This is a genomic window from Ruegeria sp. CL3 (assembly GCF_056536505.1).
In genome coordinates this window covers 281,586-386,713 of sequence record NZ_JBQFPT010000004.1, presented here as the reverse complement: position 1 = coordinate 386,713, position 105,128 = coordinate 281,586, and the positions used below count along the sequence as shown (strand labels likewise).

The 105,128-nt window shown below is 57.3% G+C and carries 101 protein-coding genes, 1 tRNA gene and 1 pseudogene (1 of these 103 only partly in view); 54 read left to right on the top strand and 49 right to left on the bottom strand.

Annotated elements, in window-relative coordinates; translation table 11 throughout:
* Together ACR0NO_RS08380 and ACR0NO_RS08375 are read left to right on the top strand one after the other, a co-directional pair.
* On the top strand, window positions 1-142 hold a 142-nt coding region (locus tag ACR0NO_RS08380), incomplete at its 5' end, for an EF-Tu C-terminal domain-related protein (protein WP_480723619.1).
* A gap of 225 nt (window positions 143-367) precedes the next feature.
* Window positions 368-1,309: a lipid A-modifier LpxR family protein gene (locus ACR0NO_RS08375; protein ID WP_480723610.1), complete on the top strand. Its 942-nt coding sequence runs from the start codon at window positions 368-370 to the stop codon at window positions 1,307-1,309.
* Window positions 1,310-1,345: 36 nt separating this feature from the next.
* Here the strand turns inward: ACR0NO_RS08375 and rpe are convergent, their stop codons facing one another.
* Window positions 1,346-2,035, bottom strand: coding sequence for a ribulose-phosphate 3-epimerase (rpe, locus tag ACR0NO_RS08370; RefSeq protein WP_480723609.1), 690 nt, complete (start codon window positions 2,033-2,035; stop codon window positions 1,346-1,348).
* A 169-nt stretch (window positions 2,036-2,204) separates the two neighbouring features.
* On the opposite strand from rpe, the gene phnC reads away from it, so the two are divergent.
* From phnC to ACR0NO_RS08345, 5 genes are all read left to right on the top strand, one after another.
* On the top strand, window positions 2,205-3,026 hold the full coding sequence (gene phnC / locus ACR0NO_RS08365; RefSeq protein WP_480723608.1) for a phosphonate ABC transporter ATP-binding protein: 822 nt from the start codon (window positions 2,205-2,207) through the stop codon (window positions 3,024-3,026).
* A 67-nt stretch (window positions 3,027-3,093) separates the two neighbouring features.
* Window positions 3,094-3,996, top strand: a complete 903-nt coding sequence (gene phnD / locus ACR0NO_RS08360) for a phosphonate ABC transporter substrate-binding protein (protein ID WP_170377512.1) — start codon at window positions 3,094-3,096, stop codon at window positions 3,994-3,996.
* A 66-nt stretch (window positions 3,997-4,062) separates the two neighbouring features.
* Window positions 4,063-4,944: a phosphonate ABC transporter, permease protein PhnE gene (gene phnE / locus ACR0NO_RS08355; RefSeq protein ID WP_480723607.1), complete on the top strand. Its 882-nt coding sequence runs from the start codon at window positions 4,063-4,065 to the stop codon at window positions 4,942-4,944.
* Complete coding sequence (phnE, locus tag ACR0NO_RS08350) at window positions 4,941-6,299, top strand: phosphonate ABC transporter, permease protein PhnE (RefSeq protein WP_480723606.1); 1,359 nt, start codon at window positions 4,941-4,943, stop codon at window positions 6,297-6,299. The genes phnE (ACR0NO_RS08355) and phnE (ACR0NO_RS08350) overlap by 4 nt, the downstream gene beginning before the upstream one ends.
* Window positions 6,300-6,315: 16 nt before the next feature.
* Window positions 6,316-6,930, top strand: a complete 615-nt coding sequence (locus ACR0NO_RS08345) for an LbetaH domain-containing protein (protein ID WP_480723605.1) — start codon at window positions 6,316-6,318, stop codon at window positions 6,928-6,930.
* A 140-nt stretch (window positions 6,931-7,070) separates the two neighbouring features.
* On the opposite strand, the gene phnF is transcribed toward ACR0NO_RS08345, so the two are convergent.
* Window positions 7,071-7,781, bottom strand: a complete 711-nt coding sequence (gene phnF / locus ACR0NO_RS08340) for a phosphonate metabolism transcriptional regulator PhnF (RefSeq protein WP_480723604.1) — start codon at window positions 7,779-7,781, stop codon at window positions 7,071-7,073.
* Window positions 7,782-7,884: 103 nt separating this feature from the next.
* On the opposite strand from phnF, the gene phnG reads away from it, so the two are divergent.
* From phnG to phnN, 8 genes are read left to right on the top strand one after another with little or no spacing between them, the layout of a single operon-like run.
* Window positions 7,885-8,343: a phosphonate C-P lyase system protein PhnG gene (gene phnG / locus ACR0NO_RS08335; protein ID WP_480723603.1), complete on the top strand. Its 459-nt coding sequence runs from the start codon at window positions 7,885-7,887 to the stop codon at window positions 8,341-8,343.
* On the top strand, window positions 8,343-8,918 hold the full coding sequence (gene phnH, locus ACR0NO_RS08330) for a phosphonate C-P lyase system protein PhnH (protein ID WP_480723602.1): 576 nt from the start codon (window positions 8,343-8,345) through the stop codon (window positions 8,916-8,918). Before phnG ends, phnH begins: the two co-directional genes overlap by 1 nt.
* Window positions 8,919-8,921: 3 nt before the next feature.
* Window positions 8,922-10,013, top strand: a complete 1,092-nt coding sequence (locus tag ACR0NO_RS08325) for a carbon-phosphorus lyase complex subunit PhnI (protein ID WP_170719607.1) — start codon at window positions 8,922-8,924, stop codon at window positions 10,011-10,013.
* On the top strand, window positions 10,010-10,606 hold the full coding sequence (locus ACR0NO_RS08320; RefSeq protein WP_170472243.1) for an HAD family hydrolase: 597 nt from the start codon (window positions 10,010-10,012) through the stop codon (window positions 10,604-10,606). Before ACR0NO_RS08325 ends, ACR0NO_RS08320 begins: the two co-directional genes overlap by 4 nt.
* Entirely contained in the window at window positions 10,603-11,463 is an 861-nt protein-coding gene (locus ACR0NO_RS08315; protein WP_480723601.1) for an alpha-D-ribose 1-methylphosphonate 5-phosphate C-P-lyase PhnJ, read from the top strand. The genes ACR0NO_RS08320 and ACR0NO_RS08315 overlap by 4 nt, the downstream gene beginning before the upstream one ends.
* A complete protein-coding gene (gene phnK, locus ACR0NO_RS08310) occupies window positions 11,460-12,230 on the top strand; it encodes a phosphonate C-P lyase system protein PhnK (protein ID WP_170676750.1) in 771 nt (256 codons plus the stop codon). Before ACR0NO_RS08315 ends, phnK begins: the two co-directional genes overlap by 4 nt.
* Window positions 12,231-12,252: 22 nt before the next feature.
* The gene (gene phnL / locus ACR0NO_RS08305; RefSeq protein WP_480723600.1) at window positions 12,253-12,936 is read left to right on the top strand and encodes a phosphonate C-P lyase system protein PhnL; all 684 of its coding nucleotides are present in this window, start codon (window positions 12,253-12,255) and stop codon (window positions 12,934-12,936) included.
* Entirely contained in the window at window positions 12,933-13,481 is a 549-nt protein-coding gene (phnN, locus tag ACR0NO_RS08300; RefSeq protein ID WP_480723599.1) for a phosphonate metabolism protein/1,5-bisphosphokinase (PRPP-forming) PhnN, read from the top strand. Before phnL ends, phnN begins: the two co-directional genes overlap by 4 nt.
* Here the strand turns inward: phnN and ACR0NO_RS08295 are convergent.
* Window positions 13,463-14,146, bottom strand: a complete 684-nt coding sequence (locus ACR0NO_RS08295; protein ID WP_480723598.1) for a DUF1045 domain-containing protein — start codon at window positions 14,144-14,146, stop codon at window positions 13,463-13,465. The two genes, phnN and ACR0NO_RS08295, sit on opposite strands and share 19 nt — an antisense overlap.
* A gap of 53 nt (window positions 14,147-14,199) precedes the next feature.
* Between ACR0NO_RS08295 and ACR0NO_RS08290 the strand changes: the two genes are divergently transcribed.
* On the top strand, window positions 14,200-15,342 hold the full coding sequence (locus ACR0NO_RS08290; protein ID WP_480723597.1) for an alpha-D-ribose 1-methylphosphonate 5-triphosphate diphosphatase: 1,143 nt from the start codon (window positions 14,200-14,202) through the stop codon (window positions 15,340-15,342).
* Here ACR0NO_RS08290 and ACR0NO_RS08285 read toward each other — a convergent pair whose 3' ends face one another.
* The 7 genes from ACR0NO_RS08285 to ACR0NO_RS08255 are packed head-to-tail and all read right to left on the bottom strand — an operon-like array spanning window position 15,343 to window position 21,837.
* Window positions 15,343-15,819: a class I SAM-dependent methyltransferase gene (locus ACR0NO_RS08285; RefSeq protein ID WP_170377542.1), complete on the bottom strand. Its 477-nt coding sequence runs from the start codon at window positions 15,817-15,819 to the stop codon at window positions 15,343-15,345.
* Window positions 15,816-16,586 (bottom strand): polysaccharide deacetylase family protein, encoded by a 771-nt coding sequence (locus ACR0NO_RS08280; protein WP_480723596.1) that lies wholly within the window; start codon window positions 16,584-16,586, stop codon window positions 15,816-15,818. Before ACR0NO_RS08280 ends, ACR0NO_RS08285 begins: the two co-directional genes overlap by 4 nt.
* On the bottom strand, window positions 16,586-17,725 hold the full coding sequence (locus ACR0NO_RS08275; RefSeq protein ID WP_480723595.1) for a glycosyltransferase family protein: 1,140 nt from the start codon (window positions 17,723-17,725) through the stop codon (window positions 16,586-16,588). The genes ACR0NO_RS08280 and ACR0NO_RS08275 overlap by 1 nt, the downstream gene beginning before the upstream one ends.
* On the bottom strand, window positions 17,722-18,306 hold the full coding sequence (locus tag ACR0NO_RS08270; RefSeq protein ID WP_480723594.1) for a histidine phosphatase family protein: 585 nt from the start codon (window positions 18,304-18,306) through the stop codon (window positions 17,722-17,724). Before ACR0NO_RS08270 ends, ACR0NO_RS08275 begins: the two co-directional genes overlap by 4 nt.
* Window positions 18,303-19,379, bottom strand: coding sequence for a glycosyltransferase family 4 protein (locus ACR0NO_RS08265; RefSeq protein WP_480723593.1), 1,077 nt, complete (start codon window positions 19,377-19,379; stop codon window positions 18,303-18,305). The genes ACR0NO_RS08270 and ACR0NO_RS08265 overlap by 4 nt, the downstream gene beginning before the upstream one ends.
* Window positions 19,379-20,626 (bottom strand): glycosyltransferase family 4 protein, encoded by a 1,248-nt coding sequence (locus ACR0NO_RS08260; protein ID WP_480723592.1) that lies wholly within the window; start codon window positions 20,624-20,626, stop codon window positions 19,379-19,381. Before ACR0NO_RS08260 ends, ACR0NO_RS08265 begins: the two co-directional genes overlap by 1 nt.
* On the bottom strand, window positions 20,623-21,837 hold the full coding sequence (locus ACR0NO_RS08255) for a glycosyltransferase family protein (protein ID WP_480563315.1): 1,215 nt from the start codon (window positions 21,835-21,837) through the stop codon (window positions 20,623-20,625). Before ACR0NO_RS08255 ends, ACR0NO_RS08260 begins: the two co-directional genes overlap by 4 nt.
* 273 nt (window positions 21,838-22,110) lie before the next feature.
* On the opposite strand from ACR0NO_RS08255, the gene ACR0NO_RS08250 reads away from it, so the two are divergent.
* Window positions 22,111-24,468: a mechanosensitive ion channel domain-containing protein gene (locus tag ACR0NO_RS08250; protein WP_480723591.1), complete on the top strand. Its 2,358-nt coding sequence runs from the start codon at window positions 22,111-22,113 to the stop codon at window positions 24,466-24,468.
* A gap of 92 nt (window positions 24,469-24,560) precedes the next feature.
* Here the strand turns inward: ACR0NO_RS08250 and ACR0NO_RS08245 are convergent, their stop codons facing one another.
* The 5 genes from ACR0NO_RS08245 to ACR0NO_RS08225 are packed head-to-tail and all read right to left on the bottom strand — an operon-like array spanning window position 24,561 to window position 31,770.
* Window positions 24,561-25,904: a CoA transferase gene (locus tag ACR0NO_RS08245; RefSeq protein ID WP_480723590.1), complete on the bottom strand. Its 1,344-nt coding sequence runs from the start codon at window positions 25,902-25,904 to the stop codon at window positions 24,561-24,563.
* Window positions 25,901-27,055 carry an ABC transporter permease gene (locus ACR0NO_RS08240; RefSeq protein WP_480723589.1) on the bottom strand — a complete coding sequence of 385 codons (1,155 nt, stop codon included), beginning with the start codon at window positions 27,053-27,055 and terminating at the stop codon, window positions 25,901-25,903. The genes ACR0NO_RS08245 and ACR0NO_RS08240 overlap by 4 nt, the downstream gene beginning before the upstream one ends.
* On the bottom strand, window positions 27,052-28,080 hold the full coding sequence (locus tag ACR0NO_RS08235; RefSeq protein WP_170377562.1) for an ABC transporter permease: 1,029 nt from the start codon (window positions 28,078-28,080) through the stop codon (window positions 27,052-27,054). The genes ACR0NO_RS08240 and ACR0NO_RS08235 overlap by 4 nt, the downstream gene beginning before the upstream one ends.
* A gap of 14 nt (window positions 28,081-28,094) precedes the next feature.
* Window positions 28,095-30,005 (bottom strand): ABC transporter substrate-binding protein, encoded by a 1,911-nt coding sequence (locus ACR0NO_RS08230; RefSeq protein ID WP_480723588.1) that lies wholly within the window; start codon window positions 30,003-30,005, stop codon window positions 28,095-28,097.
* Complete coding sequence (locus ACR0NO_RS08225; RefSeq protein ID WP_480723587.1) at window positions 29,998-31,770, bottom strand: ABC transporter ATP-binding protein; 1,773 nt, start codon at window positions 31,768-31,770, stop codon at window positions 29,998-30,000. Before ACR0NO_RS08225 ends, ACR0NO_RS08230 begins: the two co-directional genes overlap by 8 nt.
* Before the next feature lie 232 nt (window positions 31,771-32,002).
* On the opposite strand from ACR0NO_RS08225, the gene ACR0NO_RS08220 reads away from it, so the two are divergent.
* The 8 genes from ACR0NO_RS08220 to ACR0NO_RS08185 all read left to right on the top strand — a co-directional run bounded on the left by ACR0NO_RS08220 (window position 32,003) and on the right by ACR0NO_RS08185 (window position 41,183).
* A complete protein-coding gene (locus ACR0NO_RS08220) occupies window positions 32,003-32,500 on the top strand; it encodes a class I SAM-dependent methyltransferase (protein ID WP_480723586.1) in 498 nt (165 codons plus the stop codon).
* Window positions 32,501-32,553: 53 nt separating this feature from the next.
* Entirely contained in the window at window positions 32,554-33,702 is a 1,149-nt protein-coding gene (locus ACR0NO_RS08215) for an acetate/propionate family kinase (RefSeq protein ID WP_480723585.1), read from the top strand.
* Between the two features lie 20 nt (window positions 33,703-33,722).
* Entirely contained in the window at window positions 33,723-34,352 is a 630-nt protein-coding gene (locus ACR0NO_RS08210; protein ID WP_480723584.1) for a glutathione S-transferase family protein, read from the top strand.
* 112 nt (window positions 34,353-34,464) lie between these two features.
* Complete coding sequence (locus tag ACR0NO_RS08205; protein WP_480723583.1) at window positions 34,465-36,867, top strand: GcvT family protein; 2,403 nt, start codon at window positions 34,465-34,467, stop codon at window positions 36,865-36,867.
* Between the two features lie 2 nt (window positions 36,868-36,869).
* Window positions 36,870-38,420 (top strand): trimethylamine methyltransferase family protein, encoded by a 1,551-nt coding sequence (locus tag ACR0NO_RS08200; protein WP_480723582.1) that lies wholly within the window; start codon window positions 36,870-36,872, stop codon window positions 38,418-38,420.
* Window positions 38,421-39,095: a TetR/AcrR family transcriptional regulator gene (locus ACR0NO_RS08195; RefSeq protein ID WP_480723581.1), complete on the top strand. Its 675-nt coding sequence runs from the start codon at window positions 38,421-38,423 to the stop codon at window positions 39,093-39,095. It abuts the gene before it with no gap.
* Window positions 39,092-40,396: an NAD(P)/FAD-dependent oxidoreductase gene (locus tag ACR0NO_RS08190; RefSeq protein WP_480723580.1), complete on the top strand. Its 1,305-nt coding sequence runs from the start codon at window positions 39,092-39,094 to the stop codon at window positions 40,394-40,396. Before ACR0NO_RS08195 ends, ACR0NO_RS08190 begins: the two co-directional genes overlap by 4 nt.
* 55 nt (window positions 40,397-40,451) lie before the next feature.
* Window positions 40,452-41,183: a hypothetical protein gene (locus tag ACR0NO_RS08185; RefSeq protein ID WP_480723579.1), complete on the top strand. Its 732-nt coding sequence runs from the start codon at window positions 40,452-40,454 to the stop codon at window positions 41,181-41,183.
* Window positions 41,184-41,187: 4 nt separating this feature from the next.
* On the opposite strand, the gene ACR0NO_RS08180 is transcribed toward ACR0NO_RS08185, so the two are convergent.
* Window positions 41,188-41,577 carry a DUF3307 domain-containing protein gene (locus tag ACR0NO_RS08180; RefSeq protein ID WP_170472196.1) on the bottom strand — a complete coding sequence of 130 codons (390 nt, stop codon included), beginning with the start codon at window positions 41,575-41,577 and terminating at the stop codon, window positions 41,188-41,190.
* Window positions 41,578-41,793: 216 nt separating this feature from the next.
* Here ACR0NO_RS08180 and ACR0NO_RS08175 point away from each other — a divergent pair, with 216 nt between their 5' ends.
* Entirely contained in the window at window positions 41,794-44,790 is a 2,997-nt protein-coding gene (locus ACR0NO_RS08175) for an ABC transporter transmembrane domain-containing protein (protein ID WP_480723618.1), read from the top strand.
* Between the two features lie 34 nt (window positions 44,791-44,824).
* Here ACR0NO_RS08175 and ACR0NO_RS08170 read toward each other — a convergent pair whose 3' ends face one another.
* From ACR0NO_RS08170 to ACR0NO_RS08125, 10 genes are all read right to left on the bottom strand, one after another.
* The gene (locus tag ACR0NO_RS08170; RefSeq protein ID WP_170378110.1) at window positions 44,825-45,112 is read right to left on the bottom strand and encodes a metalloregulator ArsR/SmtB family transcription factor; all 288 of its coding nucleotides are present in this window, start codon (window positions 45,110-45,112) and stop codon (window positions 44,825-44,827) included.
* A gap of 112 nt (window positions 45,113-45,224) precedes the next feature.
* Window positions 45,225-46,457 carry a mandelate racemase/muconate lactonizing enzyme family protein gene (locus tag ACR0NO_RS08165; protein ID WP_480723578.1) on the bottom strand — a complete coding sequence of 411 codons (1,233 nt, stop codon included), beginning with the start codon at window positions 46,455-46,457 and terminating at the stop codon, window positions 45,225-45,227.
* 1 nt (window position 46,458) lies between these two features.
* A complete protein-coding gene (locus tag ACR0NO_RS08160; RefSeq protein WP_480723577.1) occupies window positions 46,459-46,827 on the bottom strand; it encodes a hypothetical protein in 369 nt (122 codons plus the stop codon).
* A 4-nt stretch (window positions 46,828-46,831) separates the two neighbouring features.
* Window positions 46,832-47,923 (bottom strand): Zn-dependent alcohol dehydrogenase, encoded by a 1,092-nt coding sequence (locus tag ACR0NO_RS08155; RefSeq protein ID WP_480723576.1) that lies wholly within the window; start codon window positions 47,921-47,923, stop codon window positions 46,832-46,834.
* 81 nt (window positions 47,924-48,004) lie between these two features.
* The gene (locus tag ACR0NO_RS08150) at window positions 48,005-49,204 is read right to left on the bottom strand and encodes a TCR/Tet family MFS transporter (RefSeq protein WP_170555754.1); all 1,200 of its coding nucleotides are present in this window, start codon (window positions 49,202-49,204) and stop codon (window positions 48,005-48,007) included.
* Between the two features lie 97 nt (window positions 49,205-49,301).
* The gene (locus ACR0NO_RS08145) at window positions 49,302-50,015 is read right to left on the bottom strand and encodes an alpha/beta fold hydrolase (protein ID WP_480723575.1); all 714 of its coding nucleotides are present in this window, start codon (window positions 50,013-50,015) and stop codon (window positions 49,302-49,304) included.
* An 11-nt stretch (window positions 50,016-50,026) separates the two neighbouring features.
* Window positions 50,027-50,815 (bottom strand): 3-oxoadipate enol-lactonase, encoded by a 789-nt coding sequence (pcaD, locus tag ACR0NO_RS08140; protein ID WP_480723574.1) that lies wholly within the window; start codon window positions 50,813-50,815, stop codon window positions 50,027-50,029.
* Window positions 50,816-50,870: 55 nt separating this feature from the next.
* Window positions 50,871-51,845 carry a threonine ammonia-lyase gene (locus tag ACR0NO_RS08135; RefSeq protein ID WP_480723573.1) on the bottom strand — a complete coding sequence of 325 codons (975 nt, stop codon included), beginning with the start codon at window positions 51,843-51,845 and terminating at the stop codon, window positions 50,871-50,873.
* Entirely contained in the window at window positions 51,842-52,669 is an 828-nt protein-coding gene (locus ACR0NO_RS08130) for an alpha/beta fold hydrolase (protein ID WP_480723572.1), read from the bottom strand. Before ACR0NO_RS08130 ends, ACR0NO_RS08135 begins: the two co-directional genes overlap by 4 nt.
* Window positions 52,669-53,355, bottom strand: coding sequence for a haloacid dehalogenase type II (locus ACR0NO_RS08125; protein WP_480723571.1), 687 nt, complete (start codon window positions 53,353-53,355; stop codon window positions 52,669-52,671). The genes ACR0NO_RS08130 and ACR0NO_RS08125 overlap by 1 nt, the downstream gene beginning before the upstream one ends.
* A 606-nt stretch (window positions 53,356-53,961) precedes the next feature.
* On the opposite strand from ACR0NO_RS08125, the gene ACR0NO_RS08120 reads away from it, so the two are divergent.
* Genes ACR0NO_RS08120 through ACR0NO_RS08110 form a run of 3 tightly spaced genes read left to right on the top strand, consistent with a single transcriptional unit; the run spans window position 53,962 to window position 55,878 of the window.
* Entirely contained in the window at window positions 53,962-54,300 is a 339-nt protein-coding gene (locus tag ACR0NO_RS08120) for a hypothetical protein (protein WP_170640599.1), read from the top strand.
* Complete coding sequence (locus tag ACR0NO_RS08115) at window positions 54,293-55,519, top strand: HlyD family secretion protein (RefSeq protein WP_480723570.1); 1,227 nt, start codon at window positions 54,293-54,295, stop codon at window positions 55,517-55,519. The genes ACR0NO_RS08120 and ACR0NO_RS08115 overlap by 8 nt, the downstream gene beginning before the upstream one ends.
* A 32-nt stretch (window positions 55,520-55,551) precedes the next feature.
* Window positions 55,552-55,878, top strand: a complete 327-nt coding sequence (locus tag ACR0NO_RS08110) for an ion channel (RefSeq protein ID WP_480723569.1) — start codon at window positions 55,552-55,554, stop codon at window positions 55,876-55,878.
* A gap of 628 nt (window positions 55,879-56,506) precedes the next feature.
* Here the strand turns inward: ACR0NO_RS08110 and ACR0NO_RS08105 are convergent.
* From ACR0NO_RS08105 to ACR0NO_RS08095, 3 genes are all read right to left on the bottom strand, one after another.
* The gene (locus tag ACR0NO_RS08105) at window positions 56,507-57,991 is read right to left on the bottom strand and encodes a BCCT family transporter (RefSeq protein WP_480723568.1); all 1,485 of its coding nucleotides are present in this window, start codon (window positions 57,989-57,991) and stop codon (window positions 56,507-56,509) included.
* Window positions 57,992-58,292: 301 nt separating this feature from the next.
* Window positions 58,293-59,660 (bottom strand): sensor histidine kinase, encoded by a 1,368-nt coding sequence (locus ACR0NO_RS08100; protein WP_480723567.1) that lies wholly within the window; start codon window positions 59,658-59,660, stop codon window positions 58,293-58,295.
* A complete protein-coding gene (locus ACR0NO_RS08095; protein WP_480723566.1) occupies window positions 59,657-60,325 on the bottom strand; it encodes a response regulator transcription factor in 669 nt (222 codons plus the stop codon). The genes ACR0NO_RS08100 and ACR0NO_RS08095 overlap by 4 nt, the downstream gene beginning before the upstream one ends.
* Window positions 60,326-60,464: 139 nt before the next feature.
* Here ACR0NO_RS08095 and ACR0NO_RS08090 point away from each other — a divergent pair, with 139 nt between their 5' ends.
* The 5 genes from ACR0NO_RS08090 (at window position 60,465) to ACR0NO_RS08070 (ending at window position 66,104) form a co-directional block, all read left to right on the top strand.
* Entirely contained in the window at window positions 60,465-61,553 is a 1,089-nt protein-coding gene (locus ACR0NO_RS08090; RefSeq protein ID WP_170377047.1) for a tricarboxylate transporter, read from the top strand.
* 79 nt (window positions 61,554-61,632) lie between these two features.
* Window positions 61,633-63,663 carry a tripartite tricarboxylate transporter permease gene (locus ACR0NO_RS08085; RefSeq protein ID WP_480723565.1) on the top strand — a complete coding sequence of 677 codons (2,031 nt, stop codon included), beginning with the start codon at window positions 61,633-61,635 and terminating at the stop codon, window positions 63,661-63,663.
* 87 nt (window positions 63,664-63,750) lie between these two features.
* Window positions 63,751-64,839: a 4-oxalomesaconate tautomerase gene (locus ACR0NO_RS08080; protein ID WP_480723564.1), complete on the top strand. Its 1,089-nt coding sequence runs from the start codon at window positions 63,751-63,753 to the stop codon at window positions 64,837-64,839.
* Between the two features lie 51 nt (window positions 64,840-64,890).
* A complete protein-coding gene (locus ACR0NO_RS08075; RefSeq protein WP_170560189.1) occupies window positions 64,891-65,109 on the top strand; it encodes a hypothetical protein in 219 nt (72 codons plus the stop codon).
* A gap of 14 nt (window positions 65,110-65,123) precedes the next feature.
* Window positions 65,124-66,104 carry a D-2-hydroxyacid dehydrogenase family protein gene (locus tag ACR0NO_RS08070; RefSeq protein ID WP_170690261.1) on the top strand — a complete coding sequence of 327 codons (981 nt, stop codon included), beginning with the start codon at window positions 65,124-65,126 and terminating at the stop codon, window positions 66,102-66,104.
* Here ACR0NO_RS08070 and ACR0NO_RS08065 read toward each other — a convergent pair.
* Window positions 66,073-67,137 (bottom strand): AbrB family transcriptional regulator, encoded by a 1,065-nt coding sequence (locus ACR0NO_RS08065; RefSeq protein ID WP_480723563.1) that lies wholly within the window; start codon window positions 67,135-67,137, stop codon window positions 66,073-66,075. The genes ACR0NO_RS08070 and ACR0NO_RS08065 overlap by 32 nt on opposite strands.
* A gap of 78 nt (window positions 67,138-67,215) precedes the next feature.
* Here ACR0NO_RS08065 and ACR0NO_RS08060 point away from each other — a divergent pair, with 78 nt between their 5' ends.
* Genes ACR0NO_RS08060 through tcuB form a run of 3 tightly spaced genes read left to right on the top strand, consistent with a single transcriptional unit; the run spans window position 67,216 to window position 70,371 of the window.
* On the top strand, window positions 67,216-67,896 hold the full coding sequence (locus ACR0NO_RS08060; RefSeq protein ID WP_170766421.1) for a GntR family transcriptional regulator: 681 nt from the start codon (window positions 67,216-67,218) through the stop codon (window positions 67,894-67,896).
* Window positions 67,897-67,907: 11 nt separating this feature from the next.
* Window positions 67,908-69,302, top strand: a complete 1,395-nt coding sequence (tcuA, locus tag ACR0NO_RS08055; RefSeq protein WP_480723562.1) for an FAD-dependent tricarballylate dehydrogenase TcuA — start codon at window positions 67,908-67,910, stop codon at window positions 69,300-69,302.
* Entirely contained in the window at window positions 69,292-70,371 is a 1,080-nt protein-coding gene (gene tcuB, locus ACR0NO_RS08050) for a tricarballylate utilization 4Fe-4S protein TcuB (protein WP_480723561.1), read from the top strand. Before tcuA ends, tcuB begins: the two co-directional genes overlap by 11 nt.
* Before the next feature lie 87 nt (window positions 70,372-70,458).
* Here tcuB and ACR0NO_RS08045 read toward each other — a convergent pair whose 3' ends face one another.
* A complete protein-coding gene (locus ACR0NO_RS08045) occupies window positions 70,459-70,692 on the bottom strand; it encodes a DUF6538 domain-containing protein (protein ID WP_480723560.1) in 234 nt (77 codons plus the stop codon).
* Window positions 70,693-71,296: 604 nt separating this feature from the next.
* Here ACR0NO_RS08045 and ACR0NO_RS08040 point away from each other — a divergent pair.
* The 6 genes from ACR0NO_RS08040 to arcC all read left to right on the top strand — a co-directional run bounded on the left by ACR0NO_RS08040 (window position 71,297) and on the right by arcC (window position 78,413).
* Window positions 71,297-71,695: a hypothetical protein gene (locus tag ACR0NO_RS08040; protein WP_170676837.1), complete on the top strand. Its 399-nt coding sequence runs from the start codon at window positions 71,297-71,299 to the stop codon at window positions 71,693-71,695.
* 622 nt (window positions 71,696-72,317) lie between these two features.
* On the top strand, window positions 72,318-73,805 hold the full coding sequence (locus ACR0NO_RS08035) for a YfcC family protein (protein ID WP_480723559.1): 1,488 nt from the start codon (window positions 72,318-72,320) through the stop codon (window positions 73,803-73,805).
* A 9-nt stretch (window positions 73,806-73,814) separates the two neighbouring features.
* Window positions 73,815-75,194 carry an amino acid permease gene (locus ACR0NO_RS08030; RefSeq protein ID WP_170555731.1) on the top strand — a complete coding sequence of 460 codons (1,380 nt, stop codon included), beginning with the start codon at window positions 73,815-73,817 and terminating at the stop codon, window positions 75,192-75,194.
* Window positions 75,191-76,417, top strand: coding sequence for an arginine deiminase (locus ACR0NO_RS08025; RefSeq protein ID WP_480723558.1), 1,227 nt, complete (start codon window positions 75,191-75,193; stop codon window positions 76,415-76,417). Before ACR0NO_RS08030 ends, ACR0NO_RS08025 begins: the two co-directional genes overlap by 4 nt.
* A gap of 55 nt (window positions 76,418-76,472) precedes the next feature.
* The gene (gene argF / locus ACR0NO_RS08020) at window positions 76,473-77,471 is read left to right on the top strand and encodes an ornithine carbamoyltransferase (protein WP_480723557.1); all 999 of its coding nucleotides are present in this window, start codon (window positions 76,473-76,475) and stop codon (window positions 77,469-77,471) included.
* 3 nt (window positions 77,472-77,474) lie between these two features.
* On the top strand, window positions 77,475-78,413 hold the full coding sequence (gene arcC / locus ACR0NO_RS08015; RefSeq protein WP_480723556.1) for a carbamate kinase: 939 nt from the start codon (window positions 77,475-77,477) through the stop codon (window positions 78,411-78,413).
* Between the two features lie 245 nt (window positions 78,414-78,658).
* Here arcC and ACR0NO_RS08010 read toward each other — a convergent pair whose 3' ends face one another.
* Window positions 78,659-81,397 (bottom strand): cation-translocating P-type ATPase, encoded by a 2,739-nt coding sequence (locus ACR0NO_RS08010; RefSeq protein WP_480723555.1) that lies wholly within the window; start codon window positions 81,395-81,397, stop codon window positions 78,659-78,661.
* Between the two features lie 67 nt (window positions 81,398-81,464).
* Between ACR0NO_RS08010 and ACR0NO_RS08005 the strand changes: the two genes are divergently transcribed.
* From ACR0NO_RS08005 to ACR0NO_RS07995, 3 genes are all read left to right on the top strand, one after another.
* On the top strand, window positions 81,465-81,725 hold the full coding sequence (locus ACR0NO_RS08005) for a hypothetical protein (RefSeq protein WP_480723554.1): 261 nt from the start codon (window positions 81,465-81,467) through the stop codon (window positions 81,723-81,725).
* A 39-nt stretch (window positions 81,726-81,764) separates the two neighbouring features.
* The gene (locus ACR0NO_RS08000; RefSeq protein WP_480723553.1) at window positions 81,765-82,205 is read left to right on the top strand and encodes a hypothetical protein; all 441 of its coding nucleotides are present in this window, start codon (window positions 81,765-81,767) and stop codon (window positions 82,203-82,205) included.
* A gap of 228 nt (window positions 82,206-82,433) precedes the next feature.
* Window positions 82,434-82,841 (top strand): (R)-mandelonitrile lyase, encoded by a 408-nt coding sequence (locus ACR0NO_RS07995; RefSeq protein ID WP_170555725.1) that lies wholly within the window; start codon window positions 82,434-82,436, stop codon window positions 82,839-82,841.
* Window positions 82,842-83,033: 192 nt separating this feature from the next.
* Here ACR0NO_RS07995 and ACR0NO_RS07990 read toward each other — a convergent pair whose 3' ends face one another.
* On the bottom strand, window positions 83,034-83,246 hold the full coding sequence (locus ACR0NO_RS07990) for a eukaryotic translation initiation factor eIF-2-beta/eIF-5 family protein (protein ID WP_170555724.1): 213 nt from the start codon (window positions 83,244-83,246) through the stop codon (window positions 83,034-83,036).
* A 610-nt stretch (window positions 83,247-83,856) separates the two neighbouring features.
* On the opposite strand from ACR0NO_RS07990, the gene ACR0NO_RS07985 reads away from it, so the two are divergent.
* Together ACR0NO_RS07985 and ACR0NO_RS07980 are read left to right on the top strand one after the other, a co-directional pair.
* Window positions 83,857-85,560 carry a SulP family inorganic anion transporter gene (locus ACR0NO_RS07985; protein WP_480723552.1) on the top strand — a complete coding sequence of 568 codons (1,704 nt, stop codon included), beginning with the start codon at window positions 83,857-83,859 and terminating at the stop codon, window positions 85,558-85,560.
* A 230-nt stretch (window positions 85,561-85,790) separates the two neighbouring features.
* Window positions 85,791-86,690, top strand: coding sequence for a histone deacetylase family protein (locus ACR0NO_RS07980; RefSeq protein ID WP_170676850.1), 900 nt, complete (start codon window positions 85,791-85,793; stop codon window positions 86,688-86,690).
* A gap of 120 nt (window positions 86,691-86,810) precedes the next feature.
* Here the strand turns inward: ACR0NO_RS07980 and ACR0NO_RS07975 are convergent, their stop codons facing one another.
* On the bottom strand, window positions 86,811-87,203 hold the full coding sequence (locus ACR0NO_RS07975) for an ectoine synthase (RefSeq protein WP_170555721.1): 393 nt from the start codon (window positions 87,201-87,203) through the stop codon (window positions 86,811-86,813).
* A gap of 15 nt (window positions 87,204-87,218) precedes the next feature.
* Window positions 87,219-87,944, bottom strand: coding sequence for an SDR family oxidoreductase (locus ACR0NO_RS07970; protein ID WP_480723551.1), 726 nt, complete (start codon window positions 87,942-87,944; stop codon window positions 87,219-87,221).
* Window positions 87,945-88,089: 145 nt separating this feature from the next.
* On the opposite strand from ACR0NO_RS07970, the gene ACR0NO_RS07965 reads away from it, so the two are divergent.
* Window positions 88,090-88,965 (top strand): LysR substrate-binding domain-containing protein, encoded by an 876-nt coding sequence (locus tag ACR0NO_RS07965; RefSeq protein ID WP_480554689.1) that lies wholly within the window; start codon window positions 88,090-88,092, stop codon window positions 88,963-88,965.
* Window positions 88,966-89,243: 278 nt separating this feature from the next.
* On the opposite strand, the gene ACR0NO_RS07960 is transcribed toward ACR0NO_RS07965, so the two are convergent.
* The 4 genes from ACR0NO_RS07960 to ACR0NO_RS07945 form a co-directional block, all read right to left on the bottom strand.
* On the bottom strand, window positions 89,244-90,206 hold the full coding sequence (locus ACR0NO_RS07960; protein ID WP_480723550.1) for an ion transporter: 963 nt from the start codon (window positions 90,204-90,206) through the stop codon (window positions 89,244-89,246).
* Entirely contained in the window at window positions 90,199-91,389 is a 1,191-nt protein-coding gene (locus ACR0NO_RS07955) for a low temperature requirement protein A (protein WP_480723549.1), read from the bottom strand. The genes ACR0NO_RS07960 and ACR0NO_RS07955 overlap by 8 nt, the downstream gene beginning before the upstream one ends.
* A 344-nt stretch (window positions 91,390-91,733) precedes the next feature.
* A complete protein-coding gene (locus tag ACR0NO_RS07950; protein WP_480723548.1) occupies window positions 91,734-92,306 on the bottom strand; it encodes a glutathione S-transferase family protein in 573 nt (190 codons plus the stop codon).
* On the bottom strand, window positions 92,293-92,901 hold the full coding sequence (locus ACR0NO_RS07945) for an NAD(P)H-dependent oxidoreductase (RefSeq protein WP_480723547.1): 609 nt from the start codon (window positions 92,899-92,901) through the stop codon (window positions 92,293-92,295). The genes ACR0NO_RS07950 and ACR0NO_RS07945 overlap by 14 nt, the downstream gene beginning before the upstream one ends.
* A 127-nt stretch (window positions 92,902-93,028) precedes the next feature.
* On the opposite strand from ACR0NO_RS07945, the gene ACR0NO_RS07940 reads away from it, so the two are divergent.
* Both ACR0NO_RS07940 and ACR0NO_RS07935 read left to right on the top strand, forming a co-directional pair.
* Window positions 93,029-93,397 carry a winged helix-turn-helix transcriptional regulator gene (locus ACR0NO_RS07940; protein ID WP_480668328.1) on the top strand — a complete coding sequence of 123 codons (369 nt, stop codon included), beginning with the start codon at window positions 93,029-93,031 and terminating at the stop codon, window positions 93,395-93,397.
* A gap of 515 nt (window positions 93,398-93,912) precedes the next feature.
* A pseudogene (locus ACR0NO_RS07935) lies at window positions 93,913-94,065 on the top strand (IS6 family transposase); the annotation flags it as partial.
* An 83-nt stretch (window positions 94,066-94,148) separates the two neighbouring features.
* Here ACR0NO_RS07935 and ACR0NO_RS07930 read toward each other — a convergent pair.
* Genes ACR0NO_RS07930 through ACR0NO_RS07915 form a run of 4 tightly spaced genes read right to left on the bottom strand, consistent with a single transcriptional unit; the run spans window position 94,149 to window position 98,105 of the window.
* Window positions 94,149-94,919 (bottom strand): SDR family NAD(P)-dependent oxidoreductase, encoded by a 771-nt coding sequence (locus tag ACR0NO_RS07930; protein ID WP_480526050.1) that lies wholly within the window; start codon window positions 94,917-94,919, stop codon window positions 94,149-94,151.
* Window positions 94,916-95,854 carry an SDR family oxidoreductase gene (locus ACR0NO_RS07925; protein ID WP_480723546.1) on the bottom strand — a complete coding sequence of 313 codons (939 nt, stop codon included), beginning with the start codon at window positions 95,852-95,854 and terminating at the stop codon, window positions 94,916-94,918. Before ACR0NO_RS07925 ends, ACR0NO_RS07930 begins: the two co-directional genes overlap by 4 nt.
* Window positions 95,851-96,753, bottom strand: coding sequence for a bile acid:sodium symporter family protein (locus tag ACR0NO_RS07920; RefSeq protein ID WP_480723545.1), 903 nt, complete (start codon window positions 96,751-96,753; stop codon window positions 95,851-95,853). Before ACR0NO_RS07920 ends, ACR0NO_RS07925 begins: the two co-directional genes overlap by 4 nt.
* On the bottom strand, window positions 96,750-98,105 hold the full coding sequence (locus ACR0NO_RS07915; RefSeq protein WP_480723544.1) for a flavin-containing monooxygenase: 1,356 nt from the start codon (window positions 98,103-98,105) through the stop codon (window positions 96,750-96,752). The genes ACR0NO_RS07920 and ACR0NO_RS07915 overlap by 4 nt, the downstream gene beginning before the upstream one ends.
* Before the next feature lie 68 nt (window positions 98,106-98,173).
* Between ACR0NO_RS07915 and ACR0NO_RS07910 the strand changes: the two genes are divergently transcribed.
* Entirely contained in the window at window positions 98,174-98,842 is a 669-nt protein-coding gene (locus ACR0NO_RS07910) for a TetR/AcrR family transcriptional regulator (protein WP_480723543.1), read from the top strand.
* A gap of 313 nt (window positions 98,843-99,155) precedes the next feature.
* Here ACR0NO_RS07910 and ACR0NO_RS07905 read toward each other — a convergent pair whose 3' ends face one another.
* Together ACR0NO_RS07905 and ACR0NO_RS07900 are read right to left on the bottom strand one after the other, a co-directional pair.
* The gene (locus ACR0NO_RS07905; protein WP_480723542.1) at window positions 99,156-100,115 is read right to left on the bottom strand and encodes a glutaminase; all 960 of its coding nucleotides are present in this window, start codon (window positions 100,113-100,115) and stop codon (window positions 99,156-99,158) included.
* Complete coding sequence (locus ACR0NO_RS07900) at window positions 100,093-101,532, bottom strand: alanine/glycine:cation symporter family protein (RefSeq protein ID WP_480723541.1); 1,440 nt, start codon at window positions 101,530-101,532, stop codon at window positions 100,093-100,095. Before ACR0NO_RS07900 ends, ACR0NO_RS07905 begins: the two co-directional genes overlap by 23 nt.
* A 533-nt stretch (window positions 101,533-102,065) precedes the next feature.
* Between ACR0NO_RS07900 and ACR0NO_RS07895 the strand changes: the two genes are divergently transcribed.
* The gene (locus tag ACR0NO_RS07895; protein ID WP_480723540.1) at window positions 102,066-102,359 is read left to right on the top strand and encodes an antibiotic biosynthesis monooxygenase family protein; all 294 of its coding nucleotides are present in this window, start codon (window positions 102,066-102,068) and stop codon (window positions 102,357-102,359) included.
* A 41-nt stretch (window positions 102,360-102,400) separates the two neighbouring features.
* A complete protein-coding gene (locus ACR0NO_RS07890; RefSeq protein WP_170469340.1) occupies window positions 102,401-102,859 on the top strand; it encodes a GFA family protein in 459 nt (152 codons plus the stop codon).
* A 404-nt stretch (window positions 102,860-103,263) separates the two neighbouring features.
* On the opposite strand, the gene ACR0NO_RS07885 is transcribed toward ACR0NO_RS07890, so the two are convergent.
* The 4 genes from ACR0NO_RS07885 to ACR0NO_RS07870 all read right to left on the bottom strand — a co-directional run.
* Window positions 103,264-103,734: a hypothetical protein gene (locus ACR0NO_RS07885; protein WP_480723539.1), complete on the bottom strand. Its 471-nt coding sequence runs from the start codon at window positions 103,732-103,734 to the stop codon at window positions 103,264-103,266.
* Window positions 103,735-104,004: 270 nt separating this feature from the next.
* Complete coding sequence (locus tag ACR0NO_RS07880) at window positions 104,005-104,616, bottom strand: adenylate/guanylate cyclase domain-containing protein (protein ID WP_480723617.1); 612 nt, start codon at window positions 104,614-104,616, stop codon at window positions 104,005-104,007.
* A gap of 59 nt (window positions 104,617-104,675) precedes the next feature.
* Window positions 104,676-104,969, bottom strand: a complete 294-nt coding sequence (locus ACR0NO_RS07875) for an Arm DNA-binding domain-containing protein (protein WP_480723538.1) — start codon at window positions 104,967-104,969, stop codon at window positions 104,676-104,678.
* 155 nt (window positions 104,970-105,124) lie between these two features.
* Window positions 105,125-105,128: transfer RNA gene (locus tag ACR0NO_RS07870), tRNA-Ala, on the bottom strand; it runs 72 nt beyond the window's last position.

Below are 105,128 nucleotides of genomic sequence, written 5' to 3'. Positions count from 1 at the left end.
CGAGATGGTCATGCCCGGCGACAACGTGTCGTTCGGCGTTGAGCTGATCGCACCGATCGCGATGGAGCAGGGCCTGCGCTTCGCGATCCGCGAAGGCGGCCGCACCGTCGGCGCCGGCGTTGTATCGAAAATCACTGAATAATTCGCGCAAGCGAATGATCAGACGGAAAGGGCGTCCCTCGGGACGCCCTTTTTCGTTTGAGCCACGATCCGGATGTCTCTCAGGGCGCCTGAGATGTTGCCTTTTGGCCGCGACTCACTGCACTCGCGCATGAAAATATTGTTGAAATCAAAACCTTTTCTTACGGTCCTTGAAAACGTATCGCGCCTGATGAACGGCTGAGCGTGAAGAGGGAAGGGGACGGCAATGAAGATATTCTGGGCACTTGTCTTCCTGTGTGTTCCGCATTTTCTGCTCGCACAATCCTTGTCTCCCACGCCCCAACAAACAGAGTCATCAAAGCGAGAGTTGATCGGCTTCGGCTGGATGTTCACGGATGATCTGATTGGTGATGATCATGACCGTTGGCAGACGTCGTCTCTGAACCTGTCCTGGATTCTTGCGCGCGGCTGGAGCGGGGAACTGCCCGAAACCTTTGGGGACGTGATCGAGATTCGGGCGTACACGCAGATGGTATCTCCCGAGGACCTGGTTACGCCAAACCCGCAGGACAGACAGTATGCCGGGATCCTGTCGCTTGGTGCTTATACGCATTTTCAAAGACGCGGTGCGCAGTTCACTGTAGGCGCTGAATTGGTGGCCGTAGGGCCGCAAACGGGCGTGGACAGTCTGCAGACCGAGTTTCACGAGCTGATCGGAAGCACCCCACCGTCGCGGGCGGTCCTGGATGATCAGATTTCCAATGATTTTTATCCCACCGTCGTCGCGGAAATCGGACGAGAGTGGGATTGGGGCCGAAACACGCGCCTCCGCCCGTTTGCCTCTGTGCGGGTTGGGGACGAAACTCTCGCCCGCGTTGGAATGGACGTGACATTTGGACAGGTGGGGCGGTCAGAGCTACTGATCCGCGACAAGATCACTGGGCAGCGCTATCGCTCCATGCGGACAGGGCCAAAGGGTGTCAGCGGCGTGTTCGGGTTTGATGCAGCCTATGTGGACGACAGCGCATATATCCCGAATTCCGGGGAGGTCAGCCTTAAGCATGAACGGTATCGCGCGCGCCTTGGTCTGAACTGGGAGGCCAAATACGGAACTCTGTTCTACGGCGCGACCTATCTAAGTGAAGAATTCAACCAACAACCTGAAGGGCAGGTTGTTGGATCATTGAGTTTTAAGATCTCGTTCTGACCTTTTGCGGCTGAGATACAGCGGCGGCCAGTAGCATTACTTCAACGCAGATTCCGCAGCCGCCCGAACCGAAGTGATATTCGCACCATAGACGTCAGGCTTGTCGACAGACCCGCCCTTGAACACGGCCGATCCCGCGACCAGCACATCCGCGCCTGCTGCTGCGACCAGCGGGGCTGTTTTTGGGTCAACACCGCCGTCAATCTCGATATGCACCGGGCGGTCTCCGATCATCTCGCGGAGCTTGCGGACTTTGGTGGTCATGTCGATGAACTTTTGGCCTCCGAAGCCCGGGTTCACTGTCATGACGCAGACCAGATCGGTGAGGTCCAGCAGATGATCGACCGCCTCGGCTGGGGTGCCCGGGTTCAGGGCAACACCGGCCTTCATGCCCGCCGCGCGGATGGCTTGCAGGGTGCGGTGTGTATGTGGACCGGCCTCAACATGGGCGGTCAGGATGTCGGCGCCCGCATCGGCATAGGCCTGGATATAGGGATCGACCGGTGTGATCATCAGATGCACATCCATCACCGTTTTCACATGGGGGCGGAACGCTTTGACCGCCGGAGGGCCGAAGGTCAGGTTTGGCACGAAATGGCCGTCCATGACATCAATGTGGACCCAATCGGCGCCCTGCGCCTCGATAGCCTGAATCTCGGCCCCTAAATTGGCGAAATCGGCGGACAGGATCGACGGAGCGATCTTGATGGAACGGTCAAAGCTCATAGCGGGCCTCATGCAGGAAACTGGGGTTGCGGGCGCGTATATCGGGGAATGAGCCTGAAGGGTAGGCCCTATGGTACCGGCTGCGGTGTTTACAAAACTTTCACTGAACCGACACATATCCGTTGAGTGCAATCCGTAGCTACCCGCCAACACGAATTGGGGGTGCCACGTGCTGCACATCAAAAAACTGACCAAACGCTTCGGTGAGAATGTGGCGGTGGATACCGCAACGCTGGACGTGGACAAGCCCTGCATGATTGGCATCATCGGTCGCTCGGGCGCGGGTAAATCGACGCTGTTGCGCATGATCAACCGGCTGACGGATGCCAGCGATGGCGAGATCCTGTTTCAAGGCCGCGACGTGACTCTGTTGAAGGGTCGCGACAAGCGCGCCTGGCAGGCCGATTGTGCGATGATCTTCCAGCAGTTCAATCTCGTGCCCCGTCTGGACGTGGTGTCGAACGTGCTTCACGGCACGCTGAACCGTCACTCGACCCTGGCTACGATGCTCAACCTGTTCCCGATGGAAGAGGTCCACCGTGCCATCGACATTCTGGATCGTCTGGGGATAGCGGAACACGCGCCTAAAAGGGCCGAGGCGCTTTCGGGTGGTCAGCAGCAGCGTGTGGCCATTGCCCGCGCCCTGATGCAGGACCCCAAGATCATTCTGGCGGATGAACCGATTGCCTCGTTGGACCCGATGAACGCGCAGGTGGTGATGCAGACCCTGCGCCGCATCCACGAAGAGGACGGCCGCACCGTCATCGCCAACCTGCACACGCTGGATACTGCGCGCCGCTATTGCGACCGCGTGGTGGGCATGCGCGACGGCCGTATCGTCTTTGACGGCCTGCCCGAGCAGCTGACCACCGGTGTCGCCCGCGAGATCTACGGCGCCGATGCCAGCTTCTCGGAAGAGGCAACGTCGACCGAGATCGAAACACTGGATGCCACTCAGAAGGCCCTGATGGAAGCCGAAGCGACCGTCTGAGCCACCCCAACCCCTTTCATCGCCCGGCCCGATGAGAGGTCGGGAACATCAAACTGGAGAGAGACAGATGAAAAAACTAGTTGCTGCCCTTGTTGCGACCACTGCCATGGCCGCGCCTGTAATGGCTCAGGAGATTTCCGAGCTGCGTATCGGCATTCTGGGCGGTGAGAACGCTCAGGACCGTCTGAATAACAACGAGTGCCTGCGCGTCTACACCGAAGAGGCTCTGGGCGTTCCGGCCAAGCTGTTTGCCCCTGCCGACTATAACGGTGTGATCCAGGGCCTGCTGGGCGGCACCATCGACGTCGCCTGGCTGGGCGCGTCGGGTTACGCGAAAACCTACCTGTCCGACCCCGAAGCGGTTGAGCCGGTGCTGGTCAAGGTCAACACCGATGGCGGCTACGGCTATCACTCGATCGGGTTTGCCCGCAAAGACAGCGGCATCACCTCGTTGGAAGACATGAAGGGCAAGACCTTTGGCTTCGGCGATCCCAACTCGACCTCGGGCTACCTGATCCCGTCGATCGAAATCCCTGCGGCCACCGGCGCGACCATGGATTCGGGCGACTATTTCGGTGAAGTGAAGTTCACCGGCGGTCACGAGCAGACCATCGTTGCTGTGAACAACGGTGACGTTGATGGCGGTGTGACCTGGGCCGATGGTCTGGGCGAATGGGAAGACGGCTATCAGTCGGGCGCTCTGCGCCGCGCCGTTGATGCCGGTCTGATCGACATGAACGATCTGGTGCAGATCTGGAAATCCGAGCCGATCCCGGAAGGCCCGGTTGTTGTCCGCAAGGCCCTGCCTGCCGACGTCAAAGCCAAAGTGACCGAGCTGTGGGACACCCTGTCAGAGAAGGACCGGGATTGCTTCTACGGTGTGGCTGCGGGCGAAGCCAAAAGCTTTGATCCAATCACCCACGACGCCTACGAAATCATCATCGAAGCGCGCAAGCTGAAGTCCAACTAAGCTTGTCTCTTCAATACGCGGGGTCCGGTGTTTTGCCGGACCCCGTTTTCCACTCAGGAGCATTCCATGACTGACCTTTCGGCAGGGTCCTGTAGCGTCGAACAGATCCGCGACGACTATACCGCGATGACGCGGCGCAAACGGGTCTATGGTGGTATCCTCCTGATCCTGTTTGTTGCCCTTATGGCAGCGGGCTTCCGCACGGCTGATGACCGCAATGCAGGCAGTTTTACAGATGGATGGCATCGGATTCTGGACTACCCGTCCGAGGTTCTGTCCGAGGCGTGGGAAAAGATCGCCGAGATGCCGGCCAATCTGGTCGAATTCTTCCCGGCCTTGATCGAGACGATCAACATTGCCGCCGCCTCGACCCTGATCGGGACGATTGCGGGCACGTTTCTGGCCCTGATGGCGACGCGAGGTATGGCGCTCTGGCCCTCTTTGATCCCGCTGTTCCGACGGATCTCGGATATCTGCCGCGCGATCCCGGAAATCGTGATCGCTCTGGTTCTGATCTTCATTCTGGGTGGAGGGCCGGTGCCCGCGATGATCGCCATTGCCATCCACACTGCAGGCGCTTTGGGCAAGCTGTTTTCTGAGGTGAACGAGAACGCCTCGCTCAAACCCGTCGAGGGGTTGCAGTCCGTCGGGGCCAACTGGTCACAGCGCATGTATCTGGGCGTGATCCCTCAGGTTGGCCCGAACTATGTCAGCTACGCTTTGCTGCGGTTCGAGATCAATATCCGCGCCTCGGCCATCCTTGGCTTTGTCGGTGCCGGAGGGCTGGGCTATGAGTTGCGCAACGCCATGTCCTGGGGACAGGGTCGTTACGATGAGGCTGCAGCCATCTTCATCCTTCTCTTCGTCACTATTGTGGTCGTTGATCAGATCTCTGGCTATCTGCGCGACCGTCTGACCCACGGGTCGGAAAAAGGAGCCTCGGCATGAGTACCTTTGCCACCGATCTGTCGATTGACGACCTGAAGGCCGAAGCGGACCGCCTGTTCAGCCGTAAACGCATCGTGAATTTCGGGTTGCCGGGGCTGGTTGCCCTCTACCTGATCTACGTCTTCTTCGCCTTTGACGTTCCGGGCCTGACCGAGCGGGCCAACTGGGAAAACGGTAAGACGCTGGTGGCGGACAGCTACAGCTACAAGACGCATATTGAACGCGACAACCGCACTGGTGAGGTCTCTGCCGCGATTGAGGGTGAGCGGAAAGGGAGCTATCCTGACGGCACCGCGCCGGATTGGGTCGCGCTGGGTGAGACGACGGTGATTGATCTGGAAGACGGCCATGTGGTGCGTTTCGGCCCCGAAACCGTCGAATATGACATCCCAAGCTACGGCACCATACGCGCAACCCCCAGCCGATCGGCCGGTGTGCAGGCTGAGTTACCTGCCGGAGAGGTTCCGGACTGGATCAATGTCTCCAAGAACCGTCTGGCCATCAAAACCGATGCAGGCCGACTGACCGTCACCCGCAACCGGTCAGAGGTGTTTCGTTACTTCACCGGGTGGGAGTTGTTCTGGTTCACGCTCGACAGCCCCTACTACGGCAAGTCCTTCCCCGAGCTTGTGAGCCTTGCCGCATCCGGTGAGGCAGGTGCGATCCTGAATGACTTCTGGACCAACAAGATGTGGCGGCATCAGGACGTGGCCTGGGCGATCTTTGAGACGATCCTGATGGCGTTTCTCGGCACGCTGGGCGCGGGTATGATTGCTCTGCCCTTGGCCTTCCTCGCGACGCGGAACTTCAACCCGCTGCGCTCGGTCCGCTTTGCAACGCGGCGCGTGTTCGACTTTGTACGCGGTGTGGATGCGTTGATCTGGACCGTGGTTCTGGCGCGTGCTTTTGGCCCGGGACCGCTGACAGGGGCGCTGGCCATTCTGGTGACCGACACCGGAACCTTCGGCAAGATCTTCTCCGAGGCGTTGGAGAATGTCGACAACAAGCAGATCGAAGGCGTCCAGTCCACAGGGGCCAATGCGCCGCAGCGCTATCGCTTTGGGGTGATCCCGCAGATTACTCCGGTTCTGCTCAGCCAGCTTTTATATTTCCTTGAATCCAACACCCGAAGCGCGACGGTGATCGGGGCGATCACCGGAGGCGGGATTGGTCTGTTGCTGACGCAGGCGATCATCACGCAGAAAGACTGGGAAGAGGTCGCCTATTACATCGTTCTCATCATTCTGATGGTGATGCTGATGGATTGGTTCTCGGGCTGGTTGCGCAAGCGTCTAATTCAGGGCGAGACGGGAAAAAAGCGCAAGCCGCGCGGCGCGGCCAAGCTGCAGTCCTGAGCGTAAGGGAAATATGATGACGCGCCTGCGCTCTGATCAGCCTTTCATTCACCCGGATTGCCAGATCTCGGGCAGCAGCTTTGGTGCCTATGTCGAGATCGGCGCCGGGACGCGGGTCGCCAATTCGCGCTTCGGTGACTACTCTTATTGCGACCGAACCTGTGATATTGCTAACGCCGAGATCGGAAAATTCGCCAATATCGCCAGCTTCACCCGGATCGGCGCGACGGATCACCCGATGGAGAAAGCCTCCTTGCATCATTTCCTGTATCGCTCAGCTGACTATTGGGAGGATGCCGAAGACGATGCAGAGTGGTTTGCCCATCGCGCTGGGCGACAGGCGTCGATTGGCCATGACACGTGGATCGGTCACGCGGCGATCATCAAGCCCGAGGTGAAGATCGGGCACGGGGCGGTTGTGGCGTCCGGTGCGATCGTGACCAAGGATGTCGCCCCCTACACGATCGTTGCCGGGGTGACCGCGCAACCGATCCGGCGGCGCTTTTCCGAACAGGTGTCGGAGAGGCTACTGGCTCTGGCCTGGTGGGACTGGAGCCACGACAGATTGCGCGACGTGCTACCGGATTTCCGCGCATTGCACATTGAGGCGTTTCTGGAGAAATACGAGTAGCCCTCCCGCGCCCGCATGTGCATCGGCTACGCCGATACCCATTGGCGGCCTTGGGCCCAGCGCCGCGCTTTGCGCGGCGCGACCCCCAACGGGATGAAGCCTCCGGCAGGAGGCTGAAGACGGACGGGAGCACCCGCTTGTCAGGCCTCGTTCAACGTCAGGGTTACGCGTTCACCGGCGAAAACGGTTTTTCCATACTCGACCGGCTGCCCATCTGGGGCCGCATTGATCCCCAGTGAATGCAGGATCGGTGCGCCTTCGTTGAGGTTCAGGTGAAGCGCTTGAGTCGCCGTGGCCGCGCGGGCGGTCAGCCGTGTGGACGTTCGTACAAAATCCTCAATTCCGCAGAGCTGAAGCGCCTTAGTGACGGATTGGGTTTCGGTCAAATGGGTGAGAATGTCGGGTAATCTGAGCGCCGGAAAGACGCTTTGAAACAGCCCGATGGGCTGACCATCCGCCAAAGACAAGCCGTCATAAACATGAACCGGATCGCCGGGCTGCAAAGCCAGTGCTTCGGCTTCGGCCTCATCTGCGGCGCGTGTGGTCAGGGACAGGATGCGCTTGCCCGGTATCTTGCCGCTGGCGGAAATGCTCTTGTGATATCGGACCCGTTTGCCAATCGGATAATCCGTTGGTCGCGCAGTGACAAAGACGCCAGCCCCGCGCCGAGGCTGAACCAACCCTTGCTCTGCCAGCTCGGCCAGTGCGCGCCTGACGGTGTGCCGATTCACGCCGTGAGTGGCCGCCAGTTGCGCCTCAGTCGGCATTCGGTCACCGGTGCCAAAGCGTCCCTCGGCGATATCCGAGGTCAAGCTGAGTGCGATGCTCTTCCAAATCGGCGTTTTGCTCATGTCATCAAAACTTCACGGTCTCATGGATTGCCTGACAGGCGGATGCAGGTTAATATTTGTCTAGTTGTATAGTTCGAGTAGACAACCGCGACAAGGGCTTTCGATGACAGAACAGATGAGAAGCAACGGGATCACGCGTCAGGAGTGGATGGGCCTGCTGGCCCGCGCCCCCGAGGATGCGATGATGCTGCTTTGGGACAGGGTGGCGGATCGTCCATCGTTCAAATGGCTGCGAAGCCCCGAGATTGGCGGCGTGATGGTGCGCGGTCGTGCGGGCGCCATCGGCGCCCCGTTCAACCTGGGTGAAATGACGGTCACGCGCTGCTCGTTGGCTTTGGAGGATGGCACCGTGGGTCATGGCTATGTCCAGGGCCGCTCCAAGCCCAAGGCCGAGGCCGCTGCGCTGATCGATGCGCTGATGCAGACTGAGGCAGCGGCTCGTGTGACCGAACTGGTGATCACTCCGCTCAAGACCCAGATGCAAGATACAAGCAAGGCGCGTGCGGCAAAAGCGGCGGCCACCAAGGTTGAGTTCTTCACGCTGGTCCGGGGAGAAGATTGATGAACGCACAAACGCACTTCTCAGGTGGATTTCAAGACGCCCCGCGCGATGCCGCGTACGCGTTTCGCGCCGCGATGACCGTGATGGCGCGCCCCGGTGAGATCAGAGCGCTAGTCGGGGCGGAACCTCCGGCACCGCTATCGGTCGCGGCAGGCACTCTGCTGCTGACACTTTGTGACGCGGATACGGGCGTTTATCTGGCGGGCGCGGCAGATACGCCGGACATGCGTCAATGGCTCAGGTTTCATACAGGTGCGCCAATCGTCGAGGCGTCGAAAGCAGATTTCGCTGTAGGCCGCTGGTCTGACCTGATGCCTCTGAGCGACTACAGGATCGGCACGTCCGAATATCCCGACCGCTCGACCACTTTGATTGTTGAGAGCGAAGCGCTTGCGCCGAACGGCGCGGTTCTAAGCGGACCGGGGATCAAGACCACTACGCGTTTGTCGCTGCCGGATATCGCGTCGCTGCAGGGCAATGCGATGCTCTATCCGTTGGGCTGTGACTTCTTCTTCACCCGCGGGGATCAGGTCGCAGCCTTGCCGCGTAGCACGCAGATTCAGGCCGAGGGGTAACCGATGTATGTAGCCGTCAAAGGTGGTGAAAAGGCCATCGAAAACGCCCATGCCTGGCTGGCTGAGGAGCGTCGGGGCGATACCGACATCACCGATCTGAGTATCGCGCAAATCCGCGAACAGCTGAGCCTTGCCGTCAATCGGGTTATGGCCGAGGGGTCCCTGTACGACCCGGACCTCGCGGCGCTGGCGATCAAGCAGGCGCGCGGGGATCTGATCGAGGCGATCTTTCTGATCCGTGCCTATCGCACCACGCTGCCCCGGTTTGGCTATTCCAATCCGGTCAAGACGGGGGATATGGCCTGCGACCGTCGCGTCTCGGCCACGTTCAAGGACGCGCCGGGGGGGCAGGTGCTGGGGCCGACCTTCGACTACACCCACCGGCTGCTGGATTTCAAATTAGCCGCTGATGGGGAGGTTGCCCCCGCGCCCGAAGGCGACGCCCGGCAAGAACCGACGCCGCATATCACCAGCTTCCTCAAGGGTGAGGGCGTTATTCAGAACGAACCACTCAGCGAAGATGCACCGGGCGACCTTACACGGGAGCCGATGGAGTTTCCCTCGAACCGCCCTCTGCGCTTGCAGGCCCTGACCCGCGGGGATGAGGGGTTCGTTCTCGGCATGGCCTACTCAACCCAGCGCGGCTACGCCCGCAATCACGCGTTTGTCGGCGAATTGCGGATCGGCAAAGTAGCGGTCGAGATGGACATCCCGGAGCTGGGTTTCGCCATTGAGATCGGTGAGGTCGAACTGACCGAATGTGAAACCGTCAACCAGTTCCAGGGCTCCAAGACGGAACCGCCGCAGTTCACCCGCGGCTATGGTCTGGTCTTTGGGCAGTCCGAGCGGAAGGCGATCTCGATGGCTCTGGTCGACCGGGCGTTGCGTTGGAAAGAACTGGGCGAAGACAATCTGGGGGCCGCCGCGCAGGATGAGGAATTCGTCCTCAGCCATGCGGACAATATTCAGGCCACCGGGTTCCTCGAACACATCAAGCTGCCGCATTACGTGGATTTTCAATCCGAACTGGAACTCGTGCGCAAGCTGCGCCGCGAGGCGGAAGAACGCATAGCACCCAAGGAGGCTGCAGAATGAAAGCGGTGGTTTTTGATATCGGTGGCGTGCTTGTCGATTGGCAGCCGCATCTGGCCTGGGTCGAGGAGCTGGGGTCGGAAGACGCCGCACACGCCTTCATCAAAAGGACAGATTTCCTAGCGCGCAACGCGCGGGGCGACAATGGAGAGCGTTTCGCCGATATGGCGCAGGAGCTTTCGGACCCGCGCGATCAGGAGCTGTTCGCAGCCTATGTCGGCCTCTACGCCCGCACGGTCGAGACACCGATTCACGGCACATGGGACGTTCTGGACCGCTTGAAGACGCAAGGCACGCCGGTCCACGCCATCACCAATTGGTCGGCGGAAACTTGGCCCGAGGGGCTGAAGGTGCAACCACGGTTGGGTGAGGTCTTTGGCACGCTGGTCGTGTCGGGGCAGGAGGGTGTGATGAAGCCTGATGCCCGGATTTTCGAGATCCTGTGCGAACGTTCCGGCCACGCGCCCGAAGACTGCGTGTTCATCGACGACGGCCTGCACAATGTCAAAGGTGCAAAGGCAGTGGGAATGGACGCCATTCACTTCACGTCGCCGCAGGCTTTGGACGTCGCGTTGACAGAAAGAGGTTTGCTATGACCGAGTACAACTTCGCCTATCTGGATGAGCAGACCAAACGGATGATCCGCCGGGCCATCCTCAAAGGGTTGGCGGTTCCGGGATATCAGGTACCCTTTGCCAGCCGCGAGATGCCGATGCCCTATGGCTGGGGCACTGGCGGGGTTCAGGTCTCGGCGGCGACGCTGACGCCTGACGATACGTTCAAGGTGATTGATCAGGGGGCGGATGACACGACCAACGCGGTCTCGATCCGCAAGTTCTTTGAAAACACGGCCGGTGTTGCGACCACGGAAGAGACCGAGAAGGCGACCGTCATCCAGACCCGCCACCGCATCCCCGAGGCAAAGCTGACCGAGGATCAGATCCTCGTTTATCAGGTCCCGATCCCAGAACCTCTGCGTTTTCTCGAACCGCGCGAGACCGAGACGCGAAAGATGCACAGCCTTGAGGAATACGGGCTGATGCATGTGAAGCTTTACGAAGATATCAGCCAACACGGTGCGATTTCGACCTCATACGCTTATCCGGTCAAAGTGTCGGATCGCTATGTGATGGACCCGTCGCCGCTTCCGAAATTCGACAACCCGAAGCTGGAGATGGACGCGATCCAACTGTTCGGCGCGGGGCGCGAACAGCGGATCTACGCGGTGCCGCCCCATACCAAAGTCGTCAGCCTCGATTTTGAGGACTACCCGTTTGAGGCCTCCAAAGCCGATCACCCCTGCGACCTTTGCGGGGCCGAGGACAGCTATCTGGACGAAGTCATCATGGATGACGCGGGCAATCGGATGTTTGTCTGCTCGGACACGGATTACTGCCGGTCGCGCCGCGAGGCGGGCCACCAAGGCCCCATGACCAGAGAGGACGCGGCATGACCCCGCTATTGCAAGTCAAGGACATCGAAAAGAGCTACGGCGCGCGGATCGGATGTACGGATGTAAGTTTTGATCTCTATCCCGGTGAGGTGATGGGGATCGTCGGCGAAAGCGGGTCGGGCAAATCGACGTTGCTGAATTGCCTGGCGGGTCATCTTGAACCCGATGTAGGGCAGGTGATCTTTGACACCCGTGCTGACGGCCCTGTCGATACGGTCACCATGTCCGAGCCCGAGAGGCGGATGCTGAGCCGCACGGATTGGGCCTTTGTCCATCAACACGCTCGCGACGGCTTGCGCATGTCGGTCAGTGCGGGCGGCAATATCGGCGAGCGTCTGATGGCCGTTGGCGATCGCCACTACGGTGACATTCGCGACAAGGCGATCGACTGGTTGGGCCGGGTTGAGATCAGCGAGGTTCGGGTCGATGATCGCCCCACTGCGTTCTCGGGAGGGATGCAGCAGCGCCTGCAGATCGCGCGTAATCTGGTGACGGGGCCTCGGCTGGTGTTCATGGATGAACCGACCGGAGGGCTGGATGTTTCGGTTCAGGCGCGGCTTCTGGATCTGTTGCGCGGTTTGGTGCGAGAGATGGGTCTGAGCGCGATTATCGTCACCCACGATCTGGCCGTTGTGCGCCTGCTGGCGGATCGGTTGATGGTGATGAAAGACGGGCATGTCGTCGAAACCGGCCTGACCGATCAGGTGCTGGACGATCCGCAACATGCGTATACGCAGCTGCTCGTGTCCAGCGTTCTGCAGGTTTGAGAATTTGGGAAAAGATGAAGCAATGATTGAGCTTACAGACGTCAGCAAGAGCTTTACCCTGCACAATCAGGGCAGCGCGGTCATTCCTGTGATGGAGGGTGCCTCGCTGAAGGTCGGCCCCGGTGAATGCGTTGCACTGACCGGGGCCTCAGGCGCCGGCAAATCCACCTTGATGCGAGTAATCTATGGAAACTACCTCGCGGCCTCAGGCGCGGTGCTGGTCGGCGGGTTGGACGTGGCGAAAGCCCAACCGCGTGAGATTCTGGCGCTGCGGCGTGAGACGTTGGGCTATGTCAGCCAGTTCCTGCGGGTTGTCCCTCGGGTCGCTACGCTTGAGGTTGTGGCCGAGCCGCTTTTGGCGCTGGGCAGTGACCGGAAAGCCGCTTTGGACAAGGCGGCGGGGTTGCTGGCTCGGTTGAATATTCCCGAACGGCTCTGGTCGCTCAGCCCGACTACGTTTTCGGGTGGCGAGCAGCAGCGTGTGAACATCGCGCGTGGTTTTGCGCATGACTACCCGGCGATGCTGCTGGACGAGCCGACGTCTAGTCTGGACGCGCAGAACCGGGAAACGGTTCTGTCGCTGATCGAAGAGGCCAAGGCTCGCGGGGCCGCAATTGTCGGGATTTTCCACGACGTCGAGGCGCGCGAGCGTGTGTGCGACCATTCGGTCAATGTCTCGGAATTCACGCCCGGACAGGCGGCATGAGCCTTGCACCCGTTATAGCGGTTGTTGGCCCGTCAGGCGTGGGCAAGGACAGCGTCATGGCTGCACTAGAGGCCCGCGCGTCGGGGATCCAGCGCCTGCGTCGCGTGATCACGCGACCCGAGGGGGAAGAGGGTGAGGATTTCGACCGGGTCTCGGTCGAAATGTTTGAACAGATGGTGCTGGATGGTGCCTTCTCGATGCACTGGCGGGCACATGGGCTGCACTACGGTGTGCCGGTGCAGATTGCGGAACAGCGAGCGCAATGTCAGGCTGTGCTGGTCAATTTCTCCCGCGCGGTACTACTGCAAGCGCAGGAGGTTTTTGGGGACCTTGTTGTGATCTCCCTGACCGCCGATGCAAAGGTTCTGGAACAACGCCTCGCAGCGCGCGGCCGCGAGACCACTGAAGAACAGGCCAAGCGCCTTGGTCGCGCCAAAGCGCCGCTGCCCGAAGGGTTGCGCCGGGTGATCGAGATCGATAACTCGGGCGCGCTGGACGATACGGTCAACGCGATCCTTGCGCGGCTTCAGCCGGAAAGGGCGTAGCGATGGATCAGGTGAAAACGTCCATCCTCCGCCTCGCCCATCAGGGCCAGATCCTCGATCTGGAAGGGCGCGGGCAGTTTTGGGACCAGATGCGCGTCCAAAGCCGCTTCGACCTCCGCCAGCACGGGTTTGGCCAGTTTGCCGCTCAGCGTGATGTGGAAGCGGAAGGCCTCCAACACGTAAGGGTAGCCCCATTGCACCAGATTGACGTCCTGCGCCGGGGTCAGGTTTGCCGCCCGACGGCGGGCCAGTTCGGCCTCGGACGCAGGCGCGCGGAACGCGTCAAGCTCTTGCACACAGGCCGCGGCGAGGGCGTTCAGGGCATGGGTCTCTCCGACCGGGCGCAAGGCCAAAAACCGGCCCAGCCGCGCGATCTCAAGCCCGTCCAGCGAGACCGGCGCATGGCGCGCGGCCAGCGTGGCGCAGGCCTCGTAGAGCGTTTCAACCGTCTGCCCATCGCGCAGCCGAAACGGAGGTTTCATCGTCGCGTGCAACCCGTATTTGCGTGGAACTTCGGTGACCGAGGCTACGTCGATCCCGTCTACGGCGGGATGCACCACCGTTGCTCCGGTTTCCATGTCCCAGCCCAGCCAGCTGGTTGCAAATTGCGTCCACTCTGCATCTGCAGGGGGGGCATAGTAGATCGCGTATCGCGTGAATGTCACATTGGCCTCCTATTGCGTGGCCCGTTCAATAGCTCAAATTGTGTGAAGTTCAGATGACAGAAGAAATGATCCTTGCCAATGCCACGCTCGTTTTGCCGGACGAAACCGTCACGGGGCGTGTTCGGGTCGTAGGTGACAGCATTGCGGATATCGAAACAGGCGCTTCGATCCCTGCAGGGGCGATCGATTGCGAAGGCGACTATATCAGCCCGGGTCTGGTCGAGCTGCACACGGACAACCTTGAGCGTCACATCCAGCCGCGCCCCAAGGTCGACTGGCCCCACGCCGCCGCGATCCTCGCCCATGATGCCGAGCTGGCAAGCACCGGGATCACCACCGTGTTTGACGCAATGCGGATCGGGTCCATCCCCTCAGGCTCGGCCCGGTATCTGAAATACGCGCGCGGGCTGTCGCAGGAACTCTGGGACCTGCGCGAGCAGGACGCGCTGAAGATCAGCCACTTCCTGCACCTCAGGGCCGAGGTGTGTTCCGAAACTCTGGTCGAAGAACTAGACGAGTTCGGCCCTGAGGACCGTGTTGGTCTTGTCTCGATCATGGATCACACGCCGGGTCAGCGGCAGTTTCGCGATCTCTCGAAGCTTGAGGCCTATATGAAGGGCAAATACGCCATGGACGATGATACGTTCATGCAACACGTGGCCCATCTGAAAGGGCTGCGCGACCGCAATGGTGAAAAGCATGAGGTTGAGACCGTTAAGGCTGCAAACCGCTTTGGCGCGGTTTTGGCAAGCCACGATGATACGACGGAAGAGCAGGTACAGGTGTCCGCAGGTCACGGCATTCGTCTGGCTGAGTTCCCGACAACGGTCGAAGCTGCCCAAGCCTGCCACACGCACGAGATCAAGGTGATGATGGGCGCGCCGAACATCATCCGGGGCGGGTCGCATTCGGGCAATGTCGCGGCGCAGGAATTGGCCGAGCTGGGCCATCTGGACATCATCTCGTCCGACTACGTGCCCTCGGCGCTGTTGCTGTCGTCCGTGCGGCTGGGGCAGATGTGGGGCGACATGGCGCGTGGGCTGCGGACCGTGACCCAAACCCCGGCACAGGCCGTGGGGCTCGAGGACAGGGGCGTGTTGCGCACCGGCGCCCGCGCGGATCTGATCCGGTTTCGCATGCGGGCAGGTGTTCCCGCCCTGAATGCGGTCTGGTCGCGTGGGCGGCGCGTCGCCTGATCAGGCCATGTAGAACAGGTAGCGGTCCGGAGCGATGGTTTCAGGCCCCTCGATCTGATCGAACCCGACCAACGGCTGGCCAGAGATCAGCAACCCACCGGGCTGCATCACCTGTGCGATCAGTGGGCTGAGGCGCGCCGCCTCGGCCACGTCATCCGCCTTGATCCCTCGGCCGAAATCGTAGTGCGCCATCGCCATCTTGTGCCCTGCGCTGGCAAGCTTTTGCAGCATAGGTTCGGCCTCGCCCTGCAGGAAATCCTGTTCTGGAGGAGTGCTGTCGGGGTGGCATTGCAGAACGCGATCCATCACCCAGATGCGGCGCTCGGGCAGGATTTCACGCAGGTGGTCATAGGTGCGCCCATTGCCGAGCCCCATATCCAGCACATCGCCTTTCTGATCAGCGATCTTCGCAGCGGCCCAGTTCAGCCCGTCGCGTTGCGCGGTCAGGCGCCGCAGCATGGAATCCAGTCGGCTCATTCGGGGTCTCCGTTTCCGTGTCTGGGGGCGGTCCAGAGGGTCGCCGGCCCGTCTAGTAGGTGTTTCAGCAAGGCTTCGGTGAAGGCCCAGATGTCTTGATCATGGACCAGATGATGGGTCAATACGCCGAGCGGTTCGCTGTTGTCAGAGCACCCCTCCCGCCGATCCCGCAGCAGCGCAGTGGCTTTCTGTATCAGCGCGACAGGATCCACCAAGCTCCGGCTGCCGCGCCAGTCGATCGGGTCGATATGGGTGTTCACCTGCTCCAACCCCGGCGCGGCCTGCGCCGATGTCCGAGGGGTCGCAGTCGAGAGGATTTCATACCCGAGATTGGGCAGACGCGCGGCAATCTCGGGCGCGATACGGTTCCACGGGGGAACGAACATGGGACGCAAACTATCCGGAAACAGAGACCGCAGGCGCGTCATACCGGCCTCGGCGTCCTGCAAGATCGTCTCCATGGGACGGTGCAGGCGAAATTCGGATTTCTTTTCCTCTGGCGGAGCGTGGTTTTCATGCGCCCAGCCGTGGACAACCGGTATCAGGTTCGGCAGTTGCGCCATGTAAGTCGCCAGTTCGCCCGTAGCATTACGCGGGATGATCGCCAGGTGAACCGAAATCCCAAGCCGTTCGGACAAAGCGGAGAGTTGGTCCAGCTGAGGGGTCGGAGCAATCGCATCGTCGTCCCGCCACCACAGCGGAAAAGACAGCCCTTGGTCGCGCCAAATGGCCAGTTCTTCGTCCAATATGCGCCAATCTGCCATCATCAGCGCGCGTCCCAGAGCCTCTGAGCGATCTCAACGCTGCGCTGCGCTCCGTCGAAACCAAAGCCCTGTGTCGAACGGGGCGCGTCAGAAATGACCCGCTCTAAGGCCTCGGAGAGGCGGGTCGCGTCAAGGTCTTTGCTGGGAAGAACCTCCATCGCAGAAAGCGCAGACAGGCTTTGCCCGCGCAGGCTTTGTTCCACTTCATTGCCGTCGTCAAAAGGTACCATCACCGCCGGAGTACCCGATTGCAGCAGGTCCATCGCGGTGTTGTAGCCGCACATGCTCACCGATGCCGCAGCATGAGGGAGCATTTGCCGAAAATCCGGGCGCACGGGTTCGATGACAACGGGTGCGTCTTCGGCCAACTGGGACAGTTCAGAAATGCGCGCCTTGGCATCACGCCCGCCCACCAACAGGCGCCAGCGCCTGTTAGGCATCCTTCGGGCGGCCACGATGGCCGCGCGAAAGATCGGCTGCCCCACCGATCCGCCACCCGCGCTGACCAGAATCTCTCCCTCACCGACACCGTCCGGATGGGGGTGCGGTGCAACCGGCGCGACAAAGCCGGTATAGTGCAAATACCCGGACAGCCGGTCTGAGACGGGCCAGCTGACACTCAGCGGTGTGATACGCTCATCCGCGTGAACCAGAACACCGTCATAAAACGCGTCAATAATCTCATCGGCCCGTTCGGCCTTAGAGGGTTTGGATGGTGGTGCCAGAATATCACGGATTGAGCTTAGGATGACGGGGCTGTGCGGCAGTGCCCGCGCGGCGGTCAGAGCAGCCTCGAATTCAACGGCTAGTACGCGGCGGCCAAATGGAAAAAGCTCGGTGATCAAAACGTCCGGCTGGAACGCGCGGACAGCCCCAACCAACGCCACGGTCCGCGCGTTGCGATAGGTTTCATCAGCCTCTTTGCCGTCTTCACCCAACAGCCGGGTAAAGTTGGTCCCATCCGAGCGCAGCGGCGGTAGACCAAACAGCGTCAGGCCCGTGCTGTCAAGCTGAGGCGCTGGCATGCCACCAGACACCACCATCACTTCATGGCCTGCACCCAAAAAAGCGCGCCCCAGCGTCAAGGCTCGGCTTAGGTGCCCGGTTCCCAACAGGTGGGTGACGACAAGCATCACTTTCATGTCGTGGCCTCGCGCTTGATCAGGCGGACCGGCTCCGCTTCGGGCGTCATCGTTTCCATGTCGATGACGTAGAGCCTGTTGCGCTTGATTTTGAAAGGGGCGGGGCCTTCAAAATCCCATCCCCAGGCGCGCGCCAGAATGACCCGCATGATGCCGATGTGACATACGGCCAGGGCGTCTTGCCGGAGTTCCGCCAGCCAAGGCGCGAGACGATCTGCAACCTCAGCCGGGCTTTCGCCATTTGGCGGGCGATAGTCCCAACCCCAATCCTCGATATGCCGGTAGCCGCTGGATGGGTCTGCAATCAGGTCTACACCGCGCAAGCCTTCCCAATCACCCCAGTTCATCTCGATCAGCGCGTCGCTGGTCATCGGGGCGCGGCCCGAGACGATCTGCGCCGTCTCACGCGCGCGCCGCAACCGGCTGGCCCAGATCTGAGCCTGCTCCCAAGAGGCGGGCAAGGCGTATCCGGACAGTTCAGCCCGCGCTTCGGGGTCCAGCGCGATGTCGCTACGCCCCTGAATCTGTCCGGCGCGGTTCCACGGCGTATGACCGTGTCGCAGCAAGGCCAGTCTGGTCATGCCGAATCCTCCAACAAGGGGCGGATGGTCTGCCAGAACCGACGCGTCGCGCCCGGCATCAGGTGGCGATCAGCCACGTATTTGCGGGCTTTACTCCCAAGGCGTCCCCGCTCTTCGCCGTTCTGCAACAGGGTCTGCATGCGCTGGGCCAGTCCTTGCGTCCCTTGATCGACACTCGGGTAGTCCGACGGCGAAAGTACATCGCGCACGCCGGGGCGGTCTTGCGCGACCACAGGCAGGCCTGCGGCCTGAGCCTCAAGATAGATCATGCCGTAGGCTTCGTTGACGCCGGGCCAGACCAGAAACCCCGAACTCTGATAGAGTTGGCCCAGGCTCTCTTGGTCCAGTTGGCCAAGTAACGTGACCTTTTCGCGGAACGGGGCCATGAGTGCTTCAACTTCGCCTCGGGCCGGTCCGTCGCCTGCGATCTGCAACTTCCAATCGCCAGTGAGATATGTCAGAGCTTCGGCCAGCAATTGATACGAGGCCAGCTTGTCCCCGAGCCGCATCATGCCGACAGCCAGCATCGGACCTTCGGCCGCGGCCTGAGGGGGCAAATCCGTGATCGGCAAAAACGGTGGCAACTCGACCAGAGCCTGAGCGCCAAAGCGGTCGCGCTCCAACGTGATCAGGTCATTTGCGGTGTGATAGAAAATCACCTTGGCCGCGTCGCAGGCCTCATGAGCGGATTGTGCGAACCCGGCCCAAGGCCCCTTCAGGCGGCTGCTGGCCCGTGTGCTTTCCATTTGAACATAGGGGATCCGTCGCGCCGCGCAGACCTGCGGGCCAATCAGATCCGGGGCTTTGTAGTAGTTGTGGTAGGTCACCCAAAGCGACGTGTCTTGCGGCAACGCGGCGATCAGGCGTTGAGTTTCGGCCTCGGCCGCCGCGCGCAAGGCGTGCTGTTTGGCGCTATCTCCGTGCTTGTCATAGATCCGCAGCTCGGACACGAGGTCGACGTGATCCCCTTCGGCGACAATGGCAGTGATCAGGTTCCGTGCCATTTCGCGGTCGCCAGAAGGGGTCGGGCTGTGTGGGGACTTCATGGGGGCGTAAAACGCCACGCGAGCCATTAGACCGTTTCCAGGAACAAAGCGTTCAGCCGATCCGAAAGCCGCGCGATGCCGGGGTCCATCCGGAACTCGGCCAGCAAGCGGTCATAGGCGGCCCAGGCCATTTTGGCGGTGGCTTCGGGATCGCTCGCCAGTGCTAGCACCGCGTCGGCCAGCGCCATTGGATCGTCATCCGACAGGATGCCGTGAGTGCCCGAGGTGATGAATTCAGGAATCGCGGACACCGGCGTGGACAGGATCGGCAGGAGTTGCGAGGCGGCCTCCATCAGAACATTCGGCAACCCGTCGCGATCGCCATCCTCGGCAATGCGGCTGGGGAGGACGAAGAGGTCGGCCATGCGCATGGCCTCAATCACTTCAGGCTGATCGCAGGCGCCTTTCCAGCTGATCCGGTCGGCGATGCCGGCTGCCGTGGCGCGGTCGCGCAGTACGTCCCCCAAAGCGCCGCCGCCGATATGGGTCCAGTGCCAGTCCAGCGTCTCGGGTAGCAAGGTCAAGGCATCAATCAGACGGTCGAAGCCCTTTTTCTCGACCAGTCGCCCGACCGAGATCATGTGAAACGGCCCATTCGCTGCACGTAGTTTCCGATTTGGCGGGCTTGGGAAGCGGGCAAGGTCCAACCCGTGGTAAATCAGGTCAACGCGTGCGGGGTCATCGGCGAGCTCCCGCAGATGGGCGGCGCCTATAGCGGTGCAGGTAGCCCCAAAAGCGGCCCCATGGGTCGCCGCTTGCAGCTTTTCGCGCTTTTCCCATTCGGGCGAGGTCCAGATATCCTTGGCGTGGGCCGAAAAACTCCACGGTACACCACGCATGATGGCGGCATAGCGCGCCACGGATGAGGGCGTGTGCATGAAATGGGCATAGAGCGCCTGCGTTGCATCCGGTAGCTCAGCCACCAAAACGCAGGCCTGTCCAAAGCGGCGAATACGGTTGTGGGTCGGGTCGCGGCGCAGATCCTGCCGCCAAACGCGGTAGGCCTCGGCATAGCCCGGCAGGCGCTTGGCGATGGCCCGTGCGGCCCAGACGCGCTGTGGTTCCTGATAGAGGTATTCAGGCAGATAGTGCACCTGCCCCTTGAACCGGTCATGCAGGGGGTGGCGTTTGGTGTCGGTCGGGTGACGAAGGGACCAGATGTCAAACTGATGGCCAGCCTCCTGCAAGGCGACCAGTTCTTGTGCAATAAACGTCTCGGACAGGCGCGGCCATCCTTTGACCAGCACCGCGAGTTTCGGGTTTTGGGATGTCATCCGGTCGCTCGTTCCTGTTCCCGGTGCAGCAGCGCATCGATGCGGCCTGTTACGTAGTCCAGCCCGTCCAACAAGCCGTCGCTGATCGCCTGCGAGGGTAGTGGCTGGCGCGGTAGCTCGCGGATGGCGCGGATCATCGCGTCGGTCGTCAAGCCGTCGCGTTGTTCGTCCAGCATCCGGACAAGGCCAAGGTTTTCGGCGCGCGAGGCGCGTATCCATTGTTCCAATCGAGGCGTGGTGCGCGGCACGATGACGGCGCGTTTGTCGAAAGATAGCACCTCACAAAACGTGTTGTAGCCACCCATGCAGACAACGCCCGCGGCCCCGGCAAAAAGCGTTTCGATCTGGGATTCGAACCCGACAGCCGTCACGCGCCCGTTCAGCGCGGCCACGCGGGTTTCAAACTCATCGCGCGACTCGCCCGACAGGAAGGGCCCATAGACCAGCACCGCGCGGGGCGACAGGGTCGGGTCCTGTTCGTAGGCCGAGAGGACCAGGTTGACCATCGCCTTACCATCGCCGCCGCCACCGGGCGTGATCAGGATATAAGGCTGTTCCGGGGGCTCTCCGACCGGGCCGAGGTCGCGGCGCAGATAGCCGGTCCAGTGCAGGCGTGACCGGGCCGCGGCGCTGAGCGGTAGGCCCTCGGTCGGGTCGTAGATCGAATGCAACCCATAGACCCAGATTTCATGATAGAACCGCTCGGTCGCAGCGATCGCGTCCTTGCGATCCCATTCGGCGGCCAGAACCTCCGGCTCGTCAAGAACATCGCGCAGGCCCAAAACCAGCTTGGTGTCGCAGGACTGTTCGAGGAATTCCAGCGTAGGAAGCAGCTCCCCGCGAAAACCGGTGGGTTCCTTGTCGACGATCAGGACGTCGGGGTCGAATTGCTGAACGGCTGTCTTGATCAGGCTCGAGCGCAGCTCGGTCACCTCATCAATGCCCATGCCAATCGTGCGAGCCGCGTAAGATCCGTCCGAACGTTTGGTTACACCCGGCAGGCGCACATGGTCGACGCGGCGGGGAAAGGTGAAACGCCCCGCCACAGGCGAGCCGGTCAGGATCAGGGCGGATGCGCTTGGGTCGGCTTCGGTCACCGCCGCCGCCAGCGCGCGCGAACGGCGCAAGTGGCCTAACCCAAAGGTATCGTGGCTGTAAAATAGCAGGCGCGGCGCGCGGTCCGGATTGTCTTGTTTTTTGCCTAGGCTCATAGGGTCGCCCGTCTTATTGGTCTGGGTACTACATCCGCGCGTATGCAAGCGTTACCGTATATCCTTATGCTGCGCTTGCCAAAGGGGAAATCGCCCGCTTGCAAATGTGCCAAACATGGCGATTTGGCAACAGGATATTGAGGATATGGGTTCAATTTGCACCAGTCTTTGCCGTTTCGGTCAAAGCGCGAAAAAGGGCGGGCGGGAGGATTTGAACACGTCCAACAGGTTCTGTACGGTGTGCGCCAGTGAAGAAATTGGATGCAAGACCCTATGAAACCGAACTTTCTGGCCGCGACGCTTTTGGCATTTTGGGCTCTGTTGTTGGCGTTTCCAGCCAGTGTGGCGGCGCAGACCGCGCTGATACCGGGCTATAGTTCAGGCTCCGCGACAGAAGAGGCTGCAACCAACGACAGTGATCTCGCCGACGCGATCCGAACCGCCACTGAGGCTGGTGCCAGTGTTATCGTCATCGATAGTTCGGGCAATCTGGTCTCCACCGCGGGCGAGCAGCCCGAAGTGGAATCGGCTGAGGCTGACCCCATGGCCGAGGCCTCGCAACTGATGAGGACACAGGCGCGATTCACCAAGTTCCGTGAGTCGGTTCAGTCACGTCTTGAGGCACTGCCCTATTCGGTGTTCGAAGTGGAGTATATCCTGCGTCAGACCAGCCCAGATGGCCGTATCCAGACTTATGTCGAGGTTCTGGGCTGGAACATCCTCTTCCTGCTGCTAGGGCGATGGCTTTCAACCGAGATCTATGGCAAACGGATCGCCAAGCGCTGGGTCGTGGCGCGGATCAAGGAGAACCCGCAGGGCTATCGCGAGAAGATGCCGTTTCTCGTGTACCGCTTCGTGATGGGAATCGGCGGCACGATCTTTGCCATGTTGATGGCATTGATCGTGGGCTATCTTTTCTTTGGCGAGGCCGAAGATATCTCGATCCAGTTTACCGTGACCGCGATCTTCACGGCCTTTTTCCTGTCGCGCACGATCTCGGACCTGTGGCGAATGGTGCTGTCACCTTACCTGAGCCAGTATCGCCTGCCGCCCTTTTCCGACCGCCACGCCAAGCGGCTGTATATTTGGGCATCGGCGGTGGCGACCTATGACGTTTCGGTCGTTCTATTTTCGACCTGGGTGGCGGATTTCGGTCTGAACTACAACGTCTACGCTTTGGTCTATGGGTGCCTGACCCTGTTTGGGGCCTTCTTGAATATTCTGATGATCCTGTTCAATGCCGGGGCCATTTCAAACGCGATCCGGGGCGGGCGGGCACCGTCTCAAGTTTCGTGGATTCTGCGCTTCATCTCATTTGCTTGGGCTCCGGTGTTGATCCTGTACATTGTGTTCAGCTGGTCGAAGCTGGCCGTGGATCTGGTGCTTGAGAATGAAAACTCGGTCCCGATTGTTGCCAGCAGCTATGCGATCTTCATGTCGGTTGTCGTGGCCTATGGCGCGATGAACTACCTGCTGGAGCGCTATTTCGATCGCAACCGCAAGATCGAACAGATCAACGCCGAGGCAGAGATCGAGGCAGAGGCACCCTCGCCCGAGGCAGTACAACGCAAACACGCCATTTTGACCTACGAGGATCTGGCCCGCCGGGTAGCTGGCATTCTGGCCTTTGTCGTTGGTAGCTACGCGCTGGTGGTTATCTGGAACCCAGATGCCAGCTGGAGCGAGGATCTGCCGATCGGGCGCGCGTTGGACGTGATGGTGATCCTGTTCATCGGTTACATCCTGTTCAACTTCTTCCGCATCTGGATCGACAGCAAAATCGCCGAGGAATCTGATGATGGCTCCGAAGCCGAGCTGGGCGATGAAGGCGGCGAAGGCGGTCAGAGCCGCTTGGCCACCTTGCTGCCTTTGTTCCGCGGGGCGATCTTGGCGGTCGTTGTCGTGACGATTGTGCTGATCGTACTGATGGAGCTGGGCATCAACGTCAGCCCTCTGTTCGCAGGTGCCGGTGTGGTTGGTCTGGCTGTCGGGTTCGGGTCGCAAACCTTGGTGCGCGACATCTTCTCGGGTGCCTTCTTCCTGTTGGATGATGCGTTCCGCAAAGGGGAATACATCGACATTGGGGATGTGAAGGGAACTGTTGAGAAAATCTCGGTCCGGTCGTTCCAGCTGCGCCACCATCTGGGGGCGCTGAACACTATTCCCTTTGGGGAGATCAAGGTTCTGACCAACTATTCGCGTGACTGGGTGATCATGAAGCTGCCTCTGCGCGTGACCTATGACACGGATGTCGAGAAGGTGCGGAAACTGATCAAGAAACTAGGTCAGGAGTTGCTGAGCGATCCGGTAATCGGCGACAACTTCATCCAGCCCTTGAAGTCGCAGGGCGTGATCGAGATGCAGGATTCCGCGATGATCATCCGGGTCAAGTTCATGACCAAACCAGGCGATCAGTGGCTGGTGCGTAAGAAAGTGTATCAAGATATACGAGAGCTTTTCGCTCGCGAAGGCATCAAGTTTGCGCATCGTGAGGTAACCGTTCGTCTTGCCGATGGCAAAGAGACCGAAGACCTCACACCGAAACAGCGCGAAGCAGTGACCGGCGCGGTGCAGGCAGCAATTGACGAGGACTATCTGGACGATATTGGGCCGGGCGGCGACGACCGCTAAGACGGTCCTCCCGCCCCTTTGGGCCGCGTCTCTGACGAGACACCGTCCTAAGCGTTGGGCCAGGCCGCGCGTGCCGCGCGGCGATTAGCGCATCAGGGCCAGGTTGGCTCGGAGGTGCCCAGTTGTGGGGCGGGCAGGTCCCAATTCATCGCTGTTTGACCAATGGTCAGTGCGGGTTTGAGGCGGTGGCCTGGTCCCCATCCGGACTGTTCGGTCTTTTCGCTATAGTCGGTTTGGTTGGCCGTTATCGGGTCTTGCCTCGTTTCGGTTTTGCCAAGAATGGCCAGCAACTCGGCGGTGCGCGCCAAAGATAGATGGGCGTGCATGATTGAGTTGCCTGAGGCCGCCTCGGCCAGGGCAGACAGCACCGCTGCCGCCATCAGATATCCGGTGGCATGGTCCAGCGCCTGCACCGGCAACGGGGTGGGTTTGTCAGCCTGGGCCCAGTCCATGCCCGCATGCGCGATCCCGGCGCTCATCTGCACCAGACTGTCAAAGCCGCGGCGTGTGGCCCAAGGGCCCTGCCAGCCATAGGCGTCCAGAGTGACCTCGATCCGGTTGGGGGCCAGTTCGTCACGCTTTGCTTTACTAAGCCCCAGAGCCTCAAGCGCGCCGGGGCGGTACCCGTGGATGAATACATCAGCTTGTGACAGCAGGTCTTGCAGGTGGGTCAGGCCCTCGGTCGACTTCAGGTCCAGATAGGCGCAGCGTTTGCCCAGCGAGATGTCGGGAATAACGCCCGGCTCATCCCAGCCCGGAGGGTCGATGCGCAGCACAACCGCGCCTAATCCGGCCAATGTGCGGGTTGAGACGGGGCCCGCCAGAACGCGGGTCAGGTCTAGGACGCGCAAGCCGGCAAGCGGGCGTCCGGCTGTTGCAGCCGGACGATCTCGTAGAGTGATCCGACGTGGATTCTGCCAACTGATCAACGGATCACGGCTGACGGCGCGGCCTTGGGGGTGTTCCAACCATTCGGCGCGGCTGCGCATGGCGGCTGCGACGCCGCCCTCGGCCACAACAGCGCTTTCGAGATCAGCGATAGCCCAGCTGCGCAGGGCCTGAGAAACCGCTTCTCGGTCTGCTGGCGTGCCCAGAACATTCAGGGCGGCAGTGCGGTGGTGGGGCAGGTTGGTGTGCAACCTAATCCAGCCGTCAGACGCGCGGTAGTCGCCTGCGATGGCGTCCCACAGGCTGGGCATCTCCCAGCCATCGGGCTTGAAGGAATAGCGATACCAGAGCGAAGCGAGGCGGTGATCCACCGTGATCTCTGGCGCGGTTGATGACAGGTTTGCGGCGGCCAGGTATCGGGCCAACTCCTGACCGACCGCTGCGAAGCTGGCGGTTGCCACTTCGGAGACGGCAAAGGCGCTGGGCAGGGTTCCCTCGCCGGTGGTGCGATAGCTGTCGACCGCCGGAAGAGAGGACAGCAGGCTCATTGCTGATAGGGGTCCAGACTGTCGCGCAACCCGTCTCCAAGGAAGTTGAAGGCCAGAACGACGACGATGATGGGCAGCATCGGAATGGCCGTCCACGGGTAGATCTCGATCGAGGCGAGGTTCTGCGCGTCGTTCAGCATCACGCCCCAACTGACCGCAGGCGCGCGCAAGCCGAGGCCGAGAAAGGACAGCGCGGTTTCACCCAGGATCATTGCGGGAATCGACAGTGTGGCCGACGCGATCAGGTGGGACATGAAGTTCGGCAACAGATGCTTGCGGATCACCCGGCCAGAACTTGCGCCCATCATCTCTGCCGCGCGGACGTATTCTTCCTCTCTCAGGGACAGGAATTTGGCGCGGACGGATCGGGCGAGGCCGGGCCAATCGAGGATGCCGAGGATGATCGAGATGATGAAGAAGACCGCGACGGGGCTCCAGTTCGAGGGTACGGCGGCGGACAAGGCGAGCCAGAGCGGCAGTTCGGGTAGGGATCGCAGGACTTCGATCACGCGGTTTATGGTCCAGTCGATGCGCCCTCCGAAATACCCGGCCATCGAGCCGAAGAGGATACCAAGGAAGAACGACACCGAGATGCCGATCAGGCCGACGGTCAGCGACAGCTGCGCGCCATAGAGGATGCGGCTGAAGATATCGCGGCCCAGCCGATCCGAGCCCCATAAGAACAGTGTCGCGCCATCAGGGGCACAGAACAGATGCGTGTCCGAGGGGATGAACCCGGCCAAGCGATACTCGGACCCTTCACAGAAGAACTTGATCGGACGAGGATCCTCGGTGTCTGGAATGAACTTCCACTGGAAGGTCTCAAGATCCGCCTCGGCCGTGATGGGGTAGACATAGGGCCCGATGAATTCGCCCTCGTGGAACCAGTTAATTGACTGGGGCGGGGCGTAGAGGTGCTCTCCGTTCCGGTCATTGGGGCCATAAGGGGCGATGAAGCCTGCAAAGGGCAGCATCAGGTAGCACAGCAGCAGAAAGACGCCCGAGATCAGGCCCAGCTTGTGCGTGCGGAATTTGCGCCACACCAGCACCCAGTTCGGGGCGTCCAGATCGGCGCGCTCAAGCTGTTGGACCGAGGCCTGCGGGTCGAACGGCGCGTCATCGACATAGCGATCATCGGGGCGTTCGGTCATGCGTCTCGCCCCTCATACCGAATGCGCGGGTCGAGCATGACCAGAAGGATGTCCGAGATCATGGTTCCAATCAGGGTTAGCAGGGCCACGAACATCAGGATGAACGCCGACAGGAACTGGTCCTGCGTTTTCAGCGCCGTCAGCAGGGTCGGCCCGATGGTTTGCAGGCCCAACACGACCGATACCAGAACCGAGCCAGACACCATCGAGGGCAGCAGGTTCCCGATGTCGGCGACGAATGGGTTGAAGGCCACGCGCAACGGATATTTGGTCAGCATCCGCGATGGGGCCATGCCCTTGGCAACGGCTGTCTCAACATAGGGTTTGCCCAGCTCGTCCAGCATGTTCGCGCGCAGGCGCTGCATCATGGCCGACGCGCCTGAGGTGCCGATGACAAAGGTCGGCACGATCAGGTGGACAAGGATGGATTTCAGCTTGTCCCAACTCATCGGTTCGCCTTCGAATTTCGGGTCCATCAGGCCGCCGATGGGCAGGTTGAAATACTGATGACCGTAGTAGAACAGGATCAGCGCCAGCAAAAAGTTCGGCGTGGCCAGACCCAGATAGCCGACAAAGGCGGAGGTATAGTCGATCCACGTTCGCGACCGCGCAGCGGCGATCACGCCCAAGGGTAGGGCGACGGCGTAAACGAACAGGATCGCGGCCAGATTGACCACAACCGTCAGCCAAAGCGTATCACCCACGATATCCGAGACGGGACGGTCGAACTCAAACGACCAGCCGTAATTGCCTTGCAGGAGACCTTCGAAGCCGTGGGGGCCGGGCCAGAAGCCCATCCAGATCAGGTATTGCTCCCACATGGGACGATCCAAGGCGTATTCTGCCCGCAGAAACTCGGCCTTGGCGACACCGGCGGATTGGCCTGAGGCCTGAAGCTCGGCGATCTGATTGCTCAGATAGTCGCCGGGTGGCAGGTTGATGATGACGAATATCAGAACCGAGACCACCAACAGTGTCAGCAGCATCGTGAAGAAGCGATAGACCGCATAGCGCAGCATGATCATTTAGCTGCTCCTGCTCAGTCGACCAAAAAGAACTCATCCGGGCGATGGACGCCGAAATGCGCGCCGGGTTCCCACGCCCACATGGCCTGCTCGGGGACATTGCGCAAACGGTTCGAGACGACAATGGGCTGCGGTGCGCCATTCAAAATGCCGATCGCGTATAGCTGGTCAGCGTGGATTTCCAACATCTCGGTCCAGACGGCAGCGCGCTGTTCATCCGTTGTGGCGGTCTCCCAGTCATGGACCAAAGTCATCAGGCGCTCAGCCTCGGGCATGTCGGGGGCCTCACCCACTTCGCCGCCGGTCTGATAGTACTGTCCCCATTTTGGCCAGGCGAGAAACACCTGATCCGTCGGCGCAAGATAGGCAGGCGAGGTGTGGATTTGGGGCAGCCCGTCATCCCAGCCGAACCAGACGGAAGCCATCGTGTTGCCCGCGAACACCCGGTTACGCAGGATATCGCGATCCAGCGGGCGCATCACAAGATCGACGCCAATCTCGCGCCATGTATCGGTGACGATTTGCAGGGCGTTTTCGACCTCTTGCCGCTCACCGGCGGTTTCGATGATCAACTCCATTGGGCGACCGTCGGGCAACAGCCGAATGCCGTTCTTGTCGCGCTCGTTCAGCCCAGCCTCGTCCAGCAGGGCGTTCGCCAGATCGGGATCATACTGGGCCCAGGCCTGGGCGTTTTCCTCGCTGTAGAAGGGGGAGGCGGGCAGAACCGCCATCGCGCCCGGTTTTGCCAGTTTGAAATAGAGCGCCTGGTTGATCGTCTTGCGATCAATTCCCAAAGACAGGGCGCGGCGCACGCGCACGTCTCGCATTACGTCCCGCCAAACCTCATCCGCGTAGTTCAGGTTCGGATAGATTGCGATCTGCGAGGCGACACCGGTTTTCCAGAGTAATGTCTTGTAGTTGCCAACCGCCTCGCCCTTTTTCAGGATCGAGGCATCCCGGAACGCCAGACCACGCCCCTGCAGGTCGGTCTCACCCGCGTTGGTCTTTGCGGCCACCAGTCCCGGTGCCACAATCTCCATCTCGACCACGTCGATATAGGGCAGTTGCACCCCTTTGGAGTCGATACGGTGGTAGTACGGATTGCGGACGAAGTTGTGGCGGATTTTCTTGCCCGAGCTTGCGTTCAGCCAGGGCTGAAGCGTGGGCAGCTTGTGGTTGTCGAACTTGTAGAGGTTGTCGAGTTTGTTGTGCAGGGCCGCCCAGCTTTTGACGCGCGCATCATCGACCTGCGCGGCCAGATCCTCAGGATCGACGTAGTTTTCGTGATACTGTTTCAGAAAAGCGGATGGGCGGTATATGAAGGGCGGGCGGGCCTGTGCCAGCGTCTGCAGGAAATCCGGGTTCGGATCATCCCATTCGTAGATCACGGTTGTCTCATCCGGAAAAGAGACGGTTGGGGCCTTGCCCTCGACGATCAGAAAATCAGGTGGTCCGGAGGGGCTGAGCAATTCGTTGTTGGCGACATCTTCCCACCAGTACCGGAAATCTTCGGACGTAAACGGTGAGCCATCTGACCACTTATGTCCTTCGCGCAAGTGCAGAGTGAACTTGCGGTTTCCGTCATTGTCGAACGAGGCCAAAATGTCGGGTACGATATTGTAATCACCGTCAAAACCAACCAACCGGGCGTAACCGTAGACGACCATCTGGCGGATATCCTTGGACCGGGTCACCATGGTCCGCATTGTGCCGCCGGGGGTGCCGAATTCACGGCCCTTCGCGGCCAGATCCACTACCAGAGGGTCTTTGGGTAGGCGTTCCGAAACCGGCGGCAGATCGCCGGCATTCACCTCAGCCGACCAAAAGCTGCTCTCTTGCGGAACCGGCACATCGGCCAGTGCAGGCAGCGTCCAGCCAAAGGCCAGAGTGGCGGCCAGGATCAGAGGGCGAGTGGTATTAAACATGGCAACGTACCTTATGGCCCGGTTCCAATTCCACCAGCGAAGGTATCACGGTGTCCGAGAAACGAAAGGCCTCATCCCAACTGTCCGGCGCGCCGGCACCCAGAGAGACCATTTGCAAGTCAATCGGGCGGTTAATGTCGGGTTCTGGTTGAGCGGCAATCAACGCCTTGGTGTATGGATGGCGCGGATTGTAGAAGAGTGTTTCGGGCGGGGCTTGTTCGACAATCAGCCCCCGACGCATCACGGCAACTTCGTCAGCGATACGGGCCACGACCGCAAGGTCGTGAGAGATGAAGAAATAGGACAGGTTCAGGCTGTCCTGCAGGTTTTCCAAAAGTGTCAGGATTTGTTCCTGAACCGACACATCCAGCGCCGAGGTTGGCTCGTCACAGACAATCAACTGCGGGTCCAGCATCATGGCGCGGGCGATGGACAGGCGCTGTCTCTGCCCGCCGGAAAACGCATGCGGATAGCGTTTCAGCATGTCCGCGTTTAGCCCCACGCGTTGCAGCATCTCGGCCGCCTTGTCGCGTTGCTCCGAGACCGAACCGATACGGTGAATTTCCAGTGGCTCAGTCATTGCGTCCTGAATGCGCATCCGTGGACTGAGTGAGCTGTAGGGATCCTGAAACACCATCTGGGCCTTGCGTTGAAACGCGGTGCGCTGGGAGCGGGTCATCTGGTGGACCGGGATCGGTTCTTCGCTTTGGGCGGTGCAGAACAGAACTTCTCCGCCAGGATCGGGCAGTTCGGCGCCAAGGGCAATCCGGGCAGCGGTGGTCTTGCCAGAGCCGCTTTCGCCGACAATCGCCAGTGTCTTTCCACGTGCAAGCTTCAGGTCGACGCTGCGACAGGCATGGATCTGTTTGTCCGCCTGCCAACCCTTGCTGGAGCGCATCGTATAGGTTTTGGAGACCCCTTTCATATTCAGGATCAGGTCTTCGTCCGGCATCGGAATGCCGACGGCGTCCTGATCTGGAATGGCCGGGGCCGCATCGAACAGTTGTTTGGTATAGGGATGGGCCGGCGCGGTCAGGATGGGGGCGGCGGGGCCTGCCTCCATCACGCGACCTTTGTGCATGACGACGACCTGCTCGGCCATATTCGCAACTACGCCCAGATCGTGCGTAACAAGGATCAGCGCCATCCCGGTTTCGCGCTGAAGCTCCTTGATCAGGCCCAATACCTGCGCCTGCGTGGTCACATCCAGCGCAGTAGTAGGTTCATCAGCAATCAGCAGCTCTGGCTTGGAGACCATCGCCATAGCGATCATGGCGCGCTGGCGCATACCGCCCGACAGCTCGAACGGATAGGAGTCATAAGCCCGCTGAGGGTCTGGAAAGCCCACACGTTCAAACTGGGTCAGGACTTCCTTACGGGCTTGCGCCTCGGACGCGCCGCGATGCAGCCAGAGGACCTCGCTGACCTGATTGCCGATCTTGTGAAGTGGCGACAAAGATCGCATCGGTTCCTGAAAGATCATCGAGACGCGGTTGCCGCGAATGCTGCGCATCTCCCGCTCGTTGATTTGCGTCAGGTCGGCCTTGCCCTTGGAATCATTCAGAATAATCGATCCGCTGCGAATCTGCGCCACGCGCGGCAGGATACGCAACACGGCCCGGCAGGAGATTGTTTTGCCCGAGCCCGACTCACCCACCAAAGCAAGTGTCTGTCCGGCCTCCACATCGAAATTCACATCCCGCACGACTGAATCTGCCGTGCCGAAACCGATGCTGAGATCTCTGACAGACAACAACGCAGTCATTCGGGTTTTCCACCCGTTTGGCCGTAGATGAGCATCGGCTTCTTATTCTCCCCGTTTTTTTGACTTACTGTCGCGCGGTTTCACCCGACTCGTCAAACCCGTTCTTAGGCTGAAATGTCGCGGGAATGTGAAACTTTCGCCTCTACAACTACACAAACAGTTGAGTTTTTGCCATCAAGTTCGTGACCAGCACCATTTAAGCTGGTGTTGAGTATCAAAGAGAGAATCTCCTGTGTCCGAAAACCAAAGCCGACTGGATCTGTTTATTGACCGCATGGTGTCGCAACGCGCCTGCCTGGATTTCGCAATCGAGCAGACAAAAGGCATGTCCGGGCCGGTGTTCGAACTGGGCCTGGGCAATGGTCGAACCTATCACCACATGATCCAGTACATCCAGAACCGCCCGGTTTTTGTGTTCGAACGCGCGGTGGCCTCACACCCCGACTCCACCCCGCCAGAGGATCGGGTGATTTTGGGCGATGTGCGGGACACTCTGCCAGCCTCGGTGGATCGGTTCGGCGCGACGGCCAGCCTGATCCATGCGGATTTGGGTGGGCACAATCGCGAAAAGAACGACGCCTTCGCGCGGTTTGTTTCGCCTTTGATTGAACCGCTTCTGGCACCGGGTGGCCTGATGGTTTCCAGTGATCGAATGTATTTCGATGCGTTGTCCGAGCTGCCCTTACCGGCGGGCGCAGTCGAGGGGCGCTGTTTTATCTACCGGCGGTGACGCGTTAGGCGCGTCCGGGTCCACGAAAAGGCTAAGCAAACCGGAGGAACGCAATGCAGGCCATCCTGACGCTGAACGCGGGAAGTTCGACCATCAAATTCGGAGTCTACCGCGCCGACGCTGAACCCGAATTGCTGTGGCACGGGCAAGTCGACAATCTGGGACCGGTCGCTCAATTGCAAATCAACGGCGACGGGTTTCATGAGACACGTGAGATCGGGCCTGCTGACCACGCGGCCGGTGTCACGGCGATCTTGCAGAACATAGAGCCTCTGCTTCAATCGGATCTAATCGTCGGTGTAGGCCACCGCATTGTCCACGGCGGACAAACCTTCGAAGGGCCAACGGTTCTGGATGATCACGTGCTGGCCCAACTTGAAACGCTCTCGTCACTGGCCCCGTTGCATCAGCCCCACAATCTGGCGGCCGTCCGCGCTGCACGAACGGCTTTCCCGGGTGCGCAACAGATTGGGTGTTTTGACACCTCCTTTCACGTAGGCCATCCGTTTGTAAACGATGCCTTTGCCATTCCGCGCCGCTTTTATGAGAAAGGCGTTCGGCGCTATGGGTTCCACGGCCTGTCCTACGACTACATTACCGGCAAGATGGCTGAGGATTTCCCGGATCTGGCCGTAGGCCGGGTGGTTATCGCGCATCTGGGCAACGGGGCGTCGATGTGCGCTGTGGCCAACGGAAAGAGTATCGGCTCAACCATGGGTTTTTCCGCGCTTGACGGGCTGCCTATGGGGACCCGTTGCGGTCAGCTTGATCCCGGCGTGTTGCTCTATCTGATGGAGCAAGGTCACTCTGCCGAGGCGATAACGCATATCCTCTACAAGAAAAGTGGCCTGCTAGGCCTCAGCGAGATCAGCCACGATATGCGCACATTGCTGGAAAGCGATGATCCCCGCGCGCGTGAGGCGATAAACTATTATGTCTTCCGGATCAGGCGGGAGCTGGGTGCGATGGCGGCTGTTTTGGGTGGCGTGGATGCGGTGGTGTTCTGCGGCGGCATTGGTGAGAACGCTGCGCCTATTCGCCAGAGCGTGCTGGATGGGATGGGATTTCTCAACATCCATCTGAACGCCGAGGCCAACGCCCAAAATGCGACGGTGATATCAGATGGCGGTATACCCGTGCTCGTGATCCCGACCGACGAAGAACGGGTGATCGCGCGGGCGGTCGGCAAGGCTTTGAGCTAAACACGACAGAGGGAAAACGGATGATCTTTTACGACTGCGCCACCGCTCCGAACCCGCGCCGCGCGCGTATGTTCATTGCCGAAAAAGGCTTGGAGATCGAAACTCGGCAAATCTCGATCGCGGAGGGAGAGCAGTTGAGCGATGCTTTTCGCGCCGTTAACCCTCGGGCCACGATCCCTGTGCTGTTGACCGATGAAGGCACGGTTCTGACCGAGAACCTTGGGATTGCTGCCTATCTCGAGGCGCATAGCCCGGAACCCCCGTTGATGGGCAAGACGCCGGATGAAAAGGGCCGTGTTCTGATGTGGAACGCAATCGCCGAGCAGCAAGGCGGCATGCCGATTGCTGAGGCCCTACGCAACGGTCACCCAGCCTTCAAGGACCGCCCCATTCCGGGACCTGAGAACTATCCGCAGATCCCCGAGCTTGCGCAACGGGGTCGCGACAGGGTGGGGGCGTTCTTCGATTTGCTCGAAGACCATTTGCAGGACAGCCCCTTTATGGCGGGCGAGGACTTTACCCTCGCCGATATAACCGGGTTCGTCTTTGTCGATTTCGCCCGTGTGATCAAAATGCGTATCCCGGAAGCAAATACCGCGACCCAAGCCTGGTTCGACAGGATTAAATCCCGGCCCAGCGCCAGCCTCTAAAACGCGCCTGATTTGGCCGGATTCAGCTTGCGCTCGACACTGTACAGAAATGTCTAGACAGAAGTGAACAGTGCCTCTAGCGTTTCACCCGAGTCGTGCAGCGGAGGGCAGTATGAAATCTCAGTATCGCGTTGTGGTCATTGGGGGCGGTGTCGTTGGGGCCTCGGTCTTGTATCATCTGGCCAAGTTCGGCTGGTCGGACGTCGTCATGTTGGAGCGGCGGAGGCTGGCCTCGGGGTCATCCTGGCACGCGGCGGGTGGTATTCACGCGCTGAACGCAGACCCGAATATGGCGTCCTTGCAGGCCTATACCATCGACCTGCTCAGTGAGATCGAAAAGGAATCGGGCCAGAATATAGGCTTGCACATGACTGGCGGTTTGACGCTGGCGGGCACCCCTGAACGCTGGGAATGGCTGCAGGCAAACTACCGCATCTTCCAATCCATCGGCATCGATGATTGCGAGCTTCTGACCCCGGAAGAGGCGCAGAGACGTTGTCCGATCATGTCCACCGATGGCGTGTTGGGCGCGATGTGGGCGGATCGCGAAGGCTATATCGACACGACCGGCACTGTGCAGGCCTACGCGACGGCGGCAAAAAAGCGTGGCGCGGAATATTATGAGGAAACCAAGGTCGAAAGCCTGACGCAGACCGCCGATGGCTGGCAGGTCGTGACCGACAAGGGCACAATCACCTGCGAGCATGTTGTGAACGCGGCGGGCCTTTGGGCCAAGCAGGTGGGCCGGATGGCCGGAGTGGAACTGCCGGTCTCTCCGCTCAAACACCATTATCTGATCACCGACACGGTCCCCGAGGTTGCTGAGGCCGAGTTCGAGATGCCGATGACTGTCGACCTCGAAGGCTTCACCTATATGCGGCAAGATCAAAAGGGTGTTCTGGTCGGGATCTACGAGGTTGACCATGAGCACTGGGCCATGGATGGGGCGCCATGGAACTACGGCGAGGAACTGTTTCAGGAGCAGCTCGACCGCATCGAGAATGAGCTGACACTGGGCTTTGAGCGCTATCCCTCGATCCAAAATGTCGGCATCAAGACATGGGTCAATGGCGCGTTTACCTTCTCGCCCGACGGGAACCCTCTGGTCGGCCCGGTTCCGGGCAAGCGTGGCTATTGGTCGGCCTGCGCCGTGATGGCCGGGTTCCTGCAGGGCGGCGGCGTTGGCAAAACTCTGGCCGAGTGGATGATCCATGGCGAGCCCGAGGCCGACGCGTGGCCAATGGACGTCGCCCGCTATGGCGATTTCGCGCAGAACAAACGCTACATTCGCGAAACGACCGGTCAGTTCTACTCGCGCCGTTTCGTAATGACCTACCCGAATGAGCAACTGCCAGCAGGCCGTCCGCTGAAGATGGCCCCGGCGCATGATGCGATGACCGAAGCCGGGTGCAAATGGGGCGTCAGCTGGGACCTGGAGGTACCGCTCTATTTCGCGCCCAAAGGGTTCGAGGAAACGCCGACCCTCAAGCGGTCGAATGCCCATGACATCGTGGCGGAAGAGTGCAAGACGCTCCGCGAAGGGGTTGGCCTGTTGGACATCTCGGGTTTCTCCCGGTTCGAGGTGACGGGTCCGAATGCGCAGGCCTGGCTGGACAAGGTCATGGCCTCGAAACTGCCAGGGCCGGGGCGCGCCAAACTGGCGCCGATGCTGGGTGAGACGGGGCGGCTCAAAGGCGACCTGACCGTGCTGAACTGGGGTGACGGAACATGGTGGATCATGGGCAGTTACTACCTTCGTGCGTGGCACATGCGCTGGTTCGACGATCACATGATGGACGGCGTGACTGTCCGTGATCTGGGCGAGGAATATTGCGGCTTTGCCGTGGTCGGCCCGAAATCTCAGGCGGTGGTCGAGAAGCTGGCGGAACAGGATATCTCGGGCCTGAAATTCATGGGTTGTGGAGATTTCGATATCGGTCTGGTCCGAGCCCGCGTCGCCCGCATGTCGGTAACCGGTGAGAAGGGCTATGAAATCAACTGCCGGTACGGCGATCACATCAAGCTGCGACGGATGCTGTTGGACGCCGGGGCTGACGAAGGCATCCGCGAATGCGGGTTTAATGCGATGCTCTCAACCCGGTTGGAGAAGAGTTTCGGCATCTGGTCCGCCGAGTTTACCCAAGCCTACACGCCGGGCATGACCGGAATGGATCGCTGGATCGACTGGGACAAGGATTTCGTCGGTAAACAGGCCGTCTTGGCCGAGCGTGACGGCAATGGCCCGGCACAGCTTCAGGTGACGCTTGAGGTCGATGCTGTGGACGCCGACGCCAGCGGGTATGAGCCGATCTGGTCCAATGGCGAACGCGTGGGTTTTGTCACCTCGGGCGGCTACGGCCACTACACGGGCAAGTCCCTGGCGATGGCATTGATCAATCGCGACAAGGCCGAACCCGGGACGGAGTTGACCGTGCATGTGGTTGGTGTGGAACGGCCTGCGCGCGTGGTTGCGCCGTCTCCTTACGATCCGCAGGGCAAGGCGGTGAGGGGCTGATGGTGATCTCGCAGACATCCGAGCGTGGTCGGCGACGGCGCGGGCGGGGTGCAGATGCCGCCCCACCGCCCTCGCGTGATGTGAACTACCGCCAGCTGCGCAACCCTTTCCCGCAGATGGAGGTGTTCCCCGAAGATCAGATCGCGGACATGCACGAGACGGCGCTACGTGTATTGCAGGAACTTGGGGTGAAAGTCCTGCTGCCCGAAGCCCGCCGCATCTTTGCCAAGGCAGGCGCGCGTGTGGACGAAGATACTCAGATGGTCTTTATCGGGCGCGATCTGGTTGAGGCCGCTGTGGCCTCGGCCCCCAAATCCATCGCGTGTCATGCAGGGGCGCGTGACCGTGATTTTACGCTGGAACTGGGTTCGCTCGTGTTTCAACCGGGTGCAGGTGCGCCGAACGCAACCGATCTGGAACGGGGCAGGCGACCGGCGTCGGGTCAGGATTACATTGAATTCCTGAAGCTGACGCATCACTTCGACGTCTTCCAGATGATTTCGCCTCAGGTCGAGCCGCAGGATGTGCCGACCCATCTTCGCCACTATTTCACAACGCAGGCGCAGATGGAGTTGACGGATAAATTCCCCTTCTTCTTCTCGCGCGGCACCCCTCAGGTGTTGGACAGTTTTGAGATGCTGTCTATCGCAAGAGGGCTTTCAGATGATGAATTCCGGGGCAACGCGCATTGTTATACGATCATCAATACCAACAGCCCGCGCACGCTGGATATCCCGATGGCGCAAGGGCTGATCGACTTTGCCCGTCATGGCCAGATGTCGATCGTCACGCCGTTCACCCTGATGGGGGCGATGGCGCCGATCACGGTCGCGGGGGCCATCACGCTTTCCCATGCCGAGGCTCTGGCGGCCGTGACCCTGACGCAATTGACGAACCCTGGCGCGCCGGTCTGCTATGGAACCTTCACCAGCAACGTCGACATGAAATCCGGCGCTCCGGCCTTTGGGACGCCCTCGCATTTTCAGGCGTCTTTGGCGGCAGGCCAACTGGCACGCTTCCTGGGCCTGCCATGGCGGTCTGCGGCCGGGTCGGCCTCAAACATCAACGACGTGCAAGCCGCGAATGAAAACCAGTTTGGCCTTTGGGGCTGTTTGATGGCCGGGGCGACGGTGATCATCCATTCTGCAGGTTGGCTCGAAGGCGGATTGAGCGTGTCGTTTGAGAAGATGATCTGTGACGCCGAAGTGCTGAACATGGTTGCCGAGCTCTGTGCCGGTGCGCATGCCGGACAGGCCGAAATCGGCTTTGAAACCGCCCTGAGTGAGGTTGATCCCAGCGGGCATTTCTTTGCCTCGTCCCAGACGATGGAGCGCTACAATACCGAATTCTACCAGCCGCATGTCCACGACTACGCCAATTTCGGCACCTGGACCGAGCGTGGATCTGTCGATGCCAATCAACGTGCAACCGGTGTTTGGAAAGGTATTCTGAACGATTTCAAACCGCCCGCAGGTGATAGTGATCGTCTGGGCGCCTTGCATGATTTCATCGCGAAGCGGACCGCAGAAGGCGGCGCGCCGCCGGAGAGTTGAATGAACACCAAACCGATCCTGCACCGCGATGACCCCAAGGCCGAGCCTTTGGTCGGCAATATCAAAGTCACGCGGGATGACTGGCTGAATGTGGCGATGGACGTGCTGATCTCGGACGGGGTGGATCAGATTAAGGTCATGAACCTGGCCGAGCGCATGGCCGTGTCCCGCTCGTCTTTCTACTGGTACTTCAAATCGCGGCAAGAGCTTCTGGATGCGTTACTGGCGCGGTGGCAGGCGACCAATACGGCGGCGTTGATCGCGCAGGCCGAGGCCCCGGCCGAGACCATTACCAGCGCGGTCTGCAACGTGCAGAGATGCGTGGTGAACACGGATCTGTTCGACACGGCGCTTGATTTTGCCATCCGGGACTGGGCTCGCAAATCGGGAAAGGTGCGCAATGCGCTGGATCAGTCCGACGCGCGGCGTCTCAAGGCGCTGCACGCGATGTTTGCGCGGTTTGGCTATTCGGACATTGAGGCCGAAACCCGGGCGCGCGTCCTATACTACATGCAGATCGGGTATGATCTGGCGCAGCTGAACGAGCCGATGGAAACGCGGCTTTCGTTGGTGCCCCACTACCTACATGCTTTCACAGGGGTTCAGCCTCGGGCCGAGGAAATTGAAGAATTTCGCGCTTATTCCAAGCGCTTTTGGGAAGGAAAGACAGAATGAGCCAACCAGATGCAATCATAATCGGGACAGGCGTCATTGGCGCGGCCATCGCGTTCGAGATGGCCAAGGCCGGATGGAAAACCCTTTCACTAGATCGCAATACGCAGGTTGGCCATGGCTCGACCGCGGGGTCCTGCGCGATTATCCGCATGCACTATTCGACGTTTGACGGCACGGCTTTCGCGTGGGAGGGCTACCATTATTGGCGCGATTGGCCCGCGTATCTGGGCCTGCCCGCAGATGCCAATCTGGCGCAGTTCCGCGAGACCGGTTGCCTGGTCATGAAAACGGATGCCAACGGGATGCTGGAAAAGCATATGCAAAACAGTGCGGATCTGGACTGCCCGTTCGAGGAATGGTCGCCCGCGACGGTCACGGAACGCCTGCCGGTCTATTCTTTGGAAAGCTTCGCCCCCGCCCGCCGGATGGACGACCCGGAGTTCGGGCAACCGAACGGGCGCAAGATGCAGGGCGGCGTGTTCTGGCCTCAGGCAGGCTATGTCACCGACCCGGCACTTTCGGCGCAGAACCTGATGGATGCGGCAATCCAGAACGGGGCCGAGTTGCGCACTGGGGCCGAGGTTGTTGAGATCCTGATTGAGGACGGGCGCGTGGCGGGTGTCAAACTGGCTACGGGCGAAGAAATTCGTGCCAAGGTCGTGGTAAACGTGGCTGGGCCGGGATCGGCCATTGTCAACGGCATGGCGGGCGTTCTGGACGATATGACCATCGAAACCCGCCCGTTGCGGCAGGAAGTGGTCCATGTTCCTGCGCCTGAGGGGTTCGATTTCGAAAACAACGGGACCATCGTCTCGGACAGTGACATCGCCTGCTACTGCCGCCCCGAGCATGGCAACCACATCCTCGTGGGATCCGAGGATCCCGAATGCGATCCGCATCAATGGTGTGAGGATGACAAGATATATAACCGCGATTTCACCGACCAGTGGACGACGCAGGCGATGCGCTATGCGCAGCGGGTACCGAGCCTTGGTATTCCGTCCAAAACACGGGGCGTGGTTGACCTCTATGATGCGTCGACCGATTGGATTCCGATCTACGATAAATCCAGCCTGCCGGGATTCTACATGGCCTGCGGCACCAGCGGGAACCAATACAAAAACGCGCCGATTGCGGGTAAGATGATGACGGCTCTGATCGACTATTGCGAGGGCGGTGCAGACCACGATGCCGAACCGCTGCAGTTCGAACTGCCTTACATCAAGCGCGTGATTGATGTCGGTTTCTATTCGCGCAACCGCCCGATTAACGAAGAAAGCAGTTTTTCGGTCTTGGGGTAGTCAGCCCGACAATTGGCCCTAACATCACGTAAACGCGAAAAGGAGCGGATACGTGATGCCTCAGACGCCAAACAAAGTCCTGATCCTTGGCAGTGCGCCGTCAGCGGTAGCCGCCCGGGATTGGGACCGGACACCGTTCACGCATATCGTGACCATCAACAACGCATGGCGCATTCGTCCAGATTGGGACATCCTGATCCACCCTGAGGATTTTCCGCCGGAAAACCGACCCACAACCCTGTCGAAAGACCAAAGGATCGTGACAGCCGAAGACTACGTGCCTCGGCAAAACGCCTATGGCGGTTTTGTCTATGCGGGTGGAACCATGGCGTTTACCGCAGGCTATTGGGCGCTATCTGCCCTCGCACCCTCAGTGATTGCCTATTTCGGCTGCGACATGGTCTATCCCGGGTCGGGGAAAACGCATTTCTATGGCAACGGAACCGCTGATCCACTGCGTGCTGACATCTCATTGCGGTCGCTTGAGGCGAAATCGGCCAGATTGGGCGTTTTCGCTGCCGCTCAGGGCTGCCGTATGGTGCGCTTGTCGGAGGGTGCAAGCAGGCTGCTCTATCCCTCGCTACACGCGTCACGGATGGAAGACGCACCAATGCCATCGACTGGCGTAGCGCATGACGCGTTGGAGGCCGAAGCGCGCCTCGGCTATTATGTGCCATCCGGGCGGTATTGGGAGTCCGAGCAGCAGTTTGATCCGGACGAGCTGGATGCAGTGGACCGTCTTTGGATGTCCGCCTACCAGATCGCTCGAATGGACCGCGTCGCCTAAGACCTCAGACGGCGAAAGTGATCCAGGCCCAAACCATCGCAATATAGGTCAGGCTGTGCATCAGCTGGTCCAGCCCAGTTGCCCGCCAGAACGCGGCCTGATTGGGCTGTAGCTTCTTCTTGTCGGAATAGCTGGCCTTGGCGAAATCAATGTTGAAATGGATGATCCATTCTAGGGCCGAGATGATCAGGATAAAGCTGATCGGTGCTCCAAACAGCAAAAAAATAAGGGCCGAGCCCACAACATGCACCCCCGCATGTTGCGCGCGTCCCAAATGAAAATACTCGCCACGCCCGGTCAGCATCTTGGGCGTCTGTAGATAGAAGTCCGCGAACATATGTTTGATCTGCAACAAGCAGAGCAACAGCAACACGGCACCATAGCTTTCGGGCAAACGTATCCTCCCGATATCGTCCTAAAGGGAACTCTAGGCGCTAAAATGCGTGTAGGCAAATGAACTAGTTCACACATGCGCAAAGATTGGCACTTTGTCGGAAACTATTTGCCTAGCAAAGCAAGATTACTGTAAATTCAGACTGTTAATTTTCCGTGCATCGTATCGAAACCGGATCATTGATCAAAAGCAGGGACAGGTTCCATAGAACGCACGATTTTCCGCTTCATCTGGAAATACTCCAAACGCGACCAGTTAATCCTGCTGGCCGTGACCTCGACGTTGTTTCCGCTGCTCTATCTCACGCTTGAGCTGCCCAAGCGCATTATTAATGACGCGATTGGTGCCTCGAGCAGCGTGGTTCAGGTTTGGGGCTACAGCCTGCCGCAGACGAATTTCCTGATCATTCTGTGCTTTGCGTTTTTGGCGGCGGTGCTGGCCCACGGTCTGATGAAGATGCGTATCAATACCATGAAAGGTGTCCTGAGCGAGCGTATGCTTCGCCGCTTTCGCTATCAGTTGATCAGCCGCGCCTTGCGTTTTCCCCAGCCCTATTTTGAGAGGGTCAGCCAGGGTGAGATGGTCTCGATGATCACCGCCGAAAGCGAGCCTATGGGCGGGTTGATGGGGGATGCGATCAGCCAGCCAGTTCTGCAGGCGGGGCAGATGATCACCATCCTGTCGTTTCTGTTTCTGCAAAGCGTCTGGTTCGGCCTTGCGGCAGTTGCGCTGATCCCCGTGCAGGCCTGGTTGATCCCCAAGCTGCAGCGCCAGATCAACCTGCTTAACAAAAAGCGCATCCAAGAGGTGCGTATCCTAGCCGCTCAGATCGGCGAGAACGCGGCCGGGGCCTCGACCCTGCGCGCAAATGGGGGCTGGCGGTATCGCAGGGCGATGATCTCGGATCAATTGGGGCGGCTCTTCGGAATCCGGTTCGAGATCTACCAGAAGAAGTTCTTTATGAAATTCATAAACAACTTCATCTCACAGCTGACGCCGTTCATGTTTTATCTGGTGGGCGGTTTACTGGTCTTGCAGGGCTCGGTCTCTCTGGGCGCGCTGGTGGCGGCGTTGGCGGCATATAAGGATCTCAGCTCTCCGTGGAAGGAACTGCTGACCTACTACAACCAGACGCAGGACATGTCGTTGCGTTGGGATGTGGTGATCGAACGGTTCGCGCCGGCCGGAATGCAGGATGAAGCGCTGTTTGAGGGTGAGCCAAAGACCCGCCCGCATCTTGATGGCGACATCGCACTGGATCGGGTGTCGGTGCGCGACATGGACGGCAACCAGATATTGGACGATCTGAACCTGACCTTTCCGCATGGCAAAACAATCGGCATCGCCGCGCCCAGCGAAGAAGACCGCCGCGCTGTTGCCGAGCTGCTGACCCGTGAGATTCTGCCAAGCGCTGGGCGCGTCCGCATTGGCGAGCAAAATCTGGCTGAGTTGCATCAGGGTGTCGTCGCCGCGCGGATCGGCTATGCGTCATCGCGACCAGTGATGTTTCAGGGATCGCTGGGCGACAATGTGATGATGCCGATGCGCTACAAGCCCCTGTCGGAAGCTGGCGACGATCCCGGATTTACTGAGACCTTGCGCGCGGGAAACAGCACCGACCCCTTCAAGGCCGAGTGGCTGGATCCGTCTCTGGCAGGGCTGGATTCGGCGGATGGCCTGCGGGATTGGTGGCTGCAACTGATTGATGGAATGGGGTCAGGCGCGGCCTTGTTCCAGCGCGGGGCCGAGCAGGTTTTCGACGCTGCACTGCATCCGGAACTGGCGCAGAAACTGGTCAAGCTGCGACCGTTGGTGCAGCAGGCGGTGAAGAAGGCAGGGCTTGAGCAGCAGGCGCTGATCTTCGACAAGTCCACCTATAACCCGGCCTTGCCCGTGGCCGAGAACCTTCTTTTTGCCACGCCCCGTGTACCGGTCACGCAAGCGCTGTTGGCACAGCAGAGAGTCTTTCTGGGTCAGTTGCGCGAACTGGGGTTGGACGAGACTCTGATCGCGCTGACCCGTGATGTGATCGACATGCTGCGCCAGATCTTTGGCCTGGATGGAACAGATCACCCGCTGTTCCGCAAGTTGGGACTTGAGGCGCAGACTTATGAAACAGCCGTCGAACTGGTCGAGCGCACCCGCAAGGAAGGCGCCGAGGGGCTGGATGACGAACAACTGGCAACATTGCTGGCGGTGCCTCTGGTCGTCTCGGCCGAACAGATCGGCCCGGCCTTTTCGGATGAGTTGAAGGATCGCATTCTGGAGCTGCGCCACAGCCACTCGGATAAGCTCATGCGGCCGTTGATGGACGTCTTCGTGCCGCTGGACCCTGAGGCCGTCGCGCCCGGCCTGACCGTGATGGAGAACGCGCTGTTCGGCAAGGTCAGCGAGATTGGCGGCGCGCGCTCGGACGAGGTGCGCAAGCTGATTGTTGATGTTCTGGCCGAACACGGCGCGCGTCCGTTGGTGGTTGAGTTGATCTATGATGTGCCGGTCGCGCTGGGTGGCCAGAACCTGCCCGCAGTCTTTGCCGAACCTTTGGCGTTCACCCGAGCGACGATCAAGAAACCCGACATTCTGATTTTGGAAAATGCGCTGGCCAGCTATGACATGCAAACGCAGGTCGCGGTCTACAAAAACCTGCGCGCGCTGTTGCCCGAGACCACGGTCATCTATCTTAACGACCAATTCCAAAACCCAGATGTCTTCGACATGTATGTCGAGATACGGCAAGGTCGGGTTGTCACGGATGAAGGACCGGGGGATGTGGAAGAGGATAGTGCCGCCTCGGCTGACTTGGCCCGCAAACTGCGCGCCCTAGAGCAGACGCCGCTGTTTTCCGGCCTTGATCGGCGACAGTTGCGCCTGCTGGCATTTGGTGCGCGGTGGTTTGATGCCTCTGCCGGGCAGGTGATCTTCCTCAAAGATGACCAACCCACGGATGGTGCATACGTCGTCCTCGAAGGCGAAGCGGGGTTGTATCTGCCCAAATCGGGCACGTCGGATGAGCTGATCCTGCGCGTCGGGCCGGGGGCTTTGGTGGGCGAGTTGGGCTTGATACGTAAGGAACCCCGCGCGTTGAGCATGGTGGCCGAAACCGATCTTTCCTGCTTGCGCATTGGGGAAGAGGAATTCCTGGCCGTGGTCGAAAACGACGCGGCGACGGCGTTCAAGTTGCTGCAGGTGGTTGCGGGATATGTCTCGAACTAGAGCCGTTTCGGGTTAACCCTGGAACGCTCTTCTGTCAGTCGTTCGGCTTGCAGAACAGTTGATAGAGCAACTCGATCACTTGTTTCGTGTTGCCATCCTCAAGCGAATAAAACACCGTTTTCCCCGCGCGCCGGGTCGAGACCAAACCATCCTCACGCAGGCGGGCCAGCATCTGGCTAACGGCGGCTTGCCGGATTTGCAAAAGCGCCTCCAGTTCGCCCACCGATTTCTCGCCGTCTCCGAGGTGGCACAGGATCATCAGGCGGCCCTCATGCGCGAGCGTTTTCAGAAACGCGGCGGCACGGGCTGCGTTGTCTTTCATTTCCGCCAATCCGTCCGATGCCGGGGCGTGAGTGGTGCTGTCTTTCAGTGTCACCGGTCAATCGTTCTTCAACTAGGTCTTCTGACATTATGACCTAAGAAACGTTATAATGTCACCCCTCAGATACGGGAGCCCCACCCTGAAAGGCGTTACCATTGGCATAATCGCACGGTTCTTCCTGCATCTGAAGGTGAAGCCCGTCGCCTTTGTAAGGATGCGCGCGAGCCAAATCTTCGTCCACTTCAATCCCAAGTCCGGTGGTGGTTGGAGGGGTCACGAACCCTTCCTCAACCCGGATTGAGCCCGTGATCAACTGGTCATGGAAGGACGTTTCAATGGTCTCCAGTAGCAACAGGTTCGGGATAGAGGCCGCCAGATGGATATTCGCAGCCCATTCCACCGGCCCGGCATAAAGATGCGGGGCCATCTGCGCGTTGAACACTTCGGCCATTGCGGCGACTTTCTTCATTTCCCAAATGCCGCCTGCGCGCCCCAAAGCCGGTTGCAAGATCTCTGCCGCGCCCGCGCGTAGAACCGCGCCAAATTCGGCTTTGGTGGTCATGCGCTCTCCGGTCGCGATGGGGATTCGGACGTTGCGAGCGACGCGGGCCATGTCCTCGATATTGTCGGGCGGAGTGGGTTCTTCGAACCAAAGCGGAGAGTATGGTTCCAGCGCCTGACCCAAGCGGATAGCGCCTGCGGTGTTGAACTGGCCATGGGTCCCAAACAGCAAATCGGCCTTGTCGCCTACCGCCTCGCGGATCGCTTTGCAAAACGCAACGGACAGAGAGATATCGGACATCGCAGGCATGTGCCCGCCCCGCATCGTATAGGGCCCGGCGGGGTCGAACTTGACGGCGGTATAGCCGCGACAGACCGCATCTGCCGCAGCCTCAGCCGCCTGTTCGGGCGAGGTCCAGAAGTCGGTCAGGTTATGCTGGGGCAAGGGGTAGAGGTAGGTATAGGCGCGAATACGGTCATTCACTTTACCGCCCAACAGCGCATAGACCGGGCGGTCGCGGTCTTTGCCCAGAATGTCCCAGCACGCGATCTCAAGCCCCGAAAACGCCCCCATTACAGTCAGGTCCGGGCGCTGCGTAAAGCCCGAGGAATAGGCGCGGCGAAACATCAACTCGATGTTTTCCGGATTCTCGCCCTGCATGTGGCGGTCAAAAACGTCGCGGATCACATGGCGCATAGCGTCGGGTCCGATGGACGAGGCATAGCATTCGCCCCAGCCGGTGATGCCGGTATCCGTAGTCAGCTTGACCAAAATCCAATAGCGCCCGCCCCATCCTGGGGCTGGCGGGGCCGTGACGATAATATCGAGGTCTTGCAGTTTCATCCTAGCCCTCTCGTGCTTGGTCAAAGGCAATGAGTTCGCGATCAATCTCAGCCACCACCTCGGCGCTGCCGAAGAACGCCAAGTCAGGGGCGTCGAAATCGTCCATGAAGGCCTGAATTTCGATCAGCGCTGGTTTGCCGTCGAAACTGCCCTCGATCTGCCAACGGCTGCTTTGGTCCACGGGCAAATCCGACAGGTTGTCCGCGATCTGGGTGACCAGAGCTTCGGGCAGCCCAAACCGGGGATTGTTGGCGAGGCCTGTCAGGAAAGGCGGTACCTCTGCCAGATCGAAATTCATCGACGTCTCCGAGGTGGACGGCGCAGGTTTCGCCGCCTCGGGTTTGAAGAGATCGGTCAGGAAACGCAACATCGGCCTACCTGTCGAAGAGGATCACGTTGCGCTTGGCAGATCCGGTTTTGGTATCGGCAATTGCCTCATTGATCTGTTCCAGTGACCACCGGCCCGAGACCAATTCGTCCAGCTTCAGCCGCCCCTGTTCATAGAGGTCGATCATCCAGGGAATGTCGCGCTGGATGACAACGTCGCCCATCTTTGACCCCACCAGACCCTGACCAAGCGCGGCGAGGATCACCGGTTCATAGCTCGCTTCGTCCCCGGAATGTGGCATACCGATCATAACGGCTTTGCCGCCCAGACCCAGATACCGTGGGGCCTGGTCATAGGCGGGGATCGCGCCGACGGTGATCAAAACCGCATCCGCGCCGCGCCCGCCCAGTGCTTTGTAGGCTGCTTTCCAAGGTTCTTTCAGACTGGCGAGGACGCCGTGGGTAGCACCGAACTCCTTGGCGATCTCAAGCTTCTCTTCGGTCATATCAACCGCAACGATACGGCGTGCGCCTGCGATCCGAGCGCCTTGGATGGCGTTAAGGCCCACGCCGCCCGCGCCAATCACCACCACATCTTGCCCGGGGCGCAAACCTGCGGCGTTCACCGCTGCGCCGACCCCGGTGATCACACCACAGGACAACAGGCTTGCGAGGTCTTTGGGCAGGCTTTCTGGAATCCGAACGATCTGTCGGTGGCTGACGACGACTTTCTCGGCGAAGGCACCGCAGGCCATCGCCTGTTCCAAAGGTCCGCCGTCACCTGTGCGCAAAGGCCCTTTGACCGTGTCATAGGGGGTTTCGCAGATCGTAGGTTTGCCACCTGCACATGAAGGGCAGGAGCCGCAGGCCCGGATCAGTGTCACGACCACTGGATCTCCCAGTTTGAAATCCCCTGCGGCTTCGCCCACTGCGCTGACCACCCCGGCGGCCTCATGCCCATAGACCGCAGGCAGAAATCCGCCCCATGCACCATCGGCATATGAGATGTCCGAATGGCAGATGGCCACCGCGTCCAGTGTAACCTCGACTTCGCCGGTGCCGGGGGCGGCCAGTTGCACCTCTTCTATGGTCAAAGGTTCCCCGAACGCCCGGCATACGGCGGCTTTGATGGTTTGCATGTCGTCCCTCGCTTCGTTTGGTTTACGGTGGCGCGGGAATTGGCATCTCGCAAGACGGAAACCGTCACGGGCATGTCGGTATTACGCCACGGCAGGCCTGGCGCGCAGAAACAGGACAAACCCGGCGGCCATGAGGATCAATGCCAAGAGGAACGGTGCTCCGGGCAGGTAGAGCGACGTGTCGGGCCGGATGAACCACGCAAACACGCTGGTCATCAACAGGGGCGAGATCACCATTGACAAGGCGTGCAGAGATGTCAGGACGCCCTGAAGTTCGCCCTGTTGCGAGTCCGGCGTCGCGCGCGAGGTCAGTGCCTGTAGGGCGGGCGTGATCACGGCGCCCAAGGCGGTGATCGGGATCAGCATCAGGGCGATGGTGCCATTGGTCAGGAAGGCCAGTAGGGCGAAGCTGATGACCTCAAAACCCATGCCGCAGATGATGGTCATGCGTTCCCCAAGATGTCGCGTTGCGGGTCTGATCAATCCGCCCTGAACGGCGGCCATGCCAATGCCATAGACGCCGAGAGACAGCCCGATCATCTGCGGCGACCACCCGAAGCGCTCGGTCGTGAAATAGGACCAGATCGCGGGGTAGACGTATATTGACACCGAATAGAGGAAATAGACCCACAGTAGGGGGCGAACTCCGGGAAGGGCGGCGATGGCCTTTAGCGCGTTGATGGGGTTGGCGCGTCGCAAATTGAAGGCACGGCGAGTTTTGTCTGTGACCGTTTCGGGCATGACCATCAGCCCGAGGCCGAACGAGAGAGCGGACAGTGCTGCGGCCGCCCAGAAAGGCGCGCGCGTTCCGTATTCGGCAAGCAGGCCGCCCATTACGGGACCCAGAACAAATCCCATGCCAAAAGCCGCGCCGAGCAGGCCAAAATTGGCTGCTTTGTCTTCGGGTTTCGAGACATCTGCCATGAAGGCAGCCGCGGTCGCGTGGGTTGCGGCTGTGATCCCTCCTACAATACGACCGAGCAAAAGCAACCAGATGCTGCCTGCAATGGCCATGACCACATAGTCCAAAGCCATCACAAACAACGAGACCAGCAAGACACGCCGACGGCCATAGGCGTCTGACAGATTGCCAAGAATAGGCCCGAACACGAATTGCATGGCGGCAAAGGCGGTGCTGAGGACACCTCCCCAAAGGGCGGCGTCGGCAAGCGTTCCGCCCTGCACCTCGACGATCAGTTGCGGCATGATCGGCATCACAAGGCCGATACCCATCGCGTCAATCATGACGGTCAGAAGAACAAAGACAAATGGAAGGCGCATGAAACCCGGCTATATGACCCGGCGCTTACCGTAGAGGGGCCAGCAGGATGTGGGAAGGGCGCAAAGACACCAACCCGGATGACGTCTCGTCAGGCGGCTAAAGTTTATCCGACAGCTCATCCAGTATTTGGGCAAGTTGCCGCGGGTGCGAGAAGAACGGAGAGTGTGAGCTGTCGATATCCCGCCGAAGATGTGCTGGAATTCGCTCGCTCATATCTTTCTGATAGGCCGGAGGGATAGTGTGGTCTTCGGTGGTGCGGATATAGGCCTTTGGGACCTGGTCAAAGTGATCCCCTATTGAAAGCGGTGTGTCTTGCGGCTTGATGGCCTGCGGGCAGAGCCGGGCGAATGCATAGGGCAGGATCTCGGGCGTGCAATCATGATAGAACAGGTCCTGAACGCGGTCGGGATGCACGGTATAAGATAGCCCATCGGTGGATTTGTCGACCGCATCGCCAATGGTTTGCACCGGACCACGTCTTCGCATGTCGACCAGAGACAATCCGTCCTGAGGGACATAGGCGCAAAGATAGATCAGCGCGCGCATGGCGTGCGGGTCGGCCTCGGCCGCGGCGCTGATCGGGTAGCCGCCCCAGGAATGTCCGACAAGGATCGCGTCTGGTGTTGAGGCCGCGAGCACGGCGTCTCGGCAGCTTTCCAGCGTTACATCGCAGATTGGTGTCGGGTCCGAGCCGTGGCTGGGCATGTCGATGGCACGGGCGGAATGGCCGAAACCCTCAAGCTCGGGTATCAGGTCGCGCCAGCACCAGGCGCCGTGACAGGATCCATGGACCAATAAAAATTCGGCCAAGGGACGCTCCTTCAGATGTGACCGATCTCGGTCAGGAATTGCCGCAACAAGGCAGCGTATTCAGCGGGTTTTTCGACGCAGGGCAGGTGGCCCACCCGGCGCATCAATTCGAACCGCGAGCCGGGGATCAGGTCCACCGTTTCGCGCACCAGATCCGGCGGGGTCGATCCGTCCTCGTTGCCTGCGATCCCAAGGGTGGGCAGGCGCAGGCCGCTGGTCGGCGTGTAGAAATCGGTGCCCGCAATGGCGGCACAACAGCCCAGATAACCGTCGACCGGTTGGCTGACCATCATCTCGCGCCATGCGAGGTGTTGGTTGGCGGCAAGGAAATCGCGCGAGAACCACCGCTCCATCGTCGCATCGGCAAGCGCTTCGATCCCACCGGTGCGGACGGCCTCCATCCGGTCCTGCCAGATTTTCGGCATCCCGATCTTGGCAGCGGTGTTCGACAAAACCAGCGCGCGGACCTGATCCATCCGCTTCACCGCCAGCCCTTGGCCTATCATACCACCAATCGACAATCCGACGAAGACGCAATCCCGGATTTCGAGATGATCCAGCAGCGCCTCGGCATCCCTGATCAGCGCGCCCATGGCGTAAGGCGCAGGCGGGACCGAGGATTTGCCGTGACCGCGCTTGTCATAGCGAATGATCCGCAGTCCGTCGGGCAGGTGTGGTAGCACATCGTCCCACAGGTGCAGATTGGTGCCCAGCGAGTTTGCAAACACGATGGGCGCACCGTCTGGCGCGCCATCAATCCGGAAGTTTAGCTGAACGCCACCCAGATCAGCGATCGTCATGCTTTGGTTCCTTGCTCGGCCTTTGCGTGCAGATTGCACAAACCCGATATGGGTGTCAGGTCAGGAATTCCAACGCACGTGTAAAGACGCCGGGATCAACATTTCCGCCCGAGGCGACAACGATCACGTCATCCCCTTCGATCTGATCCTTTCGGAACAGGGCCGAGGCCAGCGACACCGCACCGCCCGGCTCCAGCACGATCTTGAGGCGCAAAAAGGCCAGCGCAGTGGCATGGAGCGCCTCGTCCTCGGTCACGGATAGACCTGGGCCGCAGAGGCGGTTGAGGATCGGAAAGGTAATGTCACCCGGTTGCGGTGTAAGGATTGCGTCGCAGATATTGCCGGCAGTTGCAGGGTTGCTTTGGATCTGCCCCGCCTCCAGCGAGCGCTTGACGTCGTCGAACCCGTCTGGTTCACACGGGCGGGCACGCAGGCCAGGGGCGTGGGCCTCAAGCGCAAGCGCGATGCCCGAGGTTAGACCTCCGCCGCCGCAACAGACCAGAACGTCGGCATTGCTCACGCCCGCGGCTTTGGCTTGTCGCGCGATCTCAAGCCCGGCGGTGCCTTGCCCCGCGATGACTTGAGGTTCGTCGTAGGGGCGGATCAGGGTCAGGCCGCGTTCTGAGGCCAGTTTATTGCCAATCTCTTCGCGGCTTTCCTTGGCTCGGTCGTACAGAACAACTTCACCGCCCAAGGCACGCGTGTTGTCGATCTTCAGCTGCGGCGCGTCCGAAGGCATTATGATGACCGAGGAGATCCCGTGCTTCGCCGCCGCCAAGGCCACCCCCTGCGCATGATTGCCCGAGGAATAGGCGATCACGCCGCGCTGCCTTTCCGCCTCGCTCAGCGCCGAGATGGCCGACCATGCGCCGCGGAATTTGAAGCTGCCGGTGTGCTGCAGGCATTCGGGTTTGACCCACACCCGCCGCCCGGCGATTTCGTCCAGAAAGGGTGAGGTCAAAAGGGGCGTCTCGCGGACATGCCCTTGCAGCCGATGGGCGGCGGCTTCGATCAGCTCTAATGTACTCATGTTTGGTCCAGAATCATGCGAATAACGGTGAGGGATTGCGGCTCGTTCAGAAAGGGCACATGGCCGCGATCCGGGATTTCAGCCGTGATCAGGCCCGGATGGCGGGACTGCATCTGTTTCAGTGTTTCTTGGCTGAGGATGTCCGAATTTGCGCCGCGCAGAACGCCCGTTGGAATGCCTTGCAGCGCCTCGAAGAAGGGCCATAGGTCCGGCACAGCGCCTGCTGCGGCTTGTTCCATCAGGGCCGTGCGCAGGGCTGGGTCATAGCGCAAAGCCAGCCCCTCGGTCGTCTCCTGATACTGGTTCTCGGCCTGCATGCGCCAAATTTCCAACGGTACATTGGGGAAGTGCGGCTCCATCACTGCCTTCAGGACGGCGGCGGCCTCATCATAGGTCTTTGAGGTGGGTGCTACGCCCACGTAGTCCATGATGCGATCGATACCTGAGGGTTCAATCACCGGACCCACGTCATTGAGGATCACGCCCGCCAGCCGGTTGGGCTGCAGCGTCGCGAGCGTCATAGCAACCATCCCGCCGCGCGACGTGCCCAAAACCGCCACTCGGTCAAAGGCCAGATGGTCCAGCAGTTCGACAACATCCTGAGTTTCGCGCAGGACGTTGTAGTTCGCGTGGTTCGGATCATGATCCGACTGCCCACGCCCCCGCGCATCCAATGTGATAAGGCGGGCATCGGCTATATACGGAGCAAGAAGCGAGAAATCGCGTCCGTTGCGCGTCAACCCTGCAAGACACAGAAGAGGAGTGCCTGTGCCACCATCCTCATAGTACAGCCGAAGCCCGTCAGACGTTTTGAATTCCGCCATTATAGCCCGGCCAGTTCGGGGATTGAGGTCAGGTCTGACAGAACATGCGCTGGTTTCCACGGCAGTCGATCCATCGGTTCGCCCGCGCGATTGACCCATGCGGTGACAAAGCCGTATCCGCTGGCTCCGGCAGCGTCCCAACCGTTCGAACTGACGAACAGAACCTCATCTCGGGAACAGCCAAACCTGTCTTGGACCAGATCATAGACCTTGGCGTGGGGTTTGAAGATACCAACGCTTTCGACCGACAGCACATCGTCCAAAACATCGCCAATACCGGCCGATTGCACCGCGCCATCCAACATGGGAGGCGACCCGTTCGACAGAATCGCGGTTTGCAGCCCGCCTTGTTTCAGCGCCTGCAGCATCTGGGGCACCTCGGGATAGGCGCGCAGCTCCCAGTATAGATCCAGCAGCCGTTGGCGCAGCTTGGCGTCCCCGTGCAGCCCCGTCGCCTCGAGCGCCCAGTCCAGCCCGTCCTGTGTGACATCCCAGAAATCGCAATGGGCGTCTGCGACGGCGCGCAGCCATGTGTATTGCAATTGCTTGAGTCGCCAGTGATTGGCCAAATCCGGCCACGTATCGCGGAGCGCCTCAAAGCCCGGCTCGGCAGCGGCCTGACGCGCCGCAGCCGCCACATCGAACAATGTGCCATAGGCGTCAAAAACACAGGTCGTGATTGCCACTAGCTCTCTCCCCTTTTTCTGGCGCAAGTTGGCACAAGAGGGCGGTGCAGGAAAGAGCCAAGGTCCGACAACACTTTGTCAGGCGCGGGCTAGTTAGGCGTAGTGCCAGTAGCGGTTTGCGCTTTTGCTGAAGCGAGAGACCAGGCATTTCTTCTGGCCGTATCAATGCAAAAACACTTTTCACCTCCTGCTGCTCAAGAGAGTAAAGTTAATCCGACAATGATCTGAGATTTGGCGGAGCCTAGGGGAAACGCCGCCGAACGCCTAATTGACAGATAATAAACACTATTGAAGTGTGTCAGTTTGCGGTGTGTTTCACCTTAGTGTCACACGTCAATGTGCACGACCTCTTCCTCCAAGTTTTGCATATCAAAGAATGCAAACCTCCTTAATGCCTTGCTTGTTCTACTGATCCTACCGACTGCTTTTCTGTTTCGGAGTGTTGCGAACGATGAAAAGTTGTAGTGTGCGGGTCTGCTTTGCAACTACCTTTCCCACGCTGTATTGAGCCGATTTAAAGCCACTTCGCTACCTGCAGCGAGATTCGTCTTTTTGATTTCAATCAGTTATATTTGAATGTGATCACTTGAAGGCGGGGTGATACATATGAACAATTCTATTTCTGACGAGGCGATGGCAAGACTCCCATTTTGGGTAACACCTCCGGAGGAGACAGACGGTTTTCTGATCGTTGTTGGGTTGGTTCTAGTCATAGTGCTGCTAGGGTTTGGTGCACTGTACTTCACGGTGCAAGCCATTCCAGACCGCATGGCAGCAGGTGCTCATAAGGTGCAAATGCAGTTGGTCGGTGTGCTTGGGTTGATCTCTCTCTTCACCCTGAACAACGCTTTCTGGATCGCGGCTATTTTGATCGCTGCCGTGCCGTTGCATGAAATCTTTCCACTCAAGACCGAAGTAGACGTCTCGGAGAGCGACGATGCTTGAGTTGGTCTTCTCTGCACTGATCACAATCGTACCGGACTACCTTTATCGCCGCTACAAGCAGGGCAAGCGGTGGGGTCACGAAATAACCCTCTTCAATGTCTGGTATGAATTGCGGTGGGGTTTGACCGCCTGTGCAATATTGGCTGTGACGCTGATCACGGTGATCTTCTATTTCCACCCTTCAACGCGGAATGTCTCAGCTGCATTTCGCACAGTTACCATTCTCTCGGATCGTGTGGGGCGCGTCGCGGAAGTCTACGTTGCCAATAATCAGGACGTTATGGCTGGCGATGCGATTTTCCGACTGGACACCACACGGCAGGAGGCGGTAGCGGAAACGGCTCAGCGACGTATCGAAGAGATTGAGGCGGCTTTGGACCTGACCGAAACGGAAGTCGCGAGCGCCACCGCCAGGGTTGAGGCGACAGAAGCTGACCTTACTCAGGCGACGAGCGATTTGGAGCGACGTCTGGAGCTTGCGGAACGAAACAACACCGTTGTTAGTGAGCAGGAACTGGAACGTTTGCAAACCGCGGTGACCGGCGCGGAAAGTCAGCGCGCAGCCGCTATTGCCTCGCTAGACGGTGCCAAATTGCGCCAAACCACCCTTCTCCCTGCACAGCTTGAAACTGCGCGTGCGGTTTTGAGAGAGGCTGAGAACGAGATATCAAAATCCACCGTGTTTGCCGAGGTGGATGGGACGGTAACGCAATTTCTCCTCAAGCCGGGTGATATCGTTAATCCAATACTACGCCCTGCCGGGATTTTGGTGCCTGAGGTTACCGGACAGGGGCGTTTTATCGCGGCTTTTGGTCAGATTTCTGCCAGCGTACTAAAGCCGGGTATGCTGGTGGAAATTACCTGCGCGTCTAAACCGTTGACCATAGTCCCGATGGTTGTGGATGACGTGCAGGGGGCGATTGCTGCGGGACAGTTCCGACCGGGTGATGCGCTTCTGGATCAGCAGGATCGAGCGCGACCCGGTACAGTTACAGCGTTCCTAGCACCTATTTTTCCAGAGCATCTTGATAGCATCCCGCCCGGAAGTGCGTGCGTGGGCGTTGCGTATACGAGCCGAGCAAAGGAAATAGACGCTGGTGAGATCACGGGCCTGCGGGCCTTCGTTGCAAAGATTGTGGATGGTATGGGTATAGCAAATGCAATTGTCTTGCGTGCACAGGCCATTCTGCTTCCTGTTAAGACATTGGTATTCAACTAGGCCCCCAAATGGCAGTGAGGTAGAGGTTCGCTATGGGTTGCGACGCCAGCTACATTTGCACGTTTCTATCAGTTTTCCTTTGGGACCTGATCTACCTGTCACCGATACTCGTATTCTTGTTGGTTTTGGTGTGCGTGCTTGGGGTATCAATTGGCCGGATCGAAGGCTGGTCGACCGGGGTGAGCCTTTACCATGCCTTCATAAACGCAACTACGGTTGGCTACGGAGACATTAAGCCGGAGAAACCCACGAGCCGGGCTTTATCGGTTGTCAACGCATTTGTTGGGCTTATCTTTGCAGGCATTATCGTCGGTATAGGTGTACATGCCGTCGAGACTGCGATGGTCGCCGATTTATAGTTAGCTATCTCACTCTTTGGTGGCTGTGCTGTAGGTCTACTAGATGACGGTTTGTTTTGTATTCAGTATGCGTCACAGCGGTGTTTCGAGCGGTCTAGACGCGACAGCAACGCCTGTGCTTGCTAACAAAATGAAATAGCCCTTTTGTGAACCTGTGCGCGTAGTTAGTGTATCGCACTTGCTGCATGAAGATGTTTAGTTTTTTAGCCGCTGCGAACGGCTGTTACTTTTCGGAAAAAAACCTCTCTGTCATCCCAGTACCAATCATAGCGTGCAGTGTGCATTTATCGTGCAGTGTGCATTTATTGAGACAACAACACCGAACTAGAGCGGCGATAACTTATAGTGACTCGCTCTATGGTACAACTCTCTCTATCCAATACGACAGATACTGGCTCGGAGAGATTTGCCAAAATTTTGCGGTAAATTCGGCCAGCACGGCGGACATTGACGCGATATATAGCGAGTGAGCGTCCTAAGTCCAAAACACTCAGTTCCTCAGAGCACCGGCTCCAGACGAGAGTCGCTTCAAACACAAATTTCTAAACGCGATTAAGCGCGAGCCAGATCAAAAAACCAACGTACAAAAAAACAGATACGTTCAACACCGTATCGACGATAGAACCTGTCATTCGGAGACCTCTTTTGAAAGCGACTTGAGGAGACAGATCACAAGTATTGGCACGATGAATACAAACGCAATTGCCGAGAGTGCGATAATGGATCTGACAAGTGAAACATCGTTTACAAGGATCATGGCTAGCCCTAGTGCGCCGAGCACCACTCCCCAGACGGTTCGAACGCTCGGCGAGGGGTTTTCGTCTCCGCCTGTTCCAATCATTGCAAGTGTGAAGCCTGCGCTCACAACGCTCGTTACAACAAAGAGGAAAGCGGCCGTGATCGTTGCGATCTGCGTGATAAACTTCAATGGAAACTGTTGCAGGAGCGCGAATGTCGTCGCATCAAGGCTCTTTTCGTTGACCTCAAGAAGATGACCACTGCCATCCAAAACATCAAAAAAACCTACACCGCCGAGCACTCCAAACCAGAAAATCGAAAAAAGAGTGGGCGCAATTATGACCCCTGCCAGAAACTCGCGTATTGTGCGCCCGCGCGAAATGCGTGCAATGAAAATGCCGACAAATGGAGACCACGCAAGCCACCAGATCATGTAGTTCAGCGTCCAGTCTTGAAACCAGGTGGAAATGCTCTGATCAAAAAATTCTGTTGTCGAAAAACCGGCAGGTATGACGTTGTAAACATAACGTCCAAAACCCGAGACGATCGAATTCATCACAAAAGACGTGGGACCGGCGACAAGTAGAAAAACCAAAAGACTGATCGCGATCGCCATGGCCAAATTTGACAGTTTTGACATTCCTTCTCCCAGATCACGTCTCAGAGGAATAAGGAAAGCAACGCACATGGCGGCAAAAATAATTGCTGTCAGATAAGGAGAATTTGGAATTCCAAGAACTCCTGCCAGTCCTGTTTGAATTTGAAACACACCCATGGCCAACGAACCCGCTAGGCCAACGGCTATGGCGACGACGGATAAGAAATCGAACAGCCAAGCCAATCCGCGGGTCCAAGTTTTCTCGCCGTACACGTCCAGCAACGGAGCGCTTAGCAGCAACGAGCGCTCACGTCGAAACGCAAAATAGGCAACTATCAGTGCTACGACACCGTAGATGGCCCAGGCGTGGAACCCCCAGTTCAAATAGGTGACGAACATGGCGAGCCTTGCGGCTTCTGGATCGGAAGAAAAATCGCGTATTACCGAAAAGTGGGTGAGCGGCTCTGATACGCCAAAAAACAGTAGGCCTACACCCATACCTGCGGCGAAAAGCATTGCAATCCAAGCTGTAGTCGAAAACTCAGGCTCTGAACCTTCCGGTCCAATTCGGATAGAGCCGTACTTGGAAACTGCGAGATAAATTGCCAGCAACAAAAGTGCGCTAGCTTCGAGCATAATGAACCAGCCTCGGCTTTCGAACTGGATAGTGACAATTCTTGAGGAGACGGAACCCAAGCCGTGCGGGTCGACAACACCCCATAATGCAATACAGCTGCTGACGAAGAGAGCCGAAATCAAAAGCGCATTAACTTTCATAAACTACCCAATCGAAGAAGAATGGCTTCGCTCAATCGTAACAGCGATTATCCAGCTCTAATAGCTGGAAACTTTTCTTTCCGGATTGGAACAGATAGCCGTTTTGTCCCGCCTTACAGTCGTTCGATTCGTATAGACCAGCCAATTCCATCAGATGCCTAGTTTGAGCTCAAGGGCGACACAGGCATAGATGTTGAGCGCCGCGCTCGTCGCTCAGGGCGAAAATCTGACTTTCGCTGCAATCGCAAATATGCGTTTTGATTTTGACTGGTTTCGGGTTTCGAGCGGAATTGGAAACAGCTTACAGGGCTATGGGGAGCTTAAGGGTAATGGTCGCGCCTCTTTCGACTTGGTTGATTTCGACCATTCCTCCGTGGCGCTGCGCCACTGCCGAGACGATTGACAACCCCAATCCGCTGCCCTCGGAATACTCTATCTGGGAAAACCTGCCGAATGCTGCTTCGCTTTGGTCGGGCGACAGGCCAGCACCATCATCGGCCACCGTTAGCTTGACGTATTTGCCGTCACTCCGCAGCACAACTGAGATTTGGCTCAACTTTGAGCCACCGTGTTTGACTGCGTTGTCCAACAGGTTCTTTAGAGCCTCAATCAGAAAGATACGGTCGCCGAATACCGTGACTGCTGTCTCATGCATTGTGACATCAAACTCGATACCCTTTGCGAGGATGTGAACGCCCATCTCCGCGCAGGCCTCTTCCACGACCGAGCGGAAGTCAATTTTATCCATTTGGTCTTGGTGCGTCGGCTGCCTAAGCCTCTCAAGTGACAACAGCTGTTCAGCAACTGTTGCTGAGTTTTTTGCTGCCGCAACAAGTTCTGTGATGCGTTTTTCTCGGTCGTCATCCGTTTGCGCGTCCTGCAACGCTTCGGCCATTGACTGCACGGCCGCCGCCGGATTTCTCAGCTGATGTGCAGCTTCGGATATAAACACTTGATGGGCGTTGATACTATTTTCCACCTGTCCAAAAAGTCGGTTCAGGGTTCTGACAACTCCTTGAACTTCGATCGGGACGGGGCGCTTGATCTCACTGAGGTCATCTGGTGAACGCAAGTCAATAGCGTCCTGCAAATCCAACAAGGGCCTCAGACCACGCGCGACGCCGAACCATACCACAATTGCGAGAGTGGCCAGCAGAATTCCCATAAGAATTCCAGCGCGGATTGACAGTTCATTTGCGAAAGCGTTGCGATCCGCCATACGTTGCCAAACCGTAACTGTCGCATCTCCGACTAGATTTTCTATGGTCACGCGTTCCGTCATCTTGAGAACGCGAACTGGTTCTTGGCGGTAGAGCGCTTCGAAAAACTGCGGCTTGTACACCTCTTGAGTAGACGGGTTGGTGGCTGCCGGTGGGTAGGCATAGCCTGTCACATAGATGCCACCGGGTCCCGTTACATGGTAAAAAATTTCTCCGCCCGATGCGTCGCGGATCATGCTGCGTGTCGTTGGTGAAAGCGCATCACCCCCCGAAATGGCAACATCTCGCGATATTGCGAGGCCAGCAGATAAAAGGCTGTCGTCGAACAATTCTTGAGCCGTATTCTGCGCAATCATAAAACGCCAAAGACCAAGCAGAGCGGCAATTAGCACCAAGGGGGTTAGGATAAGAATGAAAAGTCTTAACCTGAGCGAGCCGTGATTGATCACTTCTGCACCTCAAGCAGATATCCCAGACCACGAGCTGTCTTAATTCTAATACCGAGATCTTGAAGACGTTTTCTCAGCCGAGACACATGAGGCTCTACGGCCGAGGCCTCGACATCGGCACCCACGCCATAGACGTAATCTGTAAGTTGGCCTTTGGGAACAATTCTGCCCCTGCGCTCTAACAGGCATTCAAGCACCGCGATTTCCCGCCGCGGAATATCCAGAACTTCGCCTTGCACACTAACCTGACGGGCAGCGCGGTCAAATTCCAGACCTCCAATGCTCTCCTTTGCGCCGTAGTCGAGATCTTTGCGTCGAGAAAGCGCCCGGATGCGTGCTTCCAACTCGTCCATCTCGAACGGCTTAACCAGGTAATCATCGGCGCCCATATCCAACCCCGAAACCCGGTCGCTTGTTTCGGCACGTGCAGTCAGCAAGATCACTGGTACGCCGTCACCGCGATTGCGAAGGGATTTCAGGATCTCCAACCCTGACTGTCCGGGCAAATTGATATCCAGAACAACCAAGTCGGCACCCTCTTGCGCAAGATACAAGTCAGCCTCGTCGCCATCCGTAAGCACTTCTGCCGCATGACCGCGGTCACGCAGACGATAAGCAATAGCGTTGGCGAGGGTCTCGTTGTCTTCGACGATGACGATCCGCATCGAGTCTCCTGCAAGTTTCGCGCAAGGTTGGCGCTCCATGATTGCCAGATGGGAGGGGGAATCAACCCCACAGTTCTATTTGCGATCACGGTGGCGCAGAGGGCGCTAGCGTGGTTGTCTGGTCAACAGGGAGGAACCAATGACCATTTCCAACTTCACCCGTCGCGCCGTCGTGGGGCTGATCGCCGCCGCCGGTATCGCCGCACCTGCCGCTGCCGAGGTCGATTTCTCGGGCAAGACCGTTGAATGGGTCATCCCGTTCTCGGAAACGGGCGGGTCTGCCAAATGGGCCAACTTCTTTGCGCCGCTTCTGTCCGAAGCACTGCCGGGTCAACCGACTGTTGTTGTGAAATTCATGCCCGGTGCCGGATCGACCAAAGGCGCAAACTGGTTTCAAGAGCAGAGCCACGACGATGGAACGCTGCTGTTTGGCACCTCCGGTTCAACTCAATTCCCGTATCTGCTGAGCGATCCGCGCGTGCGCTATGAATACAACGACTGGATTCCGGTTATGGCGTCGGGCACTGGTGGTGTTGCCTATCTGAACGCCGAGGATGGCGCCAAGTTTGATGGCTCCGCTAATGCGCTGAAAGACACCAACTTCATCTACGGTTCGCAGGGCGCGACACGTCTTGACCTTGTGCCGCTGCTGGCCTGGCAAATGCTGGGTATGAATGTCGAGCCTGTCTTCGGCATCAAAGGCCGTGGCGATGGTCGTCTAATGTTCGAACGAGGTGAAGCCAACATCGACTATCAGACCTCGTCCGGCTACTTGGGTGGTTCGGCCCCGCTGGTCGAATCCGGTCAGGCTGTGCCGATGATGACCTGGGGTGCTCTGGATGCAGACGGCAATATCGTCCGTGACCCGACCTTCCCGGACATCCCGACCTTCAAGGAAGTCTGTGAAGCCACTGATGGCTGTGAAACCAGCGGTGAGGCATGGGATGCTTGGAAAGCATTCTTTGTAGCCGGTTTCCCGGTTCAAAAGCTGGCCTTCCTTCCGGGTGATACACCTCAGGAAGTGGTCGACGCATACACCGCCGCATTCCAGGCTGTAACCGAGCGCGGCGACTTTGCCGAAATCTCGTCAAAGCGCGTCGGCAAGTACCCGGTGTTCGTAGGCGACGGCTCTAAGGCGGCGCTGCAAACCGCAACAAATGTCGACGACAACGCCAAAGCCTACGTTCTGAACTGGCTCAAAGAAGCCTATGGTGTCGAGCTGAACTAAGCCCAGACACCACCGCGCGTGCCCCAATGTCGGGCGCGCGCATTTCCAAACACAAGAAAATTTATGAAAGGCGGCCGCTATGGAGGTTTTCGCCACCGCTCTTCCTGCGCTGAGTGATGCGTGGGGTCTGATCCTGCAACCTATTGTTCTGGGATATCTTATTCTCGGTGTCGTTATGGGACTGGCCGTAGGCGTCTTTCCTGGGCTTGGCGGTATCGCTGGTCTGTCTTTGTTACTGCCTTTTATGTTCGGCATGGACCCTATTCTTGGTTTGGCGCTGATGATCGGGATGGTTGCTGTTGTTCCGACCTCCGACACCTTTGCGTCGGTTCTTATGGGCATCCCCGGCAGCTCCGCCTCACAGGCGACGGTGCTGGATGGCTTCCCGATGGCGAAGAAGGGCGAGGCCGCGCGGGCATTGTCAGCGGCCTTTGCGTCATCGCTGTTTGGCGGTTTGGTCGGCGCGACTTTTCTGACCATGTTCATCCTGATCGCGCGGCCAATCGTTCTGGCATTCGGCCTGCCCGAGATGCTGATGATCACCATTCTTGGCTTGTCGATGGTCGCCATTCTCGCCGGACGTATCCCGCTAAAAGGCGTTGCCGCCGCTGGGCTGGGCCTGATGGTCGGCACGATTGGCGAAGCGGACGCAGGTGGCTCACTTCGTATGGCCACTTATGACATTCCTTACCTGACGGACGGTCTGAAATTGGTCATCGTTGGCTTGGGTATCTTTGCGGTGCCGGAAATCGTCTCGCTGTTGCGTCAAGACCGATCCATTGCCAAGGGCGCTTCGCTAGGAGCTGGTTGGTTTGATGGCGTCAAAGACTGGGCTGCGAACATTTGGCTGTCGGTCCGCTGTTCGATCATTGGCGTGGTTGTGGGTGTCATTCCCGGCCTTGGGGGCTCGGTTGTTGACTGGATCGCTTATGGCCACTCGGTTCAATCGACCAAAGACAAAAGCAACTTCGGCAAGGGCGAAGTGCGTGGCGTCATCGGGCCTGAAAGCTCGAACAACGCCAAAGAGGGCGGGGGGCTGGTCCCGACGCTGCTGTTTGGCATCCCCGGTTCGGGTTCGATGGCGATCTTTATCGGCGCAGTTGCACTGTTGGGATCCGGCGATATCGAGGTTGGTCCGAGCATGCTCAAGGATAATCTCGACATCACCTATTCGATTGTCTGGTTGCTGGCTCTTGCCAACGTGGTGGGCACGATCCTGTGTATCGCTGCCTCGGGTGGCATCGCCAAACTAACGACGATCCGCTTCACCTATCTGGCGCCGTTTCTGTTCATGCTGATCAGCTTTGCGGCATTCCAATCCGGTCAGAATTTCGAAGACCTTCTGGCCCTGTTTGTCATCGGTCTGATAGGCATCTTCCTGCGCCGTTTCGACTGGTCACGCCCGGCCTTCCTGATTGGATTCGTGTTGTCCAACCCGGTTGAGAAGTTCACCAACCAGGCGTTCCAGATCGCCTCTTTCCGCTTCCGCAAAAGCTTTGGCGAAGGCATGGAGTACGTCTTCAGCCCGATCGTCATCGTCCTGATCGTGGTCACTGTGGTTTCTGTCATTCTAGGCATTCGTCAAGCCAAGATGATCATGGCCGAAGGTGAGGTTAAATCCGGCAGCAAGCGCGCGCCGCTAATCTTCCTGCTGGTGATCATGGCTTACCTGATCGTGGCGTTGATCAATGCCAACATGATCCCTGACTACAACATGACCGACAAGATCATCCCGCTGGTGATCGGCAGCGTGTCGCTGTTCTGCTGCATCATTCTTTTGATCCAGATGATGCGGCGACCCGAAGGGGATGCGATCTTTGCTGACAAGGAACTCGCTGGTGAGGATGCAAGCGCGCCGCATGGGCTTTGGTCAACGCTCGCGTGGTTTGCAGGTCTGATCGCGGCCACTTGGGTTGTGGGGTTCATCCTCGCCCTGATCGGGTTCCTGATCGCATTCTTCCGCATTCGCGCCGGGTCCAGTTGGCAGATGACGCTACTCCTGACGGCCTGCGGCATCGGTTTCATGTGCTTCATGGCTGGCGCTTTGAACCGGGATTTCCCGCCGGGCCTGCTGCAAGACATGGTGAACCTGCCATGGCCGCTCAAGTAGGCGCTCCATGTTTGTCCGGTCTGCCAATCTGGCGGCTGGGCAGCACAGAAATCAGAAATTTCAACGGTTTGTAAAGGAGGGTTCGCAATGACACAGACAGCAATCCCATATGTTTTCATGCGCGGCGGCACTTCCCGAGGGCCTTATTTTCGACGCTCTGATCTGCCTGAAGATAGGGATAAGTTGGCTGATGTTCTGGTCGCTGCCCTCGGGGCTGGGCAAGCGCTCAATATCGACGGGATCGGTGGTGGTAACGCAGTGACGACCAAGGTTGCGATGCTGTCTGCCAGCGAGGACGACTGGGCCGATATCGACTATTTCTTCGCGCAAGTTTCTGTGGATGAGAAACTGGTCGATTTCAAACCCACCTGCGGAAACATCCTCTCAGGAGTTGGTCCTGCTGCGATCGAAATGGGATTGTTTCAGCCCGACGGCGATGAGACCGAAATCCGCATTCGCGCCATCAACACAGGCGCCCGCGTCATTGCCAAAGTGCAGACCCCGGGCGGCGATTTGGTCTATGAGGGTAACGCGGAAATCGCCGGAGTTCCCGGCTATTCTGCACCGGTGAAACTGAGTTTTATGGGCGTTGTGGGCTCAGCAACAGGTGCATTTCTGCCCACTGGAAATTTGCGCGATACAGTGCAGGGGATCGAGCTGACGTGCATGGATGTCGCTATGCCGATGGCGATAGCCCGAGCGGAGGATTTCGGGCTGACAGGATATGAAAGCGCCGAAGAGTTGGATGCCAATCGTGCTTTCTTTGATCGGATGGAGGCCATGCGGATCGAAGCCGGGGAACGGATGGGTATGGGGGACGTATCGAAATCGGTAACTCCCAAATTCGGCCTGATGGCACCCGCCAGAGAGGGTGGAACCCTTGCGGTTCGGTATTTCATGCCATGGAAAACCCACCCAACTATGGCCGTAACGGGAGCGCAATGCATGGCGTCTTGCGCCTTGACGCCCGGAACCGTCGCAGACGGGTTGCTTGATCGCCCGGATTCAAGTCCGGCTGACGTTGTGTTGGAGCACGCCTCAGGCAAGATCGACGTTCTGGTGGACTTCTCAAACGACGAGGAGTTCAACGTGAATGCCGCCGGTCTGGTGAGAACAGCGCGCAAATTGGCGGATGGGCATGTCTATGTACCGGAATCTGTGTGGAACGACAGTTGAAAGGGCGGCTCTTAAAAGGTATACTATAGTATACATTGTGAGGATGCCTCGATGGATGACTATTCTGAATGCCTCGATATCGCGCGTCAGGAACTCAGGCTTGCGCAGTCGGTTCTGCGGAGGGACATCGCGGACTACCCGACGCCGATTGCCGGATGTGATGAGCAATTCAACCATTTGCTGGATCAACGCGAACGTGTTCGCAACGCGTTAGAAGCGCTCGACACACGTCATTTTGTGCCGACGCCAAGAAAACTGAGCACCGAATAGGGTATTGAAAACCGATGAAAGTTCACATTCTGGATGATTGGTTTGATACACTGCAGGGCCTGCCCTGTTTTGAAAAGCTATCTCGCCATGACGTAAAGGTCTGGACAGACCATGTCGAAGATACCAGCGAATTGGCTGAACGCTTGCAGGAGGCTGAGGCACTGGTGTTGTTTCGAGAACGTACCAAGGTCACCCGCGAATTGGTTCAAAAACTCCCAAACCTGAAATTGATCAGTCAACGCAGCGTATACCCGCATGTCGATGTGTCGGCATGTTCGGATAGCGGAGTGCTGCTGTGTTCGAACATGCACGGCGGCACACCCTCATATGCCGCAGCTGAACTGACATGGGCGCTGATCATGGCTGGGATGCGCGATTTGCCTGCGCAGATGGCCTCGGTCAAAGCCGGGCATTGGCAGGCCGGGGTTGGCAAGACCCTGAGGGGGCGGCAGCTGGGGCTCTATGGATATGGTCGCATCGCCCGTGCCGTTGCCGGCTATGCCGAGGCTTTCGGCATGAATGTGGTCTGGTGGTCCTCGGACGAAGGCCGGGCACGGGCGCAGGCAGACGGCGTGCAGGTCGCAGCAAGCCGCGAAGCGTTCTTTGCCAATAGTGATGTTGTGTCTGTCCATGTTCGTCTGAAGCCAAACACAAACGGCATCATCACAGCGTCAGATTTCTCGCAGATGCAACCGCGAGCGTTGTTTGTGAACACCTCCCGGGCCGGGCTGATCGCTCCGGGTGCTTTGTTGTACGCGCTGAACGCCGGTCGCCCGGGCAAGGCCGCCATTGATGTCTTCGATACAGAGCCACTCACCGACCCGAATGACCCGTTGCTATCGCACCCAAACCTGATCGCGACCCCGCATATCGGCTTTGTGACCGAGGACGAATTCGACCTGCAATTCGCAGACATTTTCGATCAGGTGAACGCCTATGCTGAAGGCGCTCCCATTCACATGATCAACCCCGAGGTTTGGACCAGCGCAGGATAAGATTTGCCGCTATGGGCGCACCGATGATCACCAGCACGATCCTTGTCAGATGGTGCGTGATCACAAAGCCCAGATCCGCGCCCGAAACGATAGCTAGCACTGTCATCTCAGCCTGTCCGCCGGGGGCAAAGGCCAAGAAAGCCTCGACCGGTTGACCGAAGCCCAACGTGGTGACAACAGCAGTGAAGGCGGCCGCGAGGATCGCAAGGACAATGACATAGGCGAAGCCTGCTGCAACCACCCGGCGGAGTTCGACCCAAGTGACGCCCACGAACTTCACGCCTATCCCGCAACCGATGAAGAACTGCGCTGCAAGGATGGCCTCGCGCGGTGGTCGGGTGTGAATGAAATCCCCTAGTGACAAGGCTGCTGTCAGGATCATAGGGCCGAGGATGGATGCCCCGAATAGGCCAATCCGCTCACCGCCTTTCCAGCCTATAAGGGCGGCCAGCACCATCAGCGCCAGCTCATGTATTGGGAGCTCGCGCGCAGGCTCTCCGATCGGATTGGTGAGTTGGGCATCGTAAAACACCGTTAGAAACAGCGGGGCCAGAGTAACGATAATCAGTACGCGCGTACCGTGGATTAGCGAAAGTGTACGCGGGTTGGCGCCTGCTTCGGCTCCAAAGATGATCATGTCCTGCAATCCGCCCGGCATGGCGGCGTAAAATGCGGTCGTGGTGTCAAACCCCCAGATCTTGCGAAAGAAGGGCACGCCGACCAGTGCGATCAGCAGGATGAAGAACGGGACCAGTGCAATAGACGCGGCCATTTTCGGCAGCTCGGCAAAAAGGGCAGGGGTAATCGAAGCCCCAACTGCAACGCCGAGTATGGTGCGCGCTGCAACCGAGACCTGACCAAAACCTTCCATAGGGGCATGCGCCAGGGCAGCGATCAGACAAGCGCTCATCGGGCCGAAAAGAAAGGGCAGCGGCAGGTTCAACGACCAAAATACTCCGGTGCCCAGTAGTGCAAGGACCAGCGTTACGGCCCGCTTTTTCAGGAGAGAAGGTGTTTTGTTTTGGGCGGGCAAGGCGCGGCTTCCGACAATATTGACTCGCTATGTATCCAAATGTATACAACTGGACGCAAGAAGACAAGTGAGCGTTCGATGACCATTCAAGACGACCCCTTACAGCCTGGCCCACAAGGCAATTCAGCGTATCAACGCCTGCTGGACGAGATTCGGGATGGCACACTTTTGCCTGGCGAACGCCTGCGCGAGATTGAGTTGTCGGAACGACTAGGCGTCAGCCGTACTCCCGTACGCGAGGCTATCCGGCAGTTAGAGGCCGACGGGCTAGTCACTCACGTGCCCCGGCAGGGCGCAACCGTCCGCAGCCTTGATTACGCCGAAGTAATGGAACTCTATGAAATGCGCGCGGTTCTCGAGGGAACTGCCGCCCGTTTAGCCGCGCGTGCTGCATCGGATGTCGAGTTGGACGAGTTGAGCGTTTTGAATGATCGCTTGGCTGAGGCTGGTACCGGCTCGGAAGCGGCTCGGATCAACCGGATTTTCCACGCCACACTTTTGGACGCAGCAAAGAACCGGTTTCTTGCCAAGTCTATGTTGTCTTTGCAAAAAGCGCTGTTGATTCTTGGGCCGTCGCAATTGCTGGACGGTGATCGGGCCGAGACAGCAGTGGCAGAGCATAAGCGCGTCATGGCTGCCTTAAAGGCCCGCGACGGCGCAGCGGCTGAAACAGAAATGCGTGCGCATATTCAGGCCGCACAACGGATGCGTATTCGGGCGTTGCAAGAGCGCGACCGGACAACCGACGAAAATCAATAGGTAGACAGGATATGGCCACCCAAAAGGAAGCTTATGATATCGCTGTGATCGGCGGTGGGAACGCAGCCCTTTGCGCCGCGATGACCGCTGCCGAGGCAGGCGCCCGTGTTCTGATCCTCGAGACGGCGCCAAAACCCTATCGTGGTGGAAACTCCCGCCATACGCGCAATTTTCGTTGTATGCATGGCGCTCCTCTCGGCCCGCTGATCGAAGAATACAGTGAAGATGAGTATCTTGAAGATCTGCTAATGGTCACTGGCGGCAAAACCGACGAACATCTTGCTCGCCTCGCGATCCGAAACTCCGAGGAATGCCTGCCGTGGATGGAAGAACACGGGGTGCGGTTCCAACCCTCTCTGTCCGGGACATTGTCACTGGCGCGGACCAACGCCTTCTTCATGGGGGGCGGGAAGTCTCTGGTAAACGCATATTACCGAACTGCTACTGGTTTGGGTGTCGATGTTCTGTACGAAGCTGCTGTCACGCATCTGGAGCTGAATGGTGATCGGATCGAGTGGGTCGACTACACCTATGAGGGCCAGTCTCATCGCATCACGCCCAAGGCGGTCATTGTTGCCTCGGGTGGGTTTCAGGCCGACACGGATTGGCTGACCCGTGCATGGGGTGAACCTGCTAAGAATTTCTTGATCCGGGGCACACCCTATAACCGTGGCGTAGTTCTGTCCGATCTGTTGGATCAAGGTGTCGACAGCGTCGGCGATCCGACCCAGTGCCACGCCGTCGCCATTGACGGGCGCGCGCCGAAGTTTGACGGCGGTATCGTCACCCGCCTGGACTGCGTGCCGTTTTCAATTGTCGTGAATAAGAATGCCGAGCGGTTTTATGACGAGGGCGAAGAAGTATGGCCCAAGCGCTATGCGATTTGGGGGCGTCTTGTCGCGGCCCAGCCGGATCAAGTTGGCTATGTGATCATCGATGCGAAGTCGCTGAACCTGTTTATGCCCTCGGTCTTTCCACCGCTGAAGGCGGACACCTTGGAAGAACTGGCCGGAATGATGGATCTGCCCGCCGACAAGCTGAAGGCGACCGTTGCTGAATTCAACGAAGCATGCGGTGATACCAGTGGGTTTCATCCGACCGAGTTGGACGGGGTCACGACCTCGGGTCTGACACCGCCCAAGACGAACTGGGCGCGTCCGATCACCGAGCCGCCCTTTTATGGCTACTCACTGCGCACCGGCGTGACCTTCACCTATCTGGGTCTGAAGGTCGACGATACCGCCCAATGTTCGACCGCCAACGGCAAGATCAAGAACCTTTGGGCCGCCGGCGAGACGATGGCCGGGTCAATCTTGGGGCAAGGCTACTTGGCCGGGTTCGGCATGACCATCGGAACCGTTTTTGGACGCATCGCAGGACGTGAGGCTGCAGCCTATGCAAACTGAACTTATTCAAGAAGCCCGGCGTCAGGCCGAGATTTGCAACGCCTGTCGGTATTGCGAGGGCTACTGCTCAGTCTTTCCATCCCTGCATGCGGAACGTGCGTTTTCCGATGGAGATATCACGCAACTCGCCAACCTCTGCCACAACTGCCGAGGTTGCTACTACGCCTGTCAGTACACAGCTCCGCACGAGTTTGACCTGAATCTACCGAAAGCTCTGGCCGAAGTGCGGCGGGACAGCTGGGAAAGCTTCGCCTGGCCGCAGCCTCTGGCGCGCCGGTTTCACACTCACGGCGGGGCTATTGCCTTGGCACTGGCAATTGGATTTGCCCTGTTGTTCTGGGCAATTCGCGCCATTGGATCAAGCGGAGGAGAGGGGTTCTATGCCGTCCTGTCCCACAATGCGATGGTCGCAATCTTTGCGCCGGCATTCCTGTTGCCGCTCTTCAGCGTGGCTATCAGCCTAAGGCGCTATTTGGCGGAAGTTGGCGGCAAACCCATCCAAATGACTGATTTGAAGGCCGCCTTCAAACGCGCCGGCAAGATGCAGGATCTGGCTGCCGGGCATGGTGAGGGATGTAACTTTGAAGATGAAGATCGGTTCAGCCAGGGGCGCCGTCACATTCACCACGCTATCATGTACGGCTTCCTGCTGTGTTTCGCGTCGACTTCGGTGGCGACGGTTATGCACTACGGGTTCGGGTTGCATGCGCCTTACGGGTTCTGGTCCCTGCCAAAACTCTTCGGCGTTTCCGGAGGTATCCTGCTGACAGTGGGATGCGGAGCTATGGTTCTGCTCAAGCAAAAATCTGATCGAGAGCTTGGCGACCCGTCTGCTTGGGGCGGTGACATAGGTTTCATCCTGCTGCTTGGTTTTGTCGGCCTGAGCGGGCTGGTCCTTTACGCCCTTGGTTCAACGTCTCTGATGCCTGCGCTGCTTGCTATCCATCTGGGATCGGTTCTGACTTTCTTCCTGCTAATGCCCTACACCAAGATGGCTCATGGCTTCTTTCGGCTCGCGGCTTTGATCAGAGACGCGCAGCGGAAGAGAGAACTATCAGTTGTTTCCTAGTAAACACCCAACGCTAGGCGCGTTTCTTTATCTTCCTTCAGCTGGAAGTTGTAGTATACGGCCTTGATTTGTTGATCTGATCTGAGGTCAGTTCAGCTCAAGCTTCCTGTCCTTGGGCTTTGAGCAAACATAGGTGGCGTCAAATTGTTGGTCGACCTCAATGGCAGCGAAACGGACCTTCCGAATAGCATAGGCGCGGTTCTTCGTCATCAAAGAGAACTTTTCTTCGGTCTTCGGGTAGGTCGTTGCGATGTCCGCAGTGACGGCTGCGCGGAGATAGTAGACGTCGCCATGGCGATAGAGTCGGGAGTGTCCAGGCATCTTCTCAAGCGTCCTCATTGTGACACCTCAACGTAACAGAATCGTTTTTAAACTCTTGTAAATTAAGGGGATAAGCTCAAACCAACAGCATATGAAGATTTGGTGGAGCCTAGGGCCATCATACCTCATTGAAAACGCTGCGTTTTCCGCCAGTTGGGACATCTCGCCCCCATAAAGAAACTCACGTATTACTGAATTCTTCTGATTTCAACTGCTGTCAATTGGGCCAATGAAACCAATTTGGCAATCCAAAACCTTGCTGTCGCGCGGTGCTATCACCTTCATCCAGACAACTTGGCCAACGTGCGTTCAACATTGAGGAATCGAAATTGAGAATTGAGTGGGGCATCCTAGTTGTATTGCATTTCTTGTAACTAAAGAATTGAGCGTTGAGCATCTGATGCCAGATGGCCTGGGAGGCATCCTCACTTCTTGATTTCTTTGTGGGATTGCAACAGCCGATTTGGTTTTTCACTCGAAGGAGCGGAACACCTCGCACTCGAACTCCGTAAACTACGGGTCAATCCCAAGATAGCGACAAGAACGCAAAGTTAAGCTATTATGTCAGTATTTTTGATGTAAATATGACGAGATTGCCGGTTCTATGACCCATGACGAGAAACAAGCTAAACGCGGCCCGGATGGCAAATTCCTGCCCGGGCACAAGCCGCGAAAGTCAACGGGTCGACCGCGGGCCGCAAATGGCATTAAAGTACGCGCAGCACAGCTTGCGGGCGAACGGCTTGAAGAGATGCTCGGGCGCGCCACTGACGAAATTTCCGACGAGCTTGATATCGGCAATCCAACCGTAGCCCAATGGCTCGTTGATCGGGTTCGGCCTCCTACACGCTCTGACTTCGCTCAATTGGCTGACAGGAACAAATTGAGTTCAATTGAAGATATCCGCGCCGCTTCAGAGCGAACCACAACTGCAGCATCTTGGAGCGAAATCAGCTTGCAACAGGCAAGGCTTCTTCGGGATGCCCTGGGTCGTCACGCCTAGCTCAAAGGGCTTGAAGAACTGTCCGCACTCCGTGCGGAGGTCGAGGAAATGCGACGTGCGGATAGAACGACCGCCGCAATTGATAAGTCATTGCTACCAAAATGGGGCCGCCTGAGCGAGGAATAAAAATGAAGAGAGGGTCATGGACAGACATCGGAGGAATGGCTGAAACTCGCTCCCCCATTTCCGAAAGGACCGCCATCAAGGCTGCACTTAAAGCCACAATCGAAGCGGCTGATAGGTTAGAGATATCAATCCAGCATTCTGAAAAGATAGGTGCGCGGCCTCCAAACCTGATGTCTGGTCGGCGTGAACTCTAGGAGGCGAGACGACTACTGGCTTCGGGTATCGCGCACCTAGGAGAAATGCGTTCTTAGCAACACTTGTACGGGCTGAAGCAAAAAGACGCATTTCCCGCTTTGGTAAAATTATCCGCAAAATCTGTCGTTCAAGCAAGTCGCAGCGAATGACTGCACTGAGCCCATGGCAGACATTGTTCAATGTGTTCGACAACCCCACGTTTTACGAAAGTGACAAGTCGCCGCGTTAGTACTAAGTTGAGACATAAATATTCAAATATTTGACTGCCCAGTTTCTCAGCTTCACCCAGCGCGAGTTTCATATGTCCAAGTTTAAATTTCCTACCGCTTTTACCATTCTGTTCATACTGATTGCCGTCGTGGCCGCCCTTACATGGGTTATTCCGGCCGGTGAGTACGACCGTCAGATGAACGAAGCTCTGGGCAGCGAAGCGCCAGTCCCAGGCACCTATCACGAAGTCGAGCCGAACCCTCAGGGGCTTGCAGCGGTTATCCTTGCCCCGATTGCCGGAATGTACGATCCTGGTCTCCTTGGAAGTTCATCCAGCGCCGCAATTGATGTCGCTTTGTTTGTCCTGGTCATTGGTGGTTTCCTGATGGTTGTCACCAAGACAGGAGCTATCGACGCCGGTATCGGTTGGCTGCTGCACAGGTTGGCCGGGCGGGAAATCCTGATGATCCCAATCCTGATGATCGCCTTTGCCTTTGGCGGGACAAGCTATGGCATGGCCGAAGAATCCTTGGCGTTCTACGCTCTGATCATTCCGGTTTTTATTCGGGCAGGATACGACTCCTTGACCGGGGTCGCGGTGATCATGCTGGGCGCAGGCATTGGGACCCTGGGCTCAACCTTCAACGCATTTGCGACAGTTGTTGCCTCGCAAGGTGCGGGTATTCCGTTCACGAATGGGATCGTTCTTAGGTTCATTATTCTTGTCCTTTGTCTTGCTGCAGGCATCGCATTCGTCATGCGATACGCATCACGCGTGAAAGCCGACCCGTCATTGTCCGTGGTGGCAGATCAGGCCGAGGAAAACCGGGCGCATTTTCTAAAGGGTTCGGAAGGCGATGATACGTTCCCCGATATGACCAAGACCCGTTCGATCATTCTGATTCTTTTCGGGATTACCTTCGCCATTATGATCTATGGTGTTGTCGCGCTGGGGTGGTGGATGGCGGAAATGTCCGGTCTCTTCCTGGTGATGTCCATCATCGTCTGGTGGGTCGGGAAAACGGATGAAGGGTCCAGAATGGACGAAGGGACCTTTGTGGAAACCTTCGTTGATGGCGCGCGCGATTTGCTGGGCGTTGCCCTGATCATTGGCGTCGCACGCGGTGTTGTCGTCATTATGGACGCGGGCAAGATCACCGACACTATCCTTGCAGGGGCAGAGGGGTTTGTCTCAGGACTGAGCGAGTTCGCCTTTATCAACGCGATGTTTGGCATTCAGATCTTGATGTCATTCCTGGTGCCGTCCTCGTCAGGGCTGGCCACGCTTTCGATGCCGATCATGGCGCCACTGGCAGACTTTGCAGGCGTCGGCCGTGACCTTGTGGTTACTGCGTATCAGTCAGCAAACGGATGGGTGAACCTGTTCAACCCGACATTTGCCGTCGTCATGGGAGGGCTAGCCATTGGTCGCGTGTCATATGACAGGTGGCTACGCTTTGTTTTCCCGCTGCTCGTAATTCTGGCGTTGATCATCTGCGCGGCACTTACCGTTGGGGCCATCACTGATCCGGGGATCGACAGGCCCACAACCGAGACTCCAGACACAACATCGAACTGAGCCGTCGCAATGACCGATCGCGCCGCCACAGACACAACATCGACATCCGGTGCCCTTGGGCTGACGGCCTGTATTGCCTTGGTCGTCGGAAACATGATCGGGTCGGGAGTGTTCCTTCTACCAGCGTCACTTGCACCGTTTGGGCCAATCGCAATCGGCGGGTGGATTCTGACTTCGGCAGGGGCGCTTGTTCTCGCGATCATATTCGGAAGGCTGTCACGCGTCGTTTCTAAACCCGGTGGTCCTTATGCCTATTCGCAGGAAGCATTCGGAGACTTTGCCGGTTTCATTATCGCCTGGGGGTACTGGATCGCACTTTGGACCGGGAACGCCGCAGTCGCTGTCGCGTTGGTGGGGTATCTAGGATTCCTGTTCCCTATTATCATCGAAGTGCCGATGTACGGCCTCTCGACTGCGTTGGTTGCAATCTGGACGCTCACCTTGGTTAACATCCGAGGGGTCGAAGGGGCTGGTTTGGTTCAGATTGTGACCACCGTGCTCAAGCTCGCTCCGCTGATATTGATTGGCACATTGGGTATCTTCTGGATCAACACCGAGAACTATGTTCCGGTCAATCAAAGCGGCACCACTGCGTTTACGGCGATTTCTGCCGCGGCTGCTCTGACGCTTTGGGCCTACCTGGGTCTTGAATCTGCGACGGTTCCCTCTGGCGATGTTATCGAGCCGGAAAAGACCATCCCACGCGCCACCGTGATCGGCGTGATTATCGCCGCAAGCGTCTATATCTCGGTAACCGCCGTTTCGATGGGCGTCATTCCTGCCGAGCTGCTTGCTGTTTCCGCCGCACCTCTTGCAGCCGTCGGTGAGGTGATGTTTGGTCCCGTTGGTGGTGTCCTTGTTGCTGTGGGCGCGGTGATTTCGACCTTTGGTACTTTGAACGGCTTTACGCTGCTCAGTGGCCAGGTCCCTTACGGTGCCGCCTTGGATCGCGTCTTTCCTGCAGCCTTGGGCCAAAAATCCAAATTTGGAACGCCTGCTAATGCGTTAATCCTGTCGAACGCGTTGGCCTCGGTTTTGATTATCATGAACTATGCGCAAGGGCTGGTCGCCGCATTCAACTTTGTCATTTTGCTCGCCGTTGTAGCCAGCCTGTTGCCCTATGCCATCTGCTCAGTGGCCGAGATTATGATCCGGCTGAAAGGCGGGCAGGTCCTGCATGGCCCGGAACTGGCGAAGGTCATCGTACTGGGCGCGCTTGGGTTCATTTATTCGGTCTGGGCCTTCATCGGCTCAGGCGCTGAAACTGTTTTGGTTGGCTCGGTCCTGCTGCTTATGGGCGTGCCTATCCATGTCTGGGTCCGCTGGAGCCAGGCCAATGACGTTGAAGACATTCAAAAAACAGATAGTTCGAAAGGAGAGTTACAATGAAGCTCGGCGTTCATTCCGAGATCGGAAAGCTCAATAAGGTGATCGTCTCACGCCCCTCGCTGGCGCATGATCGACTGACACCGCGAAATTGCGAAGAGCTTCTTTTCGATGATGTCATCTGGGTCGAACAGGCTCGTAAGGATCACGCTGAATTCTGCTCGCTCATGCGGGAACGCGGGGTCGAGGTTTACGACATTCAGGACCTTCTGGCAGACGCTATCAGATCAGACCCCTCGGCGCGCGCTTTTCTTCTGGACCGCCTGATCACACCCAACATGGTCGGTCTGGGCTTTTCCGTAGAAATGCGAGCCTGGCTGGACGAGATGGATGCTAAGCTGCTTGCTCGGCATATGCTCGGCGGCATCGTCTTCGCAGACCTTCCCAAAGGCATGATTGATGAGCAGTTCGGCGATCTTGTTTCGCTGGGTGATTTCATTCTTCCGGCCATCCCTAACGCCCAGTTTCAACGAGACCCCTCCTGCTGGATTTTCGATGGTGTGACCACGAATCCAATGTTCTGGCCTGCTCGTAAGCCGGAAACCTTGATCATGCGAACTGTGTACCGGCACCACAAGATGTTCAAAGACGCCGAGTTTGAGTTCTGGTGGGGCGACAGCGACGACGATTTCGGTCTCGCATCGGTTGAGGGCGGAGATGTTCAGCCAGTTGGTAATGGAACGGTTTTCATCGGGATGGGTGAGCGTACGACCCGGCAGGCTGTCGCACAGGTCGCAGAAGCGCTGTTCCGCAAGGGCGGCGCCGAACGCGTTGTCGCCTGTGCGATGCCCAAGAGCCGTGCAGCCATGCATCTGGATACTGTCTTCACTTGCCTCGACCATGACAAGGTCACCGCATTCTCTGAAGTGGCGGATCAGATCACATGTATCTCGATCCGTCCGGGCGATCGTGGGGATTTGGATATCCACGTTGAAAAAGGGCACCTGTTCGACGTCTACAAGGAAGCCTTGGGGCTGAACTCGCTGGAAGTCATTTCTACCGGTGGCAACGAATTCCAGGCCGAGCGCGAACAATGGGATGACGGTAATAACGTCGTCGCCCTCTCGCCAGGTGTTGTTGTAGGCTATGCGCGCAACACGTTCACGAACGGAAAGATGCGCGCAGCCGGTGTCGAGGTGATCGAAATCTCGGGTCAGGAACTTGGGCGCGGCCGTGGTGGCGGCCACTGTATGACCTGCCCGATCGACCGCGACCCCGCCTATTGAATTTACCATGGGCGCAGCCCCCTGCGCCCTCTGATTTTTGTTAGGGAGAGATAAAATGGCATTCAATCTCAAAGGCCGTAGCTATCTGAAAATTGCCGATTTCAGCCAGCGTGAAATGCTGTATCTGCTGGATCTGGCCCGCGACCTGAAGCGCGCGAAATACGCCCGCGCCGAACAGCCGTCGCTGACCGGCAAGAACATCTGCCTGATCTTCGAAAAAACTTCGACACGCACCCGCTGCGCCTTTGAAGTGGCAGCATACGATCAGGGCGCGAACATCACCTATCTCGATCCGTCGGGCTCACAGATCGGGCACAAGGAGTCGATGAAAGACACCGCCCGTGTTCTGGGACGTATGTTCGACGGGATTGAATTCCGCGGTGCGGGTCAGGACATGGTCGAGACACTGTCAGACTATGCCGGCGTCCCAGTCTATAACGGCCTGACGGACGATTGGCATCCAACACAGATGCTTGCGGACATGCAAACCATGATCGAGCATGCCGACAAGCCTCGCAAAGATATCGTCTATGCCTACTCGGGTGATTGCCGATCGAACATGGGCAATTCGCTTTTGATGCTAGGCGCAATCATGGGCTGCGATGTTCGAATGATCTCGCCAAAAGAAACCCAGCCCCATGACGACGTGCGCGCATTGGCGATGGAGCGGGCTGAAAAGACGGGAGCACGTGTGACCATCACGGACGATACGTCTGCTGTCGAAGGCGCGGACTTCATTCATACCGACGTCTGGGTGTCAATGGGTGAGCCGAAAGAGGTCTGGGCCGAGCGGATCAATTTGCTGAGCCCCTATCAGGTAAACATGGATCTGATGAAGAAAACGGGCAACCCGAGCGTCAAGTTCATGCACTGTCTGCCAGCCTTCCACAATCTGGAGACCAAAGTTGGTCAGGACATTCACGAACAGTTTGGCATCACCGAGATGGAAGTGACCGAGGAGGTTTTCGAAAGCGATATGAACATTGCGTTCGAACAAGCAGAAAACCGGATGCACACCATCAAGGCGATCCTCGTCGCAACACTGGGGAGCTGAACCATGGGACGCGTTGTTGTAGCACTAGGCGGCAACGCGCTTCTCAAACGGGGCGAGGAAATGACAGCGGACAATCAGCGCAAAAACGCAAAGATTGCTGCCGAAGCCCTTGCTCCGCTTTGCGAAGCGCATGAAACCGTCATCACCCACGGGAACGGTCCGCAGGTCGGGATGCTGGCCCTGCAAGAGATCATGTACACCGATGTCGAGGAATACCCGCTAGACGTCCTCGTCGGCGAGACGATGGGCATGATCGGCTACATGATTGAGCAGGAGCTTGGGAACATCCTGCCTTTCGAGCATCACATCGCCACCCTGCTGACCATGATCGAGGTTGATCCAAACGACCCGGCGTTTGACAACCCAACAAAATTCATCGGGCAGGTCTACTCCGAAATGGACGCCAAGAAAGAGGCGGCTGACAAGGGCTGGACGGTGAAACCTGACGGCAAGTACTGGCGGCGCGTAGTGCCCTCGCCCCGCCCAAAACGTATCTTTCAGGTCGAACCGATCCGTTGGATCCTGGAAAAGGGCGCGACTGTGATCGCTGCTGGCGGAGGTGGCATCCCGACAATGTACGAGGCAGGAGCTGAACGGAAACTGGTCGGGGTCGAAGCCGTCATCGACAAGGATTTTGCCTCGTGCCTTCTGGCGCAGAACCTTGGCGCAGATTTCTTTGTCATCGCTACAGATGCAGAAGCCGTGTTCCTGAACTGGGGAACGCCTGACCAAAAGGGCATTCGGTCAATCACCCCCGACGCGTTGGATGAATACGACTTCCCCGCTGGATCAATGGGTCCCAAGGTGCAGGCCGCCCAGGACTTTGTGCGATCCTCGGGTGGTCGGGCCATTATTTGCGCCCTTGCTGATGTCCCTGCAGCGGTACGTGGCGAAAAAGGTACGACGGTATCGTTGGAGGCGGGGAATACACAGTTTCACTAGGCCCGAAGAATAGGCTTTGTTGATTGTAATGCCTTCTATAGGACACCGGGGTCGACACTGCGCGCTGCGCGTCACTAGATCGTGCGTATGGGTTATCAGGCCATAAAATTCAACTTCCTCTGACATTCTTGTGGCGGAATGCTGGCCAGGAACAATGCAGACCCTCTGCCAAGAAATTGACACCGAATGGGTGCTTCAGGATGTCCATTCTAGCACCTTCCGTGCCGTTCTAAGCAAAGGTAGCGTCAGAGCCATTTCAGTCCGAACATTTCCTTCAGCGCAGACAACAGAAGCGTGGGCAATGCGGCGATGAAGAACACTCCGAGCAAATGCGACAGAGGCAGGGAAACTGTTCCAAGCACGAAATGTCCAGCGCCGGTATAAATGGCGAGAAGAGACAGCAATATGGAAATGCTCACCGCTCCAAGCAAGGTGCGGTTGCCGAGCGGCGACTTGCGGTAGAGCGTAGAGGTCGTTCGGGCGTCGAAAATATGCCAGATCTGGGCAAAGATCAGTGTCATGAACGCTGCTGTCTGGGCGTGTTCCAAGGAGGCGCCTCGTTCGAGAAACTCCTGGAAGACATAAAAGGTCAGCAGGCCGAGCAGCGTTCCCCGGATCAGGATCCGCTCTTTCATTCCGCCACCGAACAGATTATCGTCGCGCGGGCGCGGTGGGCGCTGCATCAGGTCGGGTTCCGCTTTCTCGAAGCCGAGTGTCAGAGCCGGTAGCCCATCCGATACAAGATTCACCCAGAGGATCATCAGCGGTGTGATCGGCAGGAGCGGGTCTGCCCCCATCAGTAGGAAGGCGAACAGGATCGTTGAGACCTCGGCCACGTTGGCGGTGAGCGCCTGCCGAATGAATTTCAACAGATTGTCGAAGATGCGCCGGCCTTCGCGGACTGCCGTCACGATGGTGGAGAAATTGTCATCGAGCAGCACGAGGGCAGCGCTGTCCTTGGCGACCTGCGTGCCGGTGATGCCCATGGCGACACCAATATCCGCCGCTCGCAGAGCGGGCGCGTCGTTGACGCCATCCCCGGTCATTGCCGCCACCTCGCCATTCTCCTGCATGGCATTGACGATGCGCAGCTTGTGCTCCGGGGTCACCCGGGCAAAGACGGCCGCGTGCTGCACCATCTCTTTCAAATCCTGATCGCTCATCAGGTCGAGCTCGACCCCGGTATGAACCGTCTGCGCGTCGCTGGTGCGAATGCCGATCTGTTCCGCAATCGCTTGGGCGGTCACGGCGTGGTCGCCGGTGATCATCACCGTTCGGATGCCGGCCCCAGTTGCCTCCGAAACGGCGATGGGTACTTCGCTGCGCGGCGGGTCCATGATGCCGTGAATGCCAAGCAGTACGATCCGCTGCTCGGGATCGGCATGGTCCAGATCCTCTTCTGCCACCTCCCGATAAGCCACGGCGAGGGTCCGGAGCGCCTTCTCGCCGAAACCGTCGATCACCGCCTCGATCTCTTCCCGCAAGGCCGGGGAGATCTCAAGCGTTTCCCCGGCCAGGCGGACATGGCTCGCCCTTGACAGGATCACATCAGGCGCCCCCTTGGCGCCGAGCACAGTGCGCCCATCCGGCAATCGAGCGAAGACAGACATCATCTTGCGCGTTGAATCGAAGGGGAATTGCCGAAGCGCCTCGACCCGCGCTTCTGTCAACTTCTCGCGGGAAATCCCGACCTTGGCCGCGGCCACGACCAGAGCGCCCTCAGTCGGGTTGCCCTGGATCGCCGGGCGCCCGTCAGCCTCGACCATACGCGCATCGTTGCAATAGGCGGAGACGGCCAGCATCTGCCGAAGATCCGTTTCGGCCTCGATCTCGGCCACGCTACCGTCTTCGGAACGGAACTCGCCATGCGGATCGAACCCCTCGCCGGTCACTTCCCAGTCCTTGCCACCGGCCCAGCATTGCATCACCTGCATTTGGTTCTGCGTGAGCGTGCCGGTCTTGTCTGAACAGATCACCGAGGTCGCGCCGAGCGTTTCTACAGAGGAAAGCCGTCGCGCCAAGGCGTTGCTGGCAGCCATGTTTTGCGATCCCAGCGTCAGAACGATGGTGACTACTGTCGGCAGGCCCTCCGGGATCGCCGCGACCGACAGCGAGATTGCCGTGTTCAGCATCTCAGCCGCATCCATTCCATTGACCACGCCAATGCCGATCACGATGGCGACCACGATCAGGGCCGCCATGATCAGCACCTTGGAAAGGCCCTCGATCTTGAGTTGCAGCGGGGTCTTTGGCTCTTTCGCAGAGGACATGAGGGCAGCGATGTGACCGACCTCGGTCTCCATTCCGGTGCCCACGACAATGCCTTCACCAGCGCCGCCAGTGACCTGCGTGCTCATGAAGCCCATATTCAGACGATCGGCCAGAACGACGTCTTCGTCCTCGATCGGATCGGCATGTTTGTCGACCGGTTCGGATTCTCCCGTCAACGCGGCCTCGTCGACCTGCATCCGGCTGGTGGTGACAAAGCGAATGTCGGCGGCCAGAATGTCACCGGCTTTTACTCGCAGAATATCGCCCGGCACGAGATCCGCCGCCGGTACTTCGACGATCTCGCCGCCGCGGCGCACGAAGGCCTGCGGTGCAGACATCTCCCGCAGGGCTGCCAAAGACTGCTCGGCCTTGTATTCCTGCCAGAAGGAGATGAAGGCGTTGAAGACGGCGATCGCGAATATCGCAATCGCATCAACCCAATGCCCTGTATAGGCCGAGACAAGAGCACCTGCTATCAGGATGATCAGCAGCGGGCTTGCGAATTGCCGCAGGAGCATCTTCCAGGGCGGCACTGTTGCAGTCTCTTCCAAGCGGTTTGGACCGTGTGTTGAAAGCCGCCTGGCCACCTCGTCCGGATTCAATCCCGTCTCAGGGTTTACGCCGAGGTTTTCGGCGACCGCTCTTCCGTCCAACACCCAAGGTGCGTTCGCGTTACCAAGAGCCGATGGGGTTGTCTGCGCGAAACCTGACATTCTCAACTCCGTATGAGCAATTGCGTGACCGGAAAAATCTTGGGGTGCCAGTGCCCATTCTCAGTCAATGAGCCAACCTGAGCAGTTCATTGACGGTTCTCCAATTTGTGATGCGCACACCTTTAGACAGCTACCAGCAGCGACGGAGCTTTGTCATCTGCAAAATCGAGAAAGGTCAGAAAAGCAGATATCCGCCATTGAATGGAATACGCCCAGCCTAGAGAAGCCTCAGTTAGCCGACATTCGGGCTCTTCCTGTCAAGGGCAGCAATGTCCCGTCAGCCGTCCAGCCCTGTTTTTTTGATGTTGGCTTTACCCACCACCGCTAAACTACGATAATGCTAAGGTCAGCCGCCTTCAAAACCATCATGCTTGCGCTTGTCATCGCGCTCGTCCTCATTGGACTTTGGATCACGGTTCAAAGACAAAGCCTTCCCTGGGACTGGGCAGAGCTTCAAAACTTCCGTGAGAAGGATATACCCATGCCGTTGGCGGCCGCTTTCCGGAATGATGTCCGGTTTGTGTGCATAAACACACCCTACTCTGACCCAACACAGCTACCGAAAGATAGCCCTTCGTCGCTGGTTGATCAGCTCGACCTCTCTTGGGTGGGGGAGAACGCCATTCGGTTCTCACTTTTCAATCCCGAAATGAGGCTTCTTCATGAATACGCCCAGCCTTTTGTTGCCGACAAATTTGTTTTTTCCAATACAGGATTACGCGGCTATTGTGGGCCAGCTGGTACCCTCAGGCTAAGAGTTCATGGCACGCCTGAGTGGTTATTAGTCGAACTGTTGTACCCTGAGTAACGGGCATCTGCTTCCGCGATTGGAAAAGCAGACTTTGGCAAAAGCCCAGCGAACGGCAGAAAAGTCCGCAACTCAGACGCAGGTCTTGTGCAATCCGCTGACCGGTTACAGTCGCAATCTGGGCATTCGACAATGGTGCCCAGATGGCCGCGCCGACCCGGCGTGCATCTGGGTTTGAAATTGGAACTCTGCTATGTCCCCAGGAGCAACGCAACGAAGGAGCACATCATGAAAATTCACCGCGCGGGGGACCGGCCCTCTCAATTTCCCGGCAATGAGTATTTCACCGGTACAGTCCGCTTTGATCCCGTTGTTACAGGGAATGATCCCTCGCCGGTCAAGATCCTTACTGTGACTTTTGAGCCCGGAGCACGGACGGCGTGGCACACGCACCCCGCCGGTCAAACGCTGCATGTCTTGTCGGGCTCGGGCCTAGCTGGAGCTGAGGGGCAGTCAGTGCAGGTGTTGCGCCCTGGCGATACGGTGTGGTTTGCGCCAGGAGAGCGGCATTGGCACGGCGCGGCGCCAGACTGTGCGATGACCCATCTGGCTGTGCAGACGTCTGTCGAGGGCAAGACTGCTGATTGGATGGAGCATGTGTCAGACGAGGATTACAGCGCAGCGCGCGCAGAATAAAGCGCGTGGGCCCTGCCGAGCAAGTCGCTGCAGAGAAACCTAATCAGAACCCTTCCGGATTCTCTCTACGCCTATTTAAAGGGGGGTAACGGTTTTCTCGCCTTCGGACAAACGTGGCCCATGTTGCGACTCTGAGAGGCCCGCGCAGCAAGCTTTCAATTTTCCGAATATCTGGCCTCTTCAGCCACCCACCTACCCAGCGAAATCCCATCGCTGCAGAACGTCTCTCGCCCGTGCCATTTTCTGCGCGTTGATCACGACCTCTTCCGCTCCGTTGCGCACCTCCTCACCGAGCAGAAATGGCTCCTCGTACCCACATGCATTGCAGGCAGCTTTCTCACCCGTAATCAACGTATCCGGCGATCCGCATTCAGGGCATCGTGCCTGGACATCATCGTTGAACATATACCGGCCTCTCCTTCATTTACCGATTGCCAGAACCGGGTCCGCCCGCCAGAATCGCTGATTGGCGCATCCGCTTGAACTCGTCTGGGGTGACGGTTCAGCTGCTCGCATCGATACCTTTTGGGATGCGCGCTCTCTTGTGTCCAATCGCGCGAACGCTGCCTCTTGTGATCTCTTAACAGGTCGACTCGTAGCCTGTCAGCCCGCTTGTGTTGATTTGGATGGCAGTCTGACCGTTCGCGTTAGTGACCAATGGAGCCTTGGGAGGTGGGTTGCACGCTGAAACCAGCAACGCGAACCCAATGTAAATCCATCTGTGCATACGAAATTCCCTTTTTTCTCTAAAATAGGCTGGCAGCCGTTCAGTCAAATCTGTCTGTTACCAGCTCCGAGCGTATAGGAGACACTTACAAAATATCATCGCATGACCGAATCGAGCCCACTTTCCCCAATGCTGCGCGATGCCCCAATTGCAGCAATGCGCATAAACCGGACGTTGCAAATTCGATGAAATCTTCAAAAAGTTCCATGCATCCGAAAAACGCCAGTGCTATCACGAGAAATAGCTTCTGCCGCCACGTGGGGGCTAACCCGAAAGTGCAACAATTGAATGTCTGACAAAACGTCCCATTCTCACGGATCATCCCTTCCGGTGCTGCAGGGAGTTCTGCCTATTGTTCCAGCCAAGCTTCCGGCCGAAATCCTTGCCGGAGTGACCTTCGCGTGCCTCGCGATACCCGAGGTCATGGGCTATACGAAAATTGCAGGAACACCGGTCATTACCGGGCTGTATACGATTATGATTCCGATGACGCTTTTCGCGATATTCGGATCTTCACGCCACCTTGTGGTTGGTGCAGACTCGGCGACCGCTGCCATCACTGCATCAGCCTTGGCTGGCATGGCTGTAGGTGGTTCGTCTGAATACATAGCGCTTGCTTCGCTTTTGGCGCTGATGGCAGGTATTCTCTTGATCGCGGCCAGAGTCGTCGGTCTGGGGTTTCTGGCCGATTTCCTGTCCAGAACGGTTCTGGTCGGCTTTCTGACCGGTGTTGGTATTCAAGTCGCCTTAGGCGAGTTACCTGGGATCTTAGGCATTGAAACGAGCGGTCATGGCACGATCCAGAAACTCTCAAACGCTTATCAGAACATCAGTCAGATCAGTTGGGCGACATTTTTGATTGCAACCGCAGTTTTGGTCATTGTGATCGGAGCGAAACGCCTGTCCCCAAAGGTGCCTGGGCCATTGATTGCTGTCATCGGGATCATCGGACTAAGTTGGTTTTTTGATTTCGAAAGAAACGGGATTGCCTTGCTTGGCCCCGTGCCGAGCGGTTTGCCTTCACTCTCCATCCCGCAGGTTAACTGGAACTGGACGACATTCAAACAGCTGCTCCCTACAGCGCTGGCGATACTCGTCGTCATCCTGGCGCAAAGTGCTGCGACATCTCGCGCCTATGCTGCGCGCTACGGGGAAAAGTTCAACGAAGATGCCGATCTTGTCGGGCTTGGTATTGCCAATATTGGCGCGGCATTCAGCGCGACTTTTGTCGTCAATGGAAGCCCGACCAAGACCGAGATGGTTGCCGGTGCCGGAGGCCGAAGCCAGATAGCCCAATTGACTACGGCGCTGGTCGTGTTGTTTGTTCTCTTGTTCCTTACGAAGCCTCTTGCGTTCTTGCCTGAGGCTGTGCTGTCCTCCGTCGTATTCCTGATTGGTTTGAAGCTGATAAACCTGCGCGGATTGCGGGAAATCTTCGTCCAAGCGCCCACTGAGTTCGGGATCGCAATGGGCACGGCCGCCGTGGTCGTGGCCACCGGAGTCGAACAAGGCATCATTTTTGCGATGGTTTTTTCGTTGATCGATCATACGCGTAAAGGATACCGACCGAAGAATTCCATCATCACTAAAATGCCAGACGGGGAATGGCTGGCACGACCACTCGACAAACCCGAGCAATTCGAACCTGGGCTCATTGTTTACCGCTTTTCACACGGGATGTACTATGCGAACGCGCAGCGATTTGCGAATGAGGTTGTCGATGTCATCGCCGCGATCGAAGAAAAGACCCACTGGTTCTGTATCGACGCTTCTGCAATTGACGACATCGATTACACTGCCGGGAGCGTTTTGAAATCAACTATTCAAACACTCCACGATCGTGACATTAAGGTCGTGTTTCTCTTTGCCGAACCATCGATAGAGGCAGAACTCGAACGCTATGGAATAGCCAATCTTGTCTCGAAGAAGTTCTTTTTTCGAACAGGCCACGAGATGATCGAGGCCTACGAAGTCGAAACATCGCATAGTTGAATGCATTCCAACTAACGCGAACTCGCCCCATCTAGCGACAACAAAACGTAGGATTGCGCGTCCACTGCGAGTGAACCACAAAGCAGACATTCGCATTAGATATCAACTGTGGCTTTCCCTTACATTCACGCACCACTTGAAACGCAATGCTATCAGCGGCCGAAGTTGCAGACCAGTTAGGAGGTCGGCTATGCTTTGGCGAATTGCCTGAGTTTTTCTTCACCTAAGCCATGAGATTTTACTCTCCTCACAGATTTTCCCCTAGTCTGCCTTCCGGACATCGGTTTCCGAAGGGCAAGTACAAAATGCTTCACACGCTACTGCTGAAAGACGGTATTCTTCAGGAGGCACAGATCGCAAAATCTTTGCCAGCTAGCGATGAAGCGGTATTGCGTGCGCACGCCGCCGGTTTTGTCGCGCAGTTTGAAAACGGGGAACTGGAGGAAAAGGCCATGAAACGGATTGGCTTCCCGTGGAGCCGGGAACTTGTGAGGCGGGTTCGCGCCACGGCCGGTGGCGCAATTGCTGCTGCTGAGACCGCTCAGGAGTACGGTATCTCGGGACAGCTTGCTGGCGGCACTCACCATGCTCATCCTACGTTTGGATCTGGCTATTGCGTCTACAACGATCAGGCTGTCGCGGCGCTCCACCTGCTTGCGGCTGGCATGGTCGAAAGGGTCGCAATCATCGATCTTGATGTCCACCAGGGTGACGGTAGCGCCGCCATTTTCGCCGACAACCCATCGGTCTTCGTCTTTTCGATGCACGGGGAAAAGAATTTTCCGTTCCGCAAGTTTCCAGCGGATCTCGATGTTGCCCTGCCGGATGGCACCGGCGACAAGGACTACCTTCGCGCCTTAGCCGATCACTTGCCGGCTGTGTTTGAATTTCGTCCCGACCTCATTCTATACCAGGCAGGCGTTGATCCGCTGGCAGAAGACAAGCTAGGGCGGCTTGCGCTGACCCATGATGGCCTTATCCAACGCGATCAGGCGGTACTGAACGCCTGCAAAGGCCGGGGCATCCCGGTCTCGATGGCAATCGGCGGCGGCTATGCCGACCCCATTGAGGCGTCCGTCACGGCTTACGCCAATACCTACCAGGTCGCAAAGAAGCTTCACCGATTTTGATGACAGATCTGATCTCAGTGATTTGTCATTCTCACCGTGTTTAGATGGTCCTCAGAGAGCCTAAATTTCCAGAGGCTGCGCTCTTCTCGAACGGCCGGTTTGCGCAACATATCACCGTGCTCATACAGATACAGTTGGAGCATAACTTCCGTCTTCGCGGTGTACTTCGCGCCCGCTGAGCGGTGGATTGAATACGCAGACAAGCCGAAGGTCAAACTCTGTTGCACGCACTAAATGTCGGTCGTGTTGATCCAAGGCATAGAGGGAAAATGGTTCAAGGAAATGCCAGGTTTCATCTTCAAACGCTCTGATCTGCCCCTTGCCCTCAATGCAGTAACACGCTTCCAAATGATGGGTATATTTCAGCTCCAGCACTGCGCCTTTTTTAATGATCGTATCAGTCAGCGAGAACCCCATCCCATCCGACGCGAGAAGCAGTCTTCTGCTATTCCAACCGGGCCCGGAAACGTCCCGATCTGTGCCAAGGATATCTTTGAGTTCCGTAACAATCATTTTAGCACCTCTTTGCTATCGTACCGCGCGGTTCATCCCGCCATCGGATAGAATGCTCTGACCGTTAATGTACCGGGCTCTATCGCTGGCAAGAAATACGCAGGCTTGCCCGATTTCTTCGAATGTTGCCGGCCGCTGAGCTGGGATTTCCCGACGGGCCTGTTCGGAAAGATTTACGTTTTCGCAGAACCCGGGCAGCAGGTTGTTCATGCGTATATTATGCCGTGCGTAGCGATCCCCATAAAGCTTTGAGAAACTGTGCAGAGCGCCACGCAGCATGCTCATGGGATAGGGCGCACGCGGCTCGATTGTGTTCATGGACGAAATGTTTACGAATGCGCCCCCGCCCTGTTCGATCAATATGGGCGTGACAATGCGGGCGATCTTGACGACGTTCAGTACGTACATATCCAGACTTTCGTGCCACAACGCGTCGCTGAGTTCCAAAAGCGGCCCGTCAAAGTCGGGATCAAACCCTACCGTCTTTATCGCTTCTGGCACCGCACCGCCGTGGCCCATATTGCTGACGATTGCATCGATCCTTCCATATTTGCTCATGGTGTCGTCGATCATCTTTCGGAGATCGTCGACATCTAAAACAGAGCCACGACGACCAATGCCCCCAAGCTCTTCCGCCAGTTCAACAGACCTGTTTGACGGGGACATCAGCGAAACTTTGTAGCCCGCGTTTGCCATTTCAATGGCGCAACCCCGGCCAATACCTTGTCCTGTGCCTGTCATCAGCGCGACTTTGGTATCGGGCATGGTATCCCCTTTCTTCAGATGTATAGTATGTGAGAATTATTGCTTTGATAGCAGTGTACCCTCTTGGAATTAGGTAATCCTATCGAGTTAATTGAACATTTCTGTTAGGTTTCCTCACATCATGGAGAACCTCAGACACCTTCGCGCCCTTCAGGCATTTGACGAGACCGCTACCCACTCCAGCCTGAGCAGAGCAGCGGATGTTTTGAACGTCACCCACGGGGCGATCAGTCGACAAATCAAGTTGCTGGAACTGCATCTTGGTGTGACGCTCTTTCACCGCCGACCAAATGGTGTTGAACTGACCGAGGCCGGGGAACGCCTGCATCAATCAACTCGCGGGGCGTTTTCGACATTGCAGCTGGGCGTGATGGAGGTGAAACGACTTCATCACCGCCAGTCGATTACAGTGTCTTTGTCCACATCGCTTGCGCTCAAGTGGTTTGTGCCGCTACTCAACTCGTTTCAACAAGAACATCCTGGTATTTCATTGTTGCTGGACACGAATGATGTATTTGCGGATTTCGATGTATCCGAAGTTGATGTCGCTTTGCGCTTTGGCGAACCTGGCTGGGACGGGCTATATCATGAGCAAGTCCGGCAAGAGGAACTGATTGTCGTGGCTGCGCCGTCTCTTGTTGATCAAACCCGGCTGCCAATGCGCGCCGAGGACGTGGCCAGTCTTCCACTTTTGCACGACGCCTTTAACGTCGGATGGGAAAGTTGGGCAACACAAGTTGGTTTGAGCCCTGATCGTATCAACGCGCAGAGCATCAAGTACGTCGACAGTGCTGTTTTGTTGGAGGCCGCGATTGACGGGCAAGGCGTGGCGTTGGCGAGACGTCTTTTGGCAGCTAGGGACTTGGAACTTGGTCGGTTGATCCGTCTGGATGAAACCCGTGTTCCATTGGATCGCGCACTCTACTTCGTCTGTCGTCCGGGTGATCAAGAACGAGTCACAGTAAGGATTTTCAAGAAATGGCTCATGTCGATTTAAGCTGTGTGCCTCAATCGAAGCTTCGAAAGAGCGGTCACTAGACCACGTTCTTCAGAAGTCGGCTTTGTCCGCGTCGCGGTCGTTTGCGCAGATTGCAGCGAACGGCGGCTAACGAGAATCTTGCTTTCTGGATTCCGGTGATCCCCAAAAATGCTCACGCAACGGTAGTTCATGCCCGATACAGCATCCGTGGCTAAGGGCTCATCGCGGACCTCGGAGGCAGCACAGCATGCTGTGATAGAATTTTCCGGTCGACGCCGGTTTGTTGTTGTGACCGATCAGGGATTGTCACTTTGTTTCGTTGGCTGACCGCAGGTGGGACAGTGATCAACCTGTGACAGCGTTTCCGCATGCACGCGGTTGCGGATATGATCCGCAGCGCGGCGCGAGAGACCCAATTGCTTGCGAACAGCGTCAATTTCCTTCTCATCAGCCTCGCAGATATCGCCATCTTCCAACGCCTTTCGAAATTCGAGCTCCAAGCTCGCACGTCGGCGGTGTAACTGGTCGTTTAGGCCGCTGGCGATGATCCCAGCCGGCAATGCCGCCATACCAATGCCAATCACTGTGATCGCAGCGCCGAAGATCTTACCGGCAACTGTCACGGGCGTTACGTCGCCATAGCCGACGGTTGTCAATGTCGCCATCGCCCACCACATCGCCGCCGGGATTGAGCCAAAGGCTTCTGGTTGCGCCTCGTGCTCTGCGAGCCAAGCGCCACTTGCAGCAAAGATCAGCATCACCATCAGGATGAAGAAACCCGCAAAAAAGGCGCCCGCTTCTTCCTCGAACACCGCAAGCAGCATGCCGAGCGCGGGTGAGTACCTTGTGAGTTTGAGCAAGCGCAACATACGGAAGGTTCTTAGCAGCCGCAGGTCAACCGGAAAGAGTAGGTAAAGCAGCGCTGGGAGTATGGCCAATAGGTCGATTATTGCGATTGGAGAAACGGCCCAGGATGCGCGCGTTTTGTAGTTTGGGTTTTCTGTCGCAACCCACAGCCTCGCCGCGTATTCCACCACGAAAACTAACAATGAAAGGCCTTCAAACAGATTGAGTGCGACCCCCCAGCGGTCATAGATTGAATCGACCGTTTCAAGGATAACAGCGGCCACGTTCAGCGTGATCAGAGCGATGAGAGCGAGTTCAAGGACCCAAGGGCCGGTCGCAGCACGGTCTGGGCGCTCGAGCCACCAGTACACTCTTTTTCTCAGGTAGTTTGCACCTGTCACAGCATCAGTCATGGCGAAGCTTCGCTCTTGCGCGCATCAAGGGAATCGCGATTTGAGAAAGCAAAGCCGTGCCCCAAATCAGATTGCCAACCAAGGAGGGGACATGCGGGACAATATAGAAACAGGCGATTGCCAAAACGATCCCAAACACCCGCACATCCCAACGCCCGAAATCTGAGGCAATACGGTGTTCAATGACGTTCTGAAGTACCCAAAGCATAGCGATGTAGCCTGCAAGGCCGAAACAGCCAATGGCAGCGTATTCTGTTGGGTACGGCTCCCAAAACCCGACCTTAACCTCGGCTGCAAGCGCCACGCCGACCATCACGCCACACAACATCAAGACCAGATGAGCCAGCCACCAGATCACCAAGGTCGAAACCTTTTTGTCTTTGGGTTTGGCGTTGCCAACGAAGTCGAAATAGATCCAACACATCACGAACATCGAAACACCGCCAATTACAAAGTTGACCAGCACGTCTGGTGAAACTTTGTAGATGCCTTTCTCAGACAGTGTGACGACCAGTTTGAAGAACCCTTCACCCAAAACGATCAGCGTCAACAAGGCAAACCGCTCTGCCATATGACCGAGGCGCGGGACGAACCGTTCAAAGCGCAGGACAGTGACGCCGGGGATCATGTACATCGCCTGCGTGGCAACCATCGCGGCAGCAAACGCCCAATAGGCAAGCGGTTTAGGCAGAAACGCCGTAATGGCAAAGATCACTGCAAAGGCCGAGAAGTTGCGGATCTGTGCCGCCGACATCGAAACGCCCGAGGAATTGGTTCGCTGAGCACGGAAATATAGCGCGGCAATCATGGCTCTGTTCGCGGCAAACCCCAACGCGAAGAAAACCCAGCCCTTGCCGTCGATGGCGGGGATGGCGGCGGCCATGAACATCACTGTACAGATCATCACGGCCATGATCAGGCGATGCCAGAAATCGGTGCTGACGTAGATCGAGTTGAAAATACTGAGCTCACCCCACGCGTACCAGAGCGTGATGAAAACACCGGCGAAGACAAGAAACCCATACAGATCGAGGTGGTGAGACAGGTAGTTCCCAAGAAGGAAGATCGTCACAACATGGATCAGGTCATAGAACAACTCGGCCCAGTGGACGTGGTCGTGAGTGTGGTCGAGGTCTTGATGATGTTGCGGCTTCCGCCACATGGGGTGGTTATGCAGTGCCATAAATTAGGGACCCTTCAAAATTCCAAGGTTGTAGTGGTCGGCGAGCGACCACCCCGATTGAGTGTTTTTCTATAGGATGAAGGTTGTCGTGGAGATCCTCGCCTTGCAACCCTGCAACGGTTGTTCAGCGAGGGCGCACTAGAATTTCCAGTCCGATCTTGTGGTGATCATGCCGGAAATGCCCGGCATTCACCGCTTCAGCTTCCTTTCACATCGCTCGAAAACCGCGCTGCGTTTTCCTTAGCAAAGGCGCTGGCATCTGCGTCGGCGTCCCAGAACTGACGGTTGGCCTTGGGAATGGTCAACGCCCGCTGCACGGCGGGCCGGGCATCAATGCGGTCGAACTAGGCGTTCAGATGCGGCAGGTCCGATACATCCACCCTGGCCCAGACATAAGCACGCGCCCACGGGTACAGCATCATGTCGGCAATGGTGTATTCGTCCGCAGCGATCCATTCACGCCCGTCCAGACGTGTATTCATCACCTCCATCAAGCGGCGGCTTTCGTCTACGTATCTGCGGATTGAAAAGGGCTCTTCGTGACCATTCGGCGCTGCAATGTGCTGGAAATACATTGCCTGTCCCATCATGGGGCCTACATGGCCGACTTGAAACAGAACCCATTGCATCACCTCGGACCGTTTTAATGGATCCGCAGGCAGGAACTTTCCGTATTTCTCGGCCAGATGCCACAGGATTGCACCGGATTCGAAGATGGCGCGCCCTTCCGAACGATCCTCGATTGTTGGGATCTTTCCGTTAGGGTTCAGCACCAGATAATCCGGCGCCTTTTGTTCCTGCTTGGAAAAGTTGATGTGAGTCAGGTCGTAAGGGACGCCTGCCTCCTCTAGAAAGATAACCGGCTTGTACCCGTTCATCGTTCCCGCAGTGAAAAGATGGATATCAGGCTGGGACATGTTCAACCTCGGTAAATGTGGTTTTCAGATGCGCGTCAAATCGAGCGAAATCGGACTCGATTTCCGGGTTCTTCATAACATCAAATGCAGCAAAAGTCGGAAGGGGCTGCATGGCAAAGAACTTTGCGTTCAAGTGCATCGGTGCTAGTAGGTCGTCGACGCTGGCACCCGCAAAAAAAGGCTCGGACGCATCATCGAACACTTCTTTCGGGGCGTTGAAGGTAACCGACAGCATGTATTTCTTACCATTTAGCGTGCCGCCGGTGCCGTAATTAGCCTTGGGTGAGTTAGTCGTTCGACCGTCGCCTGAGCACATACGACCGTCCATGCCGGCCGTATAAACCTCATCCATGTATTTCTTGAAGATCCAAGGAACACCCATCCAGTTCACCGGGAACTGCATGATGACTGTATCGGCCCAGAGGTGCGCCTCAACCTCAGCATTCGAGTCATAGCCGTCGGCTACGGTGGTCACGCGAACGTCGTGACCCATTGCCGTCAGCATGTCGCACGCTCTATCGGCGAGGCTGGCGTTCAACTGTCCGGGGGCAAAATCGTAGGGCTGAGTGCCGTTCAAGATCAGGATTTTGCTCATGTCCATATCCTATTTGTGCAATCTCTGAACCCTTGACTTTCAGCGGGTTCAAATAGCATTTGAGAGTGTAGGTGTGAGAAATCAACTAGTATACTTTTGGTAACCTGGTTGTCTGAGCTAAAGGACGATGATGCGGGCGCGAGTTAATGAGGATGCCAAAGGGCGCCGACATGTCTCAGAGGCGTGTCATGAGCCATGTGCAATCGAGCGCGGTATGCGGATCATTGGCGGAAAGTGGACAGGTTCGATCTTGTGGCATCTAAAGGATGGACCTGTGCGTTTCAACGATCTTTCGCGCATGATTGGCGGGGCCAGTAAGAAGATGATTGCCGAGCGGCTGCGCCAGCTAGAAGAGCAGGGCTTGGTTGCGAGGCAAGTAATGGATACCGCCCCTATTTCCGTTCAATATTCCATCACCGAGTTTGGTGGTACGGCGCTTGGATTTCTCGACGAATTGCGAAAGTGGAGCGAGGAGCTGCCTAACGGCTTAACGTGACGACTATAGTCTTTGTTCAATGATCTGAAAGCTAGAGTTTTTCTGACCGCGCACCGAATGAGGGTGTCACCAATCTGCGGATGAAGTGACAAGGTTACTTGGAATAGTAATCCAAGGCTTTGCTTTCCCGAAAAAAGTAGCGCGAACAAATTTCTGCCGATCGTTCAGTGCCGTTTGAACCGAAAAGTGACGTAACAGCTGTCCCGCAAGCAGCGAGTTTTATTGAACTAGGTTCTGGCATCCACAGCGAACGGCTGCTTTGGCGGCCGCACCGCGGCAGCGGCTTTGCCAAGTAAGCGGCGGCAATGACCAGTAGAAATGCTTTGCGATTTCCGCTTTGTCCGCAACTCAGTCGTTTACGGAATTGAGCCGAATGACCGCACCGAGCCCATTTTGTGGGATGCTGCAATGAGCCAGAATGACCACTTTTGGCATTTCTAAACGGTCATAGTTTTGTCTCGGGCTGGATTGGAAGCAGGAAGGTCGATAGTCGGTGGCACGAATGACATTGAGGAAAAGAATGCGGGATGCAGCGTTTTTGGCGTATGCAAAGATTACAGAAATTCGCCGCCATTCACTCCTCCTTCTACAACCACTTTAACCAGGAGCGGTCTCTCACCAGCCGAGGTGCCTTCAAGCTTACACGCGCTGCTGCTCTCGCCGATTGACGCGAACTTGCCCCGGCATGAAGGATAGCTCTACTGGCTTAGGTGAGACTAGTCCGAATTCGTCTGACAGCACCCTTCGAAAACTAACTCCTTCCAATTGTGCGCATCATTTGGCGGAAGAAGAGCGTTGGAGCTAGCCGGTTCATGACGTTCGATAGAGTTGCAACTCGACCAACGGGCACAAATGCTTTTCGGTTTCGAGACCCGCGGAGAATGATCTGGGCTGCGTCTTGTGGCGTCATATAGTCAACACCGTCAGTTGCGGAACCCGGACGGGCGAAACCCTTAGTATCTTTTTCGGTTTGCCCAATGTTCGTTGCAACAAAGGAAGGTGCGGCAATCGTAACGGACACGCCGTGACAGGTTTCCTCGGCTCTCAGAGACTTAAAAAACCCTTCCATTGCGTGCTTGCTGGCGGCGTAGGCCGTTCTACGAAAAAGCGGTGCAAATCCCGCGACTGATGAGATCGCCAGATGCGTTCCCTTGGACTTTCTTAGTGGAAGTAAGAAGTGCCGAGCGCACTCAATTGCAGAAAAATAGTTGATCTCAAAAAGGTCGCGATGGGAGTTCATGTCACTGTCGGCAAATGCAGAGATTTGTGTGACCCCTGCGTTGTAAACAACCATGTCAATTGAAGGTCTATCCTTCAAAATCTGAGTGCATATATCTGCGCACTGTTTAGGTTTTGTGAGGTCACAAGCGTAGAGACTTAGATCTTCGTCATTCACCAAAGCGTCCAGGCGCGGACCTGGCAGGTCAATGATAGCGGTATGCCAACCTTGTTCTCGCAATGCTTCAGATAAAGCTTGTCCCAGGCCGCCAGCACCACCAGTTATGACTGCAGTTCTTTTCACTTCGCGTGCTCCCACCAGAGCTCAAATGCTTCGGCGCTTGAGTATTTGGGTTGATAGCCGAACTTCACCTTGAGTGCAGTGTTGTCCAGCACTGGCCGAAACTGCAGAAATCGAACTTGTTCAGGACCATAGCGAGAAAGCCCTACGGGTCGGGCCACGGCCAGTGCCATCTTGACCAACTTTGGCGGCAACCAGCGCACAGTCTTGCCCATGGCCTTGGCGATTTGGGAAACAGTAAGCGCACCGTCGCCAGAGACGTTGAAAATTCCCGCAGGCCCGTTTGTCGATGCGCGCAGCAGTATTTCTGCCAGGTCCTTGTCCCATATAAAGACAAAGGGGCTCTCAGAACCTTTCAGCCCAAGTAGGCGAGGCTTTTGGAACAGAGACGTTATCTGGTTCTCGATATGGTTCCCGAGAACCGTCCCAACCCTCAATACGACTTGCTCTAATTCCGGGGCTGTTTCTCTCGCGCCTGCCAACATCTCCTCGACCAGTCTTTTGTGCCAAGAATAGGCGAATTCCTGATTGCCGCGAATTGCGTCCGTTTCTCGCAATAGCGCTGGATTGTCGGCGTGATAGCCATAAGCCGCGCCAGAGGACGTAACAACCAGTCGCTGTACTCCCGCGGAAATGGCGGCATCAAGTACTTTGCGAGTGCCCTCAACATCGACTTGGTACTCAAAGTCCCGCGTTGTGTCTGGCCCGGGGGTTACAATCGAAGCAAGATGCACGACCGTGTCGGGGCGTTCTGACATGATGATGTCGTGTGGGTCGCTACTAGTCACATCCATCTTGATGAACCGCGCGTTAGGCGGCAATTTTGCTGGTTCTCGGATATCCGTAGCTATGACGGCATAGTTGTCCTTATGCGCCAGACGACTTAGCAGCGCTGTTCCGACTGCACCAGCAGCGCCAGTGATGAGAAGGCGTTTCATACCGGAATCTCCCGCCTTGCGAAAAAGCCCGCAAGAACCAAGCCAGAAATCGCGTGCCATATGCCCCACAAAGCAGCGGCAACAGCCATACCTCCCATCCCTCCGAAAAAGGCGAAGATCAGGATGAGCCCCAGCCCCGAATTTTGAATACCTGTTTCAATGGTAACTGAACGGCGATCCCGCTCGGACAACCCTGTGATCGTTGCCGTTGTGTACCCTCCAAGGAATGCCAGCGTATTGTGGACAACAACGAGACCTATGACCGCTCCGGCGACCTGAAGGAAGTTCGCCCAATTGGCTGCCAGCGCGAGCACAATGAAGGCAATAAAGATGGCCATTGAGAGCCACTGCATTGGGCGGCGGATGAGATCAGCTACTGGTTTTAACCGCGCGTTTACTAGCATCCCAAGGACTAAAGGTAAGATCAGCATGAACCCGACCGTTATTGCGACGGCGACAGGGTCGATTTCAGTGCGCTGCAAGATTTCGCGTGTCGGGCCATATAGGTTACCCCAAAATGCAATGTTTGCCGGCGTGACAACGATGGCTCCGACCGTCGCGAAAGCGGTCATTGAAACCGATAGCGCCACATTCCCTTTCGCCCGGTGGGTCATGAAATTTGATATGTTCCCACCAGGGCACGCAGCAACGAGGATAAGGCCCATCGCTACAGATGGCATCGGTCGCAGTGCGACAATCATAAGAAAAGTAAGCGCTGGAAGTACTAGAAACTGCGACGCAAGACCGACAATGAGGGGCTTGGGTGCACCTGCAATGCGCCGAAAGTCGTCCGTATGCAAATCCAACGCGATCGAGAACATGACGATCGCCAGGATGGCATTGAGAACTCTAAGATTTCCGGCATCAAAATTTAGCGCGACCTGATCAATTCCGTTCATGCTTGGGCCGCCTTGAGTGCAGCGATTTGGCCCGTTACCTCTCTCCGGTAGGTCGCCTTGTCCACGTAGTAGGCCATGCGCGGAAGGTCGATGTAGTTCATACCTCCTGTTGCTCTCTCATACCCATCGGACTTGGTGGAGCGGATTGCCTGCGCCGCGGAGTTGCCTGACCGCAATCCGGAAATGTAGCGAGCGACCATTTCGGCCTGCTCATAACGTCCTTGCCAGCCCAGTCCCGATGCTTCGACCATGCCAAGAACAAACAGGTCATCTCGTTCTGGGTGCATGCAATTTAGGTAGAGGTGAGGCGCAGAACCCTTCCAATTCAGATGTTTCTTGTCGATGAACGGGTAGTGCAATTTATACCCGGTCGCGGCCAGTATCATGTCATATTCAGCCGAGGTCCCATCGCGGAAATGAACGGTTTTGCCGTCCAAACGCTCGATATCCGGACGAACCTTCAGGTCGCCATGCCCCGCGTGAAACAGAATGAGGGAGTTGACCACAGGATGCGACTCGTAAAGAGCGTAGTCCGGTTTCGGAAACCCGTATTTCTGCGGATCACCGACAAACCATTTCAGGATCGCGCCATCGACTTTTCGCTTCAGCCACATGGGCAGGCGGATCTTGCCCCCCATTGTGTCGGCAGGGACGCCGAAGACATATTTGGGAACAAAGTAGTACCCGCGGCGCATAGAGAGGTCGCATGCTACGCCGTGGTGAATGGCATCGACCGCTATGTCGCAACCGGAGTTGCCCGCGCCAACAACCAGAACGCGCTTACCGGCAAATTGGGTGGGATAGCGGTACTCGGACGCATGGATGAGCTCACCTGTGAATTCACCCTGGAAATCCGGCATGTTAGGTTCCGACAGCGTACCGTTGGCAATCATTAACCCTGCAAAATTTTGGATATGACGGGTGCCGGTCTTGTCTCGCCAGGTTATTTCCCATCCGCCGCGTTCCAATGGTTCGGTCTTCAGAACTTCGGCTCCGAAATGAAAGTGCAGATACAGGTCAAACGCTTTTGCGAAGTCTTGGAAATAGGCCTTCATTTCGCGATGTGACGGATATTCTGCCGTATCCTCTAGCATCGGGAAATCGGTGAATTCCGTCATGCGCTTGGAAGAAATGAGATGGGCGGTCTCGTACATCGTGGACCGAGGTGCATCGATGTTCCACAGACCACCCACATCATCGGCCAGTTCAAATCCTTGAAATGAAACTCCCTGCTCGACAAGCGTCTTTGCCATTGCAAGGCCCATTGGCCCCGCACCGATCAAAGCAAAACACTCTTCGGGGCGGGCCTTTGCCTCAACCAGCTGGCCCGCTCTCACCTGCGCCTGTTCCATTCGCGTCTCCTCCTGCGGCAGTATTTATCTTGAACGAACGTTCCAAATAAGGCAAACTGGTTTTTGAGATGCCACAACATGCTGTAAAAGAAAGAAAAAGAGCTCCGTCGCAGCGATCCGTCGCAGCGAGAGAACGAATCTTCGACGCTGCAGAACAGGTTTTTGCCGAGAGGGGATTCGAAGGCGCTTCAATTCGAGACATTGCTGAACGTGCAGGTGTTCGAAAGGCCAATGTGAATTTTCACGGGGGCCCTAAAGAAGAGTTGTTCGAGCGCATAGTGGCGCGTCGAGCTTCCGAACTCTCTGAAGAGCGACTCTCAAGAATTGAATTGTTGGACACACAGACGGACTGGAGGGTCGGTGATTTGTTGTCAGCCTTCATGCTGCCGCTCGTTTCGCGAGCCTTCAGCGGAGATCCTCAGTGGCTTGCTTATGCACGAATAGTGGCGATTGTCTCAGCTGATACGCGGTGGAGAGAATTGGCTCAAACACACTTTGATCCTGTGGCCATGAGGGTTGTAGAAAAGCTGTGCTCAAAACACCCTGAGGCTAGTCCAGAACGAGTTGCGGGCGCGTTGGTGTTTGCCGTGTCTTCAATGCTCGCCCTGTGTACGTCGCAGTGGCGAATTTTGGCCCTAAGCGGAAACATTGGCGAGGCGGATCGCGAGAGCATGACCTTGAACCTTTTGAGTTTCTGTGAGGCAGGCCTAGTCGGAAGTTTGAAGAAAGCGGAGTGATTGACAGCAGCGCTTCGGTCTTGCCCGAAAATCTGGTTAAGGCTTATAACCAGTGGATAACAAGTCGCGCGAGTTGATTGCCGAGAAGATACCCTTGGAGCAGTCTTGTCATAAGAACTTGGTTTGAGGCGGGTAGGGGGCTTTCTAAGCTTCTGTCCATGAAAAGATGATCGCCGCTCAAAGTGCTGTAAACCTATTCTCGGATCACTCGTCTTACATCGCCGCCACCCATGCCGGTCTGACTTCAGTTGTGTCCTCTGCCGGTCATTGAAGTGGAACTAAATGCATTTGGAACCGGTTCACCCAATCCGGGTCATACACTTGGTCCGAAAATGGACCACCCCGTGGCGCGAACTAGTTCTTGAAAGGCGATTGTTGCTAAATGGGAATTGCCTTTTTGATCGAGCCCAGGGCTCCAGGCGACAACAGATGCGATACCAGGTACAATACACAGGATTCCGCCGCCAACGCCGCTTTTCGCTGGAAGGCCAACGCGGAAGGCAAATTCGCCCGAAGCATCGTAGGATCCACACATCATCATGAGCGCAGTAACTCTTCTTGCTCTTTGCGCTGATAATACTGTGGCGCCGGTGGCCGGATTTTGACCCGCCGCCGCAAGAAAACGACCTGCTAGCGCCAGCTGTTCGCAAGACATGGCGATGCTACACTGTCGAAAGTAGAGCGACAGAACATCCTCTACGGGAGCCTTAAGGTTGCCTTCCGCCTGCATAAAATGGGCAAGCGCACGATTTCTGGAACCGGTTCGGATCTCTGAATCTGCAACCGAGACATCAACCTCAACCGAGTTGTCTTCTGCAAGCTCTCGGCACAACGCTAAGAGGTCGTTGATAGCGTCGTCAGCAGAACGGTTTTCGAGCAGAACATCGGCCACTACGATCGCACCGGGGTTGATAAACGGGTTCCTTGGGATTCCACGCTCGTGTTCAAGCTGAACGATCGAATTGAACGGATCGCCGGAAGGTTCTCGGCCAACTCTTTGCCACAAGGTGGCGCCAACCTTTTGCAGCGCCAAAGTAAGCGAGAACACTTTTGAGATACTCTGGATCGAAAACAGCGTGTACGCGTCCCCAGCAGACACTAGCGGACCGTTGATTGGTGCAACGGCAATACCGAATTGGTTCAGATCAACTGTGGCGAGTTCTGGAATATACTGTGCTACCTTCCCCCTTTCGGACATGCCGGCAATGCGATCTGCGATATCGTCCAAGACTTCCTGAAGCTTTTCGCTTTCAGTGGTTTTGAGTGTCGGCATGGATCTCCTCCGTCCAGACAGTGTGATCTACGCCCTTACTCAGTTCGGGAAATTTGCTTGCGACAAAGCGAGGTTCAAGGTTCTGTCGGCGTTGCGAGAAATAATCCACCGTTAGTTTGTAGACGGTGCCAGAGAGCAGCACTATTGCTACCAAATTGATGGTCGCCATTATTCCCATGGCCGCATCCGCGAAGTTGAACACTGTGGCAACAGCTTGCACAGCGCCCCAGACAACCATTGAAAGGCAGCCCAATCGCAAGATGTAAATCGGCAATTTGCCTTCCAATTTTAGGAACGTCATTGCGTTTTCGGCATAGGAGTAGTTGCCAAGTATAGATGTGAAGCCAAAGAAGACGATGGCAATCGCGATAAAGTGGCGGCCGATTTCGCCCAAGTGGACCGCCGCCGCGTCTTGAGTCAGTCGCATTCCGGTAGGCCCATCAATTTCGACTGCGCCCGACAGAAGAATGAGCAGGGCAGTTGCCGTTGCGACCAAAATCGTATCCACAAAACACCCAAATGCCTGGACGAAACCTTGGCTGGAAGGGTGATGGGGATCAGGTGTTGCAACCGCTGCAATGTTTGGTGCTGAGCCCATGCCCGCTTCGTTGGAGAAAAGCCCCCGTTTGATACCGTTAAGCGCAGCAGCCATGACGCCTCCTGTCACGCCTCCGGCAGCTTCCTGAAGGCCAAATGCACCTGCAACAATCGACCACAACATAGCGGGTACTTCGTAAATGTTCAGGACTACGACAATACAGGCAAGCAAGAGGTAGAGACCCGCCATGAGCGGTACAACGATCTCTGCAAACTTTGCGATGGTTCTTATGCCGCCGAATATGACTACCGCTGCTGCAGCGGCCAGTGCTATGCCAACGACCAATTTGTTTAACCCGAACGCGCCCTCGAATGCTTCAGCAATCGAGTTGGATTGGACCGCGACAAAAACCAAACCAAAGCTGACGATCAGGCAGATCGAGAAAATGACTCCAGCCCAAGGAGCGTTCAAGGCGTTGGCCATGTAGAACGCGGGACCTCCTCTGAACCTTCCGTTGGAAGATGTGACTTTGTAGAGTTGGGCCAAAGTGCTTTCGGAATAGGCGGTGGCCATTCCAACCAATGCCACGATCCACATCCAAAAGATTGCGCCTGGACCTCCCAAGGTCAGAGCTACCGCTACGCCAGCAAGGTTTCCAGTGCCAACGCGGGAAGCCAGACTTACTGTCAGCGCTTGAAAAGGAGTAATACCTCTTTTGTCCGTGCTCTTCGCAGACGTCAGGACGCGCAACATTTCCCCAAAATGGAGAAACTGAAGCGCACCAAGACGAATTGTAAAAAAGATACCCGTCCCAAGAAGTCCGTAGATCAATACGTAATTCCAAAGAACCGTGTTTATGCCGTTAACCAATATTTCCAAAGCGCGCCTCTTGAGATTTCAAGCACTTCCAGGAAGGCAAAAAAGTCTGCCTGTTTTTTTATCATGCACGAAGATGCGATGTTTGTCAGGAATATGCTGCGAAGAATCTCTAAACGTTTGGCTCTTGCGCATTGAAGCTGTACCAAAAAACACATGACGACATTTGAGTAGGACGGTGCGCATGGTAGAGTATGTGCCGTCGTGATTTGAATTGGTTGAAAGGTCCTGAGTGACAAAAACGATCCTCTTCGCATCGCCGCACGGGAGCGGACATCTGCGCAGCCGCAGCGAACTGTCGCTTTGTCCGCATCTCGGAAGTCACCATGCTTGGAATTGAAGGTCTGGTTTGGGCTGGATGCGGGCCTATGCATTGATAGTGCGGATGGACGCAAAGTCCGCAAAGAGGTCATTCTCTGAATTCTGCTGAACAGCAGCATTGAGCCCAAAGCAGACACGCTCCTAACAAAGTGATATGGTCATAGAACCAGAGGCGCTCATACATTCAGGAACCGTACTTTACGGAGGTAGGACGAATGATAATGCGCATCTTTCAGGTCGTGACTCGGCCAGGCAAAGAGGAAGAGTTCTGCAAGTTCTTCCATGAAACAGCTATACCCTTGATGAGAGGTACTAAGGGCATCGTTCAAGTGTTTCCTGGTACCGCACGTGCTGACACACCACGAGAATTCAGTTTTGTCATGGTGTGGGAAAACCTAGAATCACTAAAGGCTTTTGTCGGCGAAAACTACCAGAGCTCGCATATCGATCCGGCTGAGGCCGAATTGGTCGAGTCGCGTTCTATCAAGCATTATGAGCTGGTCCAATAAGGGCCATGGCTGGAACGCTAGGAAACAACTCGGGGGAAATAATGATCAAAGGGAAATGCGGCTGCGGAGCCGTAACGTATCAGATGACATCACAACCCATGTTCGTGCATTGCTGCCACTGTAGCGAATGTCAGCGACAAACCGGAGCAGCCTACGTCTTGAACGCCATCATTGAGGCTGATCGCGTGACGTGCAAAGGGCCAATCACCGAAAATGAGCTTTCCACTCCAAGCGGGAAAGGTCAGATTATTACGCGCTGTAGGGATTGCGGCGTCGCCGTTTTTAGCAGCTACATGATCCGCCTTGGAAAGCTAAGGTACGTGCGCGTTGGAACACTGGACAACCCGGATCAATGTCCTCCGGATGCACAGATTTTCACGAGCAGCAAACAGGCCTGGGTGCCACTCAGCGAGGAAATTCCTATCTTCGAGGAATTCTACAAATTCGATGAGGTGTGGCCGCAGAATTCGTTGGAACGTTTGGAGACTGCTCTATCCTGAGGGATCAGTCGTTGAAGCTGAATGGCGGCGTTGTCCGCACAGCGGTCATTGATGCACTAAGCCACCAACGATTGCTTCGAGCTCAAAGCGGACACAATGGTATCAGTTTCCAAGAAAAATTGAGGTGCCGTAAATCAGCGTTACACTTACTCGTGCGAGCCGGCCAAACGCAGAGACGCGCAGTCTTTCTCCAATCTTACTATATCAGAGAAAAGCTGAGTTTTCGCCCAATCCGATATGGAAAATTGAGGACGGTTTTTCATCACATTCCGTGCTTCATCGCGAGCGGCCTCAAGGTTCTCCGACTCTACATGGACGAGTACGAGGTCGAGGTGACCAAAGCCTTCTACCCTTTGACCATATCCGGTGACAGCTTCCTTGGCTTCCTCGTATTGACCGTCAAGTCAAAGGACTAAACCCAGAACGCCTGCATACCAACCTGGATAGTGAGGGTTCAAGGTAGTGGCTTGCCGCGCCACGCGGATAGCTTCTTTTGCCTGTCCATTGAATGCGAATGTAATCGACAAACTTGCAGCCAAATCAGCATGGTTTGGATTTAGCTCCAGTGCTTCATTGAACTTCTCTATAGCCGAAACAAGCTTGCCATCTATTGCATCCGCGAAACCTGCAATTGCGTAAGCCTCTGGGTTATAGCTGTCTATTTCCAGAGCACGCCGAACGCATTCACGTGCCTCTGCCAGCTCAGCACTTCGGTCTGTTACAAAGCCGTGCCTTGCTTCGAAAGTACAAATGAACCCCAAATTACAATGTGGCGCAGAGCAGTTAGGATCAAGAGAAATTGCCTTTTGCGCAAACCGGTGAGCGTCGGCCTGTGCTTCCTCTGTTATTCTGCGCGAAGCCTCCACGGCTTGCAATTGAGCAGTTCAGGCATCCAGATTTTTAGCCCCCGAACCTCTGAAACGGGCCATCTCACCCACCAAGAGCTCGACTTGAAGCTCGGTTGCTATCCTGAGGGCAATTTCATCTTGAACTTCGAATGCGTCTTCTATGAGGCGATCATACCGGTCTGCCCAAATGTGCATTCCGGACTTCGCATCGATTTGCTGAGCAGTAATCCGCACACGATTACCGTTTTGGCGAACACTTCCCTCGAGAACAAGATCGACGCCCTGTTTCAGTCCGACCTATTTCACGTCCACCGAGTGCCCTTTGTAGACGAAAGCAGAATTGCGCGCGACGACCAGTAAGTTCGGCAGTTTTGACAGAGTGGTGATGACCTCTTCGGTAATGCCATCGGCAAAAAATTCCTGATCGGGGTCAGAAGAAAGACGGTCAAAGGGTAGGACACCGATCAGCAATGACTTCGAGTGAATAGCCGGCGTCAAGCGCGGTGGAGCGAAGCCAGGTGGCGACCATTGGAATACTTCGACTGGCGACGACGCGTTCTTAAACTGCCGTGCTCCAGCGCGGTGAAATTGCTCAGCGAGCCTCTCGCCAAGGCTGCGATAGACTACGTTGGAAATTAACACGGCCTCTTCGTTGGAAGCTTCTTGTAACCGAGCGGCAATATTGATGCCATCTCCGAAAATATCTTCTTCGTCGAATACGACATCTCCCAAATGAACACCTACTCGCAGCTTAAGTGAAGACTGAGCTGACACTTGGCTTTGTAGATCGAGGGCGCATCGCACAGCGTTCGAGACCGAGTTAAACTCGACTATCCATCCATCGCCCATCCTCTTTACGATATTGCCGCGATGATCACTAACCAATGGATCGAATAACTCTCGACGCAGGACACGGAGTTCGCTGAGAGTTTTGTTCTCATCCGCCTTTATCTGGCCCGAGTAGTTTACTACGTTGGCCGAAAGTACTGCGGAAAGTCTACGGTCTCCGCCACGTCGGGGGTGATTTTAGTGTCCAGCAAGTTCCTCTGCGCCTCGACGCGCTGGCGCGCGTCCTTGAGGCCGAAAGAGGGATAGGAGCCCAAGGTCATCTCACGCTGCTTACCATCGACCCTGTAGCGCCAGACCCATTTCTTGCCGCCTTTCGGGTGAACGATCAGCGTCAAGCCACCGCCATCTGCCAGCTTGATCTTTTTGTCGCCGGATTTCGCGGCCTTGATTTGTTTGTCAGTCAGTTTGGTCATCTTGCATACTTTCTCACTGGCGAACCCCGCACAGACCCCCACAATGGGACCTCTGGCAGAGCCCGAGTTTCCTTGGGGGTGAGAAAGACTGGCGCGACAAAGGCCTTGTTTACAAAGCCGTGTGACTGCGAGTGAATTCGAACTGAGGAGAAAAATGGT

Bases quoted from the DNA above. Each gene is read 5' to 3' on its own strand.
- ACR0NO_RS08265 (WP_480723593.1), bottom strand. From the start codon at position 19,379: ATGGCTCGCGTGGCGTTTTACGCCCCCATGAAGTCCCCACACAGCCCG.
- ACR0NO_RS07960 (WP_480723550.1), bottom strand. From the start codon at position 90,206: ATGACTGATGCTGTGACAGGTGCAAACTACCTGAGAAAAAGAGTGTAC.
- ACR0NO_RS08170 (WP_170378110.1), bottom strand. From the start codon at position 45,112: ATGAAAGACAACGCAGCCCGTGCCGCCGCGTTTCTGAAAACGCTCGCG.
- rpe (WP_480723609.1), bottom strand. From the start codon at position 2,035: ATGAGCTTTGACCGTTCCATCAAGATCGCTCCGTCGATCCTGTCCGCC.
- phnL (WP_480723600.1), top strand. From the start codon at position 12,253: ATGATTGAGCTTACAGACGTCAGCAAGAGCTTTACCCTGCACAATCAG.
- phnN (WP_480723599.1), top strand. From the start codon at position 12,933: ATGAGCCTTGCACCCGTTATAGCGGTTGTTGGCCCGTCAGGCGTGGGC.
- ACR0NO_RS07955 (WP_480723549.1), bottom strand. From the start codon at position 91,389: ATGGCACTGCATAACCACCCCATGTGGCGGAAGCCGCAACATCATCAA.
- ACR0NO_RS08110 (WP_480723569.1), top strand. From the start codon at position 55,552: ATGGGTTGCGACGCCAGCTACATTTGCACGTTTCTATCAGTTTTCCTT.
- ACR0NO_RS07920 (WP_480723545.1), bottom strand. From the start codon at position 96,753: ATGAACGGAATTGATCAGGTCGCGCTAAATTTTGATGCCGGAAATCTT.
- ACR0NO_RS07945 (WP_480723547.1), bottom strand. From the start codon at position 92,901: ATGAGCAAAATCCTGATCTTGAACGGCACTCAGCCCTACGATTTTGCC.
- ACR0NO_RS08280 (WP_480723596.1), bottom strand. From the start codon at position 16,586: ATGATGGCAGATTGGCGCATATTGGACGAAGAACTGGCCATTTGGCGC.
- ACR0NO_RS08245 (WP_480723590.1), bottom strand. From the start codon at position 25,904: ATGAGCCTGCTGTCCTCTCTTCCGGCGGTCGACAGCTATCGCACCACC.
- ACR0NO_RS08120 (WP_170640599.1), top strand. From the start codon at position 53,962: ATGAACAATTCTATTTCTGACGAGGCGATGGCAAGACTCCCATTTTGG.
- ACR0NO_RS08025 (WP_480723558.1), top strand. From the start codon at position 75,191: ATGAAGCTCGGCGTTCATTCCGAGATCGGAAAGCTCAATAAGGTGATC.
- ACR0NO_RS08130 (WP_480723572.1), bottom strand. From the start codon at position 52,669: ATGGCGGAATTCAAAACGTCTGACGGGCTTCGGCTGTACTATGAGGAT.
- phnK (WP_170676750.1), top strand. From the start codon at position 11,460: ATGACCCCGCTATTGCAAGTCAAGGACATCGAAAAGAGCTACGGCGCG.
- ACR0NO_RS08005 (WP_480723554.1), top strand. From the start codon at position 81,465: ATGAGCCAACCTGAGCAGTTCATTGACGGTTCTCCAATTTGTGATGCG.
- ACR0NO_RS07980 (WP_170676850.1), top strand. From the start codon at position 85,791: ATGAGATTTTACTCTCCTCACAGATTTTCCCCTAGTCTGCCTTCCGGA.
- ACR0NO_RS08225 (WP_480723587.1), bottom strand. From the start codon at position 31,770: ATGACTGCGTTGTTGTCTGTCAGAGATCTCAGCATCGGTTTCGGCACG.
- ACR0NO_RS08190 (WP_480723580.1), top strand. From the start codon at position 39,092: ATGAGCCAACCAGATGCAATCATAATCGGGACAGGCGTCATTGGCGCG.
- ACR0NO_RS08250 (WP_480723591.1), top strand. From the start codon at position 22,111: ATGAAACCGAACTTTCTGGCCGCGACGCTTTTGGCATTTTGGGCTCTG.
- ACR0NO_RS08345 (WP_480723605.1), top strand. From the start codon at position 6,316: ATGACGCGCCTGCGCTCTGATCAGCCTTTCATTCACCCGGATTGCCAG.
- ACR0NO_RS08255 (WP_480563315.1), bottom strand. From the start codon at position 21,837: ATGAGCCTAGGCAAAAAACAAGACAATCCGGACCGCGCGCCGCGCCTG.
- ACR0NO_RS08040 (WP_170676837.1), top strand. From the start codon at position 71,297: ATGACCCATGACGAGAAACAAGCTAAACGCGGCCCGGATGGCAAATTC.
- phnH (WP_480723602.1), top strand. From the start codon at position 8,343: ATGAACGCACAAACGCACTTCTCAGGTGGATTTCAAGACGCCCCGCGC.
- arcC (WP_480723556.1), top strand. From the start codon at position 77,475: ATGGGACGCGTTGTTGTAGCACTAGGCGGCAACGCGCTTCTCAAACGG.
- ACR0NO_RS08010 (WP_480723555.1), bottom strand. From the start codon at position 81,397: ATGTCAGGTTTCGCGCAGACAACCCCATCGGCTCTTGGTAACGCGAAC.
- ACR0NO_RS08135 (WP_480723573.1), bottom strand. From the start codon at position 51,845: ATGAGTACATTAGAGCTGATCGAAGCCGCCGCCCATCGGCTGCAAGGG.
- ACR0NO_RS08240 (WP_480723589.1), bottom strand. From the start codon at position 27,055: ATGACCGAACGCCCCGATGATCGCTATGTCGATGACGCGCCGTTCGAC.
- ACR0NO_RS08115 (WP_480723570.1), top strand. From the start codon at position 54,293: ATGCTTGAGTTGGTCTTCTCTGCACTGATCACAATCGTACCGGACTAC.
- ACR0NO_RS08230 (WP_480723588.1), bottom strand. From the start codon at position 30,005: ATGTTTAATACCACTCGCCCTCTGATCCTGGCCGCCACTCTGGCCTTT.
- ACR0NO_RS07925 (WP_480723546.1), bottom strand. From the start codon at position 95,854: ATGAAACGCCTTCTCATCACTGGCGCTGCTGGTGCAGTCGGAACAGCG.
- ACR0NO_RS08210 (WP_480723584.1), top strand. From the start codon at position 33,723: ATGATCTTTTACGACTGCGCCACCGCTCCGAACCCGCGCCGCGCGCGT.
- ACR0NO_RS08150 (WP_170555754.1), bottom strand. From the start codon at position 49,204: ATGCGCCTTCCATTTGTCTTTGTTCTTCTGACCGTCATGATTGACGCG.
- ACR0NO_RS07940 (WP_480668328.1), top strand. From the start codon at position 93,029: ATGATGCGGGCGCGAGTTAATGAGGATGCCAAAGGGCGCCGACATGTC.
- ACR0NO_RS08090 (WP_170377047.1), top strand. From the start codon at position 60,465: ATGACCATTTCCAACTTCACCCGTCGCGCCGTCGTGGGGCTGATCGCC.
- ACR0NO_RS07910 (WP_480723543.1), top strand. From the start codon at position 98,174: ATGCCACAACATGCTGTAAAAGAAAGAAAAAGAGCTCCGTCGCAGCGA.
- ACR0NO_RS08030 (WP_170555731.1), top strand. From the start codon at position 73,815: ATGACCGATCGCGCCGCCACAGACACAACATCGACATCCGGTGCCCTT.
- ACR0NO_RS08205 (WP_480723583.1), top strand. From the start codon at position 34,465: ATGAAATCTCAGTATCGCGTTGTGGTCATTGGGGGCGGTGTCGTTGGG.
- ACR0NO_RS08285 (WP_170377542.1), bottom strand. From the start codon at position 15,819: ATGAGCCGACTGGATTCCATGCTGCGGCGCCTGACCGCGCAACGCGAC.
- ACR0NO_RS08260 (WP_480723592.1), bottom strand. From the start codon at position 20,626: ATGACATCCCAAAACCCGAAACTCGCGGTGCTGGTCAAAGGATGGCCG.
- tcuB (WP_480723561.1), top strand. From the start codon at position 69,292: ATGCAAACTGAACTTATTCAAGAAGCCCGGCGTCAGGCCGAGATTTGC.
- ACR0NO_RS08105 (WP_480723568.1), bottom strand. From the start codon at position 57,991: ATGAAAGTTAATGCGCTTTTGATTTCGGCTCTCTTCGTCAGCAGCTGT.
- ACR0NO_RS07965 (WP_480554689.1), top strand. From the start codon at position 88,090: ATGGAGAACCTCAGACACCTTCGCGCCCTTCAGGCATTTGACGAGACC.
- phnE (WP_480723607.1), top strand. From the start codon at position 4,063: ATGACTGACCTTTCGGCAGGGTCCTGTAGCGTCGAACAGATCCGCGAC.
- tcuA (WP_480723562.1), top strand. From the start codon at position 67,908: ATGGCCACCCAAAAGGAAGCTTATGATATCGCTGTGATCGGCGGTGGG.
- ACR0NO_RS07950 (WP_480723548.1), bottom strand. From the start codon at position 92,306: ATGTCCCAGCCTGATATCCATCTTTTCACTGCGGGAACGATGAACGGG.
- ACR0NO_RS08095 (WP_480723566.1), bottom strand. From the start codon at position 60,325: ATGCGGATCGTCATCGTCGAAGACAACGAGACCCTCGCCAACGCTATT.
- ACR0NO_RS07875 (WP_480723538.1), bottom strand. From the start codon at position 104,969: ATGACCAAACTGACTGACAAACAAATCAAGGCCGCGAAATCCGGCGAC.
- ACR0NO_RS08160 (WP_480723577.1), bottom strand. From the start codon at position 46,827: ATGTTGCGTTTCCTGACCGATCTCTTCAAACCCGAGGCGGCGAAACCT.
- ACR0NO_RS08060 (WP_170766421.1), top strand. From the start codon at position 67,216: ATGACCATTCAAGACGACCCCTTACAGCCTGGCCCACAAGGCAATTCA.
- ACR0NO_RS08315 (WP_480723601.1), top strand. From the start codon at position 10,603: ATGACCGAGTACAACTTCGCCTATCTGGATGAGCAGACCAAACGGATG.
- ACR0NO_RS07915 (WP_480723544.1), bottom strand. From the start codon at position 98,105: ATGGAACAGGCGCAGGTGAGAGCGGGCCAGCTGGTTGAGGCAAAGGCC.
- ACR0NO_RS08235 (WP_170377562.1), bottom strand. From the start codon at position 28,080: ATGATCATGCTGCGCTATGCGGTCTATCGCTTCTTCACGATGCTGCTG.
- ACR0NO_RS07990 (WP_170555724.1), bottom strand. From the start codon at position 83,246: ATGTTCAACGATGATGTCCAGGCACGATGCCCTGAATGCGGATCGCCG.
- phnF (WP_480723604.1), bottom strand. From the start codon at position 7,781: ATGAGCAAAACGCCGATTTGGAAGAGCATCGCACTCAGCTTGACCTCG.
- ACR0NO_RS08035 (WP_480723559.1), top strand. From the start codon at position 72,318: ATGTCCAAGTTTAAATTTCCTACCGCTTTTACCATTCTGTTCATACTG.
- pcaD (WP_480723574.1), bottom strand. From the start codon at position 50,815: ATGACGATCGCTGATCTGGGTGGCGTTCAGCTAAACTTCCGGATTGAT.
- ACR0NO_RS08165 (WP_480723578.1), bottom strand. From the start codon at position 46,457: ATGAAACTGCAAGACCTCGATATTATCGTCACGGCCCCGCCAGCCCCA.
- ACR0NO_RS08275 (WP_480723595.1), bottom strand. From the start codon at position 17,725: ATGAAAGTGATGCTTGTCGTCACCCACCTGTTGGGAACCGGGCACCTA.
- ACR0NO_RS08155 (WP_480723576.1), bottom strand. From the start codon at position 47,923: ATGCAAACCATCAAAGCCGCCGTATGCCGGGCGTTCGGGGAACCTTTG.
- ACR0NO_RS08215 (WP_480723585.1), top strand. From the start codon at position 32,554: ATGCAGGCCATCCTGACGCTGAACGCGGGAAGTTCGACCATCAAATTC.
- ACR0NO_RS08325 (WP_170719607.1), top strand. From the start codon at position 8,922: ATGTATGTAGCCGTCAAAGGTGGTGAAAAGGCCATCGAAAACGCCCAT.
- ACR0NO_RS08075 (WP_170560189.1), top strand. From the start codon at position 64,891: ATGGATGACTATTCTGAATGCCTCGATATCGCGCGTCAGGAACTCAGG.
- ACR0NO_RS08320 (WP_170472243.1), top strand. From the start codon at position 10,010: ATGAAAGCGGTGGTTTTTGATATCGGTGGCGTGCTTGTCGATTGGCAG.
- ACR0NO_RS07975 (WP_170555721.1), bottom strand. From the start codon at position 87,203: ATGATTGTTACGGAACTCAAAGATATCCTTGGCACAGATCGGGACGTT.
- phnD (WP_170377512.1), top strand. From the start codon at position 3,094: ATGAAAAAACTAGTTGCTGCCCTTGTTGCGACCACTGCCATGGCCGCG.
- ACR0NO_RS08070 (WP_170690261.1), top strand. From the start codon at position 65,124: ATGAAAGTTCACATTCTGGATGATTGGTTTGATACACTGCAGGGCCTG.
- ACR0NO_RS08270 (WP_480723594.1), bottom strand. From the start codon at position 18,306: ATGACCAGACTGGCCTTGCTGCGACACGGTCATACGCCGTGGAACCGC.
- ACR0NO_RS07985 (WP_480723552.1), top strand. From the start codon at position 83,857: ATGTCTGACAAAACGTCCCATTCTCACGGATCATCCCTTCCGGTGCTG.
- phnE (WP_480723606.1), top strand. From the start codon at position 4,941: ATGAGTACCTTTGCCACCGATCTGTCGATTGACGACCTGAAGGCCGAA.
- ACR0NO_RS08080 (WP_480723564.1), top strand. From the start codon at position 63,751: ATGACACAGACAGCAATCCCATATGTTTTCATGCGCGGCGGCACTTCC.
- ACR0NO_RS08045 (WP_480723560.1), bottom strand. From the start codon at position 70,692: ATGCCTGGACACTCCCGACTCTATCGCCATGGCGACGTCTACTATCTC.
- ACR0NO_RS08290 (WP_480723597.1), top strand. From the start codon at position 14,200: ATGACAGAAGAAATGATCCTTGCCAATGCCACGCTCGTTTTGCCGGAC.
- ACR0NO_RS08195 (WP_480723581.1), top strand. From the start codon at position 38,421: ATGAACACCAAACCGATCCTGCACCGCGATGACCCCAAGGCCGAGCCT.
- ACR0NO_RS08185 (WP_480723579.1), top strand. From the start codon at position 40,452: ATGCCTCAGACGCCAAACAAAGTCCTGATCCTTGGCAGTGCGCCGTCA.
- ACR0NO_RS07995 (WP_170555725.1), top strand. From the start codon at position 82,434: ATGAAAATTCACCGCGCGGGGGACCGGCCCTCTCAATTTCCCGGCAAT.
- ACR0NO_RS07905 (WP_480723542.1), bottom strand. From the start codon at position 100,115: ATGCCGACACTCAAAACCACTGAAAGCGAAAAGCTTCAGGAAGTCTTG.
- ACR0NO_RS07970 (WP_480723551.1), bottom strand. From the start codon at position 87,944: ATGACAGGCACAGGACAAGGTATTGGCCGGGGTTGCGCCATTGAAATG.
- ACR0NO_RS07890 (WP_170469340.1), top strand. From the start codon at position 102,401: ATGATCAAAGGGAAATGCGGCTGCGGAGCCGTAACGTATCAGATGACA.
- ACR0NO_RS08000 (WP_480723553.1), top strand. From the start codon at position 81,765: ATGCTTGCGCTTGTCATCGCGCTCGTCCTCATTGGACTTTGGATCACG.
- ACR0NO_RS07895 (WP_480723540.1), top strand. From the start codon at position 102,066: ATGATAATGCGCATCTTTCAGGTCGTGACTCGGCCAGGCAAAGAGGAA.
- ACR0NO_RS08085 (WP_480723565.1), top strand. From the start codon at position 61,633: ATGGAGGTTTTCGCCACCGCTCTTCCTGCGCTGAGTGATGCGTGGGGT.
- phnG (WP_480723603.1), top strand. From the start codon at position 7,885: ATGACAGAACAGATGAGAAGCAACGGGATCACGCGTCAGGAGTGGATG.
- ACR0NO_RS08375 (WP_480723610.1), top strand. From the start codon at position 368: ATGAAGATATTCTGGGCACTTGTCTTCCTGTGTGTTCCGCATTTTCTG.
- argF (WP_480723557.1), top strand. From the start codon at position 76,473: ATGGCATTCAATCTCAAAGGCCGTAGCTATCTGAAAATTGCCGATTTC.